This is a genomic window from Massilimicrobiota sp. SW1139 (assembly GCF_012027715.1).
Taxonomy (GTDB): Bacteria; Bacillota_I; Bacilli_A; order Erysipelotrichales; family Coprobacillaceae; genus Allocoprobacillus; species Allocoprobacillus merdigallinarum.
Genome location: NZ_SJOR01000006.1, coordinates 1 through 104,431, shown reverse-complemented (window position 1 = coordinate 104,431; position 104,431 = coordinate 1). Strand labels below are relative to the sequence as shown.

Annotated in this window: 105 protein-coding genes, 2 pseudogenes and 1 other annotated feature; of the genes and pseudogenes, 3 read left to right on the top strand and 104 right to left on the bottom strand. The window is 32.5% G+C overall.

The window, feature by feature from the left end:
- Positions 1-251: 251 nt before the first annotated feature.
- From E0K96_RS05380 to E0K96_RS05215, 35 genes and pseudogenes are all read right to left on the bottom strand, one after another.
- Positions 252-698 carry a hypothetical protein gene (locus E0K96_RS05380; protein ID WP_168081746.1) on the bottom strand — a complete coding sequence of 149 codons (447 nt, stop codon included), beginning with the start codon at positions 696-698 and terminating at the stop codon, positions 252-254.
- A 72-nt stretch (positions 699-770) separates the two neighbouring features.
- Positions 771-830: pseudogene (locus tag E0K96_RS12385) on the bottom strand (IS1/IS1595 family N-terminal zinc-binding domain-containing protein); the annotation flags it as partial.
- Between the two features lie 9 nt (positions 831-839).
- Entirely contained in the window at positions 840-1,016 is a 177-nt protein-coding gene (locus E0K96_RS05375; protein WP_168081744.1) for a hypothetical protein, read from the bottom strand.
- Between the two features lie 349 nt (positions 1,017-1,365).
- Entirely contained in the window at positions 1,366-3,189 is a 1,824-nt protein-coding gene (locus E0K96_RS05370; RefSeq protein WP_168081742.1) for an ABC transporter ATP-binding protein, read from the bottom strand.
- Positions 3,182-5,404, bottom strand: a complete 2,223-nt coding sequence (locus E0K96_RS05365; protein ID WP_168081740.1) for an ABC transporter ATP-binding protein — start codon at positions 5,402-5,404, stop codon at positions 3,182-3,184. The genes E0K96_RS05370 and E0K96_RS05365 overlap by 8 nt, the downstream gene beginning before the upstream one ends.
- Positions 5,401-5,829 (bottom strand): MarR family winged helix-turn-helix transcriptional regulator, encoded by a 429-nt coding sequence (locus tag E0K96_RS05360; RefSeq protein WP_168081738.1) that lies wholly within the window; start codon positions 5,827-5,829, stop codon positions 5,401-5,403. Before E0K96_RS05360 ends, E0K96_RS05365 begins: the two co-directional genes overlap by 4 nt.
- A gap of 89 nt (positions 5,830-5,918) precedes the next feature.
- Positions 5,919-7,160, bottom strand: a complete 1,242-nt coding sequence (locus tag E0K96_RS05355) for a glutamate-5-semialdehyde dehydrogenase (RefSeq protein WP_168081736.1) — start codon at positions 7,158-7,160, stop codon at positions 5,919-5,921.
- The gene (gene proB / locus E0K96_RS05350) at positions 7,153-8,286 is read right to left on the bottom strand and encodes a glutamate 5-kinase (protein ID WP_168081734.1); all 1,134 of its coding nucleotides are present in this window, start codon (positions 8,284-8,286) and stop codon (positions 7,153-7,155) included. Before proB ends, E0K96_RS05355 begins: the two co-directional genes overlap by 8 nt.
- On the bottom strand, positions 8,273-9,103 hold the full coding sequence (locus tag E0K96_RS05345; RefSeq protein ID WP_168081732.1) for a hypothetical protein: 831 nt from the start codon (positions 9,101-9,103) through the stop codon (positions 8,273-8,275). Before E0K96_RS05345 ends, proB begins: the two co-directional genes overlap by 14 nt.
- A gap of 108 nt (positions 9,104-9,211) precedes the next feature.
- Positions 9,212-10,990 carry an ABC transporter ATP-binding protein gene (locus tag E0K96_RS05340; RefSeq protein WP_168081730.1) on the bottom strand — a complete coding sequence of 593 codons (1,779 nt, stop codon included), beginning with the start codon at positions 10,988-10,990 and terminating at the stop codon, positions 9,212-9,214.
- Positions 10,983-12,719, bottom strand: coding sequence for an ABC transporter ATP-binding protein (locus tag E0K96_RS05335; RefSeq protein ID WP_168081728.1), 1,737 nt, complete (start codon positions 12,717-12,719; stop codon positions 10,983-10,985). The genes E0K96_RS05340 and E0K96_RS05335 overlap by 8 nt, the downstream gene beginning before the upstream one ends.
- 120 nt (positions 12,720-12,839) lie before the next feature.
- A complete protein-coding gene (gene rbr / locus E0K96_RS05330; protein ID WP_168081726.1) occupies positions 12,840-13,442 on the bottom strand; it encodes a rubrerythrin in 603 nt (200 codons plus the stop codon).
- Between the two features lie 46 nt (positions 13,443-13,488).
- Positions 13,489-14,223, bottom strand: coding sequence for an ABC transporter permease (locus E0K96_RS05325; RefSeq protein WP_168081724.1), 735 nt, complete (start codon positions 14,221-14,223; stop codon positions 13,489-13,491).
- A complete protein-coding gene (locus E0K96_RS05320) occupies positions 14,220-15,098 on the bottom strand; it encodes a hypothetical protein (RefSeq protein WP_168081722.1) in 879 nt (292 codons plus the stop codon). The genes E0K96_RS05325 and E0K96_RS05320 overlap by 4 nt, the downstream gene beginning before the upstream one ends.
- Before the next feature lie 15 nt (positions 15,099-15,113).
- On the bottom strand, positions 15,114-16,862 hold the full coding sequence (locus E0K96_RS05315) for an NADH-dependent [FeFe] hydrogenase, group A6 (RefSeq protein WP_168081720.1): 1,749 nt from the start codon (positions 16,860-16,862) through the stop codon (positions 15,114-15,116).
- 8 nt (positions 16,863-16,870) lie between these two features.
- A complete protein-coding gene (locus E0K96_RS05310; RefSeq protein WP_168081718.1) occupies positions 16,871-18,670 on the bottom strand; it encodes an NADH-quinone oxidoreductase subunit NuoF in 1,800 nt (599 codons plus the stop codon).
- A gap of 11 nt (positions 18,671-18,681) precedes the next feature.
- Entirely contained in the window at positions 18,682-19,050 is a 369-nt protein-coding gene (locus E0K96_RS05305) for a (2Fe-2S) ferredoxin domain-containing protein (protein WP_087243270.1), read from the bottom strand.
- Positions 19,047-19,580, bottom strand: coding sequence for an ATP-binding protein (locus E0K96_RS05300; RefSeq protein ID WP_087243271.1), 534 nt, complete (start codon positions 19,578-19,580; stop codon positions 19,047-19,049). Before E0K96_RS05300 ends, E0K96_RS05305 begins: the two co-directional genes overlap by 4 nt.
- Positions 19,562-20,284 (bottom strand): PHP domain-containing protein, encoded by a 723-nt coding sequence (locus E0K96_RS05295; protein ID WP_168081716.1) that lies wholly within the window; start codon positions 20,282-20,284, stop codon positions 19,562-19,564. Before E0K96_RS05295 ends, E0K96_RS05300 begins: the two co-directional genes overlap by 19 nt.
- A gap of 1 nt (position 20,285) precedes the next feature.
- Positions 20,286-20,612, bottom strand: a complete 327-nt coding sequence (locus tag E0K96_RS05290) for a hypothetical protein (RefSeq protein ID WP_087243273.1) — start codon at positions 20,610-20,612, stop codon at positions 20,286-20,288.
- Complete coding sequence (locus tag E0K96_RS05285; protein ID WP_168081714.1) at positions 20,612-21,778, bottom strand: [Fe-Fe] hydrogenase large subunit C-terminal domain-containing protein; 1,167 nt, start codon at positions 21,776-21,778, stop codon at positions 20,612-20,614. Before E0K96_RS05285 ends, E0K96_RS05290 begins: the two co-directional genes overlap by 1 nt.
- Entirely contained in the window at positions 21,775-22,182 is a 408-nt protein-coding gene (locus E0K96_RS05280) for an ATP-binding protein (RefSeq protein WP_087243275.1), read from the bottom strand. The genes E0K96_RS05285 and E0K96_RS05280 overlap by 4 nt, the downstream gene beginning before the upstream one ends.
- Positions 22,182-22,532, bottom strand: coding sequence for a hypothetical protein (locus tag E0K96_RS05275; RefSeq protein ID WP_087243276.1), 351 nt, complete (start codon positions 22,530-22,532; stop codon positions 22,182-22,184). Before E0K96_RS05275 ends, E0K96_RS05280 begins: the two co-directional genes overlap by 1 nt.
- Positions 22,526-23,017, bottom strand: coding sequence for an NADH-quinone oxidoreductase subunit NuoE family protein (locus E0K96_RS05270; RefSeq protein ID WP_087243277.1), 492 nt, complete (start codon positions 23,015-23,017; stop codon positions 22,526-22,528). Before E0K96_RS05270 ends, E0K96_RS05275 begins: the two co-directional genes overlap by 7 nt.
- Positions 23,018-23,120: 103 nt before the next feature.
- Entirely contained in the window at positions 23,121-23,765 is a 645-nt protein-coding gene (gene hisIE / locus E0K96_RS05265; RefSeq protein WP_087243278.1) for a bifunctional phosphoribosyl-AMP cyclohydrolase/phosphoribosyl-ATP diphosphatase HisIE, read from the bottom strand.
- Positions 23,766-23,771: 6 nt separating this feature from the next.
- Positions 23,772-24,536 (bottom strand): imidazole glycerol phosphate synthase subunit HisF, encoded by a 765-nt coding sequence (hisF, locus tag E0K96_RS05260; RefSeq protein WP_168081712.1) that lies wholly within the window; start codon positions 24,534-24,536, stop codon positions 23,772-23,774.
- On the bottom strand, positions 24,506-25,243 hold the full coding sequence (gene hisA, locus E0K96_RS05255; protein WP_168081710.1) for a 1-(5-phosphoribosyl)-5-[(5-phosphoribosylamino)methylideneamino]imidazole-4-carboxamide isomerase: 738 nt from the start codon (positions 25,241-25,243) through the stop codon (positions 24,506-24,508). Before hisA ends, hisF begins: the two co-directional genes overlap by 31 nt.
- Entirely contained in the window at positions 25,240-25,845 is a 606-nt protein-coding gene (hisH, locus tag E0K96_RS05250) for an imidazole glycerol phosphate synthase subunit HisH (protein ID WP_087243281.1), read from the bottom strand. The genes hisA and hisH overlap by 4 nt, the downstream gene beginning before the upstream one ends.
- A 1-nt stretch (position 25,846) precedes the next feature.
- Complete coding sequence (hisB, locus tag E0K96_RS05245; RefSeq protein WP_087243282.1) at positions 25,847-26,434, bottom strand: imidazoleglycerol-phosphate dehydratase HisB; 588 nt, start codon at positions 26,432-26,434, stop codon at positions 25,847-25,849.
- Positions 26,409-27,734 (bottom strand): histidinol dehydrogenase, encoded by a 1,326-nt coding sequence (gene hisD / locus E0K96_RS05240; RefSeq protein WP_129737402.1) that lies wholly within the window; start codon positions 27,732-27,734, stop codon positions 26,409-26,411. The genes hisB and hisD overlap by 26 nt, the downstream gene beginning before the upstream one ends.
- 4 nt (positions 27,735-27,738) lie before the next feature.
- Positions 27,739-28,356, bottom strand: a complete 618-nt coding sequence (hisG, locus tag E0K96_RS05235) for an ATP phosphoribosyltransferase (protein ID WP_087243284.1) — start codon at positions 28,354-28,356, stop codon at positions 27,739-27,741.
- Positions 28,353-29,315 (bottom strand): ATP phosphoribosyltransferase regulatory subunit, encoded by a 963-nt coding sequence (locus E0K96_RS05230; protein ID WP_168081708.1) that lies wholly within the window; start codon positions 29,313-29,315, stop codon positions 28,353-28,355. Before E0K96_RS05230 ends, hisG begins: the two co-directional genes overlap by 4 nt.
- Positions 29,316-29,566: 251 nt before the next feature.
- Positions 29,567-31,297, bottom strand: a complete 1,731-nt coding sequence (locus E0K96_RS05225; protein ID WP_168081706.1) for a hypothetical protein — start codon at positions 31,295-31,297, stop codon at positions 29,567-29,569.
- 15 nt (positions 31,298-31,312) lie between these two features.
- Positions 31,313-32,170 carry a damage-control phosphatase ARMT1 family protein gene (locus E0K96_RS05220; protein WP_168081704.1) on the bottom strand — a complete coding sequence of 286 codons (858 nt, stop codon included), beginning with the start codon at positions 32,168-32,170 and terminating at the stop codon, positions 31,313-31,315.
- Positions 32,157-32,546, bottom strand: coding sequence for a hypothetical protein (locus tag E0K96_RS05215; protein WP_240924442.1), 390 nt, complete (start codon positions 32,544-32,546; stop codon positions 32,157-32,159). Before E0K96_RS05215 ends, E0K96_RS05220 begins: the two co-directional genes overlap by 14 nt.
- Positions 32,547-32,773: 227 nt before the next feature.
- Here E0K96_RS05215 and gdhA point away from each other — a divergent pair, with 227 nt between their 5' ends.
- Positions 32,774-34,117: an NADP-specific glutamate dehydrogenase gene (gdhA, locus tag E0K96_RS05210; protein ID WP_087243289.1), complete on the top strand. Its 1,344-nt coding sequence runs from the start codon at positions 32,774-32,776 to the stop codon at positions 34,115-34,117.
- Positions 34,118-34,192: 75 nt separating this feature from the next.
- Here gdhA and E0K96_RS05205 read toward each other — a convergent pair whose 3' ends face one another.
- From E0K96_RS05205 to ppk1, 31 genes are all read right to left on the bottom strand, one after another.
- Positions 34,193-34,477: a hypothetical protein gene (locus E0K96_RS05205; protein ID WP_168081700.1), complete on the bottom strand. Its 285-nt coding sequence runs from the start codon at positions 34,475-34,477 to the stop codon at positions 34,193-34,195.
- 45 nt (positions 34,478-34,522) lie between these two features.
- The gene (locus tag E0K96_RS05200; RefSeq protein WP_168081698.1) at positions 34,523-36,277 is read right to left on the bottom strand and encodes a phosphoenolpyruvate carboxykinase; all 1,755 of its coding nucleotides are present in this window, start codon (positions 36,275-36,277) and stop codon (positions 34,523-34,525) included.
- Between the two features lie 96 nt (positions 36,278-36,373).
- Positions 36,374-36,871 carry a hypothetical protein gene (locus E0K96_RS05195; RefSeq protein ID WP_168081696.1) on the bottom strand — a complete coding sequence of 166 codons (498 nt, stop codon included), beginning with the start codon at positions 36,869-36,871 and terminating at the stop codon, positions 36,374-36,376.
- 27 nt (positions 36,872-36,898) lie between these two features.
- Entirely contained in the window at positions 36,899-37,399 is a 501-nt protein-coding gene (gene lepB / locus E0K96_RS05190) for a signal peptidase I (RefSeq protein ID WP_087298115.1), read from the bottom strand.
- Positions 37,400-37,428: 29 nt separating this feature from the next.
- On the bottom strand, positions 37,429-38,154 hold the full coding sequence (locus E0K96_RS05185; protein ID WP_087243293.1) for a SigB/SigF/SigG family RNA polymerase sigma factor: 726 nt from the start codon (positions 38,152-38,154) through the stop codon (positions 37,429-37,431).
- The gene (gene spoIIAB, locus E0K96_RS05180; protein WP_087243294.1) at positions 38,141-38,572 is read right to left on the bottom strand and encodes an anti-sigma F factor; all 432 of its coding nucleotides are present in this window, start codon (positions 38,570-38,572) and stop codon (positions 38,141-38,143) included. The genes E0K96_RS05185 and spoIIAB overlap by 14 nt, the downstream gene beginning before the upstream one ends.
- Positions 38,569-38,910, bottom strand: coding sequence for an STAS domain-containing protein (locus E0K96_RS05175; protein WP_168081694.1), 342 nt, complete (start codon positions 38,908-38,910; stop codon positions 38,569-38,571). Before E0K96_RS05175 ends, spoIIAB begins: the two co-directional genes overlap by 4 nt.
- Before the next feature lie 129 nt (positions 38,911-39,039).
- Positions 39,040-40,185 (bottom strand): D-alanyl-D-alanine carboxypeptidase family protein, encoded by a 1,146-nt coding sequence (locus E0K96_RS05170; protein WP_168081692.1) that lies wholly within the window; start codon positions 40,183-40,185, stop codon positions 39,040-39,042.
- A gap of 111 nt (positions 40,186-40,296) precedes the next feature.
- Positions 40,297-41,226 carry a DUF1848 domain-containing protein gene (locus E0K96_RS05165; protein ID WP_168081690.1) on the bottom strand — a complete coding sequence of 310 codons (930 nt, stop codon included), beginning with the start codon at positions 41,224-41,226 and terminating at the stop codon, positions 40,297-40,299.
- Between the two features lie 3 nt (positions 41,227-41,229).
- The gene (locus E0K96_RS05160) at positions 41,230-41,904 is read right to left on the bottom strand and encodes a TIGR00266 family protein (RefSeq protein ID WP_168081688.1); all 675 of its coding nucleotides are present in this window, start codon (positions 41,902-41,904) and stop codon (positions 41,230-41,232) included.
- Positions 41,901-42,281, bottom strand: coding sequence for a methylglyoxal synthase (gene mgsA, locus E0K96_RS05155; RefSeq protein ID WP_168081686.1), 381 nt, complete (start codon positions 42,279-42,281; stop codon positions 41,901-41,903). Before mgsA ends, E0K96_RS05160 begins: the two co-directional genes overlap by 4 nt.
- 57 nt (positions 42,282-42,338) lie before the next feature.
- Entirely contained in the window at positions 42,339-43,145 is an 807-nt protein-coding gene (locus tag E0K96_RS05150; protein WP_168081684.1) for a Cof-type HAD-IIB family hydrolase, read from the bottom strand.
- 12 nt (positions 43,146-43,157) lie between these two features.
- Positions 43,158-43,910, bottom strand: a complete 753-nt coding sequence (locus tag E0K96_RS05145) for a MurR/RpiR family transcriptional regulator (protein ID WP_087243301.1) — start codon at positions 43,908-43,910, stop codon at positions 43,158-43,160.
- A 277-nt stretch (positions 43,911-44,187) separates the two neighbouring features.
- On the bottom strand, positions 44,188-45,039 hold the full coding sequence (locus E0K96_RS05140; RefSeq protein ID WP_168081682.1) for a Cof-type HAD-IIB family hydrolase: 852 nt from the start codon (positions 45,037-45,039) through the stop codon (positions 44,188-44,190).
- Between the two features lie 73 nt (positions 45,040-45,112).
- Positions 45,113-46,414 (bottom strand): pyrimidine-nucleoside phosphorylase, encoded by a 1,302-nt coding sequence (locus E0K96_RS05135; protein WP_168081680.1) that lies wholly within the window; start codon positions 46,412-46,414, stop codon positions 45,113-45,115.
- Between the two features lie 3 nt (positions 46,415-46,417).
- Positions 46,418-47,059: a helix-turn-helix domain-containing protein gene (locus E0K96_RS05130; RefSeq protein WP_168081678.1), complete on the bottom strand. Its 642-nt coding sequence runs from the start codon at positions 47,057-47,059 to the stop codon at positions 46,418-46,420.
- Positions 47,060-47,175: 116 nt separating this feature from the next.
- Positions 47,176-47,673 carry a GyrI-like domain-containing protein gene (locus tag E0K96_RS05125; protein WP_168081676.1) on the bottom strand — a complete coding sequence of 166 codons (498 nt, stop codon included), beginning with the start codon at positions 47,671-47,673 and terminating at the stop codon, positions 47,176-47,178.
- Between the two features lie 256 nt (positions 47,674-47,929).
- Positions 47,930-48,880, bottom strand: coding sequence for a methionyl-tRNA formyltransferase (gene fmt, locus E0K96_RS05120; RefSeq protein ID WP_168081674.1), 951 nt, complete (start codon positions 48,878-48,880; stop codon positions 47,930-47,932).
- 62 nt (positions 48,881-48,942) lie between these two features.
- Positions 48,943-50,355 (bottom strand): ROK family protein, encoded by a 1,413-nt coding sequence (locus E0K96_RS05115; protein ID WP_168081672.1) that lies wholly within the window; start codon positions 50,353-50,355, stop codon positions 48,943-48,945.
- 91 nt (positions 50,356-50,446) lie between these two features.
- A complete protein-coding gene (locus tag E0K96_RS05110; protein ID WP_168081670.1) occupies positions 50,447-51,463 on the bottom strand; it encodes a CapA family protein in 1,017 nt (338 codons plus the stop codon).
- 9 nt (positions 51,464-51,472) lie between these two features.
- Positions 51,473-52,228: a MurR/RpiR family transcriptional regulator gene (locus E0K96_RS05105; RefSeq protein WP_168081668.1), complete on the bottom strand. Its 756-nt coding sequence runs from the start codon at positions 52,226-52,228 to the stop codon at positions 51,473-51,475.
- 122 nt (positions 52,229-52,350) lie between these two features.
- Entirely contained in the window at positions 52,351-52,743 is a 393-nt protein-coding gene (locus tag E0K96_RS05100; protein WP_168081666.1) for a DUF5301 domain-containing protein, read from the bottom strand.
- 28 nt (positions 52,744-52,771) lie between these two features.
- The gene (locus tag E0K96_RS05095; RefSeq protein ID WP_087297983.1) at positions 52,772-52,999 is read right to left on the bottom strand and encodes a phosphopantetheine-binding protein; all 228 of its coding nucleotides are present in this window, start codon (positions 52,997-52,999) and stop codon (positions 52,772-52,774) included.
- A gap of 4 nt (positions 53,000-53,003) precedes the next feature.
- The gene (locus E0K96_RS05090) at positions 53,004-54,185 is read right to left on the bottom strand and encodes a diaminopimelate decarboxylase family protein (protein WP_087936315.1); all 1,182 of its coding nucleotides are present in this window, start codon (positions 54,183-54,185) and stop codon (positions 53,004-53,006) included.
- Positions 54,178-55,686 (bottom strand): amino acid adenylation domain-containing protein, encoded by a 1,509-nt coding sequence (locus E0K96_RS05085; protein ID WP_168081664.1) that lies wholly within the window; start codon positions 55,684-55,686, stop codon positions 54,178-54,180. Before E0K96_RS05085 ends, E0K96_RS05090 begins: the two co-directional genes overlap by 8 nt.
- A gap of 1 nt (position 55,687) precedes the next feature.
- A complete protein-coding gene (locus E0K96_RS05080; RefSeq protein ID WP_168081662.1) occupies positions 55,688-56,809 on the bottom strand; it encodes a hypothetical protein in 1,122 nt (373 codons plus the stop codon).
- Positions 56,810-56,820: 11 nt separating this feature from the next.
- Complete coding sequence (locus E0K96_RS05075; protein WP_168081660.1) at positions 56,821-58,197, bottom strand: MBOAT family O-acyltransferase; 1,377 nt, start codon at positions 58,195-58,197, stop codon at positions 56,821-56,823.
- 420 nt (positions 58,198-58,617) lie between these two features.
- Positions 58,618-59,199 carry a TVP38/TMEM64 family protein gene (locus E0K96_RS05070; RefSeq protein WP_168081658.1) on the bottom strand — a complete coding sequence of 194 codons (582 nt, stop codon included), beginning with the start codon at positions 59,197-59,199 and terminating at the stop codon, positions 58,618-58,620.
- Between the two features lie 141 nt (positions 59,200-59,340).
- Positions 59,341-59,817, bottom strand: coding sequence for a pyridoxamine 5'-phosphate oxidase family protein (locus E0K96_RS05065; RefSeq protein ID WP_168081656.1), 477 nt, complete (start codon positions 59,815-59,817; stop codon positions 59,341-59,343).
- Positions 59,818-59,943: 126 nt separating this feature from the next.
- Positions 59,944-61,029: a 6-phosphofructokinase gene (locus E0K96_RS05060; protein WP_191341047.1), complete on the bottom strand. Its 1,086-nt coding sequence runs from the start codon at positions 61,027-61,029 to the stop codon at positions 59,944-59,946.
- Between the two features lie 4 nt (positions 61,030-61,033).
- A complete protein-coding gene (ppk1, locus tag E0K96_RS05055; RefSeq protein WP_168081654.1) occupies positions 61,034-63,088 on the bottom strand; it encodes a polyphosphate kinase 1 in 2,055 nt (684 codons plus the stop codon).
- 225 nt (positions 63,089-63,313) lie between these two features.
- Here ppk1 and E0K96_RS05050 point away from each other — a divergent pair, with 225 nt between their 5' ends.
- Positions 63,314-65,104, top strand: coding sequence for a flavin reductase (locus E0K96_RS05050; protein WP_168081652.1), 1,791 nt, complete (start codon positions 63,314-63,316; stop codon positions 65,102-65,104).
- Positions 65,105-65,130: 26 nt separating this feature from the next.
- Here the strand turns inward: E0K96_RS05050 and E0K96_RS05045 are convergent, their stop codons facing one another.
- From E0K96_RS05045 to E0K96_RS04995, 11 genes are all read right to left on the bottom strand, one after another.
- Positions 65,131-65,817 carry an ABC transporter ATP-binding protein gene (locus tag E0K96_RS05045; RefSeq protein WP_168081650.1) on the bottom strand — a complete coding sequence of 229 codons (687 nt, stop codon included), beginning with the start codon at positions 65,815-65,817 and terminating at the stop codon, positions 65,131-65,133.
- Positions 65,814-68,012: an ABC transporter permease gene (locus E0K96_RS05040; RefSeq protein ID WP_168081648.1), complete on the bottom strand. Its 2,199-nt coding sequence runs from the start codon at positions 68,010-68,012 to the stop codon at positions 65,814-65,816. Before E0K96_RS05040 ends, E0K96_RS05045 begins: the two co-directional genes overlap by 4 nt.
- 55 nt (positions 68,013-68,067) lie before the next feature.
- Positions 68,068-69,066 carry a sensor histidine kinase gene (locus E0K96_RS05035; protein WP_168081646.1) on the bottom strand — a complete coding sequence of 333 codons (999 nt, stop codon included), beginning with the start codon at positions 69,064-69,066 and terminating at the stop codon, positions 68,068-68,070.
- Positions 69,051-69,716 carry a response regulator transcription factor gene (locus E0K96_RS05030; protein WP_168081644.1) on the bottom strand — a complete coding sequence of 222 codons (666 nt, stop codon included), beginning with the start codon at positions 69,714-69,716 and terminating at the stop codon, positions 69,051-69,053. Before E0K96_RS05030 ends, E0K96_RS05035 begins: the two co-directional genes overlap by 16 nt.
- Before the next feature lie 313 nt (positions 69,717-70,029).
- Entirely contained in the window at positions 70,030-70,296 is a 267-nt protein-coding gene (locus E0K96_RS05025) for a type II toxin-antitoxin system RelE family toxin (RefSeq protein ID WP_087243325.1), read from the bottom strand.
- Positions 70,293-70,511: a type II toxin-antitoxin system RelB family antitoxin gene (gene relB, locus E0K96_RS05020; protein WP_087243326.1), complete on the bottom strand. Its 219-nt coding sequence runs from the start codon at positions 70,509-70,511 to the stop codon at positions 70,293-70,295. The genes E0K96_RS05025 and relB overlap by 4 nt, the downstream gene beginning before the upstream one ends.
- A gap of 276 nt (positions 70,512-70,787) precedes the next feature.
- A complete protein-coding gene (locus E0K96_RS05015) occupies positions 70,788-71,609 on the bottom strand; it encodes a MetQ/NlpA family ABC transporter substrate-binding protein (protein ID WP_168081642.1) in 822 nt (273 codons plus the stop codon).
- A 12-nt stretch (positions 71,610-71,621) separates the two neighbouring features.
- Positions 71,622-72,287 (bottom strand): methionine ABC transporter permease, encoded by a 666-nt coding sequence (locus E0K96_RS05010; protein ID WP_087243328.1) that lies wholly within the window; start codon positions 72,285-72,287, stop codon positions 71,622-71,624.
- Between the two features lies 1 nt (position 72,288).
- The gene (locus tag E0K96_RS05005; protein WP_087297994.1) at positions 72,289-73,308 is read right to left on the bottom strand and encodes a methionine ABC transporter ATP-binding protein; all 1,020 of its coding nucleotides are present in this window, start codon (positions 73,306-73,308) and stop codon (positions 72,289-72,291) included.
- Between the two features lie 33 nt (positions 73,309-73,341).
- Positions 73,342-73,575 (bottom strand) — a binding site (T-box leader).
- Positions 73,576-73,615: 40 nt separating this feature from the next.
- Positions 73,616-74,782, bottom strand: a complete 1,167-nt coding sequence (locus tag E0K96_RS05000; RefSeq protein WP_168081640.1) for a cation diffusion facilitator family transporter — start codon at positions 74,780-74,782, stop codon at positions 73,616-73,618.
- Positions 74,783-74,791: 9 nt separating this feature from the next.
- On the bottom strand, positions 74,792-75,142 hold the full coding sequence (locus tag E0K96_RS04995; RefSeq protein WP_087243331.1) for a hypothetical protein: 351 nt from the start codon (positions 75,140-75,142) through the stop codon (positions 74,792-74,794).
- A gap of 164 nt (positions 75,143-75,306) precedes the next feature.
- Here E0K96_RS04995 and cysK point away from each other — a divergent pair, with 164 nt between their 5' ends.
- A complete protein-coding gene (gene cysK, locus E0K96_RS04990; RefSeq protein WP_168081638.1) occupies positions 75,307-76,233 on the top strand; it encodes a cysteine synthase A in 927 nt (308 codons plus the stop codon).
- 70 nt (positions 76,234-76,303) lie between these two features.
- Here the strand turns inward: cysK and thrS are convergent, their stop codons facing one another.
- The 27 genes and pseudogenes from thrS to E0K96_RS04855 form a co-directional block, all read right to left on the bottom strand.
- Positions 76,304-78,037 carry a threonine--tRNA ligase gene (gene thrS / locus E0K96_RS04985; protein ID WP_168081636.1) on the bottom strand — a complete coding sequence of 578 codons (1,734 nt, stop codon included), beginning with the start codon at positions 78,035-78,037 and terminating at the stop codon, positions 76,304-76,306.
- The gene (locus E0K96_RS04980; protein ID WP_168081634.1) at positions 78,037-78,552 is read right to left on the bottom strand and encodes a GNAT family N-acetyltransferase; all 516 of its coding nucleotides are present in this window, start codon (positions 78,550-78,552) and stop codon (positions 78,037-78,039) included. Before E0K96_RS04980 ends, thrS begins: the two co-directional genes overlap by 1 nt.
- 231 nt (positions 78,553-78,783) lie before the next feature.
- On the bottom strand, positions 78,784-79,062 hold the full coding sequence (locus E0K96_RS04975; RefSeq protein WP_087243336.1) for a hypothetical protein: 279 nt from the start codon (positions 79,060-79,062) through the stop codon (positions 78,784-78,786).
- Between the two features lie 403 nt (positions 79,063-79,465).
- Positions 79,466-80,890, bottom strand: a complete 1,425-nt coding sequence (pyk, locus tag E0K96_RS04970) for a pyruvate kinase (RefSeq protein ID WP_087297967.1) — start codon at positions 80,888-80,890, stop codon at positions 79,466-79,468.
- A gap of 32 nt (positions 80,891-80,922) precedes the next feature.
- Entirely contained in the window at positions 80,923-81,882 is a 960-nt protein-coding gene (gene pfkA / locus E0K96_RS04965; protein ID WP_168081632.1) for a 6-phosphofructokinase, read from the bottom strand.
- Between the two features lie 93 nt (positions 81,883-81,975).
- The gene (locus E0K96_RS04960; protein ID WP_087297965.1) at positions 81,976-82,869 is read right to left on the bottom strand and encodes an ATP-binding protein; all 894 of its coding nucleotides are present in this window, start codon (positions 82,867-82,869) and stop codon (positions 81,976-81,978) included.
- Complete coding sequence (locus E0K96_RS04955; RefSeq protein WP_168081630.1) at positions 82,866-84,113, bottom strand: DnaD domain protein; 1,248 nt, start codon at positions 84,111-84,113, stop codon at positions 82,866-82,868. Before E0K96_RS04955 ends, E0K96_RS04960 begins: the two co-directional genes overlap by 4 nt.
- Positions 84,094-84,690: a dephospho-CoA kinase gene (gene coaE / locus E0K96_RS04950; protein WP_087297963.1), complete on the bottom strand. Its 597-nt coding sequence runs from the start codon at positions 84,688-84,690 to the stop codon at positions 84,094-84,096. The genes E0K96_RS04955 and coaE overlap by 20 nt, the downstream gene beginning before the upstream one ends.
- A gap of 12 nt (positions 84,691-84,702) precedes the next feature.
- Positions 84,703-85,515, bottom strand: a complete 813-nt coding sequence (gene mutM / locus E0K96_RS04945) for a DNA-formamidopyrimidine glycosylase (RefSeq protein WP_168081628.1) — start codon at positions 85,513-85,515, stop codon at positions 84,703-84,705.
- 7 nt (positions 85,516-85,522) lie between these two features.
- Positions 85,523-88,132, bottom strand: a complete 2,610-nt coding sequence (polA, locus tag E0K96_RS04940; protein ID WP_168081626.1) for a DNA polymerase I — start codon at positions 88,130-88,132, stop codon at positions 85,523-85,525.
- Between the two features lie 2 nt (positions 88,133-88,134).
- A complete protein-coding gene (dnaE, locus tag E0K96_RS04935) occupies positions 88,135-91,194 on the bottom strand; it encodes a DNA polymerase III subunit alpha (RefSeq protein ID WP_240924441.1) in 3,060 nt (1,019 codons plus the stop codon).
- Between the two features lie 39 nt (positions 91,195-91,233).
- The gene (locus E0K96_RS04930; RefSeq protein WP_087243346.1) at positions 91,234-91,542 is read right to left on the bottom strand and encodes a hypothetical protein; all 309 of its coding nucleotides are present in this window, start codon (positions 91,540-91,542) and stop codon (positions 91,234-91,236) included.
- A 70-nt stretch (positions 91,543-91,612) separates the two neighbouring features.
- Positions 91,613-91,852: a TIGR03905 family TSCPD domain-containing protein gene (locus tag E0K96_RS04925; protein WP_087936163.1), complete on the bottom strand. Its 240-nt coding sequence runs from the start codon at positions 91,850-91,852 to the stop codon at positions 91,613-91,615.
- Between the two features lie 10 nt (positions 91,853-91,862).
- Positions 91,863-92,987, bottom strand: coding sequence for an FAD:protein FMN transferase (locus E0K96_RS04920; RefSeq protein ID WP_370519876.1), 1,125 nt, complete (start codon positions 92,985-92,987; stop codon positions 91,863-91,865).
- Positions 92,988-93,060: 73 nt separating this feature from the next.
- Complete coding sequence (locus tag E0K96_RS04915) at positions 93,061-94,023, bottom strand: hypothetical protein (RefSeq protein ID WP_129737488.1); 963 nt, start codon at positions 94,021-94,023, stop codon at positions 93,061-93,063.
- A gap of 185 nt (positions 94,024-94,208) precedes the next feature.
- Positions 94,209-94,928, bottom strand: coding sequence for a lysophospholipid acyltransferase family protein (locus tag E0K96_RS04910; RefSeq protein WP_168081624.1), 720 nt, complete (start codon positions 94,926-94,928; stop codon positions 94,209-94,211).
- Entirely contained in the window at positions 94,928-95,401 is a 474-nt protein-coding gene (locus E0K96_RS04905) for a dihydrofolate reductase (RefSeq protein ID WP_129737484.1), read from the bottom strand. Before E0K96_RS04905 ends, E0K96_RS04910 begins: the two co-directional genes overlap by 1 nt.
- On the bottom strand, positions 95,401-96,288 hold the full coding sequence (thyA, locus tag E0K96_RS04900) for a thymidylate synthase (RefSeq protein WP_168081622.1): 888 nt from the start codon (positions 96,286-96,288) through the stop codon (positions 95,401-95,403). The genes E0K96_RS04905 and thyA overlap by 1 nt, the downstream gene beginning before the upstream one ends.
- A 280-nt stretch (positions 96,289-96,568) precedes the next feature.
- On the bottom strand, positions 96,569-97,267 hold the full coding sequence (locus E0K96_RS04895; RefSeq protein WP_087243353.1) for a hydrolase: 699 nt from the start codon (positions 97,265-97,267) through the stop codon (positions 96,569-96,571).
- Between the two features lie 33 nt (positions 97,268-97,300).
- Positions 97,301-98,188 (bottom strand): ROK family protein, encoded by an 888-nt coding sequence (locus E0K96_RS04890; RefSeq protein WP_087297956.1) that lies wholly within the window; start codon positions 98,186-98,188, stop codon positions 97,301-97,303.
- Between the two features lie 253 nt (positions 98,189-98,441).
- Entirely contained in the window at positions 98,442-98,918 is a 477-nt protein-coding gene (gene tenpIN, locus E0K96_RS04885) for a type III toxin-antitoxin system TenpIN family toxin (RefSeq protein WP_168081620.1), read from the bottom strand.
- A gap of 352 nt (positions 98,919-99,270) precedes the next feature.
- Entirely contained in the window at positions 99,271-99,777 is a 507-nt protein-coding gene (locus tag E0K96_RS04880) for a shikimate kinase (protein ID WP_168081618.1), read from the bottom strand.
- Positions 99,764-100,882: a chorismate mutase gene (locus E0K96_RS04875; RefSeq protein WP_168081616.1), complete on the bottom strand. Its 1,119-nt coding sequence runs from the start codon at positions 100,880-100,882 to the stop codon at positions 99,764-99,766. The genes E0K96_RS04880 and E0K96_RS04875 overlap by 14 nt, the downstream gene beginning before the upstream one ends.
- A gap of 2 nt (positions 100,883-100,884) precedes the next feature.
- A complete protein-coding gene (gene aroC, locus E0K96_RS04870; protein ID WP_168081614.1) occupies positions 100,885-101,952 on the bottom strand; it encodes a chorismate synthase in 1,068 nt (355 codons plus the stop codon).
- The gene (aroA, locus tag E0K96_RS04865; RefSeq protein ID WP_168081612.1) at positions 101,933-103,207 is read right to left on the bottom strand and encodes a 3-phosphoshikimate 1-carboxyvinyltransferase; all 1,275 of its coding nucleotides are present in this window, start codon (positions 103,205-103,207) and stop codon (positions 101,933-101,935) included. The genes aroC and aroA overlap by 20 nt, the downstream gene beginning before the upstream one ends.
- Before the next feature lies 1 nt (position 103,208).
- Positions 103,209-104,267 (bottom strand): 3-dehydroquinate synthase, encoded by a 1,059-nt coding sequence (aroB, locus tag E0K96_RS04860; RefSeq protein WP_168081610.1) that lies wholly within the window; start codon positions 104,265-104,267, stop codon positions 103,209-103,211.
- 10 nt (positions 104,268-104,277) lie between these two features.
- Positions 104,278-104,431, bottom strand: a pseudogene (locus E0K96_RS04855) (hypothetical protein); the annotation flags it as partial.

Sequence of the window (104,431 nt, the reverse complement as noted above, 5' to 3'; positions counted from 1 at the left end):
ATCCAAAAAATCTAACCCTAGATAAATGTTGGTAAATATATTTGAAATACATCAATTATATGGTCTTAAATGAGAATTCATATATAAAATCTTTGTATTTTAACTCACATATAGAGTTCGTAATCTTCTTGTATATTCCCTTGAAAGTCGTTTTGTCATAATAATTCTTATTTTGATCTTTCATCTTATATAGTCCAATGTAGTTCTTTAAATACTTGTCTGATATCCCTCTATATCCATGCAAAAACAATTCAATAGACGAATGGAATCTTAATCCATTTGACTCCTAACTTTTTCATCAGTCCATGATATGAACATAGGCTGTCACTGACAACTGTACATTGTGAAGGGATTTTGTCTTTATATATTTCATAGAGATTCTTGGTATGTATTCTTCCTCTTTCTGATACCTGTATCACTTTATTGTTGTGTTCATCTATGGCACAGACAATGTTTCTCTTCTGATCGCTGATTCCTCTTTTCTTCTTTGATTCTTTATCTTCAACTGTTATTCCAGGATGTTTAACATCTGAAAGTTTTTCATCAAGGTAAACAACTCCATCTAGTATGCGATCTTCAGCCGTGAGAGAAGCACATACACTCAGTATCTTATGTCTCCACACAAGAGATGTATGTTCGCATATACCTGCAATATGAGCAGACTGTACAATGGTATCACCACGAAAGAGTGATTCCATATACAGATAACATTGATAGGCTTCTTTCTTTGAATATGAAAACAAAGTTCCTGTCATGGGCGAGAAAGTCTTATGGCAATGTTTGCATAAATATCTTTGATTTCCATTTTTATCCTTGCCATATTTAATGATATGATCATGTCAACAGTGAGAGCAAGAGGAACTGTCAAATTCATCAGACAGTTCCTTATGCACTTCATCATCATAGATATGATTGATGATATGGTTATTGAGCTTTTCTCTAATGATCTCAATTTCATCATCAGTTGCATTATTGATAATGGAATCAATAATATCATTAAACATTTTATCAGTCATAATATCTTCACCTCGATATAAGTATAGCACTGATGAAAATATCATGTTTTATTTTAAAGGGCTTTAACACCGTTTTTATGGAGTTAAAATCAATTACCAACATTTAATTGAAGTTAGATTTAAACACAAAAAAAGCTTTCTAGATATAAATTACAATTTCTTTATTTCAATCTATTTGTCTTACATATATCCTATTTCTCGCTAAAATATTTTCCAATCTTAAACATAAAGATTTTATCTTTATACCCATTCCCACCGTTCTTCTATATTCAGATTCCAATACAACATTCCTTCATCCTTCACAGATAATTTAAAAATTAATATAAAAAACTTACTCAAAACGAGTAAGTTATTCATGACTAGATTCAAATTGTGACTGATAAAGATCAGCATAGAAGCCACCTTTTTCCAATAATGACTCATGATTTCCTAATTCAACAATATCTCCATCTTTCATCACAATAATAGTATTGGCATCTTTGATTGTAGAAAGTCTATGCGCAATAATAAAACATGTTCTTCCTTCCATTAATTTATTCATACCACGCTGAATTAAAACTTCAGTTCTGGTATCAACAGATGATGTTGCTTCATCTAATATTAATATCTTAGGATTAGCAAGGAAAGCTCTCGCAATCGTTAATAACTGTTTTTGACCTTGAGATATATTACTAGATTCTTCATTAATGATGGTATCATATCCATCTTCCAATGTATTAATAAAATGATCAGCATACGCCAAACGACAAGCTTCATACATTTCTTCATCTGTAGCATCCAATTTTCCATATTTTAAATTTTCACGGATTGTTCCACCAAATAGCCATGTATCCTGCAAGACCATTCCAAATAGACTTCTTAAATCACTTCTAGCAAAATGAGTAATATCTTCACCATCAACTAAAATATGTCCACCATTCAATTCATAGAAACGCATCAACAATTTCACAATGGTTGTTTTTCCTGCACCCGTTGGCCCCACAATAGCCACACTTTGTCCAGTATGAACATGCATAGAGAAATCATGGATGATTGTTTTTTCTGGCGTATAACCAAATTGAACATGATTGAAAGTGACACTTCCCTGCATATGGTTAACTTGTTCGCTTGTGACTAAAGCGTGTTCTTCTTCCATTTCTGTTTCATCTAAAAATTCAAAAACACGTTCAGCAGCAGCGGCTGTAGATTGTAATTGATTCATGATTTGAGCCAATTGTGTAATAGGCTGATTAAATTGACGCACATACTGAATAAAAGCCTGAATATCTCCAATAGAGATCATATTTCCTGTCGCTAAAAATCCACCTAATAAGCAGACACCAACATATCCAATATTTCCAACAAATGTTGTCAGTGGCTGTAATAAACCTGAAAAGAATTGTGACTTCCAAGCTGAATTATATAAATCATCATTATATTCTTCAAATCTGGCAACAGAATCCTCTTCACCATTAAAGGCTTTGACAACCTGATGAGCACCATACATTTCTTCAATATGACCATTGACATTCCCTAAACTTGTCTGTTGAGAAATAAAGTATTTTTGTGTTCTTTTCATGATTTTTGACATTAAAAACATAGAAACAGGTAACACACATAATGCTAATAATGTCATTGGAATACTGATTGTCAGCATCATGATAAAAATTCCAATAACAGTTACTGAAGATGTCACGATTTGTGTTAAACTCTGATTCAATGATTGAGCAATCAAATCGACATCATTTGTCACACGTGATAATGTATCACCACTCGAATGTGTATCAAAATAACTGAGTGGCAAACGATCCATTTTTTCAGAAATTTCTTTTCTAAAATCATAAGCAACTTTTTGCGAAATACCAGAAGTTAAAAATCCTTGTATATAATTAAGAAGTGCACTTAATAAATAAATACAAACCAGGAAAAAGAGAATCTGGAAAATAGCATCAAAATCAATACCACCAGTATGTGTGACTTTCGCCATAATTCCTTCGCTCAATTTATCTGTGGCTTGAGCTAAAACTTTTGGTCCAAAGATTGAAAAAACAGTTGAACCCGCAGCAAATATAAAAATAAATATAAATTTCACATAATAAGGTCGTAAATGAGCAAACAATTTTTTAATTGTTCCCTTAAAGTCCTTAGCTTTTTCATTAGACATCTGTCTACCACCCATATGTCCTCTAGGCATTGGCTAATTCCTCCTTTGAAAGTTGTGAATAAGCAATTTCCTGATAAACCTGACAATTTTTCATCAATTCATCATGAGTTCCTTTTCCAACAATTTTTCCATCATCTAAAACAATAATCTGATCTGCATCCATGATAGAAGCGATTCTTTGTCCAACGATCAAAACAGTATTTTGATTTTTTTCCATCAATTGACTTAACTCTTTTCTTAAAATAGCATCTGTTTTAAAATCCAATGCTGAAAAACTATCATCAAAAATAAGAATTTCTGGATTTTTTGCTAAAGCTCTGGCGATAGCTAAACGTTGTTTTTGCCCACCAGACACATTTGTTCCACCTTGTGAAATAGCTTCATCTAAACCATGTGGTTTTGCATCAACAAATTCTTTTGCCTGAGCCACACGAATGACTTCATTTAATTCTTCATCAGTAGCATTATGAGCGCCATATTTTAAATTGGAACGAATCGTTCCTGAAAATAAGACTCCTTTTTGAGGAACAACACCAATACGTTCTCTTAAATCATGTTGATTCACATCTTTGACATTGACACCATCAACAATAACCTCACCTGCAGTGACATCATAAAAACGAGGAATCAAATTGATTAATGTACTCTTTCCTGAACCTGTTGAACCAATAAAAGCCGTTGTCTGTCCAGGTTTAGCTGTAAAGCTAATATGACTCAAAACAGCTTCATGAGCTCCAGGGTATTGGAATGAAACATCTTTAAATTCAACAACACCTTTTTGTTGTGAATCAAATTCAACAGGTTGTTTTGGATCTTGAATTGTTAATTCTGTTGATAAGACTTCATAAACACGATCAGCAGCCACACTGGCACGAGGAATCATAATGAAAATCATCGCAATAAATAAGAATGACATAATAATTTGCATTGTATATTGAATAAAGGCCATCATTTCTCCAATCGCAATATTTCCTAAATCTAATTGTTGAGAACCAACCCAAACAACCAAAACAGTCGCAAAATTCATGATAAACATCATGATTGGCATTAATGTTGCCATAGCGCGGTTAACAAATAAGTTAACAGTTGTTAAATCATCATTGGCTTTATCAAAACGTTCTTCACTGTGCTTTTCATTTCCAAAAGCTCTAATAACCAAAACTCCCGTTAAATTTTCACGCATTGTTAAATTCAATCTATCAATCAAAGACTGAATGACCTTAAATTTAGGTAAAACAACTTTCATCAAAACCATAATGACAAGTGTAATGACAATGAGAATCATTAAAATAATCCATGTCATTGATGATGAATGCGTAAAGGCTTTGATTAATGCACCAATTCCCATCATAGGTGCAAACAATACAATTCTCAATAACATAATCATTAACATCTGAACTTGCGTAATATCATTAGTTGTACGTGTAATTAATGAAGCTGTTGAAAATTTATTAAACTCGCTATTTGAAAAACTTTCAACTTTCTTAAAAACTGCTCGTCTTAAATCTCTCGCAAACCCAGCCCCTACTCTTGAAGATAAAAAGGCTGAAGCCATAGCTGCTAAAGAGCCTAATAATGCAATGCCTAACATCTTTAACCCAGCCACAAAAATATATTGTGTCTGTATCTGGTCAACATCTGCTCCTAAAGCCATATATTCATTTTTGACACCATTACCTGCAGCGACAAGCATTGTTGATTCACCCATTGTCTCAATTTGGGCATCAATTTTCTCTGTCATCTGATGACGTGTCTGTTCATCCATCATTTCAAAAACCTGATAAATATCCATCCCCTCAGGAATATTTTGAAACTGTTGCTGATATTCCTTTGAATTGGGATCCATTGAATCAATGGCAGAAACCATTAACATAGGTTTCATTAATGCACTTTCTAATTCTTCTGTTTCTTTTTGAGAAAGATCATGAAGTACATAGGCATCCTTTATTTTTGGAAATTTATCTTTTATATCTTGTGATAAATCGTCGTAAGAAGTCAAAGTATAGCTTGATTCAATCGTTTCTTTTTGCTTGTCATCAGCAAAAATCAAGAGATGTTCAAAAGTATCCTGACTATAAACATCACCTATTGATGTATCAAATCCACCAGCTTGTATCCCATTTGTTACAATATCACTCATATAATCTGGTAAGGCCAATTCTGATTGAGATTGAATAAAAACAAATCCAATACACAAAATGATTGGTAACCAAAACTTATATGCAAATTTTCGTAACTTAATCACTTGATTTCCTCCTTTAAATTCCTTTTTATTTTTTTGACAACATTCAAAACAGCCATATAATCTTCATCTGTCAGCCCTTTACAGACAATCTGATGAACATGATGAAAATCTTTCTTCATCTCGTCAATGACTGCTTCTCCTTGAGAAGATAAAACAATATAATAATGTCTTTTATCATCTTCATTCAGCTTTCTTTCAATAAGCCCCATATCCACCAATCTTTTGATCCTTACTGAAAGCGTAGCTTCAGTAATACGAAGTTTCTGTGCAATCTCTCTTTGATTCATCTGCTGATGAGCAATCAAAAAAATCAATTTTGCCTGTTCCATTGTTAAATGATGACATTTTTGAGAGGTTAACTTTTGAATCATTTTATGAATCTCTCTCATCTCCTCCATCATTTCACTAAAACAATCATATTCCATCAAATCCCTCCTATTACTTAGCGTACTCATCATTATACTTAGTATACTAAGTATTGTCAATAAAAAAGCGAATCATCATGATTCACTCTTTATTCTCTCACTTGTCCCTGACCATAGATTTTATATTGATATGATGTCATTTCTAACAAACCTAATGGTCCTCTGGCATGTAGTTTTTGCGTGCTGATACCAAGTTCCGCACCAAAACCAAATTGTCCTCCATCACTAAAACGTGTCGAAGCATTATGATAAACACATGCTGAATCTATACTATTTAAAAACATATGGGCAGTATCCTGATTTTCAGTAATAATAGCTTCAGAATGTTTAGTAGAATACTGATAAATGTGTTCAATAGCCTCTTGTAAACTATCCACAATTTTAACAGCCACAATATAATCGTCATATTCTGTCTCATAGTCTGTTAATGTAGCTAACTGACATGGAATGATCTTTTGAACTTTGCTATCTCCACGTATGTCAACACGTTCATGAAAAGCCTCATACAATAATGGTAAATACGTATCCGCTATATCCTGATGCACGAGAATGGTTTCAATGGCATTGCAGACAGATGGTCTTTGAATCTTTGCATTGACGGTGATATCTATGGCCTTTTTCAGATCTGCTTCTTTATCAATATACAAATGGCAATTTCCAGCACCTGTTTCAATAACAGGAACAGTTGCATTTTGCACAACATGTTGAATTAAGCCAGCTCCTCCTCGTGGCACGACAACATCCACATAACCATAAGCATGAATCAATTCATCAACCATTTCTCTTCCACCATAGTCAATCAATTGCACACAATCAACAGGTAATGTTTCTTTGATGGCTTCTCGCATAAGCTTTGTTAAAATGCGATTAGAATGCATAGCCTCTTTACCACCTTTTAATACACAGACATTTCCTGATTTGATACATAGACAGGCAATATCAACTGTTACATTTGGTCGAGATTCATAAATGATTCCAAAAATCCCAATAGGAACACGCACTTGTTTAATAAGCAATCCATTAGGTCTTTTGATCTCTCTGATTATATCACCAACTGGATCATCTAAACTCACTAATTTCAAAACATCATCTGCCATTGCAACAATTCTATCTTCATTCAGCAACAAACGATCAACCATCGCATCTGACATTCCTGATGCCTTTGCATGTTCTATATCTTTTTGATTTTCATTGATAATCTCTAAAACATGGTCTTTTAAAGCCTGAGCAATCTTTATTAAAGCCTGATTTTTAGATTGTGTATTCATTGTCATCATGTGACGACTGGCCTGTTTTGCCTGTGTCAATTGTTTGAAAAGTTGTTCATTCATGAGATTCACCTCCTAATATAACCATATTATCAGCATGAATCACTTCATCATAATCATAACTTTCCAATATATTTTTAATATCCTGACTATGATGTCCTTTGATTAATGCGATTTCAAAACTTGTATACTGTACAATCCCTTTTGCAATTCTTTGTCCTTGCTGATTCATAACATCCACAACCTGTCCCGCTAAAAACTGTCCATGAACATCACTAATGCCTGAAGGCAATAAACTTTTATGATGTCTTAAAGCTTGACACGCTCCATCATCAACAATAATTTCACCTTTAGATTGTGTTCGATAAGTTAACCAATGAGCTTTCGCATTAAGATGTTTACCCGTTTTCCCATTAAACCATGTACCTTCTTCATACTCATCAAAAATATGCAACAAACTCTCTTTCTTTTGACCATTTACAATCACCATATGCTTACCATAATCATTCACAATTTTCGCTGCTTTAATTTTTGTAGCCATACCACCTGTCCCTAATTTTGAAGTTGAACCTGAAGCCATGTTTTCAATCTCTTCATCAATCTGTTCAACATATTTTAAAAGCTGAGCCTGTGGATTATGATGAGGATTATCCGTATATAAACCATCTATATCACTAACCAAAATCAATAAATCTGCATCTATCACAGGTACTAACAATGCAGATAAAGTATCATTATCTCCTACTTTAATTTCATCTACTGCCAAAGCATCATTTTCATTCACAATCGGTATAACCCCATAATCAATTAAAGCATTCATTGTATGTGAAAGATTTAAAAGACGTTGACGATGATCAAAATCATCATGGTTCACTAAAACCTGTGCACATTTTAAGTGAAACAGTTGAAATATTTCTTCATAAATCTGCATCAACTGTGCCTGTCCAATAGCCGCTAAAGCCTGTTTTTGTGGTAACGTTTCAGGTTTTTTCTCTAATTTCATAGCCCCCATTCCAGCACTGATAGCACCTGAAGAAACGACCACAACTGTCATTCCCTGTTCAATTAATTGCGCTATTTGCATCACTAAATACAAAATCTTTTGTTGATCTATATAACCATTGGCATGACACAATGATGATGAACCAATCTTAATAATGACTTTTTTTATATTTTTAATCTCTCTCATGATACTCACTCCTCATTTCCTTATAAAATAAGTATTTTGCGATTTCAAATCTTCCTTTAAAAACTTCAATATATAAAAATAAAGATGTCACAATACAAAACAACATCAAAATATCATTTAAATGTCCAATCCATAAAACAATACAACCAGTTATAACCCAATAACAGGCATGACGTAAAATATATAATATATACAGATGAGCAAATTGAAAAATTCTTGTTTTCATCAATTGAATTGAATAGCTCATACATTCACTCCATGAAAGTTCTTCTAATTCCATCATATAAGGAACAGGCATAAATAATGCTGTTAAAAAAAGATAAACGGCAATACAGATCAGAATATTACCAACTAGAAATATATTTTGTAAAATCAATGCTATATATTCAAATTGAGGTACAAAATATTCTGTTTGTATTAATGTATTCCCCAATGACGAAAACCATTCAATAGGAAATTCTGATATCAATTCATGAATTGTCAAAAAAGATGGTAAAAAGCATATAAGCGTACACAAAACAATAATAGCTTTACGCATTAAATATGCAGGAGCTACTTTGGGAAAACAGAAAATACCATTCAATGAATCATGATAATCAAGAACTGGCTTTTCTTCATCAACCAGTTTCATTGCACATTTCACATAACCATGACTTATTGGACATAAAAACAGTGATACAAAAAAAGAGAAAATACCACTTCTTAAATATTGTGCTAAAATTCCAACATATCCAACATAGAAAAATTCAGGAATAATCTGTTTTTTATATTTTTGATATAACTGATTAGATTGTTGTTTAATGACATGAATATCCATAAATCTATCTCCTTGTTGAAAACATTATACACAACTTCCTATCATTTGTAAAAGAAGTTCATGAAAAATTATTTTTCTTCACAAAAAAGGCAGTTGAATACAACTACCTTACTCTTCTACAAATTGTGCATTATATAATTGACTATAAAACCCATTTTGAGCCAATAATTCCTCATGTTTTCCCTGTTCCACAAGGTAACCATCTTTAATGACTAAAATCAAATCAGCATTTTTAATTGTGGATAAACGATGCGCAATCACAAAGCTTGTACGACCTTTCATCACATTTTGCATAGCATCCTGTAATCTCTTTTCCAGTCGTGTATCAACCGATGATGTTGCTTCATCTAAAATCATAATTTGTGGATCTTTTAACATCGCTCTGGCAATCGTCAGTAATTGCTTTTCTCCTTGAGAAATATTATTGGCTTCTTCATTCACAATCATATCATAGCCATCTGGCAATGTTCTGATAAAATGATCCACATTAGCCTGTCTAGCTGCCTCAATCACTTCATCTTTTCTGGCATCTAAACGTCCATAATGTATATTTTCATAAATAGTCCCATGAAATAGCCATGTATCCTGCAAAACCATCCCAAACATAGAACGTAACTGTTCTCTTGGAATCTGTCGAATATCAACACCATCAATGCGAATGCTACCAGAAGTTACATCATAAAAACGTAACAACAAACTAATCAATGTCGTTTTTCCTGAACCCGTTGGTCCAACAATAGCTACCATCTGTCCACTTTGAATATCAATATTCAAATCGTGTAAAACTTCTTTGTCATGATATCCAAAACAAAGATGATCAAATTGAACATGCCCTTTTACATAAGTTAAGGTTTGTGGATTTTCAATTGGTTTTTCTTCAGTTTCGTTTAAAATTTCAGATATTCTATGTAAAGCCGCAAAAGCCGATTGAATTTGTGAAGATAAATTGCTGACTTGAGATATAGGATCATTGACCTGCCATATATAGCGGACAAAAGCCTGCAATTCTCCTACAAGTATACTGCCATTTAAAACAAATAAGCTCCCAACAAAACCAATTGTTCCAATAACCATATATGTCACAAGAGAAATACATGGCGAAATAATTGATGACATAAATTGGGCCTGAAATGCATTACGATAAAGTGTCTGATTGATATCTTTAAATTTTTCAATAGCATCTTGTTGTTTATTAAACAAAAGAATTTCTCGATAACCACCATACATTTCGGTAATAGCACCATTTAAATTTCCTAAAGCATCCTGCTGTGCCTGGAATTTCTTTTGTGAACGTTTAACAATAATCTTGGTAATGACCAATGCCACAGGAATAATCAATAAGACAATGCAAGTCATGACAATATGTATACGCACCATCATGACAATAGCTAAAATCAGCATCAATACACCTCTTATGATTTCCGTGAGTGTCTGTTGTAAGGCATTCGAAAGTGTATCTACATCATTTGTAATACGACTTAAAACATCACCATATTTATGTTTGTCAAAATAACTAACAGGTAATTTTCTAATCTTTTCTTGCAGGGCATTTCGCAAATCATGCATAGTTCTTTGAATAGAATTTGTCAAGGCTGTAATTGTGATAGACTGAGATATTGTCTTTAATAAATAAATGCCAAACAACATCACCATAATATGGATCACACGATCAAATTCAACATGTGCTCCTGGCACATTATTCATCATAGCCATCGCATCTTCCATCAATAACGAAGTCATCATTCCTTCAATCATAGGTGCAACAGATAATGCAAAACATGTCACAACAATCATGAATATAGCGATAATAAATCCCCACTTATAGGGTGATAAAAACGGAGAAATCTGTTGGACTGATTTTTTAAATGTCTGCCATTTTTTACTCATAGTTCAATTCCTCCTCACTTAATTGTGATGAAGCAATTTCATGATAAATAGGACATGTCTGTAAAAGTTCCTTATGTTTTCCATGCCCCACAATTTGCCCCTCATCCAATACAATAATCTGATCAGCATCTTTAATCGTTGAAATCCTTTGAGCAACAATGAAAACAATAGAATGTTGCGTTTCTTCTTTTAAAGCATGACGTAAAATGACATCCGTCTTATAATCCAGAGCCGAAAAAGAATCATCAAAAATATAAATCTCAGGTTTTCTGATTAAAGCTCTCGCAATACTTAAACGTTGTCTTTGTCCTCCTGAAACATTCGTTGCACTTTCTGTAATCATTTCATCAAAACCATTTGGTTTTTCCATAATAAAATCATAGCTTTGTGAAACTTTAGCAGCATGTTCTAACTCTTCTAAAGTTGCATCAGCCTTTCCATAACGTAAGTTTTCAGCTATTGTTCCTGTAAACAACATAGCTTTTTGAGGAATAAAACCAATTTTATTTCTCAAATCATCAATACGATAATCCTGTATATCGATACCATCAATAAGTATCTCTCCACTACTGATATCATAGAAGCGTGGAATCAGATTAATCAGTGTACTTTTACCAGATCCTGTACTTCCAATAAAAGCAATCGTTTCTCCTTCATGGGCTTCAAAAGAGATGTTTTTTAAAACAGCTTCCTCACCATCAGGATAAGCAAAAGTCACATTTCGAAAAGATAAATGATGTTGAGACGTTGAAGATTGTGGTGTTTGTAAAACATGATCTTTAATATCACTTTGCGTTGATAAAACACTCATAATACGTTTCGCTGAAACAGCGGCACGTGGATACATCACAAACACATTACAAAATAACATCATTGAAAACATGGCATGGAAAAGATATTCCTGAAAAGCAATGAGTTTTCCAACCTGTAATGTTCCAGCATCAATCATATGACTGGCTACATAAAAAATAACAAGTGTAACTAAATTCATTAAAAAATAAAAGATGGGCTGAGTTAAAAGCATCAGTTTAAAAATCTTTCTTGTATAACTTGTAAATTCATCATTTGTCTGATTAAAACGAGCTTGTTCATAAGCATCATTATTAAAAGCTCTAATGACTTTTAAGCCTGATAAATTCTCTCTTGTAATACGATTTAAACGATCCAATGATAACTGCTGTTTTTGTGACATTGGTTCTGATATTTTAGCTACAACGATAACCCCTACAACAATCACTGGTAATGTTGCGGCAATAATCAAAGAGAGTTCTAATGATGTACGCATTGTCATAAAAACACTAATGATAACCATAACTGGTGTTAATAAAGCTGTTCTCAAGATGACATTGACAAACAGCTGAATTTGAAAAGCATCATTATTTGTACGTGTAATTAATGATGAAATCCCAAAATGATTAAATTCATGTGGTGAAAATGTTTGAATATGACTAAAAATATCATTTCTCATATCTCTTGTAATAGATGTTGAAATTTTCGCACAACAATATCCTAAAACAATAGTTCCTGTTACCCCAATGATTGAAATCACAATCGCTAGAAACCACATAGAATAAAGATATTCCACATTTTGATTGGTAACCCCATTGTCAATCATATTGGCAATGATTGTTGGTAAACCTAATTCAACCAAAGCAAAGCCAAAGACAGATATAATATTTAAAATCAATAACTTTTTATATCTTTTGAGATAATGTAATATAAGTTTCATATAGTTCCCCCTTCCTTTTTAAACAGTATTAATCTTATTATATACTAAATAAAAATAAGAGTATAGCTCTAACATCATTCTACTAAAAAAAGAATATCAACAAGATATTCTTCCTCTTCATTATTGCTCTACGTCACAAGTGAATGGAGCATCTTTTAATCTGACAAAATAACCTTGATCATGTGAACAAACTGGACATAATTGAGGAGCACGTGTTCCTTCAAAAATAAATCCGCAATTCAGACACATCCAATAACAAGGCTGTTTGGATGCATAAAGTTGTCCATTTTCCAACAACGTCGCCATTTTTTCAAAACGATCACCATGTGTTTTTTCAATTTCAGCAATATTGAAAAAATCCTGTGCAATCTTATGAAAACCTTCTTCTTTTGCAATGGCTCCAAAATTCTGATAAACATCTTCATATTCTTCATATTCATTATGTCTGGCACTCTTTAATAATGATAAGACATCATCATAAGTATCAACAGGATATCCTCCATCAATCACAATCGTTTCACCTGTTAACTCTTTTAAATGATTGTAGAAGATTTCAGCATGTTCCTTTTCCTGATTGGCTGTAAAATAGAAGACATCTGCCAACATATGATGACCTTTTTTGGCTGCCAATCCTCCCGCAAATGTATAACGATTTCTCGCTTGTGATTCACCTGCAAAAGCACGCATTAAATTATCTTTTGTCTGACTATTTTTAAAATCCATATTTTCACCTCATCAAGAGTATGGACATTATTTTCATAAACATTCGCTATTTTTTATTTTTATTTTGAATCCACCCCATAATAAATGTTGAAAATTTTGTCAGCATCCAAACAATGATGACCATCCATAAAATCCATGCAAAAATACCAATCATATCAATTTGAACCCTAGCCAGATATAATTGCTTGCCTATCCCATGTTGAGCTGAAACAAAAACTTCTGCCATGACACCGACTTTAAAACTTAATGGTAAACATGTCCCAACAGCTGATAAAATATAACCTTTAATTAATGGTAAATAGGCATAACGAAGATTATAGTACAAAGGATGATGATACAAGGTGATGATATCCTGTAAATCACTATCAATATGCATCATTCCATGCATAGTATTGAAATAAAAGATCGGCATTAACATAAAAAAGATAATCAGTAATAAAGATAAATCACTATCAACCCATACCAGTAATATAAGCATATAGCCAATTTGTGGAATAGTCTGAAGTAAAGTCATTATTGGTTGTAAATAATGACGAAAGGATGAATAAAGACCACTGAATATGCCTAAAGTGATTCCTATCCCCATAGCCACAACAAAACTGATGAGAATACGAATCAATGTATAGAAGATAGCGATATAAAATGGCTTGTCAAACAAATAACTGCCCATACGCATCAAAACATCACCAGGAAATGGCAAGATGACTTCCTTTTGAATCATCCAGGAAGCCATCTGCCATAAAATAAGGAGAATAAAAACTGTCGTTAATTTTCTTTTCATGATACTAACATATCAGAGCTATAAGTGATGTTGAAGAGTTCAAGGAACTGTTTGATTTCATCTTCACATTGATGTGCTTCAACATAATGGACATTTTGACGTTCAATAGAGGCCACTGTTATATCAACACTAGGCAAACCTAACTGATCAATACCAATACTTTCTAGTTTTTCTTTTAAATCAGGATAATTGTTTTCTGTAAAATCTTGAATAGCCTTGAATAATTCATCATTTTGATATCCTTCTTTGACAAACATGGCTGCTTGAGGATATCCTTGTGTTCCATACTCTTTTTGTAAATCAACAAGAACAGATAAATTCATTCCTGATTGTTTTGCTTTCGCAATAGTCGCACTGGCAAGAGGTTCAGCCAGCATTCCTACTTCCACCTGTCCTGATAATAATTTTTGTTGAACAAGTGTTGCTGATGAATAATAATGTGGTTCAAGCTGTGTTTGAATAGCAACTGTTTCTACAATCTTTTGAGGCACTGCTCCTTCTCCAAACAAAGCTAACTCTCCTGTTTTTTGCAGGGCATCTTGTGATGTTCCTACATAATAAAGATTGCCCCATGTCAATACACTCTGTAAACGATAATCTGTTTGTCCTTTAGCAATCAACTGTGTCCCTAAATTAATAGGCGCTATAATGATGTCATATTCACTATCAGCTTTTGTCAATTCGGCAATAAGCTGATCAGTTCCATCAACCAACTGAATGTTCCCATCTTTTGTAATGTTTTCATATTCACCTACCAGCGCAAGTGAAGGCGCTCCAGTTGGACATAAAATATGAACAGTACTCCTTTCCTGATGACATCCCACCATCAATAAACTTGTCATCATACATAAACATATATTCATTAACTTCTTCATAAAAGCCTCCATCAATTATTTAAATCTTGCTTTTTTAGTATAGTGAGTATGAAGCAAGTGATGAGCCTTTTCGCTATTTGGTTCACCCAAATAGTTTTTATATAAATTCTGTATTTGTGAATTCTTATGTGATTTACGTACAGGTAATGAAATATCTTCATCATATAAAGCTTTGGCTCTGGCCTGTTTAAAATTAAATCCACTATTTCTAATCGTTGCATTGACATATGGTTGTCCACCACCATTAATGCAGCCACCTGGACATCCCATAATTTCAATAAAGTGATATGGAGAAACGCCATTTCTAATATCATCTAATAGTGGTTTAGCAAGTGCCATACTTTGCGCAACAGCAACTTTTAGCGTCTGTTCACCAATTTTAATCGTTGATTCTTTCACTCCTTCTACCCCTCTAACAGCATGATAATCAATCATGGAAAGGTCTTCATGAGCTAAGATATCAGCTACTGTTCTTAAAGCAGCTTCCATAACACCACCACTGGCACCAAAAATAACACCTGCACCACTATATTCACCAAAAAGATCCTGATCAAAATCATCATCTTTTAAATCTCTAAAATTAATACCAAACATCTTAATAAGTTTTGCAAGTTCTCTTGTTGTTAAAACAGCATCGACATCCTGATATGGAGATGTTTTATTCTCAGCTCGCTGTTTTTCACCCTTTTTAGCAACACAAGGCATAATAGAAACAACATAAATATCACGAGGAGCAATTCCCTTTGCCTCAGCATAAACAGATTTTACCATTGCCCCGAGCATCATGTGTGGTGATTTACAAGTAGAAAGATGATCAAGTAAATCTGGATACTCATGTTCAACATAGTTGACCCATCCTGGACTACAAGATGTAATCATTGGTAAAGTGCCCTGATTTTGTAGTCGATTTAAAAATTCATATCCTTCTTCCATGATTGTTAAATCTGCACCAAAATTTGTATCATAAACTTTATCAAATCCAACTAATTTTAAGGCATGTACCATTTTTCCAGTCACTTTTGTGCCAATTGGCATTCCAAATTCTTCACCCAAAGCGCCACGCACTGCTGGTGCGGTTTGTACAACAACATGCTTTTGTGGATCATTTAAGGCTTCAATAACATAATGAATTTCTTCTTTTTCATGCAAAGCACCAACAGGGCAGACATTAATACATTGTCCACATTGCATACAATTGACATCATCAAAGCTTTTATCATAAATAGGCGCAACTTTAGTTTTAAAACCACGATTCATATAACCTAAAACACCTAATCCCTGAACTTTCATGCATGTTTCAACACAACGTCCACACAAAACACATTTAGATGTATTTCTCACAATACCTGGTGATACGGTATCAAACGTTGGTTCACTCTTTTCACCAGCAAATGCATCTTCTCTGACACCAAGTTCCTGACACAAACGCTGTAATTCGCAATTGGTATTACGAATACATGATAAGCAGTCTTTAGAATGATTAGATACAATCAGTTCTACAACTCTACGTCTGGCATCCAAGGCACGTTGCGAATTGGTTTTAATGACCATACCATCACGCACAGGATAAACACAAGCTGCACATAATGTCTTGGCACCCTCTACCTCTACTTGACAGACACGACAGGCTCCTGTTCCAGTGACATCTTTTAAATAGCACAAAGTAGGAATATGAATGCCATTATTTTTGGCAGCTTCAAGAACTGTCTGTCCTTCATAAGCTTCAACTTCTCTATTATTAATTGTTATTTTTATTTTTGACATATCTACACCTACTTTCTTTCTATGACTTTAAAGTGACATGCTTTCATACATAGACCACAGCGAATACATTTTTCTGGATCAATTTCAAAGGCTTCTTTTCCAATCTTTCCACTGATAGCCCCCACAGGACATTGTCTTGCACAAAGACCACATTTACGACATTCATCTTTATCAATTTCATAACGAAGCAATTTCTTACATACTCCAGCAGGACAGCGTTTATCCACAATATGAGCGATATATTCATCTCTAAATTGTGTAATGGTTGAAAGAACTGGATTAGGAGCTGATTGTCCAAGTCCACAAAGAGCTGTATCTTTAATAGTCATCGCTAATGTTTCAAGCTCATCCAATGTTTCCATTGTTCCCTGACCATCACAGATCTGTTCAAGCAATTCTAACATACGCTTTGTTCCCACACGACATGGTGTACATTTGCCACATGACTCATCAACGATAAAGTCCATATAGAATCGAGCTACATCCACCATACAGTTATCTTCATCTAAAACAATCATTCCACCAGAACCCATCATAGATCCTAATTTAACAAGTTCATCAAAACCAATAGGTGTATCTAATTGGTCCTCAGTCAAACAACCTCCAGATGGTCCACCTGTCTGAACGGCTTTAAAACGCTTATGATTTGGACATCCTCCACCAATTTCATAAATCACTTCACGAAGCGTTGTTCCCATTGGAACTTCAACCAATCCTGTATTGGTAATTTTTCCACCCAAGGCAAAAACTTTTGTACCTGGTGATGATTCTGTTCCTATAGAGCGGAACCAGTCAGCACCATTTAAAATGATTTGCGCAATATTGGCAAAGGTTTCAACATTATTGATAATCGTTGGTTTTCCCCAAACCCCTTTATGAGCTGGAAATGGTGGTTTAGAAATAGGCATTCCTCTTTCACCCTGAATAGATTGAATCAAAGCTGTTTCTTCTCCACAGACAAATGCCCCTGCTCCTAAACGAATTTCCAAATCAAAATCAAAACCAGAATCAAAAATATTATTTCCTAATAATCCTAATTCTTTAGCTTGAGCAATCGCTGTTTTTAAACGTTCTACTGCAATAGGATATTCTGCACGAATATAAATATATCCATAATGCGCTCCTATCGCATAGCCTGCAATAATCATGGCTTCAATCACACTGTGAGGATTTCCTTCCAAAATAGAACGATCCATAAAAGCACCAGGATCTCCTTCATCGGCATTACAAATGACATATTTTTCTTCACCAGGTTCATCAAGCGCAAACTGCCATTTTAAGCCCGTTGGAAAACCTCCTCCACCACGTCCTCTTAGGCCACTCTTTTTAATCACATCGACAACTTCCTGAGATGTCATTTGTGATAAAACCTGTCCTAATGCAAAGTAACCATCCTGTCCAATATATTCTTCAATATTTTCAGGATCAATGACACCACAGTTATGCAAAGCAACACGCTTTTGTTTGGCATAAAAACGTGTATGATTAATATCATAAATTTCTTTTGTTTCCTGATCAGCCTCATTCAACATAAGGCGCTGAACAGGTCTTCCTTTATAAAGATGTTCCATAACGATTTCTTTGACGTCTTCTTTTTTGACACCTTTATAAATAATATTATCTGGATAAATGGAAATATTAGGTCCTGCTCCACATAAACCTAAACATCCTGTTCTTAAGACTTCTATTTCTCGACCAAGTCCCATTGATTTGATTTCTTTTTCAAATTCTTCAATTAATTCGCCTGAATTTCCAATTGTACAACCGGTTCCAGCACAAACTAAAACTTGTGTTCTCTTATATGGCATTTTCTACCCTCCTATTTTGAATATTGTCCGACTGTATATTCTTCAATCACTTCTCCATGTATCAAATGACGTAAAACAATGTCCTTTGCTTTTTTAGCATCAATCAATACATAAGTTGTCTTATGATTATCTTTATCAAAGACTTCTACAATGGGTTCTAAAGCACACATGCCAATACAGCCAGTCTGCATAACCGTTACAGGTAAATGGGCTTTTGCGACTTCTTCAACAAGTGTATTTAAAACAGGTCGTGCTCCAGCCGCTATACCACAAGTGGCCATACCAACGACAACACGATAATCCTGATCACCACTGCCACGCATAGCCATTTTCTCTTTAGCCTCATATCTAATCTTCTTTAATTCATCTAATGACTTCATTTCCACATACCCTCCTTTATATAATCTTTTAACCAAAGTATAATCTCAGGTTGATTAATAGGAACATCCTCAAGCAATTCTTTAATTTCCTGTGTATCTAAAACAAATTCCCTATCATCTTCCTGATAACGAAAACAATAATCTATATGTTCATCATATTGAAGCAAGGAAACAACTGTTTCCACTAAATCTCCCATTGGTGGTGTATCAATATGATTTTTAACATACTCACCAATAATCGTTGTTCCTTTGTTTTCTTTTGAATCAATAAAGAAATATCCACCGGTCATTTCCACACTTTCTTTAAACATCGGAATTCCTAAACCAATAGAACGTGTTGTTCGTGTTGTATAAAAAGGATCAATCACTTTTTGTAATGTGTCATGATTCATACCACAACCATCATCACGAACTTCAATATGAATTTTATTTTCTTTTTGACTATTCACAATCCATATGTGTATCAAATGAGCACCAGCACGTATAGAATTTTGAACAATATCTAAAATGGTCATAGCGATTTCTTGCATATTCTTTGACTCCATAATCTCTTTAATTTATCTTCATCAATGGTATATATAGGTTCTTGAATATCTTCCAATTGATGAGCATCACTATTGATAAAAACATATTCATCTTTGACATTTGGACACAGTTTTTTTAAATCACGATATTCTTTTAAGCATGTCACTTCGATACCATCATAGTCTAAGTCTTCTGGTATGCCATGATAAATTTCATAAATACCATATTTTTGAGCCAGTACATGCGCTAAAATAATAATCCCTTGAAAACGATGAATAGCTTCTACAATTTCATAAATATTTAAACGTAAAGAATTCAGTAATAAATATTGTTCTTCATCTTCAATCTCATCATTGACATCAAATATATATTGATGGCCATAATATTGGCAATCGTTTTCTTGTTTGATAAGATGCTGCTCTATCCACTGTTGAATAGGTTTTAAATCTGTGCCTCTTTGAAAGTAAGCTAACATATGAATGTTTTCAATGCTTTGTAATTCTACACCATGTATAAAATTGATCTTTCCTTCTAATATGGGACTTTGAATCACTTTTTCTAAATAATATTGTTGTTTTAAAGAATTATGATCAGTAATCGCAATAAGATCTAACCCTTTGATATAAGCCATATTGAAAATATTATGAATTGTCATTGTGTCATCACTGCAAGGTGACAAGGCAGAATGAATGTGTAAATCATAATACATACTATAAACCTAAAGCTATCAGCTCTTTAGCAAGATGAAAAGCATCCTGTTGACTGACAAATAATGGAATTTGTAGATCCGTTGCTTTTTGAATCGTTTGCCTGTCAGGATAGTTATTTTGAACAAAAACAATTCCTGCAAAATCATGCAATTCAGCAATCGCAATCACATTCAAATGCTTTTGTACAGTTAACCACAACATACCTTCTTGACCACTTGCCATGACAACACTCAATAAATCACCAATATAAACATCCTGAATATCCTGATTGAAAGAAACATCATTAATAGATTGTAAAGGTAATTGTAATATCTCTTTGACTTTCATCATTTCACCTTCTTTTTAACACGACACAATGAATCATCCACTTCTCCACTGGCAATGCGCATAGCCAAACTACGACAATTGGCAAAGCCACAGCTACCACAGTCGTATTGTGGCAAAGTTTCTAAAATGGCATTGACTTTATGAAACCAGGCCATACGTTCTTTAAAAGTTTGTTTTTGTTCATTGACACGACGCTTTTTAAAATATTCATTATGTTTTAATGCAACAGCAGGTGCATCACATTGAGATACCATACTTTCAATACGAAAACGTCCTTCAAATGGGTTATTCCATAAATAATAGCCACCAATACACCCCTGATAACAATGATACAGGGCAATCAACTGAATATGTTTTAACTGATCAAATTCAATCAAATCTAAAACCATACGAATCTGAGATAATCCTTCAACACTCATCACAGATAAACGATGATCCCCAAATAAATCACTGACATTACTTTTGATACCATCTGCGTTTATAGTCATCTCTTCCTTGCCTTTTCCTTTTCGTTTATTAAAATGAGGAAACATTCTAGAAATACTCAAAGCATAATCAATCTGTGAATCCATTTTCCCAAGCGGTTCTTTCGCAAGTGTTAATTTACCTACACATTCACAGAGTGAAAAGATTCCTATATCTTTTCCCTTATATTTTTCTCTTAAACGTTTAGCCGCAATTTCGACTGGATAATCATAAGGCAATAGATGATCAATCAATGTTGGATATTCCTGTTTAATTAATCTGTTAATGGTTGGACAAAATGATGTCAGCATCACCTGAGATGAGTTTAAACTATCCTGTAATGCCTGTTGATAAAGTTGTCCTTCAATATCACTATATTGAACAACTTCATCAAAATGAAATTCTTTTATCGCATAAACAAAATCTTTAAGTTCATCGAATTTTTGAAAATCTGAAAGTATTGATGTTGGTATTAACGCAATATTATACTCATGTTGTTGAAATGCTTTTTCCAGATTGACTTCTCTTATTCTTAACTGTTTATGTTGACATGATTGAACACAGACATGGCAATGAATGCAGTGTGCATCATCAATTACAACTTTTCCATTGATGATAGATATAGCTTCTGTAGGACACGATTTGACACATTTAATACAACTTGTGCAGTGATCACCTAAAAAATGGATAACAGGTTTCATTGAAATGTCATGCGAATATGTGTCCCCTCTTTTGAAGATGTCATCTCAAAAGAAGAAGCTACACTTTTCATATTATATAATCCCATACCTGCACCAAATCCCAGTGATCGTGCTTTTGCAGAAGCGGTTGAATAACCTGGCTTTTGAGCTAATTCAAGATCTTCAATTCCTGGTCCTATATCATCAAATAAGAGCTGAATCAATCCCTCATCATCAATTTCAAAAGTGACTGTACCACCATCAGAATGGATGACAATATTCATTTCTGCTTCATAACAGGCAATGGCGACAGCTTTAAGAACAATGCGATCAATACCAATAGATTTGAGAGTTCTTTTAATATCTGTAGAAACTTTTCCAGCATCTTCATAATTATCTTTTTCTACCTGATAAACTTTTTTCATTATCTCATTCCTTGTCTATAAAGTTGTCCACATACCTCAAACATTGTCTGATTCGTTTGAAAGATATTGATATGCAAATCTTTTGCTGTTTCGATAATATGACAATCAATCGGTTTTCCTCTTACAAAAAGAACAGTATCTAAATCGAGTACTTCAGCAGTTCTTAATGACTGAACATTAGAAAGACCCGTTAAAAACAAAACATCCTCAGTTTCATTTTTCAATAATGCTAAAGCATCAGACATTAAATCTGTCGCAAAACCTTTGTCATAATTTTTTTCATAAATATTTTCATCAGCAATATAAATGGCCCTGGCATCCAACATATCAATAATGTCTTTCATCAACATAGTTCTTCTTCCTTTAAGTAATCAAGAATCAGCATTTTCAAATCTTCCAGTTGTTTTTGACATCCAAATACAGTGCCATCAACACTGACAACAGGAGCTAAACCACAGGCTCCAACACAACGTGTGGCATCAATGGAAAATAATCCATCTTCACTTGTCGAATTGACTTCACATTCTGTCATTTCACAGAGTAAATCCAAAATCGTTTGAGCACCATTGACATAACAGGCTGTTCCCAAACATACAGAAATGATATGTTTACCTTTTGGTTCTGTTGTAAACTGTGAATAAAATGTCACAACACCATAAACTTTAGAAACGGGAACATTTAATGCTTCAGCTATTTTTTCCATTGCTTCAAAAGGAATATATCCAAGTTCATCCTGAATATCATGAAGCATTAATTTCATGGGACCACGCTCATCTTTATGCTTATCAACAATAGCGTCAATTTTATCTAAATACTCTTGTTTTAAACCACCCATACACATACTCCTTTCTTCTTCATATGTTCATTATAACATAGTTTGAAAGCGCTTAACATTAAATTTATTTGTTTATCAAAACAAAAAAAGATTATCAGAATCACTAATAATCTCCTCTTTGATGAAATTCTTTTTTATTACCACTGATTTGATGTCTTTCCCTCAATTTCTCTTCTATATCCTCAACCTGAATACCTTGTTGATACATCAAAACCAATACATGATAAAATAAATCACTGATTTCACCAATTAATTCTTCTTGATTGTTGTTTTTTGCTGCAATAATTGTTTCACTGGCTTCTTCGCCTACTTTTTTACAGATTTTATCAACACCCTGTTCCAATAAATAATTTGTATATGATTTTTCAACAGGATGTACCTGTCGATCTGCAATGACATCATAAACTTCATGAAAAATATTCTTTTCAAAAATGTAAGGTATGACTTCCTGAAAGAAACATGAATAGGCTCCAGTATGACAGGCTGCTCCAACCTGTTCAACCAGAATCAGTAAAGTATCCTCATCACAATCTAAATACATTCCCTGAATATATTGGAAATGTCCAGATGTTTCTCCTTTATGCCAAAGTTCCTGACGTGAACGTGAATAAAAATAAGTTTCTTTGGTTGTCAACATTCTTTCATAAGCCTCTTCATTGACATAAGCTAACATCAATACATCCTTTGTTTTGACATCTTGTACAATCGCTGGGATTAACCCATTTCCTTTTTCAAAATCTGGTTTCATCAATTCTCAATTCCTCCTTACTGGAATGTGATGACTGGCACATAATGCTTTCACATCATCAATAGTCGCTTCCTGATAGTGAAATAAAGAAGCTGCCAAGGCCCCATCACAATTTGTTTTTTCAAATACTTCCACAATATCTTCCTGATTCCCACACCCACCACTGGCTATGACGGGAATAGAAACAACGTCAAGGACTGCATTTAACATATCAATATCAAATCCATCACGGGTTCCATCTTTATCCATAGATGTCAATAAAATCTCACCAGCTCCCAGCTGTTCACATTGTTGAACCCATGCGATTAAATCCAATCCCGTATTTTTTCTACCACCAGCCATATAGACATCATAGCCACTTTGATCATCACGCATCTTGGCATCAATCGCCACAACGACACACTGCACACCAAATTCATCTGCAGCCTGTTGAATCAATTGTGGATTTAAAATCGCTGCTGAATTGATAGAGACTTTATCTGCCCCACTGGATAAAATCATACGAAAATCATCTAAAGTACGAATACCACCACCGACAGTTAATGGAATCGACAATTCACTGGCTGCACGTTGAATGAGATCTTTGATAATATCACGATTTTCATAAGTCGCTGTGATATCTAAAAAAACAACTTCATCAGCACATTGTTCATCATATCTTTTCGCAATTTCAATAGGATCACCCACATTTTTTAATCCTACAAAATTCACTCCTTTGACAACCATACCATCTTTAATATCTAAACAAGGAATGATTCTTTTGGCAAGCATGATATCACCTCTTTCAAGTCAATCTGACCTTCATAATAAGCTTTTCCAACAATACAGCCATAATAACCTTGTCTGGTTGCTTCCAAAATATCTTCAGCTCCTTTTACACCGCCAGAAACAATGCAATGTAAAGATGTTGTGTCTTTGATTTTTTGATAGATGGGAAATGATGGTCCCTGTAATGTACCATCTTTAGAAATATCTGTACACACAATATATTGAACCCCCATTTTTTCTAATTCCTGTAAAAAATCTAAGTAATATATCTGTGTATTGACAAGCCATCCTGAAGTCGATACAAATCCATCTTTGATATCCACGCCCACAACAATACGTTTAGCTCCATATTTCTTTAAAGCTGTTTTTAAAAATTCAGGATTTTCAATAGCTGCCGTACCTAAAATCACACGGTCAATCCCTATTTTTTCTAAGTATAGTTCTACAGTATCTATCGTTCGAATGCCACCACCGACTTCAATAGGAATGGAGATGGTCTGACGAATTTTTTGAATTGTTGAAAGATTTGTTGTTGTCCCATCTTTAGCCCCATCTAAATCTACCACATGTAAATAATTGGCTCCCATATTCTGAAACTGTAAAGCCAGTGTTTCTGGTGATGAAGAATAGACTGTTTTTTGTTGATAATCACCTTTATATAAACGCACTGCCTCACCATCTTTTAAATCAATTGCTGGAATAATAATCATTGCACCATCTCCTTAAACGCTAATAAAATTTTTCTTCCGACTGCACCACTTTTTTCAGGATGGAACTGACATCCCATGACATGATCCTTTGCGACAACAGCCGTAATCTTGGCTTGGCCATATTCACAACAGGCAATGAGTTCATCATCGGTTGGATAAGCCATATAAGAATGAACAAAATAAACATAATCCCCATTTTTTATATTTTTCATTAAGGGATGATCTTGTGTGAGAATCAGTTCATTCCATCCCATATGTGGGATTTTGGCCTGCACATCCATCAGTTTGACTTCACCCTTTAAAAAACCTAATCCTTCCGTTGGAGTCACTTCATAACCTTTTTCAAATAAAATTTGCATTCCTAAACAGATTCCCAATATTGGAATACCCGCTTCTTTTCTTTCTTTTAAAATATCAATGAGATCATATTTCTTTAAATGTTCCATCGCTACTGGAAATGTTCCTACACCAGGCAGTACAATCCCCTTGGCCTGTCGAATCACATCGTGATCTCGACTCACCACAACATCCATACCAAGTTTCAAAAAAGCATTTTGCACACTCATTAAGTTTCCAACATGATAATCAATAATCACAATCATCCTATAAAACTCCTTTTGATGACACAATCTGATCTTGATGATTTTCATCAATCATGACTGCCTGTTTTAATGCACGTGCAAAGCTTTTAAACATCGCTTCAATAATATGATGTGTATTTTCACCATAGCTTTCATGAATATGCAAAGTCATCATAGCATGATCACTGACTGCTTTAAAAAACTCTTTTGTCATCTCCGTTTCATATTGACCAAGTTTCATACAAGGCAATTGTGCATGATAAACAAGGTAAGGACGACCACTTAAATCAAGTGTTGTTGTGACGAGTGCTTCATCCATGACAATAGCCATTTGACCATAGCGATAAATGCCTTTTTTATCACCTAATGCTTCTTTGATACATTCCCCTAAAACAATTCCTAAATCTTCTATTGTATGATGACTATCTACGTTTAAATCACCATGACAAATCACTTTTAAATCAAAACCACTATGGAAAGCCCATAATTCAAGCATATGATCCATAAATCCAATACCTGTATCAATTTGAGCTATCCCTTGCCCATCTAGATTTAAGGACATATCAATAGATGTTTCTCTTGTTTCACGCTTTATTTGACTTTTTCTCATATGTATCCTCCTCAAATCTCACTGCAACACTATTGGCATGTCCGTCTAATCCTTCTTTTTTGGCAAATGTGATAACATCATCTTTCAATGCTTCTAAAGCTGCTTTTGGATAATAACTGTATGATGAGTATTTCACAAAATCATAAACACCTAAAGCACTATAAAATTTAGCTGTTCCTCCGGTTGGTAAAACATGATTTGTTCCTGACATATAATCACCAAGTGGTTCTGGTGTATATTCACCTAAAAATATAGATCCAGCATTATGAATCATTGGTAAAGTATTCATTGGATTTTCTACAAGCACTTCAAGATGTTCAGGCGCAAACTCATTAGAAACCTGAAAAGCTTCTTCTATCGAATTCACAATAAATGCTCCACCATAGTTCTGTAACGATTCTTCAATAATTTCTGTTCTTGGTAATAACTGTATCTGTCGTTTCAACTCTTCATTGACCTTTTCAACAAGTGAAGGCGATGTTGTGACCAAAAGAGCACTGGCTAAACGATCATGTTCTGCCTGACTCATTAAATCGGCTGCAATATATTTAGGATTGGCTTTGTCATCTGCCACGATTAAAATCTCACTAGGTCCAGCAATCATATCAATGTCTACTCGGCCATAACAGCATTTTTTAGCTGTCGCTACATAAATATTGCCTGGTCCGACAATTTTATCAACTTTTGGTAAGGTTGCTGTTCCTATCGCAACTCCAGCAACACCATGAGCGCCTCCTACCTTATAAATTTCATCAATCCCACAAACATAGGCTGCTGCTAGAATGCTAGGATTCACTTTTCCATCAGCTTTTACTGGCGTGATGATAATCAGGTTTTGAACTCCCGCAAGCTTTGCAGGAATTGCATTCATCATAACAGTTGATGGATACGTTGCTGTTCCTCCTGGTACATATAAAGCCACTTTTTCCAAACCTCTTACCAATTGTCCCATCATGACACCATTTTCCTTATATAATGACCACGATTTATCCACCTGATGTTGATGAAAAGCTATTAACTGTTCTTTAGTACGCTCTAAAATACGCATAAAGTCTTTACCAACACTTGTGACACCATCCAAAATTTCTTGTTTTGAGACAATCAAATCTTTAGGATTATCAATCATAAAACCATCTAAATCTCGACAATATTTCATTAATGCCTGATCTCCATTTTTTTCAACATCCTCAATCATATTCATAACAGTATCATTGACCTGTTTGGTCATTTCAGTTTTACGTGATGAAAACTTTTGCACAACATCCTTAAACTGCCCTTGTAAATCATAAACTTTTAACATCTTGTTACTCCCCTTTCAATTTATAAATCAAATCAAAGATTTCTTCTTTTTTAAATTTTAAACTCACTTTATTGACAATCATTTTTGTAGAAATATCACTGATTTTTTCAATAACCTCTAAACCATTGGCTTTAAGCGTTGAACCTGTTTCTACAATATCCACAATAGCATCACTTAATCCCACAACAGGGCCCAGTTCTACTGAACCTTCCAGCTTTATGATTTCAACATCTTCCTGTTTTTGGTTAAAATAATCCTTAGCCACTTTGGTATATTTAGAAGCAATACGTTTACGACGATGAAAAACTTTATCTTTATAACCAGGATAAGCTGCGACTGCAAAATAACATTTTCCAATATCCAAATCCAACATTTCATAATAATCCTGGAAATCACTATCTTCTAAAGTATCTTTTCCTACAAAACCAACATCAACGATCCCATGTTCTAAAAAAGTCAAAACATCATTGGCTTTCGCAAAAATCATTGATAAACCATCTGGAGTTTCAATCATGAGTTCACGGTCTTTATGAAAAATAGGTTCCATATCAAATCCCTGTTTTGATAACAATTGACAAACCTGCTTTTCAATACGCCCTTTTGTAATGGCTATTTTAATCATGCTTCATCCTCCTTTTCTAAAGCTTTGAGAATATGACTTAAATCATAACTAAATCCAATTGCAGGAACCTGTCTTTGAAAATGATTCATGAGTTTATCATAACGTCCACCATTCATAATAGGTTCAGCACTATAAGGCGAATACCCCTTTAATATAATACCTGTATAATATTTCATCATTGGCGTCATAGCTAAATCAAATGTTAAAATGTCTTTCATCTTTGATTGTTGATATAAATGAATGCACTCTTCAATAGCCTCTTTTAATAATGGATCATCTATCAGTGATTGAACCTGATATAAAACTTGAATATCACCAAAAGCTTGAGGTAACATCAACAACAAATCATGGAGATGACTATCAAAATGATGACTCTCTACAAAGTCTTTCATAGCACTTAAATCACGTCTTTTTAATATATTGACGAATTTCTCATCATCCACTATTTCAACTAAACGGTTATAAAATTGAGCCGATCCCATTTCAATACGTAATGTCTTTAATCTTAAACACTGCATTGTTTCTAAAACAAGCTCTAAGCATTCTAAATCTCCTGCAACACCTGCTTTTCCAAGCAATTCAATGCCTGCCTGAAAAAATTCACTGCTTCTTCCTTTATGTCTTTTTTCTTTACGATAGACCTTCCCAAAATAACAATATCTTTTTTCACCATTTTCTTTTTGTGAGCTATACAATCTTGCTAGTGGAACTGTAAAATCCACTCTCAATGCCACTCTTTTTCCTTCATAATTGATATATTGAAACATCTTTTCTTCATCAATTCCAATATCCATATCATTATAAAGCTCCACATATTCAAATGATGGCATTAAAACTTCTAAATAACCATGTTCAACAAAAATATGTCTTAAATCATTTTCAATATCTCTTAACTTAGACACATTGTTCATAATGGCATCAATACTTTCTTCAGGTATTAAATATTTAAACTCTTCCATGTCAATCCCCCTTTAACAAAAAAGACGAGTCTTAATGACTCGTCCAAACCTTCTATAAGTCATTAGATACACCCATTTATAAAGTATATGCAAAACGGGCTGTATCTTTCATAGATATAACCCTAAGTGTTCCAATGGTGATGGCGATGAAATTGTTGATTTAAAATTGTTTTTTTCATAAATATCACCTCATTTTTTATCATTTTAACACACTTTAATAAATAAAAAAAGAATTTTTTGAAAATTCTTTTTTACCATGCATTTTCTACAACCTGATGGCCATCAATACGATAAAGATAGTCAGTTGTTTGACGTGTTTCATATTCACCATTATTGGTAGGATGATCAGTTGGCATATAACTTATATCATAAAGTCTTGTTCCAATATAATCTTGACCATATTTTTTCATGAAAATGATTTCTTGAAACGTCTGACTTTCTTCAACAGAAGAATCAACTCGCCTATTAATATAAATACCATATTCATCATTATTTTGATGATAAATCAACATTGATAAAATTTGGACATCTAGAATAGTTCCTTCTTCATTATTCATTCGTGTGATTTCCCTATCCAATGACTTAATAACTCGATAAATATCAGTATTTTCGTCATGAACTTTCACAACATCCTGTGTAGACTGGAAAGATGTCATATCATCTTGTTGGATAGCTTGTTGATAAGCCTGATATCTTTGTTGATCTTGTTTTTCTCTTCTTTTTTCTATTTCTGATTTTTCTTCTGGCTGTGATGGTGAAGGTGTCACTGTTTCATTGTCTTGGTTCTCTTCTTGACTTTTCTTTTCCTCATTTTCTATATCGTTATCTTGAGAAGTAACATCATTCATATAATCTTCTTGTAAAACAACTGTATGTCCTCTATCTAACTGATAAAGTTCACATCGAAAATCTTTTAATTGAATGATATAAGGATGCTGTAACTTGACATATAACATATGATCACCAATCAACTCTGCCTGATAAGGTTTTGAATTGATTTTAATGACATTTTTATCAATCGCTATATTGATATCCTGATGACTATAAGAACTACCCTCATATTCCTCATATAAATCTTGAAGTGTTTGATGTGGTGTCGTTAAACTATAGAATTGATATTGTTGCTGACTTTCAACATACACAACATCATGAAAAGTTCCAATATCATCTATGGAATCTACATACATCAATGTCGCATCTTTTCCAAACACATAGGCCACATCGCGATAAATCTGAACCCCATTCACATCTTCACGATAAGCTATAGCACCTTGATCAACAAGCAATTGTGTCACATGTGTCATTGGAGACATCAATGACCAAAATGCCACTATTACAGATACTGTATAAAAAATAATCTTATACTTTTTCAATAGATTCGCTAAAAAAACACAAATAAAGATAAAAGCAAGAGTCCCTACATCCCCAAATAAGCGACTAATATCAATAATCGTTGTTGAAGTCGATAGACAATAAATAATGCCCCCTACTATTTTCATCATAATAATGACACCAAAAAGCATATCTATCATCCATAGCTTAAAAGATATTCTTCCAATCTTGGTTGTCTTTTGATTAATCAATTGAGAATATGAATCTTTTAATTGATTGAAAAGAGTTTTCTGATTCTCTAAAACAACGATATCATTTTCAAACTCCAAATAAATAACGCGACGCTGTAAATGAATTTTTATTAACTGATGAAAATCAAAAACTTTATCTTGATAAACAAAACATTGGTTTTCATCAACACCAACAACTTCACTCTTTAATCTTTTCAGATCAAAAAAGCTTTTTATATTTTGAATATAGCTTGCTATTAAAACAATTATAATGATGAAAAACAAAAGAAAAAACATGATATAAAAATGATAAGTGATCATGACAACTGGTAAACTAAATAAAAACAAAGCACCTATCAAATAGTATTTTTGATTGTTTTGTTGTGTTTTCCAAGAAGCTCTATCTATTATTTTTTTCACATGAAGTTTCATTGGCTATCCTCTCTTTCTTTGAGATAGACAGACAAGCGATTTTTCTAAAGCACCTATATATTGACTGATTACTCCACATTTAACCATCAATAAAAAATAAATATTTTTCTTCTCTTCACTTAAACTTTCAAAATTAGCCTGTCCTTTTGCTATCACTATATCCACCTTATGATAGATTTCAAGAAACTCTTCACTGACACGTGAAAGAACTGTTCCTAATGAACTGTCACCATTAGATACAATGGTTGCATATTCATCAATACCTACCTGATAGGCATCTTCTAATATAGAATCATTAACCACAGTTGCTCCTCTTGTCGCAAAATACAATGTAATATCAGGATTGATATCCTTGATTCTTTTCAACAATAATTTATCTAAACAGATTTCTCCACAATTATCTCCCAAATATAATAAAGATGAAGAAGTCTTAATATCAGCTTTTAAATCTTCAATATGATCAATAGTCAAGGATAACTGATCTATATTTTGAAAATACTTTGTTACATCTTGTTTTACATTTTGATGAAGAGGACTAAAATCTATAATATTTCCTACTATTGCATATTTAACAGTCTCTTCAAAAGAATGAATCTGGTTATCTAATTGATTCAGTTGTTTTAAAAACATCTGATTATAATCATGTCTTAACTGATAGTAAGGATCATCATGATGAATATACGCTTTGACCATGGCAAAAACTTCACCTATAATTTCAGGGTTTGTTTTTGTAAAATCAACCTGACTCATATAGGCAAAAAACTGGTGAAACAATTCATCCTGATCCAGACATCCTGTCATACTTGCCATCTTGACAACCTGATTAACCAGACATGGTAAACATTGTTTATTCATTTTCATTGGTTTTATCCTCTTGAGTGAACTCATTATAAGCTTCTAAAAAAGCATCACTATTAAAAACATAGATATGACTTGTTTTTTGATGCTCAACAATCATATGATGCTTAGACTTTTTTTGAATAGATTGAATATTTTGATAAGGAATCAATGTTGGCAACATAGCTGCAACTTTCCACTCATAAATCATCATTTCATTATCAAATAAAATAATCTTATATCTTGCAGTCATTAATAAAAGTGCAATCAATGATAATAAAAGACAACCTATGGCCTGTGGCAAGGCTTTTTGCATAAAAGCATAAAGACTCAAAATCATCAATATAATAAATAAGAAAAGACAAAATAAAAATGTACGATATTCTTTAAATTTTTTCATCATTTTTTATCACCTCTTGTAGTTTAACATATTTTATAAAGAATGAAAACTTTATTCATAACATTATAAAAAATTATTATTTTCAAAACAAATCCATCATTTAATTCTATTTATACTAAAAAATAAGAATTATTTTATCTAAATTTCAAAAAATGTAATAATTTTTTATTAAAATGCTTGTTTTTTATTTATCATTGTATATAATAAGTTCAAGGAGGATTCAAACTATGAAATATATTGAAAGAGTTTTAGAAGATGTAAAAAGAAAAAATGCTGATCAGCCTGAATTTATTCAAGCTGTAGAAGAAGTCTTGGAAAGCTTAGAACCTGTTATTGAAGCTCATCCTGAATACGAGGATATGGCTATTTTAGAAAGATTGGTAGAACCTGATAGAGCCATTATGTTCAAAGTCCCTTGGCAAGATGATCAAGGAAAAGTTCATGTCAATAGAGGATATCGTGTTCAATTCTCAAATGCGATTGGACCATATAAAGGTGGTTTAAGATTACATCCATCTGTTAATTTAGGAATTATTAAATTCTTAGGTTTTGAACAAATCTTTAAAAATTCATTAACAACTTTACCAATTGGTGGAGGTAAAGGTGGTTCTGATTTTGATCCACAAGGAAAATCAGACAATGAAATCATGCGTTTCTGTCAATCATTTATGACTGAATTATATCGTCATATTGGACCAGACGTTGACGTACCTGCTGGGGATATTGGAACAGGTGCCAGAGAAATTGGATATATGTATGGACAATATAAAAGAATCAGAGGAGCCTATGAAAATGGTGTCTTAACTGGTAAACCATTACCATATGGTGGATCTTTAATTCGACCTGAAGCAACTGGATTTGGTGCTGTTTATTATGGTAAAGAAGTTTTAAAACACTTTAATGATTCTTATGAAGGTAAAACAATTGCATGTTCAGGTTATGGAAATGTTGCCTGGGGTGTATGTTTAAAAGCCAGAGAATATGGCGCAAAAGTGGTATCTATTTCTGGTAGAGATGGATATGTTTATGATCCTGATGGAATTACAACTGATGAAAAGATTGATTTCTTATTAAAAATCAGAAGTTCAAATGATGTTAAACTTAAAGATTATGCTGAAAAATTTGGATGTGAATTCCATGCTGGTGAAAAACCATGGGGATTAAAAGTTGATATGGCTTTCCCATGTGCAACACAAAATGAAATTGGATTAGAAGAAGCTAAACAGTTGGTTGCTAATGGAGTGAAATATATTATTGAAGGTGCTAACATGCCTACAACACCTGAAGCCATTACTTACTTCTTAGAAAATGGTGGAACTTTAGGACCTGCAAAAGCAGCAAATGCTGGTGGAGTTGCTGTATCTGCATTAGAAATGGCTCAAAACTCTATGCGTTATAGCTGGAGCGCTGAAGAAGTTGATCAGAAGTTACATGATATCATGGTTGATATTCATGACTCTTCAGTCAAAGCTGCTCAAAAATATGGTTTAGGTTACGACTTAATTAAAGGAGCTAATATTGCTGGATTTGAAAAAGTTGTAGCTGCTATGATTTCTCAAGGAATCTATTAATAAAAAAAAGATTGTCAAGATATCATTGATATTTAGACAATCTTTTTTATTTTCATAAATAAAGCATCATACTTATTAACGATTCTTACGATAACTTAATAATAATGGTATGACATTCACCACAAAAGAACCTATTACAAATACCCATAGAATCATAGATAATGTTGGTGCAACATCTGCAATAGCACTCCAATCACCTGCTAAACTCCAAGACGCTATCATTTGATACTGAGCGCAAAGTGTCAATGCCATCAAGAATAAGGAAAGAGCCATAAAAACATGATAATTCTTACCAGCATTATACATATACAAATTCAATAAAGTCATGATAAGAGTTAATATTCCAAATATAATCCACATATATTTTTCCTCCTTTTAAAAAATAGGAAACATTGCTGTTTCCTATTATTCTTCAACAGGTAATTCTTTTAATTCTTCCTCACCTGTTACATATTTTAAAATGGCAATAGCTGCATCTTTTGGTCCTTGATGTTCGTTTCCTTTAATACCTAAACGTGTACGCAACTGACCAACTTTTACACCTTGCTTAAACATTCTTTTAAAATAATCCTGTAAAATAGGTTCAGTCTGTTCTCTTCTTTGAACTGGTCCAAATGGATTCGCAAAATAGCTTCCTACAAGTCCATATTCTGTTGTTGTTCCTTTTGCCATACGATTTCCTGCTCTGAAGACTTCTAAAGCTTCTTCTGGTGTATCAAAGAAACTTAATGCTTCACCATCTTCATCATAGTTATTTGCATATAAGAACAAATCAACATCATGTTTTGCCACAACATCTTTATAGTCTGTAATTGGAATGACAATACGTGCATTGACTTTATCTGGATTCATAAAGACTGAACGGTCTAATTCTTTAAAGCTATATCCTGCATCCAAGTCATCTAATCTGACAAAAGCTCCAATTTCAGTTCCTGAAGTCTTCACTTTTCCTTTATCACCAAGTGAAAGTACTCCCATATCATCATAGATTGTCTTTAAGTCTGTAATATAAGCAGCTCCAATCACTTTAATCTGTTCAATTGTTTCACTCTTACCAGCTCCACTATCACCCATAACAACGATATTTTTTGTTTCACCATTATGAAGTGTCATTTTAACCATAGCTCCATGGATTGGTAATTCACGATGATTAATCTTTTGAACATTATGCAATGTTAAACACATTTTTTTCATATATCCAAAATAATCAAAATCATCACTTGCTGATAATAAAGCAACAATCATATCATTAGATTCATCCTGATAGAAAGCCTGATTCATTTCACCATCTTCATAACCATAAACATAAATTAAATCTGGTTTACGATTACGATATTCAGATTCATCAGCCAAATCAAACAAGTTACATAATGTTACACCTTGTGCCATAAATTTCACGTTAAAGTAAACAAAACATAACAAATCTCCTACTTTTGCAGGATAACATAACCATGATTCTGCATCAAACTTTTTATCTTCAATAGGATTTGTTTTGATTTCTGGAAAGACTCCATCACGTTTATTACGTTTAGAATAAGCAATAAATGGTGGATGAATAACAACAGATTCAATAAATGGAATTTCATCTAAATTACGATATTCATATGGTAAAAATGGTCGCATATGCGTTACAGCTAAACCAGCATTTACCCCTGCAGTAATCTGACGTAAAACTTTATCTTTCTTTCCAATCGCTGATTGAATAGAACGATAAACTTCTAATACCAATTCTTCAAATTCACTTTGTGCATCTGCAAACTGAACATTTTGATAACCTGCTCTTTTTGTTTCATTAAAAACAATTGCATATCTTTGTAAACGACGCCAGAATAAATAAATATCTTCAACCAAAGCAATAAACATATCACGATCTTTAAAATATGCTTTTGTCTGAGAACGCATAGCACAAACTTCTTCTACTGACATGACTAATAATAATTTAAAAACATCTCTTAAATTTCTTAATAAGTCAACATCATCTTCTTCAATAGCATGTAAATATTCGTAAATAGTTGTATCAGTTCTTTTAATATGTTTAATATATTTTTCTAAAACTTTCGCAAAAGACTCACTTTCAATTAATTGACAACGACTTTGACAGAATTCTTCAGAAAAATTTAAAATTGCATTACCACGAGTAATATTAAATTTATATGCCATATTTTCACCCTTTCCTTTGAGAGATGTTTTTCCATCTTTCAAATATGAATCAATTCTATCAAAAAAATGCCATCTTGACTACAAAAATCATAAAATTTATGAAATGATAGCGGTTTTATTTTCTATTTTGATTTGATTTTCATTTTTTAACATTATTTTTTCTATATAATAGACAGAAAGGTATATATTTTTATGAGAAATATAAATATGTTGATTATTTTTACTTACATTTATACAATTTCCATTATATCTGATTTCATCTCTTCCAAAATCAATATGATAAGTCACATCATGTAATTGATAAACCATCGTATGTTTACCATAGTCAACATAGACCTTGGCATTTTGATCTTGAATCACAAACCAGTTATATAAATCATTGAGAGACAAATAATATTGATTGTCTTTTTGAAATCCTTTGAAATCAAATGTATAGATTTTCTCATCTTTATGATATGTGCCTATATAAGTTGTCATAGCTCCTTGATATTCATAATAACGACTTCGATGACAATACATATATCCAATCGTTCCAATGAGTAAACATAAAATCACACCTACTAATAATACACGTTCATATCTTAATTTTTTCATAAAACCTCCCAAAAGAAAAAGGTCTTATCAAAAGACCTTAAAAAAGACACGACCAACAACCTGATCATCAAAATCAATATATCCTATATTTCTAGAGTCAACACTGTGATTACGATTATCCCCCATCACAAAAATCTTACCTTCTGGAATATCATAAGAAAAATCTTCATTACCTTCCATAGGTCCATTGATATAATCTTCATTCAGTAATTGACCATTACGATAAAGCTGATTATCTTTCATTTCAAGATGATCACCTGGCAACCCAACAATTCTTTTAATAATCTGATCTTCACCCTCAACCACATGATACTTCACAACAACAATATCATTATAAGAGGGTTTCCCTCTTTTATAAAAGAATTTATCAACCAAAATAATATTTCCATTTTGATAAGTCGGCTCCATTGATGAACCCACAACTCTTGATATTTGAACAAAATATAGAACACCTAGTGTGAAAACCACTGTTATAATAATGACTTTGATATATTCTAATAAAGATTTTTTAAAATCACTTTTTTCCATTTTTCTCGCCTCTGATGTATTATAGCATACTATTTTCCATCTTTTAAGCGTGTTCTTAATTTTGTCACAATTTTCTTTTCTAATCGAGAAACCTGTACTTGAGAAATACCTAAATATTTCGCAATTTTATCTTGATTATAATCCAATTGATAACGCATATAAATAATCATTTTTTCTTTATCATCCAGTTTTTCCATTTCCATTTCTAAAGCAATCTTTTCAAACCACATTTCATCACTTTTATCAATCAGACGATCTTCTACACTGATCGTCGATCCATCTTTTTCATAAATTGGTTCATTTAATGATGTTGGATAATAAGAAGCATCTATGGCTTCTACAACGTCCTGTGGTTCAACACCTAAATACTTTGCGACATCTTCAATCGTTGGTTCCTGATTGTTTTGACTTTGCAGGTATTCTTTTGCTTTTGTGACTTTAATATTTAATTCTTTTAAAGAACGAGAAACTTTGATGGTTCCATCATCTCTAAAATAGCGTTTAATTTCGCCCATAATAATAGGTACTGCATAGGTTGAAAACTGGACCTGATATGATGTATCAAAATGATTAATAGCCTTCATCAAACCAATACAGCCAATCTGAAATAAATCCTCTTTATCATAATAACTATTTTTAAATCTATGCACAATTGACCAAACTAATCCTAAATTATCTTTAACGACCTCTTCTTTAGCCTGTTCATCCCCTAAACGGACTTTTTTTAAAAGATCCAATGTTTTAGATTGTGTCATGATTCTTTAAACTTTTTGTGATGATAAGTTTTGTTCCTATATTGACAACACTTTCTATCTCTAACTGATCTGCCAGTGTTTCAATAATGGTTAATCCCATTCCTGCATGTTCAAGGTCTTTTGCAGTTGTATAAAAAGGTGCTTTGACTTCTTCTAAATTTTCAATCCCCTTACCATAATCCTGTACAATCAGTTGAACCTGACGTCCATCAATCTTCATTTTCATAACCACAGAACATTCTGTATTTTGATTATAACCATGAATAATAGCATTACTGACTGCTTCTGATACAATTGTTTTCCATTCAATAATTTCATCAATAGTTGGATTTAAAGGTGTTAAAAAAGCCGCTACCGTTGTTCTGGCAAAATTCTCATTATCCAAGATAGCGCTAAAACTGACTTCCATTTGATTCATAATGTTCCCTCCTTTAAATTTTCTATTGATTCATAATAAGGCATAATCTGAAACATTCCTGTTAATTCAAAAAGACGATAAGCTACAGGATTTAATCCTGTTAAAATCAGTGTACGATGTTCAAATTTCAACTGATTATAACGTCCTAATACAAGTCCTATGCCTGAACTATCTATAAAAGATGTATTTTGAAAATCAAAAATCACATCTTCTTCACTCTCATCTATCAAATCACTTAACTGTCCACGATAAACCGGTGCCATAACACTATCAATTTCACCATAAAAATGAACAATAATCAGATAATTTGCTTTTTCAATCTCTATATGATTATCCATATCTCTTCCTCCTTCTTTGGTATCATATACCAATTCCAAATGAAAAAAAATCGTTTCGCTAAAACTAGAACTTATTCAACAAAACTAGAATATTTATGCAAAATAAAAAATCCATCACAAGATAGATTTTTAAAGTAAAACTTTGAGTTGATTGACGACTTTTTCTACAAAAGACAAGGCTTCAACATCCGTTTTCACAGTGACATCAAAAGAGCCAATATTAACATCTCCACGCATCAATAACAGATGACCAACTACTTCACCTTTTTTTAATGGTGGCACAAGATTTGTATAATTCATCTGATAAGTGACTTTGGTCGTATCATTTTTATCTTGAACATACTGAATATCATCTTTCGCTATGATTTCTACTTGAGATACACGGGCATTATCAATATTAACTTTTTCAATGACATCATTTTTTTGAAATAAGGTGATGTTTTCGTATAAAGAAAATCCATAATCCAAGAGTTGTGATACTTCCTGATTTCTGACTTTAGGATCACTTTCTTTTAAAACAATCGCTATTAATCTTAAACCATTTCTTTTTGCAGTTGAAACAATGCAATAGCCTGCTTCTTTGGTATAACCTGTTTTTAATCCATCAGCTCCCTGATAAGATTTCAATAACTTATTCGTATTAACAAGCCAAAACTTATGAGCAGTATCTTCACGGATGTAACTATCATATAAAGAAGTTGTCTGTAATAAACGTTCTCCACCCATTTCTATTAAATAGGCGGCCATTGTTCCTAAATCCAAGGCACATGTATAATGATTATCATCATGTAAACCGGTAGGATTCACAAAGTGAGTATTCACCAATTTGAGTTCCTTCGCTTTTTCATTCATCATTTTCACAAAATTATCATTCGTTCCAGCAATACGTTCTCCAATCATCACACAGGCATCATTAGCAGAAGCAATACTAATCGCTTTAAACAAATCTGCGACACTCATTTTTTCTCCTTCTTCCAGGTAAATCTGGCTACCACCCATACTGGCTGCATAGGCGCTGCATCTCAACTCTTCATCCCATTTTAAACTGCCTTTTTCAATAGCTTCAAAAAGTAAAATCATGGTCATAATCTTTGTGGTAGAAGCTGGAAAAAGCTTTTCTTTTTCATGATTTGAATAAAGAACCTGTCGACTAGATGCTTCCATTAATAATGATGCTGAAGCATTTGGTGCTAATTTTAATTCTTCCCCATGAACCGGTGTTATCTGGAGACATAATACAAAGACACATAAACAAATCAAGCATTTTTTTATCATCAAAACACCTCAATTTATTATATGAAAAAAAGCGAAAAACAGTCCATTTTTACAATGATTGTTTATGCTTACTTCAACAAAAAAACATATTCTATTCACTTTATTCATTTTTTATATATCCAAAGATAATTGTCTGTGTTTATAACTTTTTTGTTTAGCCTGCTTGATGATATCATCTTCATGAACATGTCCTATCAGCAATGGAGATAAAGGATCATGAAGTTGATAGTTTTCCATAACTTTTTGCTTATTTTCATTTGCATAACAATATAAACAACCATGTGGGCATGTATTATATTCCCCTATATCTCGACTAGGATAACAATGACAATGTTGTCTTAAAGGCTGACTAGACACAGATATAAAATCATATCCTGTTATATCTTTGAGTATTCTCGCATTCAAACAACTTTGACGAGAAACACCATACTCTGAAAAATCATATGGTTCTGCACACATTTGAATCTGAAATTGATATTTTTTAGCAATCTGTACAAAAGCTTTTACCAGCTGTTGTTGCCAAAACAAAGGAACTTCCTGAATACCAGGAAAGTTTCTTTTTGTTTTTTGATAAAGATCAATAAAGCTGATCACACAATGATGAACATAACCTTGAAGCTGAGAAAGGATATCTTCAAAATAATAAAGATGCTTCTCTATTGTATATTCCTGATTGATAAAAATAGGATCATATCTGATGCTAACAGCTTGCTTTCCTAATTGAAGAGATAGCTTTTGAATGTCTGATATGACATTTTGATAATCAGGAACATAAGGCTCTATATCGCGACCATAAGGCGTTATGGTCACATAGAAAAAAGAAGGATAAGGCTTCAGTTTATCTAAACGAGATAATATAGGACGAGGATTTTTTGTACAGAAAATAAAACAATCAACAACATCCTCATTAATCAAATATTTGGTAATCTGGGTTGGATAATAAGGATTTCTCACATAGACATATCCTTCTTTGATACGTTGAAATATCCAGTCACTATAAAAAGCAACGATATCTGTGCGACCACTTACATTAAAAATCATCGTCTACTTACCAGTTGGTATAAAAGGAATAATACTATTGGCGACTGTTGATATTGGCATTGTCTGTAAAACGACACGTCCTGGTCCTGTAATCACTGTATTGAATAAACCTTCGCCACCTAATAATTTATTTTTCATGCCTGGTACACTTTGTATTGCTAATTGACACGTCGCATCCATGATAGCCAGATTTCCTGAATCAACAATCAATTGTTGACCTGCTTCCAGCTGATATTCAACCGTTGCGCCATCAAGTTCAATAAATGCAATACCATGTCCCGATAAACGACTCATGACAAAACCTTCACCACTAAAAAGCCCTGTAGATACTTTTTTATTAAAGAAAACACTTCTTTCTACTGTTTCTTCACATGCCAGAACAGATGATTTTTGTACAACAATTTCCTGTCCAGGTGCAATATCATATTTACGAATTTCACCAGGAAATGAAGAACCAAAAGCAATTTTACCAGCTTCTCTAGCCTGATAGACATTTAAAAACATTGTTTCACCTGAAAACATTCTCCCAAAAGCTTTACCTATACCTCCGCTTGTTGTTTCCATCGTCATACATGGATCCATCCAAACCATAGCTCCACTATCACTCACCATTTTTTCTCCCTTTTCTAATTCACAAATGACAACTGGAAAAGGTGTTCCTTGAATTTCATACTTCATTCTATACTTCCCTCACTTTCTAAAGTTTTAATAATTAGTTCTGCTGTTTTTTGATGTGATGCTAGAGGAACCTGATGCACATCACAAACACGCATTAAAGCATTAATATCTGGTTCATGTGGCTGCGCTGTCAAAGGATCTCTAAAGAAAATGACAAAATCCATTTTTCCTTCTCCCACATATCCTCCAATCTGCTGATCTCCACCATATGGTCCAGATAAACAGCGATGAACTTTCAAATCTGTATTTTCCATAATTTTAAGTCCTGTTGTTCCTGTTGCAAACAGTGTATGCTGTTTAAAAAAAGCTTCATGTTTTTTCACAAATTCAATCATTTCCTGTTTTTTAGAATCATGTGCTATCAAAGCTATATTCATCCCTATCACCTCCTATTTTTATTATACATGAAAAAAAGCCTTCATCAAAATGAAAGCTTATAAAATATATTTTTCAATAAATTTTCCAATACCATCATGATCATTATCGTCAGTGATATAGTCAGCAACGCTCTTTGTCTTGTCACTACCATTCGCCATGACAACACCCACACCAGCATGAAGTGTCATATCATAATCATTATCGGCATCTCCAAATGTACATAATTGTTCCATTGAAATATCATGCATTGCCATAACTTCCTGTAATCCATGTGTTTTTGTGACTCTTGGATCCATATATTCAAATAATTCACTCGCTGTCTTTAAAGATGCAGACTTATATTTTTCATTAGAAAAAGTCTGACTTCTTTCTACAACTGAATCCATGTCTTCAGGATGACAGATAATAATTAATTTTGGTCTTGATTCTTTCAAAAATTCATCGAAATCTACAACTTTATAAGGAACACGATCTGCCTTTGACAACATCTGAATATGTTCATCATCTTTTGGTGCATACAACACACCTTGATATGGCACTGCAAAATTGACATCCATATCCTCAAAATGATGAATTACATCTTGAATCAAGGCACCATCCAATGGAAAACTTGATTTTTCAACCTGCAATGTATAATCATAAATTTCAGCGCCACCTGTTCCTACAATCGCATCTACCAAACCATCAATACCCCAAGTCTTTAAAAGCGTTTTGACACTATGAACATCTCTTCCAGTTGATAAACCAAATAAAATCCCTTTTTCTCTTGCTTTTTTAATCATTTCTACTGTCTTTTGTGAAACAATTCCTTGACTATTTAATAATGTTCCATCAACATCACACATAATTGCTTTAACATCCATAAATGAAACCTCCTAAATATAATATTTTGTATAATAATAAATACGTAAAACATCAAAAATCATCATCATCTGATAATTGAATTGAATACCATCAAAACGTCCTGGGACTTGAATCACATATTGTGCTCCTAAATCATTTTTATTTTTATATTTAACATTTTGTGTCAATAACACAATTTGAGCATCCTGGATATTTTGATGCGCACTTTCTTTTAAATAATCATGCAATGTTCTTCCTGTTGCACTCATAAAAATAACGACATCATCTTTTTGGAATTGAAAGTCTTTCACAAAATGATGATATTGAATCACTTCTTTACCAAAAGTAATAAAATCCGTCTGGAACTCTACAGCAATACTTGTTGGATACAAAGCTCCAATAAGAATCACACGTTTATTTTTAAATATAAGTTCACAGATTAATTCTAATTCCTTCACAAGATTTTCTTTATCATAAGATGAATCTAATTGTTCAATTAATCCAGCAGCAGAAACACCTAACATACGTGCACGAATCTGAGAAACACGAAGCATATAATCCGCAATCAGTTCGTCTTGAAAATCTTCATATGTCTGGAAACCTAAGTGACGACAGAAATCTAAAATCTCATCTTCACTAAAATGACCTTCCTCCATGACTCTTTGTAAAGAATAATCTTCCATCTCCACATAATGATGAACAATAAACAATCCAATGCGATACATATGGTCATCATCTAAACATCCATTTAAATACTTTAAAATTCTTGATAAAACAATATCCATATATGCTCCTCCTTCCATATAGTTTTATTATAAAACTTTTTCCCATTTTAAAGTCTTTTTTTCTCAAATAGATAGAAGTTACTTTTATTTTATCAAAGATATAGAAAAAAAAACTTTTTTTCTAGTCTTATAGATATATTTTTTCATAAAAATCATTAAATTTATTAAATTAATGAAAAAATATTTTCATCATCAATTCAATATCATAATGATTCTTTTTAACAAAAAAGTTTGAATATATTTGACATATTCAAACTCATACAACATTATATTGAAATCAAAGATTTTCATCAATCAAATGCATTTCTTTCATCACTTTATAAATACCATCAGCATCAGGATCAGTGAAGAAATACTTTCCTAAGGCTTTTAAATTATCTGATGCTCCTTCATAAACAACACCTGTATCAACTTCCTGAAGCATCTGATAATCATTCATACTATCACCAAAACCAATTGTATCTTTCATCTGACCATGAAAATGATTCACAACCTTTAAAATACCATCAGCTTTTGTACAATGTTTTAAAATAATTTCACCATTGATAAAATCATCTTCTTCTTTTGAAAAAGTCACAATATTAAAGAATTCTTCTAAAAATGGTACACAGTCATAAAAACTTTGTTTATTTGGAGCAATAAAGCACACTTTTGTGACACCTGTGGTTAAAATATTAAAGTCTTTAATTGGCAAACGATTTTCACCCATACGTCTGAGTTGAAAAAAGCGCATTAATTCAAGATTGTTTTCACAATCTTTTTGATGTTTCTGATCAAAAAATTCATTCACACCTGGTGTCTGATATAAAGCTTTTTTTGTTTCTAATGTAAATAAAATATGATTGTTAATGAATAAAGTCATGACTTCAGATAAAATATATTGATTCATAAAGTTTTCAAAAATATATTCTCCATCCACAATGACAAATCCTCCAGCACTACAAATAGCACCATCGAATTCAATATTGCGAATATCCCCTACAATAGACGTTGGAGCACGCCCTGTACAAAGAAAAGCACGATGTCCATTTTGTCTTGCATTTTGAATGGCCAACTTTGTTTTCTCTGTTACCATTTTAGATTTTCCTACTAATGTCCCATCAATATCAAAAAATAAAAATTTTCCCATTATTTTCACCACCGCATATTATTATACATCATTTTTCAACATCACATATAAAAATATCACTTTTTGAAAATAATTATGACAAAACTTCATCAATAAGTTGTGGCTTTCCAACAAATTCATCTGAAAAATCATAAGCATTGAAAATCTCAGTTTCAAGCTCCTGACTCAAACCCGTATTTGTATGAACTTCAACTAACACTTCACCTTTTTTTACAAAATCCCCTATTTTTTTATGAAGAACTAAACCAACACTATAATCAATGTCATCATCAGTTTTTTCACGTCCTCCACCTAGTTTCATACTCACTATTCCTAAAGGCTTTGCTTTTAAATCTTTGACATATCCTGTTTTTTGACTATAAACAGGAATCACTTCTTTCGCTTTAGGAAACATTTCTGGATGTCTGATAAAGGCATCATCGCCACCTTGTGCTTTCACCATAGCACATAATGTACGAAGTGCTTTTTTACTTTCAATAGCATCTTCAAGCATTTTTCTTGCGGTAATGAGAGAATCAGTTTTTTGAGCCTGAATTAACATATGACTTCCGGCCTGTAAGCATAGCTCCAATAAATCTTCCGGACCATTTCCATTTAATGTATCAACTGCTTCTTTCACTTCCAGAATATTACCAATCGCACAACCTAACGGCTGACTCATATTAGAAATCGTTGCTCTGGTATCTTTGCCAAGCGAATCACCAATTTCAATCATTGTACGTGCCAATTCTTTAGCTTCTTCAATTGTATTCATAAAGGCACCATCACCATATTTGACATCTAACAATATCGCATCACTGCCAGCTGCCAGTTTTTTAGACATGATAGAAGATGCAATTAATGGAATACAGGAAACAGTTGCGGTAACATCACGTAAAGCATACATTTTTTTATCAGCAGGATCTAAATGCCCACTCTGTCCAATAATCGCCAATCCACAATCATTAACCTGCTTCACAAAATCTTCTTCATCAATCATAATATGAAGTCCCGGTATAGATTCTAATTTATCCAATGTTCCACCAGTATGTCCTAATCCTCTTCCGCTCATTTTAGCTACTGGTACTCCACAGGCTGCCACAATCGGTCCTAAAACCAAAGATGTTTTATCACCAACACCGCCAGTGCTATGTTTATCAACTTTGATTCCTTGAATACGACTTAAATCAATGACATCACCACTATGCATCATCTCTTTGGTTAAAATAGCTGTTTCTTCTTTATCTAAGCCTTGAAAACAAACGGCCATCAACCATGCACTCATCTGATAATCAGGTATATCACCTTTTGTATAACCTGCTACAATAAAGTGAATCTCTTCTGGAGTATGTTTGAATCCATCTTTTTTCTTTTCAATCAAATCAACCATTCGCATATTTTATTCCTCACTTTTCTTTTTTAAAAGATTAAAAAATCTTATATCTCCATTATACACTCCCCAGATTGTGAATGCACTATTTATCCAAAAATCAATATGAATAAGCATACGATTCCATTCATAACCAAAAAATGCAATAAGTCCACTTACCAAAATAAAATAAATAGCCCACATCAAAACATATCCTAATTTAATCTTTTTAAACACAAGATAATAAGCCAACCAATATCCATATGACAAATAATACATATTCGCAAATGGAGCCAAATCTTCTTCCAACATTAACCATCCTAAATCCATATGCCAGATAAAAGTTATCCAAAATACACTTAACATAGAAATAATAAACAAAGCTATATTCCATCTTTCATTGCGTTGCATCTTATGATAATCTTCTTTTAAAACTTGTGGAACAACTTCATGATGTTCTGTTTCATATTCTCCTAAGAAAAATTCATTTATAGTTATCCCTAATATTTCACATAAAGGGATATAAAGTGAAGCATCAGGAAGATGAATGCCTCTTTCCCATTTAGATACGGATTTATCTGTAACAGAAAGTTTTTCAGCCAATTGTTTTTGAGTCAATCCTTTTTTCTTACGACAAGTTGCTATGAATAATCCTATTTTCTTTTGATCCATAATGATTCCTCCTGTCTTCATTATAACGAAAATGGGTAAAAAGGACACCACGTAAAAGTAGAATCATATAAAAAAAGTTCATTATTCCAATAAACTGATTAAACTTTTCTGTTTTCTTATTTTTTCAATTGAACAGGAATCCAAACCTCACTGTAGGCATAATGATCTTGATGTTCATCCATTTTTGTAAAAGAAAATGATAATGAATATGCCAGTTCATAATCAGAAGTTGGAAGCCACTTAGCATAAATGCTTGCCATTGTGTCTTGCAAAGTTGATGGGAATGGTCCTTCATTTGGAAATACTGCCCATGTAAGTGGAGGAACTGAAAACTGGTCTAATTGTTCACTGATATCAACACATGTTGTTAAAACGCCTATCATATGTGTCAGTTGTCCTTTTTCTTCAAGAAAATCAGTATCAGAATCATAAGAGACATTCACAATTTCATACGGTTCCATATTTTGTAGTAGATGCAACTCTCTATTTTGTTCCTCTGTTATTTCACTTGCTAATTGTACAATTTCGTTATTCACACCTTCAAATTGAAGTGATACACGTTTACTGACTCCTACAAAACGAAATGCTTCTTTTTGAACTATTTTATAATCCATATGTTTCCTCCTTGAATGGTCATTGTTAAAACATTGTTGCCTTCTTATGCAATAACTTCTCTTAAAAATAGAATATCATAAAAATGAAATAAAAAATAGAAAGTTATCTATTGATTTGAAAAGTTTTTTACTATTGAATCATCTCCCCATAAAAAATCCATATATAGATTTATTCTAAATCAAAATAAATAGTACTTCTTTTCCCTTTTATGATCTTCATTAATATTAAAGTTCTTTATAAAGAAAATACAAAGTTTTATTCAAACTTTGTATCGACTTCAAAAATGCAATGTCCATTTAAATAATCTTTAACAGACATTCTTTTTTTACCTTCTAATTGTAATTCCGTAATCAGATAAACGCCATCATTCACTTTAACTCCAATAGCATCTTTAAAAATCTTGACAATCGTTCCATTGTCCTGATGAGCATGATGTTTCATCGCATTTTCACATTGATGAACGTGTCCTGCCCAGATTTTAACAGTCTTTCCCTGATAAGTTGTATAACTTCCTGGCCATGGATTTGTTCCACGAACTTTATTATAAACTTGTCTAGCAGACATATTCCAGTCAAGACGTTCATCTTCTCTAGAAAGAGTAGGCGCATAAGTCACTAGATTTTCATCTTGAGGTATACGTTGATTTATTCCCTTTAAAATATCTGGTAATGTTTCTTTTAATAATTCTGCACCTAAATCACTTAAACGATCATATAAAATACCTACTGTATCTTCTTCTAAGATAGGTGTTTCTTTTTGGGCAATCATATCTCCAGCATCCATTTTTTTGACCATATACATAATTGTGACACCTGTTTTCTCTTGTCCATCAATAATAGCCTGATGTACTGGTGCACCCCCACGATATAATGGTAACAATGATGCATGGACATTAATACATCCTAAACGAGGAATATCCAAAACAGCCTGTGGTACAATCTGACCATACGCTGCTGTAATAATCAAATCAGGTTTTAAATCTGCAACTGCCTGGTAATCTTCTTTAATACGTGCAGGTTGAATAACAGGAATATCATATTTTAAAGCTTCTACTTTTACATCTGGCATTGTCAAAACTTTTTTTCTCCCTACATAACGATCAGGCTGAGTGACAACACCAACAATATTGTAATCCTCTTCTATCAGCATTTTCAAAACAGCCAACGAAAATGATGCTGTTCCCATAAATACAATTCTTTCTCTCATTTCATTCACTCACTTTCACTATCTTATAATATTAGGCTATTTTTCCATTTTATACAATCTTTTTAATTCTTTTTTAAATCATTGACACATAGTTTTGTAAGACCATCTAGCATATATGGACTCACTTCTTTAATAGAGTAAAGCTCTGGCATATAATCTTCAGGAATAAATGATAAGAGTTTATTTCTGACTTCATTCATATCATTTGTCATAGGTGAGTACACAGCAATTGCTTCAGGTCCCATAATACATATTGAAGGTAATAATGATTTTGTCACAAGCTCTAATACACCTTCTTGTGTCCATGCCAGTTTTGCACATTCATCAGAAAATTGCATACGATGAATAAAATAACGGACTTCTCCTGCAACCCCATTTCTTCCTGTCACAATCTGACCATGAGAAATAATACCTTGTCCTCCTACACCAAAACCAAATGGTTGTGAGTGAAAGATAATATTTTGATATTCAGGATGTTCCAAAGAAAATCCCACAACTGCAGCATTGGCATTATTACATACTAAAACTTTAATTCCATATTTCTTTTCAAATTCATTTTTTATATCCAGAATTTTTTCATCAGGTGAATTTCTTAACTGTTGATCATCTTTAACAATCCCTGGTGTTGCAATACCAATCATATCCACATATTGATGTTTTAATAAAACAGTATCAATAATATCATAAAGATCATAAACATTTAAAGAAGGTTTGATAATCATATTATGATCAATAATTTCACAATGATCACTCAAACGATAATAAATTCTTGTTTGTGCCTTATTATTAGAAATCACAATAGATAAAATACGATTTTCATATTCTATACAATGCGTATGATGTTTTTGAACTTCCTGTGTTTTGTTAGTATAATACTCTTCAAGTTCATTTTGTAGAAATCTTAAAGCCCCTGGAGCATCATATGAAGCAAAAACAGTTGTGGGAATCTGAAGGACTAATTTATCTGTTAAACTTTCTTTTAAACGATTCAACATATAACCAATCTGTGGTGCAATCAAAACCACATCATATTTTTCAACTTCTTCATAAATACTTAAATAAGAAACAGCATCAAAATGATAATCCAACCCTAACATTCCTGCCACACTATTTAAGTTTTCTGCAAACATAGACGTTGTCAAACCAGATGAGCATGATAAAAGAACTTGTAAAGTTTTTTCATTTTTTAAGCCAACTAATGTTTCTACCATTTCATCATATAATTGTTTTGCATGATTCTCATCATTCAACTCAAAATGAAGATAGAATTTCACTGAATCATCTTTTTTAGAAACAATAGAGAACTCTACAATTGTACTTTGTTCAATAACAGTAAAACGAATAGAAGCTTCACCATAATCCGTAACTAATCTGATTAAAGATTCATTATCTTCTACAATCTGATAATCATCATTATATTGTTCTTTAATCCATGATTGAAAATCAAAATCCAATTCCTTTTTCTTAGTATCCATATATTTTCCTCACCTTGATATTTGTTAATAATATTGTATCATTCACCACCATCAAATAAAACCCTTAAGCAAAAAATAGCATGAATTCATGCTATTTGATTTCATTCACTTTTTCTAAAACACGACTGGCATCATCACCCTCTACAATTGTTGGCTGATAATTATTACGTGATGATACAGATGAAATCATACATGGAATGACTTCATGTTCTTCTTGAACCAATTCGTTATTTTCAAATGAGAATGTATGCTGATAAATCATTGTATCTTTATCACTAGGATTTTTATTCCCACCAAAACAAAAATTCCCTAAACTATAAACAATCTTCTTACCCTTATATGTTTCAATTCCCTGTAAGACATGAGGATGAGAACCAATAATTAAATCTGCTCCAGCATCAATAGTCTGTTTAGCTAAACTGCGTTGTGATTCCATTGGTGCCTTATCACGTTCAATACCCCAATGATAATAAACAACCACAATATCACATTGAGCTTTTAAATCACTTATTGCTTTTTTCATTTCTGCAGTGAGTTCATATGGAAAAGCATAACCTAAAAATCCCACTTGAATTCCTTTCACATCCATCATACAACTTTCATCATAGCCAAAATGCCTGATTCCTTTTTCATCCAAAACTGCCTTAGTATCTGTCATACCTTGTTCAAAATGATCTTTAGAATGATTATTAGCTAATGTCACAGCCTCAATATCACCATCAGCCAATATATCAACATATTCAGGTTTCCCCTGAAAAACAAAAGTTTTCTCAGCATAATCTTGGCTTGTTGTGAGTGGACCTTCTAGATTGGCAATCGTTAAATCATCTTTTTCAAAAACATCTTTAACATTCTTGAGATAATAAGCACTATCTTGATTCTGTTTTTCATATTCCTGATCAAAAGATCCTTCATAACCCTGTCCAATATAATTTCCTAAAGTGATATCACCAACAAATGATAAAGTTATTTCTGTCTTCTTTACTTCAGGTTCTTGAATTTCTACTTGCTTTTCTTCATCAACTTGTGATGTCTGTTGTTGACTTTGACAAGCTGTCATCATTAAGACAGTTGTTAATGCTAAAAAATACTGTACTCTTTTTTTCATAACTCTCACTTATTCTTCATAAAATTTTTGATAATATCTGATTCTTAATAAATCTAAAATCATCATTGTCTGATAGCTAAATTCCAAACCATCAAATGTTCCTAAAACATGAACAACGTAATCAGGACAGACATTTTCGAATTGAATATATTTTGTATTTTGTGTCACTAAAACAACATAAGCATCACATAAATGTTGTTTCACCATCTTTTTAGCATTGTTTTCCATTGTACGTCCAGTAGCTGTTATAAAGATGACAACATCATCTTCAGAAAATGTAAAACTTTTATCAAAATGATGATATTCGATTACTTCTTTTCCCAATGTAATCAAATCGGTCTGAAAATCAACCGCAATACTGCTTGGATATAGTGCTCCCACAATGACAACTCTTTTTGCATGAAAAATCAAATCACAAATCTGATCAATGGTATGTAAAAACTCTTCTTTAGAAAATTTAATGTTTAAATGTGATAAAAACTTATCTACAGAAGTATGTAACATTCTGGCGTTGATCTGGTCCAAACGAATTTGTTTATCAATGATAAGCTGTTGATGAAACTCTTCATAAGAATGAAATCCAAGATGATAAAAAAAGTCTTGCACTTCTTCTTTAGAACACTTTGATGATTTGATAAATTGTTCTAAATCATATTGACAGATTTCATTATAATGTTTAACCACAAAGCTACCAATACGATACATATGATCATCATTTAAGCAACCATTTAAATATTTTAAAATACGTGATATTAATATTTCCATCCTTTCCACCCCTTTTTTCTATTATACAACAAAACAAGAATGAAAACTAATATTTCTCCCACTATAAAATAAATCAATCCATACAAAAAGAGGCACTCATGCCTCTAACATACACACTACTCTTATCTAAGATAACGAGTAATACTGTTATATTCATCCTTACTCATCTGATAAATACCATTGTAAGGTTCCTCTATATAATATTGATTATCTTTCTTATAAAGATAGATAAAGGTTATGCCACCATATTTTGAATGAAACTCAAGTCTAATCTTTTGACTAACATTGAAAGGAGTATTATTAATACTCTCTTGTTGAGTTTTTTTCCCTTTCAAGAGAGTAGCAATATCAGCTATTGCATCTTGATCGGTCAATTCCTGAATGGTCTTTTTTTGAATTAAAACGATACTTTTTATTTTTTTTAGTTGAGGAACCTCAATCTGATAAGTGGTTCTAGATATATACATTCCATATAAAATGCCAATAATAAGCATTATAATTGCTGCTGCTTTCATTCTTTTTTTATAAATATGTACATGTTTTCTATTCATCTTTTAATCTTTGTATCATTTTCCACATAGCTTCTGCTGAATTAAAGTTTTCTGGAACGATATCTGAAGCTCCAATCTGAACATCAAACGTATCATTGATTTCAGCTACAATTTCTAATATTGCAAATGAATCCAATTCACCATCATCAATCAATGTCTGACATTCTCTAAAATCAATATCACCATCAATTTCTTCTAATAATTCTAATAATTTTTCCATTTTCTTATTCTCCTTTGTAATTTAATATATTTGTTTCAAAACGACTACGTTGTAAACATAATCCATTCTGTTTTGAATAAAGATAAATACTTGGTAAATCACGGCTTAAAAAGAGCGATATACCTTCACACATTGCATATGCACCTACTCGTTGAAATTCTAAAATATCTCCAATCTGTGGATTCTCTAAAGGTAAAGCCTTAACCAGATTATCATTGATTGTACACAAAGACCCGGACACATGACATTGAATAATTTGACCATTTCCCTTTTCTTTTTTGATTTGACGATAATGTGGAATTTTCATAGCCATCATCTGACCATAATATGTTATCTGATGCATCCCACCATCAACAATGCAATAGGGAACCTGATTGACTTTATAATCAACAATCTCGGTATAATATTGTCCACAATTAGCTGCAATAAATCTTCCTAATTCCAAAATAATCTGCCCTTGAAAATGAAGTCCCTCTAAAAGTTCTTTAAAACCTTGGAGAAGTTCGACTTCATCATAGACCTGACTTCCATGAAAATATTCCACATAGAAGCCCGGTCCAAACTCCAATTTTTTTGCAACATATCCATACTCTTTTTCTAATCGCTGTAAAAGTGTATCAACATATTTGAGTTCTTGTTCATATAACTTTAATTTTTTTCTTTGAGTTCCAGAAAAATGTTGAATTCCAACAATTTCAACATGAGAATATTGTTGGCGAGACTCAATGAGATGACATATCTCTTTTTCTGACATACCAAACTGATTCCCTGTTGTTATTCTCAGTAATACTGGTACCTGACAATCCAATTTTTTAGCTATTTCATGTATCATAGTAAACTGATGTACAGATTCACTTGTATAAACAAGACAATCACGATATGTCTTCATAACCTTTAAAATATCATCAGCGTTTTTATATACACCCGATAAGACGACTTTTTCCATAGGTATGCCTGCCCTTTTACAAATTTCAAATTCACCATGAGAACAGACTTCATAACAATCAATGATCCCCTCAATACTTTTAATCACAAAGGGATTAGCTTTCATAGCATAACATAACTGTATATTCTTTCCTAATATGCCTTGAATAAACTCTATTCTTTCTTGTAAAACATCTATGTCAAATACATATGCTGGTGTTGCTAAATCTGTGATAACATCCTGATACTGTGGTTTAAACATTGCAATCCTCCTTCATCATTGATTTTAATTTCTGTCTGTCAATCTTTCCATTTTTTGTGAGAGGGAACCCATGAACCTTATAAAAAACATTAGGAATCATAAAGGCAGGTAATTCTTTTTTTAAAACACGTGTCAATTCACGACGTTCAATATCACCATCATAGAAAGCAATGATTTTATGATTTTCATAAAGGCAACAAGCTCTTTGAATCGTTTCAACATGTTGCATGGCCTTTTCAATTTCACCCAGCTCAATTCTATGTCCCATATGTTTAATCTGAAAATCTTTACGTGAGGCAAAACATAATTCACCTTGTTTGTTGTAATAACCTAAATCACCAGTACGATAAATGATTTCTCGATAATAAGGATTCAGAGGATTTTGACAAAAAGCCTGGTGTGTCTGTTGTGGATTGTTGTAGTATCCTAGACTGACGGCAGTTCCACTGACACAGATTTCACCCAAGACATCTGGTATTATCACTTCCTGATTGTGTTCATCCAAAAGAAAGACTTTTTCATTTTGAAATGCTTTTCCAATAGGAATGACATCATCCTGATCCATTTGACTTATTATATGATAAGCACAATTACATGTGATTTCTGTTGGCCCATATAAATTAACATACATTGTATCTGGTAAATAAGACTGCCAGATACGAAGCTGTTTCATTGGCATGACTTCACCACTAAACATTACTTTAGATATCTTATGAGGTACTTTATATTCAAACCCTTTCAAAGTTGAAATAATGCAAACAGCTGATACAGCCCAAATAATTGTTGTGACTTCTCTTTCACATAAAAAATCTAACAATTGAGTTGGTATTGAAAAATATTGCCTTGGTATAATTTGCATAGTTGCTCCCGTTTTGATTGTTGAATAAATATCTTTGACGGAGACATCAAAGTCCCAGGGAGCCTGATTCCCAATAACATCATTTTCATTAATATGAAATGTTTCGGTAAATGTTTCGATAAAATCAATCACACTACGATGTGCAACACATACACCTTTAGGAATACCGGTAGAACCTGATGTAAAAATTGTATATAACGGCATTGTATCCGTATGCTGACTCGCAATACTATCTAACTTTTTTAGATTAACATGTCCGTATAAATCTTCTAATAAGATAACATCACTTTCCATTTGTTTCTTTTTGAGTACCTCTATATATTTTTGAGATGTCACTATCATTTTTGAATCTAACGTCTTCATAATATGATTTAATCTTGTTTGGGGTTGTTTCATATCCAGCAAAACATAAAATCCACCAGCATAAACGACACCAAAAAACAGACAAATCGTATCTACACTCTTTTCCATAAAAATAGGAACTGGCTGCCCTATTGAAATCTTTGAAGCTAATGCACTACCAATCTCCTGTGCTTTTCTGTATAGCTCTTCATATGTTATTGATTGATCTATATCTGCAAAAGCAACCTTATCAGGATATTTTCTGGCACTCTCTTTTAAATAATCTAAAACATTATACATTTTATATCTCCTGTTTCTCTATAATTTCTTTAACTTCTTTATAGTTATATCTTCTCTTCTTTCCTAAACGAATCTGCTCATCTGCCCATTTATATATTTTTTCATAAGCTGTCACTTCCTGTTGATAACGTTGAATGATCTTCTCATCATGTTGAGTATCTGATAAATGATACTTTTCATTCAATCGTTTTCCTAAATACATCGTTAGTTTCTTTTGACCATAAATATTCAAATGATTCTGATTATAAAAATCTGTCTGTGGATTTAAGCCAATCTCATCAACATAATCATCCATATCTATATACTCATAACCATATTGATGTATCAAAGCTTTTGCAGCGTTATTACGTTCACGTTCTGGTATCATTTTTTTTGAATAATAACGTGGCATATTGGTAAATAAAATATTTTTTAAACCATGATTTTGACAATAGTCTAATAACTCTTTGAGATGCAGTCCTGATAAACGATACATGGGTCTTTCTTGCGTATGTGTTTTAATAGGAATAGGAGATTTTTGTGGTGTAATTTGAGCTGTTCCTTGAATACCCATTGAAGATAAATGAATATCATCATGATGCGTTAATTCATCTATACTGGCATTGACATTATCTTTGAATTTTGCCCAATTGGAATGATATTTTAAAAATGGAACATAATAAGACAACCGATCATCTTCAGGAACCAGCTCTTGAATTGTCTTTATCTTATTTTGAGAATAAGGCATATTATCAATCCATGCTCTCAAAGATCCTTCCTTGCTTTCAAACTTATCATCATATAATATGCCATTAATATCAATAATAATCACTTTAGGATTTTGAGTCTTTAAAACTTCAATCAGCATTGATTTTGCAAGTCCCATAGGAGCACCATTTGTTCCAAGAGAATAACTCGTATACCCAAACTCTTTAAATGCTAGAGGAGCAGAATAATTCGTAAATGTTGTACTGGCTCCTATCATGACCATATCAAGACTATTGTTTTCTAGCTTATAGAAGTTTTTGACACGTACAGCATCAGAACTATATGCCTGACGACACATTACAAAATTCATCCCACAGACCAGACCTGCAATGAGGATTGTCATAATAAAGATTTTGAATTTCTGAAATTTTGTCATATAATTCCTCCTTAAAACTGCATATATACAAATTGTGTTTGATCATATCCTGGACCATACATGCCAAACAATAAAATAATGAGAAATGCAACAAGATAAAGTCCCCAACGTATCCAGATAGACCTTTTTTCAATACGTTCACGAACACTCTTTTTCTCCTGAAGAATATCTACAATCAATAAAACAATCAACCCTATCAACAAAACAACATAATTTTTACCATTCAATCCAAATGAAACAAGCTCTTTTTTAATATCTAATGGAAATTCATAGAAATGAAAACATTTGAGAAAAACACGCCATACATCTGTAAGTGTCACTGCTCTAAAAATAATACATCCTACACAAGTTATCCAAAAGGTACGCAATATCTGAAAGAGCTGAAAGCTACGAGATTGAACAGATATATGTAGCTTTTGATTCAAATAATTCCAAACTGGTTTCATCAGTCCACTGATTGCTATTAAGAATCCATAAAAGATTCCCCAGATAATATAATTCCATTGTGCTCCATGCCATACACCCACCAAAAAGAAGACTAGTAAATTTCCTAAAGCGATAGGTAAAGTTCGACCAATGTGTTTACCAAAACGCTTCTTTGCGAATTTTCCTATTTGTCTAACCCCGGGAGTCAATGAGAATGGATAAAAAACATAATCTTTCATCCAACTTCCCAATGACATATGCCATCTTCTCCAAAATTCTGAAACAGTCTTTGAGAAATAAGGACGACGAAAATTTTCTGCCATGGTAATTCCCATTGTCTGTGCACATCCACGTGCAATATCTATACAGCCTGAAAAATCAGTATAATCCTGAATAGCATACATAAAGACTCCTAAAGCAACGCCCATACCTGAGACATTCATATAATTTTCAAAGACAAAATCAGCTATGACTGCAGCTCTATCAGCAATAATCATTTTCTTAAAATAACCCCATAACATTAACTGTAAGCCAAATTTCAAATCACGATAACTTGCCTTTTTGGGTGCATAAAGTTGGGGAGCCAAATCTTTAAATCTACCAATAGGTCCCTGAAGAATTTGTGGAAAGAAAGACACAAATAAAGCCACTTTTGCCAGATTGCGTTCTGGTTCAATTTTCCCCCAATAAACATCAATAACATAAGACATGGTCTGAAATGTATAGAAAGAAATTCCCAATGGTAGGATCAGATGAAGTGTTGGTATCTGACTTCCCAAAGACAATGTTTCTAATAAATGATTCATATTCTCTGAAAAGAAATTAAAATATTTTAAAAATAATAAAATTCCAAAATTCAATACTAATGTGAGAATCAGTACTCTTTTTCTTTTCAAATGACATTTCTTTTTATATTCTTTTGTTGATGTTTGACTCCTTTCCATCTGATATTGCTTGCCCATATACAGAGTGGCCATATAAGAACTCAGTGTCGTCAACAAAATAAATATCAAGAACTTCACACTTGCATAACAATAAAAAAAGTAACTTGAAAGCAACAGAAAAACCCATTTCCACTTTGCGGGAACAAGAAAGCTTCCGACTAAAACAAATAGGAAAAACAATAAAAAAACCAATGTATTAAAAGCCATAAAATCATTCCTTATCAATCTTATTTTTCATTTCTTTTTTACAAAATTCATCATATAAAATTGTTATGAAATTACTATGGAAATTTTGTGTATTTCTTGTGTACTTTATAAAAGTTTCATTTCAAAAAAAGAAGTCAATCATAACGATTGGCTTCTTTTGATATATCAATATAACATCACTTTAATCAAATCATTTTTATATGTATTAACCTGTACGGCAAAGCTCAACATTTAAAAGAACTGTCCTAAAATGCCTAACAGCTCTTTTATTCCATAAGAATAGAAAAACAATCCTATTGGTTTACAAAGAATATTAATTATCATAAATTTTTTTGTTGACATACTGGTAAGACCAGCAATCATACATAATATATCATCTGGAAAACCGGGCAGCAAAATTGCTAAAGAAAAAAAGATTTCAAATTTTTGACCTTTATCAAGCCATCCAATATATTTATCATATGTTTTTTGATCAGTGACTTTCAATATAAAATTTTGGCCATATTTTTTCACTAATTGAAAAACAATATAAGAACCAATAAGCAATCCTACATAATTATATAGAAAGCCTTCAACAGCTCCAAATACAATAACACCTATCCCACTACTGACACCACCAGGGATAATTGGAATAATGACCTGTACAATTTGAATAAGTATGAATATAACAGGTGCGATAACCCCTGTTCTTTTTAAATATAACTGTAGACTTTCTGGATGAGACAAATAATGGGATTGTCCCAAATAAACAAGAAATAGACATAAGGCAACAGTTCCTGCTACTGTTAACCATTTCGTTGATTTTAAAGTCATACTTTCCACCTCAATAAAAGCATAACCCCAAAAAAAGAATAAAATAATGTACAAATTCTTAATATTTTCTAACTATTTTGTATTTTGACTTATTTTTCTAATTAAAACAAATCAAAGTCGATCATGATTTAGACACACCCTTTATTTTTCATGAATCTTCTTACCTGAAATATGTTCAATTTCAATAGCAACCAGTTGAACACGATCAATACTCTTTTTAATGACATATTCCACTTCTTCTACTGTTGGGAAATATTTTAAAGCTAATATTCTCGCTTTATCTTCTGTGACTTGACGATCTTCAATCAATTTAGCACGCCCAAAGACCACACAAGAGGATACATAAAAAGCCCAATCTCCCTCTACCAGATAACCATCATCCCATGTTGTCAAACAGATTTTATCATTGTTTTTTATTGCATCAATCTTATGTCCAGCTTTTGCACTATGAAAATAAATTTTATTTTCATCTTCATCATAATAAAAATTAATAGGAATTGTATATGGATAACCATCATCTCCATGAACTGATAATGCTGCTCTTCTATTCTTTTTTAATAACTCTTTAGCTTTTTCTACAGAAATCTCATTTTTCACTCTTCTCATGTTTCTAAACATAACAAAATCCTTCCTCTTTCATTATTCCTTTACTCAATTATAAAACAATTCTCTATCAATAGTAAAATGTTAAAAATATTAACAAAAAAATCAGACCTGTTAAATAAGTCTGATTCTTAATGATCTTCACTTTGACAAAGTCATCTCATCACCAAAAGAAATTCCCATCAATTTAGCATTTTTGACAGTATCACCTTGTACATCAACATATTTTAATTTCCCAGCAGTTTCTTCTAATGGAATAGCATCAAGACGATGATTGACAAAAACAACCAGTTTTCCAAAATCCTTATTCATAATCAGTTTAGCACCTTCAATACCAAATAATGTTGATATTTCTCGATCATATGCACAAGGCTGTCCACCGCGTTGAGCATGTCCGGCACAAGATACACGTATCTCTTTATCAATATAATGTGATAACTTATTGGCGATTTCATAAACAACAGAATGTCCTTCTCGCGTTGCGACTTTCAATTTATATTGTTTCTTTGAAAGCAGTGATTCTTCTTTAGAAATAGCCCCTTCTGCACAGGCAATCACAATATGTTTTTTTCCTGCTTTCACTTTCTTTTCAATCTCTCCCGCAACAACTTCGATATCATAAGGAATTTCAGGTAATAGGATAATATCAGCACCAGCGGCAATCCCAGCTGATAAGCAGATATGTCCAACTTTATGTCCCATGATTTCTACAACAAACACACGGCTATGGCTGGCAGCAGTTGTTTGAATTTCATCTAAATATCTTGTTGCGATATCAATAGCTGACTGAAAGCCAAATGTATAATCTGTTCCCCATGTATCATTATCAATGGTTTTAGGCAACCCAATAACATTCAACCCTTCCTGTGATAACAGATTGGCAGTTTTTAATGATCCATTACCACCAAGAATGGCTAAACAGTCTAATTTTAATTTTTGATATGTTTTTTTCATAGCAGCCACTTTATCAAAACCATTTTCAATCACACGCATTTTTTTAAATGGACATCTTGAAGTCCCTAAAATGGTACCACCAAGATTCAATATATCTTCAAAATCTTCAGGTTTCATAATACGATAGTTTTCATACATAAGACCTTTATACCCATCTAAAAAACCAATAATTTCAATATCTTTTTTCTGTTGATAAAGTGTTTTAGCCAGTCCTCTCATTGTCGCATTTAAAGCCTGACAATCACCACCACTTGTTAAAATACCCACTCTCACAATATCATGACTCCTTTACATCAATTCCTTTTTTAAAAAAGTATTCCTGACTATTCATTGCAGTCTGTTTATTTTTAATACGTTTATAACTTCCATCTCCCAATAATTCACAAGCTTTCACATTATCATTCAACATAGTATTGAACATTGAACAAATGATATTTTGAATCTTTTTATCAAAAATAGGTGTCGCAACTTCAACACGTCTTTCTAGATTTCTTGTCATTAAATCAGCTGAAGAAATATAAACTTTTTTGTCTTCACCAGTTCCAAAAATATAAATACGTGAATGTTCCAGATAACGCCCTACAATAGAAATCACACGGATATTATCAGTATAACCTTCTACATGAGGAATAATACAACAAATTCCTCTGACAATCATATCAATCTTAACACCTGCCTGACTGGCTTCAATTAACTTATTAATCATTGTTTTTGATGTCACAGAATTACATTTAAATCCAACATAAGCTTCTTTACCTTCTTTAGCTAATGCGATTTGTTCATCAATATATTCACAGATTTTTGACAACATACAGTGTGGTGCCACCATCAAATGCTCTGTATGCGACATAGTTTCCCCTAAACTTAAATGATTAAAGACATCATTAATTTCTTCACCTAATTCATGATGATGTGTCATTAAAGATAAATCTGTATAAAGTTTAGCGGTATTTTCATTATAGTTTCCTGTTCCAATCTGTGAAACATATTGAACACCTTGACTATTTTTATAAGTAATTAAACAAAGTTTAGAATGAACTTTATAACCATCCAATCCATAGATCACACGACATCCAGCCGCTTCTAGACGTTTTGACCAGTCAATATTATTTTCTTCATCAAAACGTGCTCTTAATTCTACCAAAACAACGACTTCTTTTCCATTATCAGCTGCTCTAATTAAAGATTTAACAATCTTAGAATTTTTAGCGACACGATACAATGTCATCTTGATACTTGCAACATGTGGATCACGGCTAGCTTCATCTAATAGTCTTAAAAATGGTGACATAGATTCAAAAGGATATGCCAGTAAAATATCTTTTTTACTAATCTGTTTAATCATAGGCACAGCATTTTCAACCATTGGACTATTTCTTGGCTCTAATTTCTTATAAAATAACTGTGGATGTAACATACGTAAATGATCTCTTAATGTACCAATAAAACCTAAATCTAAAGGAGCCTGTGATAAAAAGACCTGATTTTTCTTTAAATTCAAGAAGTTCATCAACATCATAATCTCCAAATCTTCCAATCCTTCTGAAATTTCCAAACGAATTGGACATAATTTACGACGTTGTTTAATCAAAGTTTCCATCATTTCACGATAATCATCATGTCCTTCCAAAGAATGATCATCTTCATCAATATCAGCACTTCTTGTGACACGAATAAAACCTTTATTTTTAATAGTATATTTACTAAAGACTTTAGATACAAAATGTAAAATAATATCTTCTACTAAAATAAACTGACCTTGCATACTTGGGACTGCCAACATTCTTTCATCAATAGCGTTACCACAAGAGACAATCCCCATTTTACGTTTTCCTTTTTTAGATTCTAACTGAACAATAATATATAACTCTTTATTATTTAAAAAAGGAAATGGCTGTCTTTTAGATACAACCTGTGGTGAAATCAAAGGTAAGATTTCTGAATCAAAATATTTTTCAAAATATTTACGATCTTCTTTATTCTTTAATTGATGATATTTGACAATACCCCAACCATATTCTTTTAAATCATCCATCATACGTGCATAGATACGATCTTTTTTACGATTTAAAAAACCAACCCTTGTTAAACAGGCTTTTAATTGTTCTTCTCCTGTCATTTGTGTTTTATTATCTTTAGAAGATGGGTAAAATAACATTTGATCATATAGTGTTCCAATGCGCACCATAAAAAATTCATCCATATTGGATTGAAAGATAGATACAAAGTTTAACTGTTCCCCTAAAGGTACTTTTTTATCCTTTGCCTGCATTAAAACACGGTCGTTGAATTTTAACCATGATAATTCTCTATTTTCTCTACAACCTCTCATAATTTCCTCCTTATATATGTCAATAAAAAAATAATATGTCTTATTCATATAATCAAGCTTATTTATCTTATTTACAAAAACTTTAGGTTTTCTTTACATTGATTTTATATTTTTATTTTACACTTTTTTATCATGAAAATAAACATTTTTTGTTTTGCACATCGACATTGATTTTTCACTAGGATATGACTATAATGAATAGAGATATTGAAAGGAGCACAAAGTATGGAAATAACAAAAGATATCAGATATGTAGGTGTTAATGACCATCATATTGATTTATTTGAAGGACAATACGTTGTCCCAAATGGTATGGCTTATAATTCTTATGTAATTTTAGATGAAAAGATTGCAATAATGGATACTGTAGATATTCATTTTACACATGAATGGCTAGATAATATTGATGAAGTTTTACAAGGGCGTCAGCCTGATTATTTAATTATTCAACATATGGAACCTGACCATTCTGCTAATATCTTAAACTTTATGAAAGTTTACCCTAACACAACATTAGTGGGGAATGCTAAAACATTTATGATGATAGAACAGTTCTTCGCTTTAGATGAAAACTATCAAAGATTAGTTGTGAAAAATGGTGAAGAATTATGTTTAGGTCAACATACATTATCATTTGTATTTGCGCCAATGGTACATTGGCCTGAAGTAATGATGACCTATGATCAAAAGGATAAGATTTTATTTTCAGCAGATGGATTTGGAAAATTTGGAGCTAACGATGTTAAAGAAGACTGGGATGATGAAGCACGTCGTTACTACATTGGTATTGTTGGAAAATATGGTGCACAAGTCCAGGCAGTGCTTAAAAAAGCTGCAACTTTAGATATTCAAATGATCTGTCCATTACATGGACCTGTTTTAAAAGACAATCTATCACATTATTTGAATCTTTATCAGACTTGGTCATCTTATAGTGTCGAAACAGATGGTGTTATGATTGCTTATAATTCTATTTATGGACATACTCAAAAAGCAGTTGATTTATTGGCATCAAAATTAACAGAAAAAGGATGTCCAAAGGTTGTTATGCATGATTTAGCACGTGATGATATGGCTTTATGTGTAAGCGATGCTTTTCGATATGGTAAGCTTGTTTTAGCTTCAGTGACTTATAATGCAGATGTTTTCCCATTCATGAAAGAATTCATTCATCATTTAACGGAAAGAAATTTCCAAAATCGTACAATCGCATTAATAGAAAATGGATCATGGGCTCCGATGGCTTGTAAAGTCATGAAAGGCATGTTAGAAAACTGTAAAAACATAACTTGGGCTGAAAATCATGTCACTGTTAAATCAGCATTAAATAGTGCAAGTCAAGAAGCCATTGACCAATTAGCGGATGAATTATGTCGTGACTATATTGCCAAATCTAATGATAAAGCAAATAAACATGATATGAGTGCTTTATTTAAAATTGGTTATGGACTTTATGTTGTGACAAGTCATGATGGTAAACAAGATAACGGATTAATTGTTAATACTGTCACACAAGTCAGTGATAATCCAAATCGTGTTGCGGTGAATATTAATAAACAAAATTATTCACATCATGTCATTAAACAGACTGGAAAAATGAATGTCAACTGTTTATCTGTTGATGCTCCATTTAGTATTTTTGAAAGATTTGGTTTCCAAAGTGGTCGTACAGTTAATAAATTCGATGGTTTTGAACCATTATATGCTGATAACGGTTTAGCTTTCTTACCTCGTTATATTAATGCTTTTATGTCACTTGAAGTTGAAGAATATGTAGACTTACAGACACATGGTATGTTTATATGTAAAGTAACAGAAGCGCGTGTCATTTCTGATTTAGATACAATGACTTATACATATTATCAAAATCATGTCAAACCAAAACCTCAAACAGAAGGCAAAAAAGGATTTGTATGTAAAATCTGTGGTTACATTTATGAAGGAGATGTTCTTCCAGAAGACTACATCTGTCCATTATGTAAACATGGTGCTATTGATTTTGAACCAATTCAATAAAAATGCAAAACGAATGATTTATACAATCATTCGTTTTTTTGTGCCGTATCCTGTATGATTTGTCCATCTTCAATACGTAAAATACGATCAGCTACATTAGCAATCATTTCATCATGTGTCACCATAATCACAGTTTCATGATATTTTCTTTGTGCTATTTTTAATAATTGAATCACTTCCTGTGAACTCTTCGCATCTAAATTTCCAGTTGGCTCATCGGCAAAGATAATTGCTGGTTTAGAGGCCAGTGCTCTAGCAATTGCAACACGTTGCTGTTGTCCACCTGAAAGTTCATGAATAAAGGCATATTTCTTTTCCTTAAGTTTCAATAAATCAATAATCTCATCCACATATTCTTCATCCACCTGTCTATTATCTAAATGAATTGGTAAAACAATATTTTCAATCACATTATGAGTTGTAATCAGATTAAAGAATTGAAACACAAATCCCATTTTTCTCCTTCTTAAACGCGTTAAACGATCATCATTCATATCATAGAGTGATTCTCCTTGTAAATAAACTTTTCCAGCATTTGGCTTTACCAAACCAGCCAATACATGCAATAAAGTACTCTTCCCACTACCACTGGTTCCAACAACAGCCACAAAAGAACCTTCTTCAATTTCTATTGAAATATTCTTAATCGCATCTACCTTGTTTTCAGCATATCCATAAGTTTTTCTTAAATTCTTCCCATCTAAAATGATCATGATAATCCACCTCCATTATCAATATTCATTAAATCATTCCATAAAACATATAATGGCATCATATAAATAACCACACATATACCTAAACATATAAAACTCATCACAAGAAATTCCACTATAGGAATATAGACAATCTGAAGATAAGATTCTACCAATAAAATCAAAGTTATATTCATAATATTAATAATGACAAAAGAATAAAAACCTTTTTCTACTTCTTTGATTAACATTTCTCTTTTTGTCATTCCCACAATTCTCATCATCATATAATCTCTTTGATGATTGATGAGATAATTTTTATTCAAGTAATAACATAGAATAAAAAACATAGTGAGTCCAACAATCATCATTTCATTATCTACAAGAAGTGGTATTTCTTCAATTGACCCATTATATCGTGTAAATTCTTTCAATCCCATATCATAGATAGATATTCCTCCAATATCATTATCTTCAATCATTTGTAAATATTGATCACGCTCTTCAAAATCGTCATACCAGATACATAATACAGGATAAGATGATGAAAACATTTTATCGAAAGCTTCTTTTGTCATAAAAATCTCACCATTGATGAGCTGATAATCAAAACTATTATAATCATTAGACCTATCGCCTTCGATAGTATATGATTGTACAATTCCTGTAACATAAAAATTGTGATTTTCTATTTTTACAGTATCTCCTATCGCTATATTTGCATATTCGTTCACTAGAACTTCATTTTCTTTTTGTGGATATGTCCCTTCTATTTGTGCTTTTTTCATCAATTCATCATTAAGTTTTGTCATTTGTGATGATGATGAACTACTAGAAGGTGATTCATAAGCCTCATTTTGATAAGAATACTTATCTATTTCAGGAAAATCAAGCTGTTCAATTTGCTTTAACTGATTGATATCCCCTTCTACTTCAAAATAATAAGTGTTTTTACAATCATAGATATAACTCTCTGGTTGTATCATTTCCTCTTTATATCCCCTGATTATTTGGTTAATCAGTAATGGTACACTGCATAAACAAATCAAAACAATAAATAAAACATTCATTTTTTTATGAGTTTTCCATTCTCTCCAGGCTATACGCCATTTATAAAGATATTTTAATTGGTTGATTCTCACATCAAAATATTTAAACTGTGCATGATCAAAGGTTCCATTTAATGCCTGAGATGAAGATTTTCTAGCAGGATAGATAAAGAAACAGAGAACACTTAAAAATAAAATGAAAGTATAAAAGAGATAAGTAGCTAATGAAAATACATAAATAAAACATTCCTGTGATACGGATATATAATAAATAATTAAATAGGAAAGTAGTGGTGCAAGAAGAGTTGCTGATAATATGGAAAGAACACTGCATAAGGCAATTTCATACATTTCCATAAGAAAAAGTTGTTTGGTTGTCATTCCAATTCCTCTTAGTAATGCAAATTCTTTGACACGTCTTTTTAAAAGTGTTGTCGTCAAAGCAATTAATGATACTGCGATTAAAAAACCCGCCTGTAAAAAGACACCAAGATTTGCAGAAATCGTATAAAAATCGTTCCACGCTTCATTATGATTGTATCCATAAACATTAGCATTTTCTTCTATATAATAAGAATCATGAAATGGTACTAAATTTTGTGGTGAGTCATATAATGAATCACAATACATAATCACTTCCTCATAATTATCCTGTGGTAAAGTGTAAATATCACAGAACAGATTTTGAGAATTATGGACAATTCCGACAACTTTCATTTTCTTTGTTCCTAAAAGATCCACTTCTACAAGATCATTGATTTTATAGGATAAATCATCACTGACAACAATTTCATTGTCTTGTAAAGGAAAATGTCCTTCTTTTAATGTGATTGCACAAAAATCATAAAAACCTTCATCACCAAAACCAATATCGAAACCATCATCTGTTTGTCCTAACATATACATAAAATGATATTCTATGTCCTGATTATCAGCAATTTCTTCTTTTAATAAGTCAAATTCTACTTTTTGGACATTATACTTTATATACCATGAACCATAATACTTTTCATTATAAACTTTATGCATCTGATGATAAGATTGAGTGCCAATGATATAAGTATGAAAAGCTAATGTCATCACAAAGATAAATATGCACATAAAAAGATATTGACTTTTATGAATTTTAACTTGGCGATATGCCAATTGAAATATTGTCTTATTCATATCCTTTCCCTCCTTGTCAATATCTTATCATTCGTAACTTAAATGCCAGTGACTTTTATAATTTTTTCTTTGCGAAAATTTTAGGGAGATAAATTTCAAAAACAGCACCATTTTGATTATAAATATGAATACTGCCATGATGAGCTTCTACAATTTCTTTCACCATTGCCATACCAATACCAATCCCATTTTTTTGTTTATTTTGACCACGATAAAAACGTTCAAAGATATGTTTTAAATCTTCTTTTGAAAATCCCTGTCCGTAATCTCTTATCACAATACGAATAAGTGTTTCAGTTTCATCAATATGGATATCCACAGTCTGATGTTGACTATATTCTATACAATTCTTCAAAATGTTAATCAAAGCTTCTTTAAACCATTTATAATCACACATGATATTGGGTATAGTCGTCTGTAAATGAATATGAACATCATGTTGTGTCATCAGATAATCCAAATCATTTTCAATATCTTCAATCATCATAGTGATATCTTCTAACTGAAACTGAAATTGGATGCTGTGAGAATCCAATAAAGCTAATGTCAATAAATCATTAACCAATGTTTCAATTTTTAATGTCTGTTGATAAATGTGCTGAACTTTGGATAACTCTTGACCCTGCAGACATTCCATCAGCATTTCTTCATTTAAACGCATTGATGTCATAGGTGTTTTGAGCTGATGCGAAATGTTTTCAATATAATCCTTTAATTTAATTTGTTCCTGTGACATGGTTTGTAATAAAGCATGATATCGTTTTTGGAGTGTCGATAACTGAAACGACAATATACTGATGGTTCCTTCACCATCCATGGGTAACATTGACTGATCTTCAATAATGCTTTCACATTGTTGAATAAGATATGTCATCTGTTTTTGATAATGCTGGCATATGATATAAAAAAGAAGACCTAAACTTCCAAACAAAATCATAAAACAGAGCCAAATGATTTGAAAATCATAAATCAAAAAGAAACCTAATAAACAAAAAATAATGATATAAAGAAGTATCATTATTTTTAAAACATAAGCATTTATTTTTGAATCCATCGATATCCCACCCCTCTGATTGTTTCAATATAAGAACCATGATAGGTTCCTATTTTTTCCCTTAATCTTTTCATATGAACTGATAGAGTATTATCTTCTAAATCATGTCCCGTTAAATGTTCAATCATCATCAAAAGTTGTTGACGTGTCACAACAATCCCCTGATGTTGAACAAGATGAACAAGAATATAATAAGGAATTAAACCTAAATCTATAAGTTGTCCCTGTTTATATACCTGATAAGATTTAGTATCTATTTTCAAATCTACAGTATAAATAATATCTTCATCAACAGGAATTCTTCTTAGCAATGCTTCAATTCTTGCTAAAAGTTCCTTAATACCAAAAGGTTTACAGACATAATCATCACCACCAGCATTAAGTCCCTCTACAATGGTATCCTCATCATTTCGACATGTTAAATAGAGGATGGGCATATGATACTTTTTACGAATCTGTCGGCATAAAGCTATGCCATTACCACCAGGTAACTGTATATCTAAAATGATCAAATGAATATCATCACAGACATGATCCATAGCTTCGTGATAATGATAGGCCTGAATCACATGATATCCTTTTGTTTCTAAAACTTCTTTTAATGATATTTGTATATGTTCATCATCTTCAACAATCAATATATTTTTCATTTATTATCACCCATTTTATTGTAACATAGAAAAGTGAAATAAAAGTGAAAAAAGATAGGATTTCTCTTATCTCATAGCATGGACTTAAAAATAATTTTGTTTTTAAGTTTGTGCCTTTTTATTATTATGCTTCAATCAAAAACATACACGAAAAAAGGGCTAAAAACCCAGCGTGCTAAAATTTTTCTTTTAATCTTACTATTATATTTTATCAATCATTTTATTTGTCGACTGTCTTTTAAAGTTTACTATTTCCACTTTCTATCTTTCAAATCATGTCCCATTTGATTTTTATCAAAATTAAAGAGAGATTTTATTTGTAAATCTCTCTTCTATGTCCAATATTAATAACAAGAATGATGAGTTTATCATCTTCTATGTCACATAGAATACGATAATGCCCCACTCTATATCTCCATTGGTTTTTTAGATTCCCTTTTAACCCTTTTCCATGTGCTCGTGGATCAGTACAACCAACAAGATTTTTTGTTATCCACCTCATAATCATAACTTGCGTATATCGATCCATTTTCTTAATTTGCTTCTGAGCGGCTTTTGAATATTCAACTTTGTAGTTCATAAGCCAAGTTCCTTCATAAAATTTTCATGTGATATTGTTTCAGGGTCTTTCAAATATTCTTCATGTGCTTGTTGGGCAATCGCTATATCGTATTCTTCCTCAATTTTTTCCAACAATGCAGTTTTCATTGCTTCACTTAAAGAAATCCCATGAAAATTAGCATAGCTCTTGAACAGTTTCTCTTCCTCTGCATTCAGTCTGATTGAAAAGCTCATAAGAATCACCTCTTTCTGTAATACATTGTACTACACAAATACTATGCTGTCAATTTTATTATATACATTTTTTGGAACTTCATTACATATCTTGCATAATAAAAGTTACAATTTCACAAAAATATTCAATCATTTGGACGACCACTATTATTTTTATAACCTTCATAAATATAACATCATCATCCTATACCACAATTCAAATATGAAATCCTATTAAAAAGGCATAAACCTAAGAGTATATCTTAAGTTCATGCCAATGGATGAGAAATACTCATCTTAATCTACCATGACTACAGCACCTTTATATTCATCTTCTACAAATTGTTTCATTTCATCAGATTTTAAAACTTCAATCAATGCTTTAATCTTTTCATCATTTTCATGACCTTCTTGTACTGCAACAATATTCACATATGGATTATCAGCATCTACTGTTTCAATAATTAACGCATCTTCTGTTGGATTTAATCCTGCCTGTAAAGCATAATTTCCATTAATCGCAACTAAATCTCCTTGATTATTCTGGTAAGCAGTCGCAAGTAATTCTGGTTTAATTTCTTCAAATGATAAATTCTTTGGATTAGATACAATATCCTCTGTTGTTGCTTCAAGACGTTCGACATCATCACTTAATTTAATCACTCCAGCATCTTCTAGAATTCCAAGAATTCTTCCATGGTCAGCTACAGAATTAGAAATAATCACTTCCCCATTTTCAGGAATATCTTTAATATCTTTTATTGTCTGAGAATAAAATCCAAATGGCTCTAAATGAATACCAGCTTCCTCTACAATTTTATATCCATGTTCACTAAGTTCACCTTCAAAGAATGGACGATGTTGGAAATAGTTAGCATCTACTTCTCCTGCATCTAAAGCTTTGTTGAAAATATAGTAATCATCCAACACTTTAATTTCTAAATCAATGTCATATTTTTCTTTCAATATAGGTTTAGCTTCCTCTAAGATTTTAGAATGTGGATCTAATGTTGCAGAAACAGTTAATGTTTTTTCATCACTCGCTGTGTCTCCACCTCCACAACCTGTTAATCCAATAGCTAAAAATAATGCACAAATTCCAATAAATAATTTTTTCATATGTTTTCCTCCCTATCTCTTATCAATTCTTTTCACAATCAAATCACCAATAATCTGTATAATAAAGACAATCACTAAAACAAAGAATGTTGCTGTATACATAACTGGCATATTTTGTCTAGCATATCCATACATATATGCTAAGTTTCCAAGTCCTCCAGATCCAATACATCCTGCCATAGCTGTATAACCTACCAAAGAAATAGCCATAACAGTCATACTTGAAATTAATGCTGGTTTAGCTTCAGGTATAAGAACCTTTGTAATAATCTGCCAGGAACTTGCCCCCATAGCCTTGCTGGCTTCAATTGTTCCTTTATCAATCTCACTTAAAGCTATCATACACATTCTCGCATAGAAGGGTGCACTTGATAGAATCAGTGCTGGTAAAGCCCCTTTGACTCCTAACATTGTTCCCATAATTTTAATTGTAAACTGTAGAAGCAGGAATATTAAAATAATAAATGGGATAGCTCTAAAAAGATTAATAATAAAATCTAAAATACGATGAATAACTTTATGAGGATAAAGTCCGTCTTCTTTTGTGATATAAAGGATGATTCCTAAAACAAACCCTAATATAACAGCAATCACTAAAGAAATCACCGTCATCAATAATGTTTCCTGGATGGCAACATACATAGCATCCCAGTCAATTTGACTTAAAAATTCACTCATCTTAAATCACCTCCACAATAACCTGATAGTCTTTAAATTTTTGAATGACATCTTCATAATCCTGTTGTGTTCCACCTATGACATTGACAATCAATACTCCAAAAGAACTATCAATTGTATTTGTGAGATTTCCTGAAACAATACTTAAATCTAATTTTGTTTCTTTAATGACACGAGAAACAATAGGTTGTCTGGAAATATCTTCATCAAATGTTAATCTTAATAAAATACCATCTGGATAAATCTGTTTAAGATTTTCATTTTGCTTATCATCATCAATCTTACTTGATATATCTCTGACAAAACGTTTGGTAATGTGATGATGCGGATGTTCAAAGATATCTTTGACACGACCTGTTTCTACAACTTTTCCTTCACTCATAACAGCGATGCGATGACAGATTTTTTGTACGACTTCCATCTGATGTGTAATCATGACAATCGTAATCCCGAGTTTTTGATTGATATCTTTTAATAAATCTAAAATCTGTTCCGTTGTATCAGGGTCCAATGCACTGGTTGCTTCATCACATAACAGAATACTTGGATCATTGGCCAATGCTCTTGCGATACCTACACGTTGTTTCTGTCCACCAGATAATTCACTTGGATAAGCATTTTCACGTCCCTGCAATCCAACCAGTTCAATTAATTCTTTTGCTTTTTGAACACGTTTGCTTTTTTCAACACCAGCAATCTCTAATGGCAATTCAATATTTTTTTGTACTGTTCTTGACCACAATAAATTAAAATGTTGAAAAATCATTCCCATCTCTGTTCTTTTCTTTCTTAAATCTTTGGCATTGTATAACGAAATATCTTCACCATCAATAAAGACTTCTCCACTTGTCTGTTTTTCAAGCTGATTAATAATACGAACAAGTGTTGACTTCCCAGCACCACTATATCCAATAACCCCAAAGATTTCACCATTCTGGATTGTTAAATTAACATCCTGACAGGCATGAATATCTCCTTTAGGTGTATGGAAAACTTTTTGAATATGTTTTAATTCAATCATGAAATCCCTCCTATAAATAAAAAAACTCGTCCCGCTAAGGACGAGTATATAACCCGTGTTACCACCTTAATTCATCGTTACATCACTATAACAATCTCTTCGAGTACCAACATACTCTAGTACGATAACGGGTACACCCGCCATTAGCTAAATCATTCACTAATGAAACTCCAAGACCATCTTCATTTATGCCTCATTATTCTTTTCCACCAACCAAGAACTCTCTATCAAATCATCATAAACTACTCTTCTCTTCACTGTTGTTAATAATATATTATCTTGTCTATAAACATTTGTCAAATACTTTTTATAAAAATGCATGATCTATCTGTATCACACAAAAATAGTGTGAATTGATTTGTTGAATCGCTTCTGTGATTTTTTGCTTCAACTCCTGATGTGAAATTTCATCATCAGCAGGCAATAAAACATCAAAAATCAGATTAACATGTGTTGGTCCTTTGACCAGTCGAAAATCATGAATGCTATAGTTTGGATTCAATGCCTGAACGATATTTTGAACTTCCTGTTTTAACTGATTTGTAAGTTCATCCATTGTATCAATAGGATCCATATGGATTGTTGTTAAAATATTAAACTTTTCTAATAAATCTCTTTCAATAACATCAATCTGATCATGAACAGTCATGATATCTTCATGACAATCCACTTCAGCATGAAAAGTCATATATTGACGTCCAGGTCCATAATCATGCAACATAAAATCATGAATACCTAAAACCTGATCAAATGATAGAACATACTCATAGATGTCATTAACCAGTTCTTTATCAGGTGCTTTTCCTAATAATGGATCAACAGTATCCTTAAAAATATCAATTCCTGACTTAAACACAACAATAGAAACAATAACCCCAATTATTCCATCCACAGGAAATGAGGTTACTAAACTTAAACATAAAGAAACCAAGGTTGCAAGAGTTGCACAGACATCATTTAAACTATCTTGTGAAGCTGCTTTTAAAGATGTGGAATCAATGATTTTTCCAGCTTTTCTATTAAAAGAAGCCATCCATAATTTGATAAAGATAGATACAACCAAAACAATGACTGCACCCCATGTAAAAAGAAGGGATTCAGGTTTGATAATTTTCATCACTGATTCTTTAAAAGAGGAAAACGCTACTAATAAAATTAAAAAAGAAATGATTAATCCTGCAATATATTCATAACGACCATGTCCATAAGGATGGTCACTATCAGGATGTTTTCCTGCTAATTTAAAACCAAAAAGTGTTGCTAAATTGCTCCCCATATCTGATAGATTGTTAAATCCATCAGCCTGAATAGCTACTGAATGTGTCATAAATCCAAATAATAATTTAAAGATCACCATGACACAGTTACATATAATAGAAAGAACACTACATAGTGTTCCATACTTTTCTCTTATTTCAGGTGCTTGTGTATCTTGATAATTTGGAATTGTTTTTTTAACAATCAAATCAAACATAATAACCTCCTAAAAGATATTAGAAATTTTTTTCAAATAAATATTTCTACCTTTTCTTTGAGCAAGTCCACAATCTTCTAATTCTTGAATATAACCATCAATTTTTTGCTGATCAACATTTTTATGAGCTAAGTCTTTTAAAACTTCAATCATTTGAGGATGATCATCTTTAATATAAGCAAATCCATCATAATCATATAATGGTGTTTTCAACATAACATTCAAACATGCAACATAAGCCCATTTGACTTCCAAACGGACAAGTTTGTATTGCATTGTATCAAACAATGCATTTGGCATATAATATTTATCTTCATGATTTTTTAAATCCTTTATATCATTTTTATCATAACAGATCATTTTTATTCCTCCCTCTATGTTTTTTCATTATAACATAGAATATGACGATTTGGTAAATAATATTATGATTTTCTTATTAATGACACACAAAAGATTTATCATATTCTTTGCTTTTTTAGCCTATACTTTCTATAATGAGGACAATAAAAAGGAGGTTTTCAGATATGAAAATTTATCACAGTATTCAAGAGATGGTAGGACAAACACCTATTCTACAATTACATCATATAGAAAAGCAGGAACAAACTCAGGCCCATTTATTCGCCAAGCTGGAATATTATAATCCTGCTGGCAGTGTCAAAGATCGTGTTGCAAGAGGTATGTTATTAGATGCTTTAGAATCGGGAAAACTACAACCTGGTGCAACAATTATAGAACCAACAAGCGGTAATACAGGTATTGGATTATGTGCCATTGGCGTGGCTTTAGGCTTTGAAGTCATTATCGTAATGCCTGATACAATGAGTGAAGAAAGAAGAAAACTCATGAAAGCATTCGGTGCCCAGCTTGTTTTAACACCAGGTCAAGAAGGAATGACTGGAGCCATTAATAAAGCCAAAGCTTTAGCAAAAGATATTCCTCAAAGCTTCATTCCTAGTCAGTTTACCAATCCAAGTAATCCAAAAGCCCATTATCTATCAACTGGTCCAGAAATTAATGAACAGATGGATGGAAAGGTAGATATCTTTGTTGCTGGTGTTGGAACTGGTGGGACAATCAGTGGAGTTGGACAATATTTAAAAGAAAAGAATCCACAGGTACAAATCATTGCGGTAGAACCAAAAGATTCTCCACTCCTTTCAAATGGACAAACGGGCCCTCATCAGCTTCAGGGTATTGGTGCAAACTTTGTTCCTGAAACTTTAGATACACATATTTATAATCAGATAATAACTGTTTCTACTGATGAAGCTTTTGAAGCAGCTAGACAGCTTGCTCAAAAAGAAGGAATTCTCACTGGTATTTCTTCAGGTGCTGCTTTATATGCTGCTAAAACTTTAGCTAAACAGCCTGAAAACAAAGATAAGAATATTGTTGTTTTATTACCTGATGGTGGCGATCGTTATTTATCAACAGCATTATATGAATAAAAAAGGAAGTTATTTCAAAACTATGAAATAACTTTTTCTTTTCAATCAAAAAGCGAGTCATTCAACTCGCTTATCTTGATTTTTCTTCAATTTGTTTTAAGACCATATCTACAAATTCATCTAATGATACAGTGATTTGTTTTTGTTCACCATATTGACGATAAGTCACAGTTCTTTCATCTCTTTCTTTATCACCTAAGACTAGCTGATATGGAATCTTCTTCATCTGTGCTTCACGAATACGATAACCTAATTTTTCTTCACGATCATCTAATTCCACACGAATTCCTTTGTCTTCTAGAAGTTTATAGACTTCTTTTGAATATTCTAAATGATATTCATTTTTAACTGGAATCACTTTGACTTGTGTTGGTGCTAACCATAATGGGAATGCCCCTGCAAAGTGTTCAATCAAAATACCAATAAATCTTTCAATAGAACCAAAGATCACACGATGTAACATAACTGGTCTCACTTTTTCACCATTATGATCCACATATGTTAAATCAAATCTTTCTGGTAAGTTCATATCTAATTGGATTGTTCCACATTGCCAAACTCTTCCTAAAGAATCTCTGACATGGAAGTCAAGTTTTGGACCATAGAAAGCTCCATCTCCAGGATTGACTTTAAAGTCTTTTCCAGCTGCTTGACATGCTGCTGCTAAGGCTGCTTCACTCTTTTCCCAGATTTCTAAATCTCCAATATATTTTTCTTCTGGACGAGTTGATAATTCAATATCATATGGTAAGCCTAAATTAGAATAAACACGGTCAATAAATGAAATCAAACGTACAACTTCACTTTCAATCTGATCAGGTGTCATAAAGATATGTGCATCGTCCTGTGTAAAAGTACGTACTCTAAATAAACCATTTAAAGCACCACTGGCTTCATGTCTATGCACTTGTCCAAGTTCTCCCATACGAAGTGGTAAATCTTTATAAGAATGTAAACCATTTTTATAAACAAGCATACTTCCTGGACAGTTCATTGGTTTAATCGCAAATTCACGCTCATCAACTTCACTTGTATACATATTTTCTTTATAGTTATCCCAATGTCCTGAAGTTTCCCATAACTCTCTTGACATCATGATTGGTGTTTTAATGAACTGATATCCTTCTTTGGCATGTTCTTCATACCAGTATTGTTCTAATGTATTTCTTAATAACATCCCATGTGGTAAGAAAAATGGCATACCTGGTGCATATTCACTCATCATAAATAAATCAAGTTCTCTTCCTAATTTTTTATGGTCTCTTTTTTTAGCTTCTTCTAAAAAGTCTAAATGTTCCTGTAACTCTTCAGCTGTTGGGAAACAAACACCATAAATTCTTTGTAGAACTTTATTGTTTTTATCACCTTTCCAGTAAGCTCCAGAATGTTTTAATAATTTAAAATTCTTACATAATTTGACAGTTTCTACATGTGGCCCTCTACATAAATCAACGAAGTCTCCTTGACGATAACATGTAATATGTCCATCTTCTAAACCTTGAATTAAATCTAACTTATAAGGATCATCTTTAAACATTTCTAAAGCTTCTTCCTTAGAAATTTCTTCTCTGATAATTCTTTTTCCATCTTTACAGATTTTCTTCATTTCTTTTTCAATTTTAGGTAAATCATCATCAGTAATCACCTGGTCACCTAAATCAATATCATAGTAGAATCCTTCACTCACAACTGGTCCAACCCAGAATTTAGCTTGAGGATATAAATGCTTAACTGCCTGTGCCATCACATGTGCACATGAATGATTTAAAGTATTTAAAGCTTCTTCATTAATAAAATCTCTCATTATTTCTTTCCTCCTATCCAAAATCTTAAAATATCATCATATTGATTTTCAAAAACACCACCACATTTTTCAATGGTCTTTCTTGAAGCCACATTATCTTGATGACAAGTGATTAATACGGGTTCAATTTCCCATTGTTGACAAAATTGAAGTGCCTGTTTCAACATATCTGTAGCATATCCCTGCCTACGATAATCAGGATGAATGGAATAGCCAATATGTCCACCATGTTTGAATAAAGCCTCATTTAAGCAATGACGGATATGAATACAACCAATCACTTGATTATTGACAACATATAAAAACTCTGTCCCTGGAACAAAACCATCTTCTAATTCAATGCCTAAATGATTCTTCTTTTCCCTTGAAATCCATTCCTGATAACTTGAACAGCTTTCAAAAGAACCTGCACCATTGACACCAAAAGGATTATGATTATCTTTCATAGCTTGAATCAATGCTTTCATTGATTCTTCATGATGATAATCAGGAAATTCTAAATGTCCTTTTTCCATATCTGACCCCCTTAATAAAAAAGAGATTTCATCCAAAGGACGAAATCTCGTGGTACCACCTTTATTCATTATCTATCAGATAACCTCAAAACTTTAACGCAGTTCTACGACAATCTCTTTCGAGTGTAGCCTATTAGGGAGTATTTCTATAAGCTATCAAAGATTTTCACCAACCATCTTTTCTCTAAACAATCACTTATAAAAACATATCCTAAATCATTGCTTGTAAAGTTATTTTACATCATTATTCTCATTTGTCAAGATATCTGTATCTTTTGTTTTTTTCATTTCATAATATTCAATAATTTCTGCAAATCCATAGATGATTAATGAAAGTAAAAAGGAGATAAAACAAGACCACAACATCATCAGCATCGATTCTACTCCCATTAGCTCACCAGTATTTAAATAAGATGTATTCATCGCTATTGTATATCCTTGTTGTAAGATACTCCCAACTAAGAAAATATAAGCACATACTTTTAAAATTTTAGATACTTTATAAGTCACGTTTTGTACCCCCCCCCTGTCATTTTTTGAGTTTATAAAATATCCTTATTTTCATATAATTTCACTATATAGCTACAGCCATAAATCAATAATGACACAATGAATGCAAAGACGATATCTTTTGAAAAACTGAATAAATTTTCAATTGACAATATATATTGTAATCGAAAAATGAGTGATTTCATTGTATAGAAAATCATAAATAAATAGGAACAAATCTTCAGTTTATCTCCTGCTTGATGAAACATATTTCAGCATACCTTTCTCTTTATTTCTTTTCTATATTTAAAATATCATATTTTTGTGTATAAAATATGAAAAAATCTCTAAAATGTAAATTTTACATAAAAAAGCATCACTTTGAAAGTGATACTTTTCTCATGAATAGAAATTGATTGAAAATTTATTTAACAGTGATTAATTGTAAGTAGCTTGTTGTTCCACGAACACCAGGAGTTCCTCCAGTAACAAGGATTGTTTCCCCAGCATTAACACCGTTTTCTTTTGCAATAACTTCAGCTAAGTTTAATAAACCTTCTGTTGTATCCATGTGTTTACATGTTACAGATTTAACACCCCAGTTAATTGCTAATTTCTTAGTTGTTTTTTCATATGGAGTTGCCGCAATGATTGGACATTCTGGTCTATATCTAGACATTTTCTTTGCTGTAAATCCAGATTCTGTAAATGCAACGATGGCAGCAACATTGAATTTTGTTGCAATTTCAGCTACTGACATACAGATAGCTTCAGAAGGATCATCAGATGCAGTTCTGACAGCTTTTCTATGTAATGAAGCATAATCTAATGTAGATTCTGTTTTAATTGCAATTTTGTTCATAACCATAACAGCTTCTTCTGGATATTTACCTTGTGCAGATTCACCAGATAACATAATAGCATCAGTACCATCATAAATAGCGTTTGCAACGTCGCTGACTTCAGCACGAGTTGGTCTTGGATTTTCTTGCATAGATTCAAGCATTTGTGTTGCAGTAATAACAACTTTACCAGCTGCTTTACATTTTCTGATTAATTCTTTTTGAATTAAAGGTACATCTTCAGCAGGAACTTCAACACCTAAATCCCCACGTGCAACCATGATACCATCAGCAACTTTAATGATATCATCCATTTTTTCAACACCTTCGCTATTTTCAATTTTAGCGATGATTTGAATATCAGGTTTTCCATTTTCAACTAATACTTTTTTAACATCTAAAACGTCTTGAGGACGACGTACAAATGATGCAGCGATGTAATCTACATCTTGTTGACATCCAAATTCTAAGTCAGCTCTATCTTTTTCAGAAATGAAATCAAATCCAAGTTCGATACCAGGAACATTGATTCCACGTTTATTTTTGACTTTACCATCATTTGCACAAACACAAACGATATCAGTTCCTTCAACATGGTCAACTAATAATTCAACTTGCCCATCGTTCACTAAGATAAATCCACCAGGTTTAACATCTTTGTATAAATCTTTATAAGTGATTGTGAAACGATCTGCAGTCCCTACGATATCTTCCACACAGATTGTAGATACTTGTCCTTTTTTAAATTCAGTAAATCCACCTTCAAAATCACCAGTTCTAATTTCAGGTCCTTTTGTATCTAATAAAATAGCACAGTTTGTCCCAAGTTCAGCATTGACATCACGCATTGTTTGCATTTTTTTACCATGTTCTTCATAATCACCATGAGAGAAGTTACAACGCATAACATTCATACCAGCTAAAACTAATTTTTTTAACATTTTTGGATCTTCAGATGCAGGTCCAATTGTACAAATAATCTTTGTTTTCTTCATCTTATCTTTCATTCTCAATTAATCTCCTATAGCTTAGTTTATATTTAACGAAGTTTTAATACATCTTCGTAAATACCTTGATTGACTTTACGTTTATGTCCTAAGACTTCTTGAATTGGTAGTCCAACAATTTCACCTTTAACATCACTGATGCAAAGACCACCTTTACCTTCTTCTAATAATTCAACAGCTTTGATTCCCATACGAGTAGCTAAAACACGATCTCTAGCAGATGGACGTCCACCTCTTTGCATATGTCCTAAAACATTGGCACGTGTTTCAAAACCAGTTGCTTCTTCAACACGTTTTGCAAGTTCATGAACATCTGTAATATGTTCAGTAATAACAACCAAAGCATGTTTTTTATCAGAAGCTTTTGAACGTTTTAAAGTTTCAATAATTTCTTCTTCATCAAAACCACTTTCGCTTGTCACAATCATTTCTGCTCCACAGGCAAGTCCTGCATGAACAGCTAAGTCACCACATCTTCTTCCCATAACTTCAAGAATTGTACATCTTTGATGTGAGCTTGATGTATCTCTTAATTTATCTAAAGCATCTACAATTGTATTTAAAGCTGTATCAAATCCAATTGTAAAATCAGTATCAGGAATATCATTATCTATTGTTCCAGGAATACCAATACAGTTGATTCCCATTTCTGTTAATTTTAAAGCTCCATTATAGCTTCCATCTCCCCCAATAACAACCAAAGCTTCCATTCCAACTTTTTTCATTTGTTCAATGGCTTCTTCTCTGACTTTAGGGTCTTTAAATTCAGGAAAACGTGCAGATTTTAAGAATGTTCCCCCAATGTTAATAATATTACGTGTACTATGGCTATCGAATTCAATAAATTCACCATCATGAAGTCCTTTATATCCTAATCGCACCCCATAAATTTTAATTCCCTTGTTTAAACAAGTTCTTGTTACAGCACGGATAGCTGCGTTCATTCCTGGCGCATCTCCACCAGAAGTTAATACTCCAATGCATTTCACCATAACTACTCTCCTCTCGCTTTTTTCGTTATTATTTTATCATAAAATGACGTTGTATTCTATACTTTCGAGTACATTCTATATCGTCATTTTGGTTCAGTCAAGCATTATTTCAATGCTTAACGCTTTCAATTTTGAAATAATTGTATTTGCACGAATTTCATCACCTTTTTTTAAAGTATAGACTTTTTTTAATTCATTATAACCATACATACTTGTAAAAAAAGTAGGTAAATGATTCAATAAACGATAAGATAAAATGGTTAATAGAATTTCATCACGTGACCACGCTGTGATATTTTCTTCACCTAATTCATCCAACAGTAAATAATCAACCTTCAACAACTTATCCATAGCGTATTCATTATCACCAGAAGAAAAACTCGCTTTGAGATCAATCAGATAAGTTGGAAAATGAATAAATCCAATCTGTTTATCTTTCTTAGCTAAACTATTCATCAAACCAGCCAACAATGTTGTCTTTCCACTTCCCATTGGACCATGTAAGAAAAGTCCTTGTGAAGTGGGTGTCTGTGAATACTTAAGAATATGTCCTAAAGCATTTTGATGATTAGCTGAAAGTTTCGCCGCATTTTCAACAATCTTGAGTGAAGACAAATCTGTCAGCATTAAATCTTCACTAACATTACTCATCACAAAGTGATCGAGAAGTTTTCTCTTCTTTTCAATTTCTTTACCAAAAGGACAGCTTTGCAGTTCTAAAACAATTTCACCATCATAATATTTTAATATTTTTTGCATACCAATGGTATCTTTAGGACACTGATTTAAAGATTGACATGACTGACAAACATGAAAATCATCATTATAATCTAAAAATTCTACCCAGTAATCATCCATAACAGATGGATCTAAATGATTCTGTTTTAAAAAAGCTTGAATATTCTGTTCCTTTAATAATGCATACTGGCTTTCTTTTTTTAACTTTTCAATATCATCTTTGACGATCATATCAGATATTTTGATCATAATTGTCCCTCCTTCAATTGATTAAGTAAGTCCATCAGCTCTTGTGATGACACTTGACTTTGTGATGAAGATGATGAAACCTCTTCTTCTTTGGATTGTTCTGGTGTGGATTGATTCATCAATTCACGATAGGCATCCATAGCCGTCTGAATATTCTTACGGGCCCATGAAGCACCAATCGCTTCACAATAACGTTTTGACAAACGATTATTATTCTTACCTAAGACATATTCAATCAAAACATTCACCACAGCAGGTTTTAAACCTAATTGAACCATTAACGTTTCCACAATCATTAAATCATGATAGACAGGTTCTTTGCCTCCCTGTTTATCTTTTAAAAGATCATAGGGTGTTAAGGAATCTAAATATTTCATATGTAAAACAAGTGGTGATGAAGTCTGATCTGATGTTTGAAACTGGATAGGCTGCTTATGATAAACTTCCTGTAACTGAGATGTTTGAGATACATCAAAATATTTTTGAATTGCCTGTTTCATACGACTGCGATTGATTCCCTGTGATTCCATAGCATCTTTCATAATGCCTGCCAATGTTAAAGCATCAACATGATAAACATAAGCCAGTTCTGTCGCATAATTCAAATCATCCTGACTCAGTAAAGAACGATTCACCTGATAATCCGCTAAACTCTGATACAATAAATCATAATCATAATCTATTTTGACATCCTGTGTTGTTTGATGGATCAAATCTTCATTGTATTTTAAAAGACGTGTTTTTTGGGGAGAATGCTGGATAGTAAAAACATCTTGAAATCTTGCTGTAATATCTTCATAACCATCTAGATTTTCTAAAGAAATCTTAAAATATTGCACTGTTTTTTGAAAATCATCTTCAGATAAAGATAACTGTAATAATGAAGATAAAATCTGATTTTTAAAGAATGCTTTTAAAGATAAAGGGGCATAAAGACGATAAATATACTGGGTTATATCATTTTCATGTTTGACATAAGTTTTCACCAATCCTATTGCTTCTAAACTACGTAAAGCTTTTTCCATATCCATAACACTCATAGACATATAAGATGTTAAACGTGAAAGTGGACAAGGTGCAATAAAACGGCGCATTCGTTTTCCTTCCATGACAAGCATCATATACAAATGCGTTGCCTCCATGCCAATCAAAGGCTGATACAGAGAATATAATGTATCTATTTGTACGTCATCAAGCGGATAACGCATTTCTACACGATATAAATCAGTCACATACAGTTTCATCTTTTAAATCCTTTAATACCCTTTCTATATTTTGATATAACTCTTCAAAACCATAACGATTATCAATGATATAATCTCCCATGTCTTTTTTTCTTTCAATAGATATTTGTTGACTCATTAAATGTTGAGCCTGTGTTTCATCAATATGATTGCGTGCCATCAGACGTTTCATTTGAGTCATTTCATCAACATAAACAACAATGACACTATCACACATTTCATCCATATGCGTTTCATATAATAATGGTACATCTAAAAAGATCAGCGGTTCTTGAGAAGTCTCAATTCCCTCCTGTAATGTTGTTTTCACATAAGGGTGAATAATACTTTCTAATAAAGCTTTCTTTTTGGCATCATGAAAAACAATCTGTCCCAGCTTTTGGCGACTGATATTTCCATTTTCATCTAAACAGTCAAAGTGAGCAATGATCTGATGATAACATCCACTGTTCTTTTCTAAAGCCTGATGTGAAATCTCATCAGCATCCAAAACACAATAACCATGTGTTCTTAAATATTGTGTCACACTGCTTTTTCCCACTGCAATTGACCCCGTAATTCCAATGACTCGACTCATTTTTCACACCCCTTAATAACGTTTCTTTTGACATTGTGGACAAAAATAAGTGCCACGCTGATGAACCATGACTTTTTTAATATCATGATGACAGACTGGACAAACCTTTTGTCCATGAACTTTAAGCTGAACCTGAAACAGACCATGTATCCCATTAGCATCAAAGGAATGAATCGTTGTGCCACCCTGTTCAATGGCACTTTGTAATACCATAATCGCAACCTTTCTTAATTCATCCACTCTTTTTCGAGATAAACGAGAAGCTTTGGTACGTGGATCAATATGCATATAAAAACATATCTCATTGGCATAAATATTTCCTATCCCGCACATAAGACTTTGATCAAGCAAGGCTGTTTTAATAGGCAAAGAACAATGATGCAAACGTTCATATAAAGCCTCTGTTGTGATTTCAAAAGGTTCTGGACCTAATTTCTTTAAAGGCAACTGTTCACGATAATCATCCAGACTCACCAGTTCCATACGTCCAAATTTTCTTGTATCTATATATCTTAAATCCTGATGCCTATCCATATGAAAAACAACATGTGTATGTTTATTGACAGGCTCATCACTTTCAACAATATGGAATTTTCCTTCCATACGCAAATGAGAAACAAATGCATGATTTTGACATTTAAAAATCAGATATTTTCCAACACGATCAATATCACAAAAGATTTCATGTTGAAGACTTTCGACAAATAATTGTGTATCTCCCTGAATGATACGATCATAATAAACATCAATGCCTAAAATAGGGCGTTCTAAAATAAAATTCTTTAAAGTACGCCTGACGGTTTCTACTTCTGGTAATTCTGGCATATAATCCTTATTTTAAATCATACCAGTTGGTTGCATAAGTTCCATCCACCTTTAATGGAACTTCCATTTGGAAGGCATTTTCCATAGCTGATTTGATGATCGTCATCATTTCATCCAATTCTTCTTTATAAACATCAAAAATCAATTCATCGTGTACCTGTAAAATCATTTGTGATTTCATTTTCTTTTCTTTCATTAAACGATCTACCTGAATCATCGCAAGTTTTAAAATATCAGCACCGCTTCCCTGAATTGGAGAATTCATCGCAAAACGTTTTGCCTGTTCACGCACCATAAAATTCTTATCATTAATAGTTGGAATATAACGTTTACGATTCAATACCGTAGATACATAACCATTTTTTTTGCAGTCTTCTACAACACGATGCATATATTGTTGAATTTCAGGATATTCTTCAAAATAGCGACGAATGAATTCTTTAGCTTCAGATAATGTCACACCGATCTGTTTAGATAAACGGAATTCTCCCATACCATAAATGATTCCAAAGTTAACGGCTTTGGCCTGACGACGCATTTGTGGAGTGACATCTTCATCTTTGACTTTGAAAACCAGTGCCGCTGTATGTGTATGGATATCTTTATTTTGATGGAAAGCGTCAATCAATGATTTCACTTGAGCCAAATGTGCTAAAATACGCAATTCAATCTGTGAATAATCAAAAGATATTAAATAATCATGACTCGCTACAAAAGCCTGTCGAATCAGTTTTCCTTCTTCCTGACGGACAGGAATATTTTGCAAGTTAGGATCAATAGATGATAAACGTCCTGTCTGTGTTAAAGCCTGATTAAAAATGGTATGAATTTTACCATCAGGAAAGACTTGTTCCTGTAATCCTTTGACATATGTAGATGATAATTTTGTCAACATACGATATTGTTGAATCAAAGGCACAATTGGATGTAAGTCTTCAATCTTTTCTAAGATATCCTGTGATGTAGAATATCCACTCTTTGTTTTTTTACCATTAGGCAAACCTAATTTATGAAATAAAATATCACCTAACTGTTTAGGAGAAGCAATATTGAATTTTTCACCAGCCAGCATATAAATATCTTCTTCAATTTCTTTAATCTGCTGATCAAAATTCTGTTCCAGTTTTTTCAAGACATCAACATCTATCTTAGCTCCAACATATTCCATTTGAGCCAAAATATAAGTCACTGGTAATTCTAGATTCTGATACAAATCATACTGTTCTTCCTGTTTTAGTTTTTCAATGGCCTGATCTTTTAAATCATAGATAGCCTTCGCTTTAGAAATGGTATGTTTGGCTAATAAATCTAATTCAGGAATATGTTTCTTTGTGTTCTTTCCAAAAACCTCTTCTTCATATTGTAAAGACGTATAACCATAATAATCTCCAATATATTTCATTTCATCTTTTAAACTTGGATTTAAGATATAAGAGGCTAATTGTAAATCAAAGTCCATACCTTTGATTTCAATACCATTCCATTTGGCTGATAAAATTTGAGCTTTGATATTATAACTGTATTTATGATAATGTTCATCTTTTAAATAGTCTAAAAACTGCTGATCTTTGAGAGCATCTTCAAAAGTAATGAAATAAGCCTGATGTGCATTATATAAAGCATATCCTAAAACAATGGATTTATGATAATTAGAATCATAAATAGCCCCTAAAACACTACTGTCTTCTTGAATCGGTGGCATTTTTTGAACAACTTCATATTGAAAATCCGTTTTTGATGTTGGACGTGATTCAACAGAAATCTTTTTCAATAATGAATTCATATCATAATGTGTATAAAAAGCCTTGAGCTTTTCAAAATCATATCCATCATAACGTGCCTGATTTAAATCCAATGTCACAGGAACATCTCTTAAAATCGTAGCTATTTTCTTAGATTGAAGTCCAATATCAATATTTTCACGAATCTTTTCACCCATTTTTCCTTTGATTTCATGCATATGTTCCTTTAAGTTTTCAATCGTTCCATACTCATGAAGCAATTTTAAAGCTGTTTTTTCACCTACACCTTTAATTCCAGGAATATTATCAGCACTATCTCCCATAAGTCCTAGAAAATCACGAATCTGATCAGGAACCAACCCATATTTTTCCTGAATCGTTTCAGGTGTATAAACATCAAGCTGAGTGACACCTTTCACAGTACGATAAACTGTTGTCTGCTTAGAGACGAGCTGAAAAGCATCTTTATCTCCTGTAAAAATAGACACGCTTAAACCTTGTTCTTCCCCTAGCCTTGATAATGTGCCAATTAAATCATCACCTTCATATCCCTCTAATTCATAATAAGGAATAGAATAAGCATCTAGAAATTCTCTGACCATTGCAAACTGACATTTTAATTCATCCGGTGTTTCTTTTCTTGTGGCTTTGTATTGTTTCAATAAATCGTTTCTAAATGTCTTTTTACCATAATCAAATGCCACAACAATATAGGCACTTTCACGTTCTAATATCTTTTGTAACATATTCGCAAAACCAAAGACTGCATTGGTTGGTATCCCATCTTTATTCACCATTAAATTTCCCATTGATGCCGTTGCATAATAAGCTTTAAATAACAATGAATTTCCATCAATCAAAATTAATTCTTCCATATCTATTCAACAACCCTTGCCTTATCCACAATCAAAGATAATTTATCTTTCATATTTACTTTTCCCTGAATAAGACAAATATTTCCTTTCTTTAACATCATTCCTATGTTTTTATAACTTGAAGCAAAGACAACACCATCCATACTACCTGTTTCATCCATTGCTTCAATAAAACACATTTCCTGACCTTTACGATCAGTAATATTTTTAACACGTTGTAACTGCACAACCACATTAACTGTCTTTTGGATATATTCATCCAAATCAGCCACATTAACATAAGCTGTCTGAATCTTTTGTTTCATCAGTTCAATAGGATGCATAGATAGATACACACCCAATACAGCTTTTTCTCTTGCGAGTTTTTCTTCCTGCTGATCTTGATAAATCGTTAAAACTGGTTTTTCATCAATCCCCAGATTTTCTTTTAAATGTCCATAATCCCTAATCGCATCCAGATTCTTTAAAATGGTTTGACGTGACATTCCAAACTCATCCAAAGCCCCTGCATCAACCAATGATTCTAACATTTTTTTAGATAAATGTGAATTTTCCATACGCATCATAAAATCATAAATATCTAAAAATAATCCTTTTTCACGTTCTTCAACAATAGCTTTATAACCCGCATATCCAACATTTTTAATGGCTAATAAAGAATAGCGAATATGCCCATCTTCCACCATAAAACGAGCCTGAGAATAATTGACTGACGGTGGTAAAATCTGGACATGATAAGCTTTACACTCCTGAATACAATGCACCTTTGTATTTTCACTTGATAATTCATTAGATAAGATCGATGCAAAAAAGTAAAGTGGATAATTGGCTTTTAAATATGCCAACTGATAAGCCACGTATCCATAAGCCACACTATGTGACTTATTAAATCCATAATCGGCAAACTTTTCAATCAGACCAAAAACTTCAATAGCTTTTTCTTGAGTGAAACCATGATCTAAACAACCTTGAATAAATTCTTCTTTCATGGACTGCATCAGCTGTGTTTCTTTTTTAGATGTTGCCTTTCTCAGTATATCAGCTTTCATAAGTGAAAAACCTGCCATTTTTTGGGCAACCTGCATCATTTGTTCCTGATAAACCATGATGCCATAAGTCGATTTTAAAATAGGTTCTAACTCCTTTAAAGGATATGTAATCTTTTCTTGATGACTGCGACGTTTTAAATAAGTCGGAATATTTTCCATAGGTCCTGGTCTAAACAAGGCTATGGCTGCTACAATATCATCAAAACAGTAAGGTTTCATCTGTCTTAACAAATGACGCATCCCATAAGATTCTAACTGAAAGACACCAAAAGTATCTGCTTTGGAAATCAGACGATATGTCTTTTCATCATCTAATGGCAATTGATTCAACGCAATAGAAACCCCTTCATTGTGTTCAATATCTTTACAAATATAATCCAGCATTGTGAGATTTTTAAGAGCTAGAAAATCCATCTTCAGAAAACCAGCTGTTTCAATATAATCTTTAGAATATTGACTCATTAATGTTGACGTTGGTCCTACAACTAATGGCACAACTTCATGTAAAGCACGTCTAGATAAAATAACTCCCGCCGCATGTGTTGATACATTACGTGGTAAATGCTCAATAATACTCGTTGCTCCAACGATTTTTTTAAGACGTGGATCTTGATTGATCAGAGATTGAAACTGCGCAGAAGTCTGATACATCTGCGTAATCGTTTTTTTGTTTTTAGGAGAAGTAGGTATCATCTTGGCAATTAATTCTAATCGTGCAAGTGGAATCCCCATGACTTTTCCCATTTCTTTGATTGCTACACGAGGTCCATAAGTATTAAAAGTGACAATCTGTGCGGCATGATCCTGACCGTATTTATCAATAACATAGCGAATCACTTCATCACGACGATCATCCTGAAAATCAATATCAATATCAGGCATAGAAACACGACCAGGATTTAAAAAACGTTCAAACAGCAAATCATAACGCAATGGATCAATATTGGTAATTCCTAAAACATAGGCAACCAGACTTCCAGCTGCACTCCCTCTTCCTGGTCCAACTTGAATTTTATGCACTTTTGCCCAACGAACATAATCCCAGACAATTAAAAAATAATCATCAAATCCCATTTCATGAATCACATTCAATTCATATTGTAGACGTTTTTTATAAGTGACGGGAATGTCCTGATGACCAAAGCGTTTCTTTAATCCAACTTTACATAAACTTCTTAAATAATCAACAGCTTTTCCCTGATGTGGGACAGGATATGTCGGTAAATATTTTTCATGTAAAGGCACTGTTGCTTTACATGTCACTAACACTTTTCTTGTTTCTTCAATAATCTCTGATGAAAATAACTGTTCCATTTCAGCTTCACTTTTTAAATATTTTTCTTGCGTCAATGGCTCATATTGGGTATCTAAGACCGTTCCACTTAAAGAAGCCTGCATCAAATCAACAGCCAAAGCATCCTGTTTTTTTAAATAGCGCACTTCATTAGAACAAATCACTTTGACTTTGACATAACGAGCCAAAGATATGATTCTTTGATTGCGTTGTTCCTGAAATTTTAAATAATGATTTTGTAACATGACATAATAATGATCATGAAAAAGTTCTTGAAATAAACGCATATATTTAATGGCTTCATCTTCCATTTCCTTTGCAACATGACGTTCAATAATGCCATCTTCCAAACCAGAAATGATATAAAGATGTTCATGATACAACGCCAGTTTATTTAAGGCAATGGCACGATCTTGACTTAAGTTAATCTCACAGCAGATTTGAACCAGATCAAAATAGCCCTGATCATCAATAGCCAAAAGAATAAATGGATAAATATTCCCATCAATCAAGACACTGGCTTCCATGCCCAAAATAGGTTTAATATTATTTTTTAAGCATGTTTCACTAAATTCTATTGTCGCAAACATATTATTTTTATCTGTTAAGGCTAAGGCATCTAAATGTTTCTCTTTTGCAGCCATAACCAAATCTTCAATTAAAATTGTACTTTGCTGAAAACTATAACCACTATAAATCTGCAAATGACCAAACATCATAACCGCCTCCTTTATGCTACATTATAACAAAAAAAATCATTATAAGATACAATGAAACGAGAAAAGAATTAACATAATCGCAATATACAGACAAAACACAACATAAATCAAATCTAAAAAATAAAAACTTTCAATACTTAAAACCCATAAACGATAAAAATATAAACCAATTAAATAAAAATGATATTGAAGTTGTATAACTTTAAACCATCTTTGATTAATTATAATAATGATACTCAACAAAACAGCTAAAAAATGAAATGGAATCATCCATTGAAAACATACCAGTTGTAATATTAAAAGAATTCCACATAACAGTTGCATTTTTTTCATTCTACGTATCATCATAGACATCACCTAATCTATCATATGTAGACAACAACTAAAAAAGACAAAAAAAGTAGAACATTGTTTTGTTCTACTGAGCTTGTTTTAATGCTTTTGCAAGCTGATCTGGACAAGATGTCGATTTGGCACCACAGCGAATACCTTCTAATCTGGTAATAGCTTCTTCTTTACTCATCCCTTCAACAAGTCTGGCTACCCCCTGTGTATTTCCTGAACAGCCACCAATAAATTTTACATGTGTCACTTTACCATCTTCAATATCAAAATCAATACGTGATGAACATGTTCCTTTGGTTTTATAACTTTGCATACTTTTCCTCCTATTTCAATCTTGATTTTTCTATTACATAAATATTTTCATTATCTTTTAAACCATCTGACATTCTGATTTGACCATCTTCTAATAGCCAGATCGCTTCTACACCATCCAATGAATTAATCAGCTTCAATCCATCTTCATAACTCATCAAGAAAACAGCTGAACTCAAGAAATCAGCCAAGCCACTATCTTCAGTAATGATACTGACACTTCTAAAATAAACAGCTGGATATAAAGTATCTGGATCAATCAAATGATGATATCTGATACCATTATCATCCTGATAGAATCTTTGATAGTCTCCACTTGTGACAATTGATTCTCCTTGAACAACTAAAACAGCTTCATTTTCACTGTCAGGATCATCCACACTTGCTGAATAATTACCATCTTGAGGTGATTCAATACCGACGCAGAATTTATCGGCACATTCATCAAGATAAAAATCTCCTTCTTTTTGAATTTTTCTTTGACCATGGCTGGCCACATTGCCACCACCACTCAATAAGAAATTATCAACACCTTTTTCAATCAATCCATCTTTAATCAATTCAATCGCATAACCCTTAGCAGTGGCCCCTACATCAATTGAAACTTCAGGATCATCAATATAGACAGTCTTTTGCTTTTCATCAATTTGAATACTATCAATACTTGTATGTAAATTAGCTTTTTCTAATTCTTCGCTATCTGGCACTTCACCAACACCACCATTAGCTTCAGCCTTATCACGGTAATCATGCCAAATATTAATGACACTTCCAAAAGCGACATTCACTTTAGAAGAAATGGTTTTATTTCTTTCAATACTTAGTGTCAATAAATCAATTAACGGCTGATCAACCGCAATAGCCTTTTGACCTGCATTATCATTAATTGTTTTGAGATTATTCATATTATCATATGTATTATACTTATCAAACAAATGATCATAATAATTCAACTGTTCTTCAATATAATCACATTGTTCATTAAATTCTTCTTCATTATTGGCATAAGACATATAAGTCGTAATGGTATCAAATGGTCCCGTAAAATGATGACTCATTAATTCATATTTTTTTTCACATCCAACGACCAAACTCATCATTGATAAAGCCAATAAGCTTAATATTCCTTTTTTCAATTTCATCACCAGTGTTCATTATAGCAATAAACATAAAAAAAAACCATGAATTTTTCATGGTTTTCATCATTTTTTATTGAGCGTTAGCAAATGCTTCAGCTACTGCTTCTAAGAATGCTCCAATATCCATTGTACATCCAGCTGCTAAATCAGAACCAGATTTTGGTACTGAAGTATGTTCTTCATCACGTTTTTCTGTTTCAGTTGCAGCAACTTCATCAGCTGTTTTTCCAACAACATATTTTTCAAATGTAGCAGCTTGTTCATACCATTCTGCTCCACCTTCGATGTTACCAATTTGAGCTGAAGTAGATTTCATTCCGTAATCTGATTGTAATTCTTTTTTAGATTTAGATTCATCTTTTCCATTTGGATTTTGAGAAACATCTACATAAGCCCATACAGCTTTTCCGTCAGCATCTAATGCAACTGCAGCAGTTGTTGTATTTTTTTGTTCTCCATCCCAGCTAACAACTTCACCAGAACCAATTTTTGCAGCATTAACTTCTGTCATATTTTGACCAGCTTTTGCTACAGCTTCTTTAAATGCACCAATATCCATTGTACATCCAGTAGCTAAATCAGAACCAGATTTTGGTACTGAAGTATGTTCTTCATCACGTTGTTCTGTTTCAATTGCAGCAACTTCGTCTAAAGTTTTACCTTTACAGAATTCTTCAAATTTAGCAATTTGTTGATACCATTCTGCACCACCTTCAATTTTACCCATTTGAGCTGAAGTAGATTTCATTCCATAGTCTTCTTTTAATTCTTTTTTAGTTTTAGTTTCGTCTTTTCCATTAGGAGTTTGGATAACATCTACATCAATGTAATTAATTTTACCTTCAGCATCCAATCCCACTGTTGCCATAGTTGTACTTGTTGTATCACCAGGTTCAATAATCATACCAAATCCAGCTTTTGCATATTTTGCACCTTCAGCAGCTCCTCCAGTTGATTCTCCTTTTTTACCGCATCCAACTAAAACAGTAGCCACTAAAGCAGATGCAGCTAAAACTTTTAATAATTTGTTCATAAAAAAATTTCTCCTTCCCATTCCTTTTTTGAACTATATATATTATATCTTGAAAGCGTTTATATATCAAGTTTTTTTCGCTGTTTTCCCACTTATTTTTAGGTTCAAAACAAATAGAAAATACAAATTATTTTGAATTCATCAATGATTTTGTGAAAAAATTCATAAGAAAAAAGAATAAATTTCTAGAATTTATTCTCGTTTTCCTGAATACATTTTTCAACTCTTGATTGTACCATACTTGCAACTTCTGTACTGCTCATATCTTTATATTCATCATAGTAGATAGGTGGTAAATAATGAATCTGAGCATTTACCTTTTCAATAGAGTTATTATCAAACACCTTATAACAATCAATTAATGCGACTGGCACAATTGGTTTTTTTGCATCCATAACAGATTTAAAAGTTCCACCTTTAAATTCAAGCATTTTGTTTTGTTGACGACATCTTGTTCCCTCAGGGAAGATGACATAGCTTGTTCCTTCTTTCATTTCTTTAGAAGCCTGTCTAATGACTTTGACTGAAGCGCGAATATTTTCACGATCAATGGCTAAAGCATCAACCATATGTAATACATTTTTTAATACAAAGACATGCATTAATTCTTTTTTCACAATGAATTTAAAAGGTTTATCATGTGTTCCAAATAAAATCAAGGCATCAAATAATCCCTGATGATTAGGAGCCATTAAATAACCCTGTTCTTCAGGTAAATTCTCTTTACCATAACAATGAATCTGAACTCTTGATTTTTGATTGACTTTTCTAACCAATTCTTGAATAAAATAGAATCTTTGTGCAAAACTGATGTTCTCTTTATTTTTATTATAACGATGAATAGTTAATAACCAGCCAGGTATTCTGTATAATAATCTAAAGATTAAAAATATAATTCTTTTCATTAGGCACCTCTTTGATAAATTTCCAAATCAAATGTTTCAAATGGTTTGACTTCCTTTAAAACAAAACCATAGCCATCAAAATCCGGAAAATAAGTTTCTCCATCATGTGTTCCTTTTATTCTAGAAATCAACAATTGGTCAACATAAGGTAAAGACTGCTTATAGATGGAAGCCCCACCAGAAATAAATAAATCTTTTCCACTCTCTTTATATTCCTGAATCACTTCTTCTAATGATGTTCTCACTTCTACACGATCATCTTCAAATGGTTCAAAGCTCACAACAATAGTATGACGATGAGGTAGTGGTCTACCAATAGCCTGATATGTTGTATAACCCATTAAAATAGTCTGATGAATGGTTGTTTCTTTAAAATGCTTTAAATCTTCTTTGTTGTTCCATGGCATTCCATTTGATGAATCCTTCTTTCCAATCAAACGATTATCATCCATAGCCACAATAATACTAATCATTAGACACTCACCTTCCCATATAATCTTCCATGACTTTGATAATTTTCAATATGTATATCATCAATTGTAAAATCAAATAAAGACTTCACTTCAGGATTTAACTTTAATTGACATAATGGAAGTGGTGCTCTAGAAATTTGTTCTTTCACAACATCAAAATGATTTTTATAAATATGGGCATCCCCAATGGTATGAATAAATTCTTTGGCTTCATATCCACACACCTGTGCTAGCATAGCTGTCATTAAAGCATAAGATGCAATATTAAAAGGAACACCTAAAAATGTATCAGCACTTCTTTGATATAACTGACAAGATAAATATTTGCGATCAGCTGACACATAAAACTGTAAAAAAGCATGACATGGTGGTAAAGCCATCTGATCAACTTCTACAGGATTCCATGCACTGACAATATGTCTTCTTGAAAAAGGATTGTTTTTTAAAGAATCAATTAAATTCTGTAATTGATCAATACCTTGTTCATTAAAATTACGCCATTGTCTTCCATAAACAGGTCCTAGTTCTCCATATTTCACAACAAATGGATCATCAGCAGGCAGTTCTTTTATTTTCGCAACAAATTCTTCTAAACTTTCACCATGAAAATCTTTGGATTTCTTAAAATTTTCATAAGGCCATTCATTCCATATTTTGACATTTCTATCAACTAAATACTTAATGTTTGTATCTCCCTTAATAAACCATAAAAGCTCTTCTGCAATAGGTCTTAAAAACATCTTTTTCGTTGTCATCAAAGGAAAACCCTCACGTAAATCATAACGTGTCTGATAACCAAAAACACTACGTGTTCCCGTTCCAGTACGATCATCACGATCTTCCCCATGTTCTAATATATAACGACACATATCTAAATATTGTTTCACATTTTTCACCTCTTGCTTATTATAGCGAATAAAGAAACAAAAGTCATTATTTTTGTATTGTATAAATAGAAATGATATTGAGAAAGTCTATTATTTTTAACCAGACTTCAATATATAGTTTATTGCACGAAAAATTCTTTTATACGCATATAGTCTTGGTATCTTTTATAAAACATTTTTTGTAAGCATATATAAAAGTAGACTCATTAATATCAATGCTCATAAAAAAAGAGATACTCAAATATATTGAAAATCTCATTTTTAAATCGTATGTGATTATTTAATCATCGTCGTCATCGTCATCATCATGGTGTGAACATTGTATACGATAGCGCTCCATCATTTCTTTAAATATTTCCCCATTTGATGGTGGTGTATACGTTACAGCATTCGCTCCTGCTGCAATGACTTCTCTAATCGTTTCTTCATTTGGTCCACCTGTTGCGATAATTGGAAAATCTCGATCAATCTTACGTAATGCTTTAATAATTTCTACTGTCTTTTTACCACCTGATACATTAATGATACTTGCTCCTGAATGTAACATTCTTTCTTCTAATGGTTCATCAGTAGAAACAACTGTTAAAACAATAGGAATATCAATAATCTGAGATAGCTCCTGTACAAATTTTGTCTTAGTCGGTGCATTTAAAACAACAGCTGTAGCCCCATGTAATTCAGCATCTAAAGCGATTTTATTCACTCTTGGTCCTGATGTTGTTCCTCCACCCACTCCAGCAAAAACAGGTTTTTGTGCCACTTCAATAATAGCATTTGTAATCTGCATTGTAGGGGTAAATGGATAAACAGCTATCACGGCATCAGCATTGCAATTTGAAATAACTGCCACATCAGTAGAAAACACTAAAGATTTAATCCTTTTCCCATTAATTGTGATTCCCGATACATCATATATACATTGAGGAACTTTGACAATGTGTCTTAACTTAGAATCAACAGTAGGTGTTATTTTTTCCATGCATCATCACCTCTATATTATTATATATTATATTTATGAATTCACTGTGAAGAAATGAAATAAAGCTCCTAATAAATTAGCTTCATTTTGATATTGACATGTGAAAACGGTTGGACGAACTTTCGCATGTGTAAAAGTCTTAAAGATTACATCTAAACGTTGATTCACTTCATCAAGTAAATCACTTCTTGCACTAATACCGCCACCAATGACTATTTTTTGAGGGTCATAGGCATATTGTAAATTATAAATACCATTAGCTAAAACATAATAATATTGATCAACATATTTTTCATAAATAGGATCATCATGATAATGATCAAAGATGTCCTGACCATTTAATGAGGAAGCATCAATTCCTTTTGCTTTTGCGACATTTTTCACAACAGCAACTGTTGATCCCATTTCAGACCATGTATGCATTTCATGCGTATCAAAGTCAAATTGAGCAATCATATAACCAAACTCTCCACCATGTAAATGTACCCCTTTGTGAATACGGCGATTTTTGACAACAGCACCACCAATACCCGTTCCACTGACAATAAAGCAACAATCATCCACATCACTGGCAGCCCCTTTCCAGACTTCAGCCAATGCTGCACAATTGGCATCATTTTCCATTTCGACACGAACATGTAAACGACTTTCTAAATCTTCTTTAATATGTGGTCCATGAATATAATCAATAGCACTAGAACCTCCAATAATTCCCTTTTCACTATCTACCGCACCTGGCATACTTAAAGCAACACCTTCTAAATTATCTTCATGAAAGAAAGCATCAACGATAACCTGGTACATCTCTTCTATTGTTGGAGGAACTTTGACTTTCTTTGTTTCATAAATTGTTCCTTCTTCATCTAATATCCCCATTTTAATGGCTGTCCCACCAACATCTACACATAAATATTTTTTCATTTCATTCACCTTTCTTATTCTTTTTACACTTTATTATACCATTAAATAAACTTCCCTGTGAATAACCAAACCAGAAATATCTTTACAGAAACGATAAAACGATAAAATTATCATATCCTATTTATTTGATAAATGACATCTCGATTCTAAACTTAAATCTTTCATTGATATAGATCAAACTATAGTCATGATTCATCTCACAACTACATCATTTCAATGATACCTCATATCAATTTTCCTAACATTTTTATCTTCATTTCGAAATCCCCAATTCCTTATGAAAATATTGAAGAGTAGAATATTTATATTTTCTATCAAATTGTTTGATATGTAATGGTATATAACCATTAACATGTTCTACATAATCATGTATATATTTTTCTAAATGATGGTGAATATGATCTTCTTGTCTTTTGAATTCTTGATATTCATCAGTATCAATAGTAGAATTTTCTCCAATATAATCATCTTTTGAAACAATAACAAGTTTAGAGAAATCTAATCCTGATTGATGCTTTTTACTTCTATTAGAAAATTTAAACTTATACCCATTATTATGTTTCATTTCTGTTCTAAATGGTACACATACATAACAATCTGCTAAATAATCTATCTCAAATAAAACAACATCATAACTTCTTCCTTCTTTTGTTAAAATTTCTTTATATTGATTATGAGGATAATCTTTATAAAATTGCTTACTCAATTTCTTTATTTCATAATCATACATTTTGAATATCCTCCTTTTTCTAAAAAAATAAGAGGAACCTGTTACAGATTCCTCTATCTTGCATCCTTGAGCCATTTTTTATTTTACCGATGTGTCTTTGCTCTCACACATCATCATCGTTCGGTCATTTTTTATTTTACCGACGAGTCAGAACCGTCACTCGTCATCATAGGATGCCTTGAGATTGAACATCTCATTATTAATATGCACCAAATATGCATTTAATAACAATATAAGTGAAAGTTTCCTTTCACTTATATTATACTCATTCAAATAAAAAAGTCTACAATTTTCAATGTTAAAATTAGCCAGAGTAGAAATGATAAAGAAAAGAATTATAGCTTATCAATGACTATAATTCTTTTAATTTCAATATTATTTTTGAACATATCTCTTCTAATGTTCCATCATTATCAACATGATAATCACAGGCTTTTAAATAAAGAGGATGTCTTTTTTGATAGAGCTCATAAAGTCTTTGAGCCCCATCTTTCAATAAAGGACGTGACGAAGTGTCTATATCTTCTAATATCAAGGGGATGGGTCTATCAACATAGATAATATAACCATTTTGACGAAGCGCCTTGATATTATCGCATCTTTCAATGACACCTCCACCCGTTGAAATAATCATGTTTTCCATTTTAGAAACATCCAAACAACATTCTGTTTCTTTTTGTCTAAAATAATCTTCAGATATATCAAACATTTCAGAAATACGCATCTGATATTTATCTTCAATATATATATCCATATCAATCCAATTCATTTTTAACTGATCTTTTAACAAACGTGCAATTGTCGTTTTTCCACATCCCATCATACCAATCAAGATAATATTTTTTTTACTTTTTAACATAATTTCCTAATACTCTCATTGTCTTGGTATGAGCTTTCATATCTTCTAAAGCCTGTATCATCGCCACATCTTTTAAACTTCCTTCTAAATCCACATAGAAATAATATTCCCATGGTGTTTCTAATAATGGGCGTGATTCAATACGCAACATATTAATCGCATAATCATAAATAATCTTCATGATCTGATATAATGCGCCGACTTGATGTGGTAAGGTAAAAACAATACTGATGCATGAAGCATCTTCTACAACTTCTAATTGTTTCCCAAAAATAATAAAACGAGTGGCATTGTTTTGAATATTTTGAATATTATCCTGAAGAATATCTAAATCATATAATTGAGCTGCCTGAGAAGAGGCAATAGCTCCAATATGAGGATTCTGTAATGTTGAGACATACTTGGCTGCCATCGCTGTATTTTCATATTCGTGAGGCTGAATATGATGTTTTTCTAAAAACAGAGATGTCTGTAATAAACCTTGAGGATGCGAATAAACCTCTTGAATATCTTCAAGCTTAGCCCCTTTGATGCCTAATAAATGTTGTGAAACAGAAAGGCTCTGTTCACCAACAATATAAAATTCATAATCTCTAATCGCATCATAATTATCATTAATAGCTCCAGTAGATGAATTTTCTAAAGGAACAATACCATAATCTATTTCATCACGTTTTAAAGCCTCAAAAACATCTTTAAAATGCGTATATTGTTGTCTTTGGGTTTGTTTACCAAAATAAGTATCTAATGCTTTTTGTGAAAAAGAACCTGGTACACCCTGAAATCCAACTGTAATATTATTGACCTTAGGCAAAGCATAAGTCAAGGTTTGAGGATGCGGTAAAAATGTTGTCTGATATGACTTTGAAATATTCATCATAGATGTAAGAAACAGTTTTGCATAAGAATGAAGATCTTCTGACTGGATACGTGAAACATTGTTTTGAATGACCTGAGCTTCGCGTTCACTTTGGAAAATCTCCATATGATGAGCCATCTTATACGTCACAACATCTTTTGCTACTTTCATTCTTCGTTCAAATAAAGCCATCATCTGTTCATCTATTTCATCAATTTCCTGACGACATTGTTTTAAATCCTTCATAATTATCCCAGCATATCCAAAATACCTAAAGCAGCCATGGATTCAACAACGACCACTGCTCTTGGTACAATACATGGATCATGTCTTCCTTTCACTTGAATTTGTGTATTTGTTTGTGTTTGTACATTTACTGTTTCCTGTATTTGTGAAATAGATGGTGTTGGTTTGATACCAACCTGAAAAACAATCGGCATTCCATTTGTGATACCTCCCGTGACTCCACCATTATGATTGGTTTTTGTTTTCACTTGTCCCTCTTGATAATAGTAAGCATCATTCGCTTCATGACCATACATTTCAGTGATATTTCTTTGACCAAAGCTGACACTTTTCACCGCTGGTATACTAAAGAGTAATGGCGATAAATGAGATTCAATAGAATCAAAGAATGGATTGCCTATTCCTGCTGGAACATTTATAATCGCACATTCAACAATTCCCCCAACTGAATCCTGTTGAAGTCGTGCAGATTCAATGACTTCCTGCATTTGCAAAAAAACATCTTCATCAAGAGTGGGATACATTTTTGATGATAATTGTTCTAATAATGTTTCATCAATATCTACTGGAAAAGGTTGATCTTGAATATGATGAATACTTTGAATATGTGCCCCAACAATAATTCCTTTTTCTTTTAAAATTTGTCTGGCAATACTTCCAGCAAAAACAAGGGGAGCCGTCAGACGTCCTGAAAAATGTCCACCACCACGCACATCATTGAAACCATGATATTTCATATAGGCTGGATAATCACTATGTCCTGGACGCATGCAGGCTTTTAGCTCACTATAATCTTTAGAATGCTGATTCTGATTATAAATCATGGCACATAAAGGCGCACCTGTTGTGACTCCATCTACAAGTCCACTGACAATGTGTACCTCATCTTTTTCCTGTCGAGGTGTTGACATTTTATTTTGTCCCGGTGCACGACGTTTCATATACCAGCGAATCTGTTCCATATCCAAGCGAATACCTGCTGGCAAGTTCCCTATCACAATACCAATGGCTTCTCCATGACTTTCACCAAAAAGTGACAATTCAATATGACTACCCCAATTCGCACTCATGAAAGTCACCTCCTAACGACTGAAAATCCTGCCAGAAATCTGGATAAGACTTGTCCACACATTGTTCATCATCAATGACAACAGGCTGATCACACACACTGGAAGCGATAGCTTCCATCATCGCCATACGATGATCATGATAAGATGAAACATGTCCACCCTGTAATGAAGCAACGCCTTGAATTTCCATAGCGTCTTCAAATTCCTTAGCTTGTCCTCCCAGTTGATTAATCACTTCGACTGTTGCTTTGAGACGATCACATTCTTTGATACGTAAACGACTGATGTTTTCAATTCTAGAAGCCCCTTCACTAACAGCACAAGCTAAAGCCATCACGGGAATAATATCTGGACATTGTGACCCATCAATTGTGATTGCATACATCTTTTGACAAGACATCCTGTCTCCTTGAGCTGTTCTTTCAAATTGACACCCCATTTGTTTCAACAGTTCAATGACAACCTTATCACCCTGATAAGAATCAATATTCAAATCTTGAAGAAGCACATCATTATGCAAAGCTCCTGCTACTAGATAAAAGGCTGCCTGAGAAAAATCAGCTTCAACACGATAATCACATGCCTGATATTGTTGTCCTCCACGAATGATAAACTCACGATAATCATGATTTTCAATGTGAATACCGTATTTTTCTAACATTTGTAATGTGAGATCGACATAACCTTTTGACTGCATTGGAGAAGTGATCACAATACGTGAATCTTCATCCATTAATGGTAATGCAAACAATAAACCACTTAAAAACTGTGATGATACATCACCTGGTATTTCAAATTCTCCTCCATGCATTCTTCCTCTGATATATAAATCTAAAACATTTTCTCTATATAAATAAGATATCCCCTGTTGTTCAAAAATATCATAATAAACCTGCATTGGTCTTTTCCCCAGTCTTCCTTCACCTATATAATGCAGATTACTTTCACAGACAAGTGAAATAGGAATCATAAATCTTAAAGTTGATCCTGATTCAAAACAATTGATTTCACATTGATTTCTCATAAAAGTTGTTGTTCCATCAATTTCTAAATAATCATCATATTCAAAAATCATTGTTCCTAAGCTTTTCATAGCCCCAATAGTTGCACGAATATCTTGAGAATATTCTATATTGGTAATGACACTTCTACCACGTGATAATGATGCACATATAATAGCACGGTGTGCCAGGCTCTTTGATGGTGGAACACAGACTGTCCCTGATAATTGTTTAGGTGTTATACTGATTGCCATATTAGACCTCCCTACTTTCATCTATAAATGATAAATCACTTGGATAAATAAAGCAATCTCCAATCTCCTTTAATAAAACAAAAGATAGTTTCTGATTGATATTCTTTTTATCTAAAGCCATAGCTTTTTTTAATTCTTCAGTAGGAATATGAGCTACTGATGGTAAATGATATAAGTCTAATGCTTTTTGAATTTGATCCGCTGTTCCTTTTTGGGTTAATCCTTTCTTTTCAGCAATAAGGCTAAGTTGAACCATTCCAATACTAATAGCTTCCCCATGTGAATATTTTTCATAATGATAATACTGTTCAATAGCATGACCTAATGTATGACCAAAATTAAGAGCTAAGCGATCTCCAAAATCTAATAAATCTTTTTCCACAACAATACGTTTTAAATCAACACAACGATAAATAATTTCATCAATATCCTGATATAGATCATCAAAAGATGTATAGGAAAGCAATTGTTGAAAGAGTGATTGATCAAAAATACAACCATATTTAATCACTTCACCCATACCATCATTGATATATCTTTGATCAAGTGTCTTTAATGTCAGTGGATCAATAAAGACAGCCCCAGGATGTTTAAAAGCACCAACCAGATTCTTACCCTCAGGTAAATCAACAGCGACTTTCCCACCGACACTGGAATCAACTTGAGATAAAAGTGATGTTGGAATCTGAATGAATTGCACACCTCTTAAAAATGTACTGGCAACAAAACCAGCTAAATCACCAATCACACCGCCACCTAATGCGATAATAGCATCACTTCTTGTTAAATGAAAAGCAAGTAACTGATGATAAATATCTGGTAAAATATCAAATCTTTTTGACTGTTCTCCATGAGGAATAACAACTTGACCTACACGATAACACTGACTGAGTTGTTGTGTGAGTTTTTGACCATAATGTGAATAAACCTGATCATCAGAAATTATCATGACTTGCTTCCCTTTACATAATGGCTCGATATATTCTAGAATATGATCCAACAATCCCTGTTTGATATATATCTTGTAACTGTCTTTTCCTAAATTGACTTTTAAATCCATCTTTTCACTCCTAAATTTCTTTTCCAACAATATGGGCAATTTCTCCAACCTGTTTCAATAATTCTGTATATTTCTCTGGTTTTAATGACTGTGGTCCATCACATAAAGCATGTTCTGGATCATTATGCACTTCTATCATCAATCCATCACATCCCGCTGCAACT

What these genes read in the sequence shown, in the direction of transcription:
- E0K96_RS05380 (WP_168081746.1), bottom strand. Translation starts at nt 698, where the DNA reads ATGGAATCACTCTTTCGTGGTGATACCATTGTACAGTCTGCTCATATT.
- E0K96_RS05375 (WP_168081744.1), bottom strand. Translation starts at nt 1,016, where the DNA reads ATGACTGATAAAATGTTTAATGATATTATTGATTCCATTATCAATAAT.
- E0K96_RS05370 (WP_168081742.1), bottom strand. Translation starts at nt 3,189, where the DNA reads ATGCCTAGAGGACATATGGGTGGTAGACAGATGTCTAATGAAAAAGCT.
- E0K96_RS05360 (WP_168081738.1), bottom strand. Translation starts at nt 5,829, where the DNA reads ATGGAATATGATTGTTTTAGTGAAATGATGGAGGAGATGAGAGAGATT.
- E0K96_RS05355 (WP_168081736.1), bottom strand. Translation starts at nt 7,160, where the DNA reads ATGAATGAACAACTTTTCAAACAATTGACACAGGCAAAACAGGCCAGT.
- proB (WP_168081734.1), bottom strand. Translation starts at nt 8,286, where the DNA reads ATGAGAGAGATTAAAAATATAAAAAAAGTCATTATTAAGATTGGTTCA.
- E0K96_RS05345 (WP_168081732.1), bottom strand. Translation starts at nt 9,103, where the DNA reads ATGGATATTCATGTCATTAAACAACAATCTAATCAGTTATATCAAAAA.
- E0K96_RS05340 (WP_168081730.1), bottom strand. Translation starts at nt 10,990, where the DNA reads ATGAGTAAAAAATGGCAGACATTTAAAAAATCAGTCCAACAGATTTCT.
- E0K96_RS05335 (WP_168081728.1), bottom strand. Translation starts at nt 12,719, where the DNA reads ATGAAACTTATATTACATTATCTCAAAAGATATAAAAAGTTATTGATT.
- rbr (WP_168081726.1), bottom strand. Translation starts at nt 13,442, where the DNA reads ATGGATTTTAAAAATAGTCAGACAAAAGATAATTTAATGCGTGCTTTT.
- E0K96_RS05325 (WP_168081724.1), bottom strand. Translation starts at nt 14,223, where the DNA reads ATGAAAAGAAAATTAACGACAGTTTTTATTCTCCTTATTTTATGGCAG.
- E0K96_RS05320 (WP_168081722.1), bottom strand. Translation starts at nt 15,098, where the DNA reads ATGAAGAAGTTAATGAATATATGTTTATGTATGATGACAAGTTTATTG.
- E0K96_RS05315 (WP_168081720.1), bottom strand. Translation starts at nt 16,862, where the DNA reads ATGTCAAAAATAAAAATAACAATTAATAATAGAGAAGTTGAAGCTTAT.
- E0K96_RS05310 (WP_168081718.1), bottom strand. Translation starts at nt 18,670, where the DNA reads ATGCCATATAAGAGAACACAAGTTTTAGTTTGTGCTGGAACCGGTTGT.
- E0K96_RS05305 (WP_087243270.1), bottom strand. Translation starts at nt 19,050, where the DNA reads ATGAAGTCATTAGATGAATTAAAGAAGATTAGATATGAGGCTAAAGAG.
- E0K96_RS05300 (WP_087243271.1), bottom strand. Translation starts at nt 19,580, where the DNA reads ATGCAAGAAATCGCTATGACCATTTTAGATATTGTTCAAAATTCTATA.
- E0K96_RS05295 (WP_168081716.1), bottom strand. Translation starts at nt 20,284, where the DNA reads ATGTATTATGATTTACACATTCATTCTGCCTTGTCACCTTGCAGTGAT.
- E0K96_RS05290 (WP_087243273.1), bottom strand. Translation starts at nt 20,612, where the DNA reads ATGAAAGTCAAAGAGATATTACAATTACCTTTACAATCTATTAATGAT.
- E0K96_RS05285 (WP_168081714.1), bottom strand. Translation starts at nt 21,778, where the DNA reads ATGAAACCTGTTATCCATTTTTTAGGTGATCACTGCACAAGTTGTATT.
- E0K96_RS05280 (WP_087243275.1), bottom strand. Translation starts at nt 22,182, where the DNA reads ATGAAAAAAGTTTATCAGGTAGAAAAAGATAATTATGAAGATGCTGGA.
- E0K96_RS05275 (WP_087243276.1), bottom strand. Translation starts at nt 22,532, where the DNA reads ATGTTGATGAAAGACATTATTGATATGTTGGATGCCAGGGCCATTTAT.
- E0K96_RS05270 (WP_087243277.1), bottom strand. Translation starts at nt 23,017, where the DNA reads ATGGGTGGTTTAAAACAAGAGTATTTAGATAAAATTGACGCTATTGTT.
- hisIE (WP_087243278.1), bottom strand. Translation starts at nt 23,765, where the DNA reads ATGAAACCAGATTTTGAAAAAGGAAATGGGTTAATCCCAGCGATTGTA.
- hisF (WP_168081712.1), bottom strand. Translation starts at nt 24,536, where the DNA reads ATGCTTGCCAAAAGAATCATTCCTTGTTTAGATATTAAAGATGGTATG.
- hisA (WP_168081710.1), bottom strand. Translation starts at nt 25,243, where the DNA reads ATGATTATTATTCCAGCAATTGATTTAAAAGATGGTGAGGCAGTGCGT.
- hisH (WP_087243281.1), bottom strand. Translation starts at nt 25,845, where the DNA reads ATGATTGTGATTATTGATTATCATGTTGGAAACTTAATGAGTGTGCAA.
- hisB (WP_087243282.1), bottom strand. Translation starts at nt 26,434, where the DNA reads ATGAGAAAAAGTCAAATAAAGCGTGAAACAAGAGAAACATCTATTGAT.
- hisD (WP_129737402.1), bottom strand. Translation starts at nt 27,734, where the DNA reads ATGTTAAAAGTTTATGATTTACAAGGGCAGTTTAAGGATGTTGTGCAA.
- hisG (WP_087243284.1), bottom strand. Translation starts at nt 28,356, where the DNA reads ATGATTAAAATAGCCATTACAAAAGGGCGTATTGAAAAGCAGGTTTGT.
- E0K96_RS05230 (WP_168081708.1), bottom strand. Translation starts at nt 29,315, where the DNA reads ATGGAAGAGTTTAAATATTTAATACCTGAAGAAAGTATTGATGCCATT.
- E0K96_RS05220 (WP_168081704.1), bottom strand. Translation starts at nt 32,170, where the DNA reads ATGAAAATGAATAAACAATGTTTACCATGTCTGGTTAATCAGGTTGTC.
- E0K96_RS05215 (WP_240924442.1), bottom strand. Translation starts at nt 32,546, where the DNA reads ATGAAAAAATTTAAAGAATATCGTACATTTTTATTTTGTCTTTTCTTA.
- gdhA (WP_087243289.1), top strand. Translation starts at nt 32,774, where the DNA reads ATGAAATATATTGAAAGAGTTTTAGAAGATGTAAAAAGAAAAAATGCT.
- E0K96_RS05205 (WP_168081700.1), bottom strand. Translation starts at nt 34,477, where the DNA reads ATGTGGATTATATTTGGAATATTAACTCTTATCATGACTTTATTGAAT.
- E0K96_RS05200 (WP_168081698.1), bottom strand. Translation starts at nt 36,277, where the DNA reads ATGGCATATAAATTTAATATTACTCGTGGTAATGCAATTTTAAATTTT.
- E0K96_RS05195 (WP_168081696.1), bottom strand. Translation starts at nt 36,871, where the DNA reads ATGAAAAAATTAAGATATGAACGTGTATTATTAGTAGGTGTGATTTTA.
- lepB (WP_087298115.1), bottom strand. Translation starts at nt 37,399, where the DNA reads ATGGAAAAAAGTGATTTTAAAAAATCTTTATTAGAATATATCAAAGTC.
- E0K96_RS05185 (WP_087243293.1), bottom strand. Translation starts at nt 38,154, where the DNA reads ATGACACAATCTAAAACATTGGATCTTTTAAAAAAAGTCCGTTTAGGG.
- spoIIAB (WP_087243294.1), bottom strand. Translation starts at nt 38,572, where the DNA reads ATGAATCAAATGGAAGTCAGTTTTAGCGCTATCTTGGATAATGAGAAT.
- E0K96_RS05175 (WP_168081694.1), bottom strand. Translation starts at nt 38,910, where the DNA reads ATGGATAATCATATAGAGATTGAAAAAGCAAATTATCTGATTATTGTT.
- E0K96_RS05170 (WP_168081692.1), bottom strand. Translation starts at nt 40,185, where the DNA reads ATGATAAAAAAATGCTTGATTTGTTTATGTGTCTTTGTATTATGTCTC.
- E0K96_RS05165 (WP_168081690.1), bottom strand. Translation starts at nt 41,226, where the DNA reads ATGATTTTTAATGTAAGTGGTCGCACAGATATCGTTGCTTTTTATAGT.
- E0K96_RS05160 (WP_168081688.1), bottom strand. Translation starts at nt 41,904, where the DNA reads ATGAAGTATGAAATTCAAGGAACACCTTTTCCAGTTGTCATTTGTGAA.
- mgsA (WP_168081686.1), bottom strand. Translation starts at nt 42,281, where the DNA reads ATGAATATAGCTTTGATAGCACATGATTCTAAAAAACAGGAAATGATT.
- E0K96_RS05150 (WP_168081684.1), bottom strand. Translation starts at nt 43,145, where the DNA reads ATGGATGTTAAAGCAATTATGTGTGATGTTGATGGAACATTATTAAAT.
- E0K96_RS05145 (WP_087243301.1), bottom strand. Translation starts at nt 43,910, where the DNA reads ATGGATATTGTTTTATCAAGAATTTTAAAGTATTTAAATGGATGTTTA.
- E0K96_RS05140 (WP_168081682.1), bottom strand. Translation starts at nt 45,039, where the DNA reads ATGGGAAAATTTTTATTTTTTGATATTGATGGGACATTAGTAGGAAAA.
- E0K96_RS05135 (WP_168081680.1), bottom strand. Translation starts at nt 46,414, where the DNA reads ATGCGAATGGTTGATTTGATTGAAAAGAAAAAAGATGGATTCAAACAT.
- E0K96_RS05130 (WP_168081678.1), bottom strand. Translation starts at nt 47,059, where the DNA reads ATGGATCAAAAGAAAATAGGATTATTCATAGCAACTTGTCGTAAGAAA.
- E0K96_RS05125 (WP_168081676.1), bottom strand. Translation starts at nt 47,673, where the DNA reads ATGGATTATAAAATAGTTCAAAAAGAAGCATTTCGTTTTGTAGGAGTC.
- fmt (WP_168081674.1), bottom strand. Translation starts at nt 48,880, where the DNA reads ATGAGAGAAAGAATTGTATTTATGGGAACAGCATCATTTTCGTTGGCT.
- E0K96_RS05115 (WP_168081672.1), bottom strand. Translation starts at nt 50,355, where the DNA reads ATGGATACTAAGAAAAAGGAATTGGATTTTGATTTTCAATCATGGATT.
- E0K96_RS05110 (WP_168081670.1), bottom strand. Translation starts at nt 51,463, where the DNA reads ATGAAAAAAAGAGTACAGTATTTTTTAGCATTAACAACTGTCTTAATG.
- E0K96_RS05105 (WP_168081668.1), bottom strand. Translation starts at nt 52,228, where the DNA reads ATGGAAATATTAATATCACGTATTTTAAAATATTTAAATGGTTGCTTA.
- E0K96_RS05100 (WP_168081666.1), bottom strand. Translation starts at nt 52,743, where the DNA reads ATGAAAGCAGCAGCAATTATAATGCTTATTATTGGCATTTTATATGGA.
- E0K96_RS05095 (WP_087297983.1), bottom strand. Translation starts at nt 52,999, where the DNA reads ATGGAAAAATTATTAGAATTATTAGAAGAAATTGATGGTGATATTGAT.
- E0K96_RS05090 (WP_087936315.1), bottom strand. Translation starts at nt 54,185, where the DNA reads ATGTTTAAACCACAGTATCAGGATGTTATCACAGATTTAGCAACACCA.
- E0K96_RS05085 (WP_168081664.1), bottom strand. Translation starts at nt 55,686, where the DNA reads ATGTATAATGTTTTAGATTATTTAAAAGAGAGTGCCAGAAAATATCCT.
- E0K96_RS05080 (WP_168081662.1), bottom strand. Translation starts at nt 56,809, where the DNA reads ATGACAAAATTTCAGAAATTCAAAATCTTTATTATGACAATCCTCATT.
- E0K96_RS05075 (WP_168081660.1), bottom strand. Translation starts at nt 58,197, where the DNA reads ATGGGCAAGCAATATCAGATGGAAAGGAGTCAAACATCAACAAAAGAA.
- E0K96_RS05070 (WP_168081658.1), bottom strand. Translation starts at nt 59,199, where the DNA reads ATGACTTTAAAATCAACGAAATGGTTAACAGTAGCAGGAACTGTTGCC.
- E0K96_RS05065 (WP_168081656.1), bottom strand. Translation starts at nt 59,817, where the DNA reads ATGTTTAGAAACATGAGAAGAGTGAAAAATGAGATTTCTGTAGAAAAA.
- ppk1 (WP_168081654.1), bottom strand. Translation starts at nt 63,088, where the DNA reads ATGAGAGGTTGTAGAGAAAATAGAGAATTATCATGGTTAAAATTCAAC.
- E0K96_RS05050 (WP_168081652.1), top strand. Translation starts at nt 63,314, where the DNA reads ATGGAAATAACAAAAGATATCAGATATGTAGGTGTTAATGACCATCAT.
- E0K96_RS05045 (WP_168081650.1), bottom strand. Translation starts at nt 65,817, where the DNA reads ATGATCATTTTAGATGGGAAGAATTTAAGAAAAACTTATGGATATGCT.
- E0K96_RS05040 (WP_168081648.1), bottom strand. Translation starts at nt 68,012, where the DNA reads ATGAATAAGACAATATTTCAATTGGCATATCGCCAAGTTAAAATTCAT.
- E0K96_RS05035 (WP_168081646.1), bottom strand. Translation starts at nt 69,066, where the DNA reads ATGGATTCAAAAATAAATGCTTATGTTTTAAAAATAATGATACTTCTT.
- E0K96_RS05030 (WP_168081644.1), bottom strand. Translation starts at nt 69,716, where the DNA reads ATGAAAAATATATTGATTGTTGAAGATGATGAACATATACAAATATCA.
- E0K96_RS05025 (WP_087243325.1), bottom strand. Translation starts at nt 70,296, where the DNA reads ATGAACTACAAAGTTGAATATTCAAAAGCCGCTCAGAAGCAAATTAAG.
- relB (WP_087243326.1), bottom strand. Translation starts at nt 70,511, where the DNA reads ATGAGCTTTTCAATCAGACTGAATGCAGAGGAAGAGAAACTGTTCAAG.
- E0K96_RS05015 (WP_168081642.1), bottom strand. Translation starts at nt 71,609, where the DNA reads ATGAAAAAATTATTTATTGGAATTTGTGCATTATTTTTAGCTATTGGA.
- E0K96_RS05010 (WP_087243328.1), bottom strand. Translation starts at nt 72,287, where the DNA reads ATGAGTGAATTTTTAAGTCAAATTGACTGGGATGCTATGTATGTTGCC.
- E0K96_RS05005 (WP_087297994.1), bottom strand. Translation starts at nt 73,308, where the DNA reads ATGATTGAATTAAAACATATTCAAAAAGTTTTCCATACACCTAAAGGA.
- E0K96_RS05000 (WP_168081640.1), bottom strand. Translation starts at nt 74,782, where the DNA reads ATGTTTGATTTGATTGTTAAAAAAACAATTCCAAATTATCAAGATACA.
- E0K96_RS04995 (WP_087243331.1), bottom strand. Translation starts at nt 75,142, where the DNA reads ATGATCTGTTATGATAAAAATGATATAAAGGATTTAAAAAATCATGAA.
- cysK (WP_168081638.1), top strand. Translation starts at nt 75,307, where the DNA reads ATGAAAATTTATCACAGTATTCAAGAGATGGTAGGACAAACACCTATT.
- thrS (WP_168081636.1), bottom strand. Translation starts at nt 78,037, where the DNA reads ATGAGAGATTTTATTAATGAAGAAGCTTTAAATACTTTAAATCATTCA.
- E0K96_RS04980 (WP_168081634.1), bottom strand. Translation starts at nt 78,552, where the DNA reads ATGGAAAAAGGACATTTAGAATTTCCTGATTATCATCATGAAGAATCA.
- pyk (WP_087297967.1), bottom strand. Translation starts at nt 80,890, where the DNA reads ATGAAAGATAAGATGAAGAAAACAAAGATTATTTGTACAATTGGACCT.
- pfkA (WP_168081632.1), bottom strand. Translation starts at nt 81,882, where the DNA reads ATGGTGAAATGCATTGGAGTATTAACTTCTGGTGGAGATGCGCCAGGA.
- E0K96_RS04960 (WP_087297965.1), bottom strand. Translation starts at nt 82,869, where the DNA reads ATGATCAAAATATCTGATATGATCGTCAAAGATGATATTGAAAAGTTA.
- E0K96_RS04955 (WP_168081630.1), bottom strand. Translation starts at nt 84,113, where the DNA reads ATGAAACTGTATGTGACTGATTTATATCGTGTAGAAATGCGTTATCCG.
- coaE (WP_087297963.1), bottom strand. Translation starts at nt 84,690, where the DNA reads ATGAGTCGAGTCATTGGAATTACGGGGTCAATTGCAGTGGGAAAAAGC.
- mutM (WP_168081628.1), bottom strand. Translation starts at nt 85,515, where the DNA reads ATGCCAGAATTACCAGAAGTAGAAACCGTCAGGCGTACTTTAAAGAAT.
- polA (WP_168081626.1), bottom strand. Translation starts at nt 88,132, where the DNA reads ATGGAAGAATTAATTTTGATTGATGGAAATTCATTGTTATTTAAAGCT.
- dnaE (WP_240924441.1), bottom strand. Translation starts at nt 91,194, where the DNA reads ATGATGTTTGGTCATTTGCAGATTTATAGTGGTTATAGTTTTCAGCAA.
- E0K96_RS04930 (WP_087243346.1), bottom strand. Translation starts at nt 91,542, where the DNA reads ATGATGATACGTAGAATGAAAAAAATGCAACTGTTATGTGGAATTCTT.
- E0K96_RS04925 (WP_087936163.1), bottom strand. Translation starts at nt 91,852, where the DNA reads ATGCAAAGTTATAAAACCAAAGGAACATGTTCATCACGTATTGATTTT.
- E0K96_RS04915 (WP_129737488.1), bottom strand. Translation starts at nt 94,023, where the DNA reads ATGAACAAATTATTAAAAGTTTTAGCTGCATCTGCTTTAGTGGCTACT.
- E0K96_RS04910 (WP_168081624.1), bottom strand. Translation starts at nt 94,928, where the DNA reads ATGAAAAGAATTATATTTTTAATCTTTAGATTATTATACAGAATACCT.
- E0K96_RS04905 (WP_129737484.1), bottom strand. Translation starts at nt 95,401, where the DNA reads ATGATTAGTATTATTGTGGCTATGGATGATAATCGTTTGATTGGAAAG.
- E0K96_RS04895 (WP_087243353.1), bottom strand. Translation starts at nt 97,267, where the DNA reads ATGGAAAAAATAACACCTACTGTTGATTCTAAGTTAAGACACATTGTC.
- E0K96_RS04890 (WP_087297956.1), bottom strand. Translation starts at nt 98,188, where the DNA reads ATGAAAAAATATTTATGTGTAGATGTTGGTGGGACAGCCATTAAAATG.
- tenpIN (WP_168081620.1), bottom strand. Translation starts at nt 98,918, where the DNA reads ATGTATGATTATGAAATAAAGAAATTGAGTAAGCAATTTTATAAAGAT.
- E0K96_RS04880 (WP_168081618.1), bottom strand. Translation starts at nt 99,777, where the DNA reads ATGTTAAAAAGTAAAAAAAATATTATCTTGATTGGTATGATGGGATGT.
- E0K96_RS04875 (WP_168081616.1), bottom strand. Translation starts at nt 100,882, where the DNA reads ATGAAGGATTTAAAACAATGTCGTCAGGAAATTGATGAAATAGATGAA.
- aroC (WP_168081614.1), bottom strand. Translation starts at nt 101,952, where the DNA reads ATGAGTGCGAATTGGGGTAGTCATATTGAATTGTCACTTTTTGGTGAA.
- aroA (WP_168081612.1), bottom strand. Translation starts at nt 103,207, where the DNA reads ATGGCAATCAGTATAACACCTAAACAATTATCAGGGACAGTCTGTGTT.
- aroB (WP_168081610.1), bottom strand. Translation starts at nt 104,267, where the DNA reads ATGGATTTAAAAGTCAATTTAGGAAAAGACAGTTACAAGATATATATC.